The organism is Paenibacillus sp. 22594 (assembly GCF_052044425.1).
Taxonomy (GTDB): domain Bacteria; phylum Bacillota; class Bacilli; order Paenibacillales; family Paenibacillaceae; genus Paenibacillus_AQ.
Genome location: NZ_JBQENA010000013.1, coordinates 1 through 115,343, shown reverse-complemented (window position 1 = coordinate 115,343; position 115,343 = coordinate 1). Strand labels below are relative to the sequence as shown.

Annotated in this window: 92 protein-coding genes, 2 pseudogenes and 1 other annotated feature (1 of these 95 running past the window's edge); of the genes and pseudogenes, 76 read left to right on the top strand and 18 right to left on the bottom strand. The window is 50.1% G+C overall.

What is annotated here, in order from left to right:
* The 4 genes in view from ACTJKB_RS28065 to yajC are tightly spaced (at most 45 nt apart) and all read left to right on the top strand, a layout consistent with a single transcriptional unit that may run on beyond the window.
* On the top strand, positions 1–1,390 hold the 3' portion of the coding sequence (locus ACTJKB_RS28065) for a SpoIID/LytB domain-containing protein (protein ID WP_440837600.1). 695 nt of this gene lie to the left of the window's left edge; the window shows 1,390 of its 2,085 coding nt (coding positions 696–2,085); its start codon lies beyond the left edge, outside the window; it ends in the stop codon at positions 1,388–1,390.
* 9 nt (positions 1,391–1,399) lie between these two features.
* Positions 1,400–2,428, top strand: coding sequence for a tRNA preQ1(34) S-adenosylmethionine ribosyltransferase-isomerase QueA (gene queA / locus ACTJKB_RS28060; protein ID WP_440837599.1), 1,029 nt, complete (start codon positions 1,400–1,402; stop codon positions 2,426–2,428).
* A gap of 21 nt (positions 2,429–2,449) precedes the next feature.
* Positions 2,450–3,586, top strand: a complete 1,137-nt coding sequence (tgt, locus tag ACTJKB_RS28055; protein ID WP_074086254.1) for a tRNA guanosine(34) transglycosylase Tgt — start codon at positions 2,450–2,452, stop codon at positions 3,584–3,586.
* A 45-nt stretch (positions 3,587–3,631) separates the two neighbouring features.
* Positions 3,632–3,946, top strand: coding sequence for a preprotein translocase subunit YajC (yajC, locus tag ACTJKB_RS28050; RefSeq protein ID WP_074112186.1), 315 nt, complete (start codon positions 3,632–3,634; stop codon positions 3,944–3,946).
* A gap of 83 nt (positions 3,947–4,029) precedes the next feature.
* Here the strand turns inward: yajC and ACTJKB_RS28045 are convergent, their stop codons facing one another.
* A complete protein-coding gene (locus tag ACTJKB_RS28045) occupies positions 4,030–4,869 on the bottom strand; it encodes a phosphatase PAP2 family protein (RefSeq protein WP_440837598.1) in 840 nt (279 codons plus the stop codon).
* A gap of 96 nt (positions 4,870–4,965) precedes the next feature.
* Positions 4,966–5,358 carry a TIGR04086 family membrane protein gene (locus ACTJKB_RS28040; RefSeq protein ID WP_440837597.1) on the bottom strand — a complete coding sequence of 131 codons (393 nt, stop codon included), beginning with the start codon at positions 5,356–5,358 and terminating at the stop codon, positions 4,966–4,968.
* A 291-nt stretch (positions 5,359–5,649) separates the two neighbouring features.
* Between ACTJKB_RS28040 and ACTJKB_RS28035 the strand changes: the two genes are divergently transcribed.
* The gene (locus ACTJKB_RS28035) at positions 5,650–6,414 is read left to right on the top strand and encodes a YetF domain-containing protein (protein WP_440837596.1); all 765 of its coding nucleotides are present in this window, start codon (positions 5,650–5,652) and stop codon (positions 6,412–6,414) included.
* A gap of 4 nt (positions 6,415–6,418) precedes the next feature.
* On the opposite strand, the gene spoVB is transcribed toward ACTJKB_RS28035, so the two are convergent.
* The gene (gene spoVB / locus ACTJKB_RS28030; RefSeq protein ID WP_440837595.1) at positions 6,419–7,981 is read right to left on the bottom strand and encodes a stage V sporulation protein B; all 1,563 of its coding nucleotides are present in this window, start codon (positions 7,979–7,981) and stop codon (positions 6,419–6,421) included.
* 176 nt (positions 7,982–8,157) lie between these two features.
* Between spoVB and ACTJKB_RS28025 the strand changes: the two genes are divergently transcribed.
* From ACTJKB_RS28025 to ACTJKB_RS28000, 6 genes are all read left to right on the top strand, one after another.
* Positions 8,158–8,412: a post-transcriptional regulator gene (locus tag ACTJKB_RS28025; protein ID WP_074112182.1), complete on the top strand. Its 255-nt coding sequence runs from the start codon at positions 8,158–8,160 to the stop codon at positions 8,410–8,412.
* Between the two features lie 216 nt (positions 8,413–8,628).
* The gene (gene secD / locus ACTJKB_RS28020) at positions 8,629–9,879 is read left to right on the top strand and encodes a protein translocase subunit SecD (RefSeq protein ID WP_440837594.1); all 1,251 of its coding nucleotides are present in this window, start codon (positions 8,629–8,631) and stop codon (positions 9,877–9,879) included.
* Positions 9,869–10,771 carry a protein translocase subunit SecF gene (gene secF / locus ACTJKB_RS28015; RefSeq protein WP_440837593.1) on the top strand — a complete coding sequence of 301 codons (903 nt, stop codon included), beginning with the start codon at positions 9,869–9,871 and terminating at the stop codon, positions 10,769–10,771. The genes secD and secF overlap by 11 nt, the downstream gene beginning before the upstream one ends.
* A gap of 120 nt (positions 10,772–10,891) precedes the next feature.
* Positions 10,892–11,854, top strand: a complete 963-nt coding sequence (locus ACTJKB_RS28010; protein ID WP_440837592.1) for a cation diffusion facilitator family transporter — start codon at positions 10,892–10,894, stop codon at positions 11,852–11,854.
* A 28-nt stretch (positions 11,855–11,882) separates the two neighbouring features.
* Complete coding sequence (recJ, locus tag ACTJKB_RS28005) at positions 11,883–14,294, top strand: single-stranded-DNA-specific exonuclease RecJ (RefSeq protein WP_440837591.1); 2,412 nt, start codon at positions 11,883–11,885, stop codon at positions 14,292–14,294.
* Between the two features lie 141 nt (positions 14,295–14,435).
* Complete coding sequence (locus tag ACTJKB_RS28000) at positions 14,436–14,954, top strand: adenine phosphoribosyltransferase (RefSeq protein ID WP_440837590.1); 519 nt, start codon at positions 14,436–14,438, stop codon at positions 14,952–14,954.
* 103 nt (positions 14,955–15,057) lie between these two features.
* Here the strand turns inward: ACTJKB_RS28000 and uraA are convergent, their stop codons facing one another.
* Positions 15,058–16,362 carry a uracil permease gene (gene uraA / locus ACTJKB_RS27995; protein ID WP_440837589.1) on the bottom strand — a complete coding sequence of 435 codons (1,305 nt, stop codon included), beginning with the start codon at positions 16,360–16,362 and terminating at the stop codon, positions 15,058–15,060.
* A gap of 303 nt (positions 16,363–16,665) precedes the next feature.
* Between uraA and ACTJKB_RS27990 the strand changes: the two genes are divergently transcribed.
* The 10 genes and pseudogenes from ACTJKB_RS27990 (at position 16,666) to ACTJKB_RS27945 (ending at position 29,271) form a co-directional block, all read left to right on the top strand.
* Positions 16,666–18,846 carry a RelA/SpoT family protein gene (locus tag ACTJKB_RS27990; RefSeq protein WP_440837616.1) on the top strand — a complete coding sequence of 727 codons (2,181 nt, stop codon included), beginning with the start codon at positions 16,666–16,668 and terminating at the stop codon, positions 18,844–18,846.
* Between the two features lie 148 nt (positions 18,847–18,994).
* Entirely contained in the window at positions 18,995–19,438 is a 444-nt protein-coding gene (gene dtd, locus ACTJKB_RS27985) for a D-aminoacyl-tRNA deacylase (protein WP_440837588.1), read from the top strand.
* Positions 19,439–19,653: 215 nt separating this feature from the next.
* A complete protein-coding gene (locus ACTJKB_RS27980; protein WP_440837587.1) occupies positions 19,654–19,809 on the top strand; it encodes a hypothetical protein in 156 nt (51 codons plus the stop codon).
* Positions 19,810–19,937: 128 nt separating this feature from the next.
* Positions 19,938–20,125, top strand: a pseudogene (locus ACTJKB_RS27975) (DJ-1/PfpI family protein); the annotation flags it as partial.
* 25 nt (positions 20,126–20,150) lie between these two features.
* Complete coding sequence (locus tag ACTJKB_RS27970) at positions 20,151–20,597, top strand: hypothetical protein (protein WP_440837586.1); 447 nt, start codon at positions 20,151–20,153, stop codon at positions 20,595–20,597.
* A gap of 813 nt (positions 20,598–21,410) precedes the next feature.
* Positions 21,411–22,664 (top strand): histidine--tRNA ligase, encoded by a 1,254-nt coding sequence (gene hisS, locus ACTJKB_RS27965; protein ID WP_440837585.1) that lies wholly within the window; start codon positions 21,411–21,413, stop codon positions 22,662–22,664.
* 74 nt (positions 22,665–22,738) lie between these two features.
* A complete protein-coding gene (gene aspS, locus ACTJKB_RS27960) occupies positions 22,739–24,517 on the top strand; it encodes an aspartate--tRNA ligase (RefSeq protein ID WP_440837584.1) in 1,779 nt (592 codons plus the stop codon).
* Positions 24,518–24,572: 55 nt separating this feature from the next.
* A complete protein-coding gene (locus ACTJKB_RS27955) occupies positions 24,573–25,328 on the top strand; it encodes a tRNA threonylcarbamoyladenosine dehydratase (RefSeq protein ID WP_074101942.1) in 756 nt (251 codons plus the stop codon).
* Positions 25,329–25,587: 259 nt separating this feature from the next.
* Complete coding sequence (locus tag ACTJKB_RS27950; protein WP_440837583.1) at positions 25,588–26,889, top strand: NCS2 family permease; 1,302 nt, start codon at positions 25,588–25,590, stop codon at positions 26,887–26,889.
* A gap of 183 nt (positions 26,890–27,072) precedes the next feature.
* Positions 27,073–29,271, top strand: coding sequence for a HelD family protein (locus tag ACTJKB_RS27945; RefSeq protein ID WP_440837582.1), 2,199 nt, complete (start codon positions 27,073–27,075; stop codon positions 29,269–29,271).
* Positions 29,272–29,422: 151 nt separating this feature from the next.
* Here ACTJKB_RS27945 and ACTJKB_RS27940 read toward each other — a convergent pair whose 3' ends face one another.
* From ACTJKB_RS27940 to ACTJKB_RS27930, 3 genes are all read right to left on the bottom strand, one after another.
* A complete protein-coding gene (locus ACTJKB_RS27940) occupies positions 29,423–29,995 on the bottom strand; it encodes a nitroreductase family protein (protein ID WP_440837581.1) in 573 nt (190 codons plus the stop codon).
* Positions 29,996–30,006: 11 nt separating this feature from the next.
* Positions 30,007–31,041: an ABC transporter substrate-binding protein gene (locus ACTJKB_RS27935; RefSeq protein WP_440837580.1), complete on the bottom strand. Its 1,035-nt coding sequence runs from the start codon at positions 31,039–31,041 to the stop codon at positions 30,007–30,009.
* A gap of 75 nt (positions 31,042–31,116) precedes the next feature.
* Positions 31,117–32,697 carry a helix-turn-helix domain-containing protein gene (locus tag ACTJKB_RS27930; RefSeq protein ID WP_440837579.1) on the bottom strand — a complete coding sequence of 527 codons (1,581 nt, stop codon included), beginning with the start codon at positions 32,695–32,697 and terminating at the stop codon, positions 31,117–31,119.
* Positions 32,698–33,132: 435 nt separating this feature from the next.
* Between ACTJKB_RS27930 and ACTJKB_RS27925 the strand changes: the two genes are divergently transcribed.
* From ACTJKB_RS27925 to ACTJKB_RS27910, 4 genes are all read left to right on the top strand, one after another.
* Positions 33,133–33,414 (top strand): CD3324 family protein, encoded by a 282-nt coding sequence (locus ACTJKB_RS27925; RefSeq protein ID WP_074101937.1) that lies wholly within the window; start codon positions 33,133–33,135, stop codon positions 33,412–33,414.
* Between the two features lie 140 nt (positions 33,415–33,554).
* Complete coding sequence (locus ACTJKB_RS27920; RefSeq protein ID WP_440837578.1) at positions 33,555–34,859, top strand: replication-associated recombination protein A; 1,305 nt, start codon at positions 33,555–33,557, stop codon at positions 34,857–34,859.
* Between the two features lie 381 nt (positions 34,860–35,240).
* Complete coding sequence (locus tag ACTJKB_RS27915; protein ID WP_440837577.1) at positions 35,241–37,976, top strand: glycoside hydrolase family 9 protein; 2,736 nt, start codon at positions 35,241–35,243, stop codon at positions 37,974–37,976.
* 27 nt (positions 37,977–38,003) lie between these two features.
* Positions 38,004–40,985 carry a glycoside hydrolase family 48 protein gene (locus tag ACTJKB_RS27910; protein WP_440837576.1) on the top strand — a complete coding sequence of 994 codons (2,982 nt, stop codon included), beginning with the start codon at positions 38,004–38,006 and terminating at the stop codon, positions 40,983–40,985.
* A 135-nt stretch (positions 40,986–41,120) separates the two neighbouring features.
* Here the strand turns inward: ACTJKB_RS27910 and mnmA are convergent, their stop codons facing one another.
* The gene (gene mnmA / locus ACTJKB_RS27905; protein ID WP_440837575.1) at positions 41,121–42,242 is read right to left on the bottom strand and encodes a tRNA 2-thiouridine(34) synthase MnmA; all 1,122 of its coding nucleotides are present in this window, start codon (positions 42,240–42,242) and stop codon (positions 41,121–41,123) included.
* Positions 42,243–42,555: 313 nt separating this feature from the next.
* Here mnmA and cymR point away from each other — a divergent pair, with 313 nt between their 5' ends.
* Positions 42,556–42,975: a cysteine metabolism transcriptional regulator CymR gene (cymR, locus tag ACTJKB_RS27900; RefSeq protein WP_379161010.1), complete on the top strand. Its 420-nt coding sequence runs from the start codon at positions 42,556–42,558 to the stop codon at positions 42,973–42,975.
* A 250-nt stretch (positions 42,976–43,225) separates the two neighbouring features.
* Here the strand turns inward: cymR and ACTJKB_RS27895 are convergent, their stop codons facing one another.
* Positions 43,226–43,465 (bottom strand): hypothetical protein, encoded by a 240-nt coding sequence (locus ACTJKB_RS27895; RefSeq protein WP_440837574.1) that lies wholly within the window; start codon positions 43,463–43,465, stop codon positions 43,226–43,228.
* A gap of 426 nt (positions 43,466–43,891) precedes the next feature.
* On the opposite strand from ACTJKB_RS27895, the gene ACTJKB_RS27890 reads away from it, so the two are divergent.
* The 4 genes from ACTJKB_RS27890 (at position 43,892) to ACTJKB_RS27875 (ending at position 48,648) form a co-directional block, all read left to right on the top strand.
* Entirely contained in the window at positions 43,892–44,965 is a 1,074-nt protein-coding gene (locus ACTJKB_RS27890) for a putative 2-aminoethylphosphonate ABC transporter substrate-binding protein (protein ID WP_440837573.1), read from the top strand.
* Between the two features lie 36 nt (positions 44,966–45,001).
* A complete protein-coding gene (locus ACTJKB_RS27885; RefSeq protein ID WP_440837572.1) occupies positions 45,002–46,075 on the top strand; it encodes a putative 2-aminoethylphosphonate ABC transporter ATP-binding protein in 1,074 nt (357 codons plus the stop codon).
* A 14-nt stretch (positions 46,076–46,089) separates the two neighbouring features.
* Positions 46,090–47,781, top strand: a complete 1,692-nt coding sequence (locus ACTJKB_RS27880) for a putative 2-aminoethylphosphonate ABC transporter permease subunit (protein ID WP_440837571.1) — start codon at positions 46,090–46,092, stop codon at positions 47,779–47,781.
* 69 nt (positions 47,782–47,850) lie between these two features.
* A complete protein-coding gene (locus ACTJKB_RS27875) occupies positions 47,851–48,648 on the top strand; it encodes a DeoR/GlpR family DNA-binding transcription regulator (protein ID WP_440837614.1) in 798 nt (265 codons plus the stop codon).
* Between the two features lie 140 nt (positions 48,649–48,788).
* On the opposite strand, the gene ACTJKB_RS27870 is transcribed toward ACTJKB_RS27875, so the two are convergent.
* Positions 48,789–49,592, bottom strand: coding sequence for an HAD family hydrolase (locus ACTJKB_RS27870; RefSeq protein WP_440837570.1), 804 nt, complete (start codon positions 49,590–49,592; stop codon positions 48,789–48,791).
* A gap of 305 nt (positions 49,593–49,897) precedes the next feature.
* On the opposite strand from ACTJKB_RS27870, the gene ACTJKB_RS27865 reads away from it, so the two are divergent.
* The 3 genes and pseudogenes from ACTJKB_RS27865 to tnpA all read left to right on the top strand — a co-directional run.
* A complete protein-coding gene (locus ACTJKB_RS27865) occupies positions 49,898–54,490 on the top strand; it encodes a LamG-like jellyroll fold domain-containing protein (RefSeq protein ID WP_440837569.1) in 4,593 nt (1,530 codons plus the stop codon).
* 391 nt (positions 54,491–54,881) lie between these two features.
* On the top strand, positions 54,882–55,514 hold the full coding sequence (locus ACTJKB_RS27860) for a reverse transcriptase domain-containing protein (RefSeq protein WP_440837613.1): 633 nt from the start codon (positions 54,882–54,884) through the stop codon (positions 55,512–55,514).
* 103 nt (positions 55,515–55,617) lie between these two features.
* A pseudogene (tnpA, locus tag ACTJKB_RS27855) lies at positions 55,618–55,877 on the top strand (IS200/IS605 family transposase); the annotation flags it as partial.
* A 73-nt stretch (positions 55,878–55,950) separates the two neighbouring features.
* Here tnpA and ACTJKB_RS27850 read toward each other — a convergent pair.
* On the bottom strand, positions 55,951–56,646 hold the full coding sequence (locus tag ACTJKB_RS27850) for an SOS response-associated peptidase (RefSeq protein ID WP_440837568.1): 696 nt from the start codon (positions 56,644–56,646) through the stop codon (positions 55,951–55,953).
* A 137-nt stretch (positions 56,647–56,783) separates the two neighbouring features.
* Here ACTJKB_RS27850 and ACTJKB_RS27845 point away from each other — a divergent pair, with 137 nt between their 5' ends.
* Positions 56,784–57,263: a DUF523 domain-containing protein gene (locus tag ACTJKB_RS27845; protein ID WP_440837567.1), complete on the top strand. Its 480-nt coding sequence runs from the start codon at positions 56,784–56,786 to the stop codon at positions 57,261–57,263.
* 109 nt (positions 57,264–57,372) lie between these two features.
* Here the strand turns inward: ACTJKB_RS27845 and ACTJKB_RS27840 are convergent, their stop codons facing one another.
* A complete protein-coding gene (locus ACTJKB_RS27840; protein ID WP_440837566.1) occupies positions 57,373–58,176 on the bottom strand; it encodes a hypothetical protein in 804 nt (267 codons plus the stop codon).
* 229 nt (positions 58,177–58,405) lie between these two features.
* Here ACTJKB_RS27840 and ACTJKB_RS27835 point away from each other — a divergent pair, with 229 nt between their 5' ends.
* The 5 genes from ACTJKB_RS27835 to leuS all read left to right on the top strand — a co-directional run bounded on the left by ACTJKB_RS27835 (position 58,406) and on the right by leuS (position 64,916).
* Complete coding sequence (locus ACTJKB_RS27835) at positions 58,406–59,557, top strand: cysteine desulfurase family protein (protein WP_440837565.1); 1,152 nt, start codon at positions 58,406–58,408, stop codon at positions 59,555–59,557.
* Positions 59,558–59,653: 96 nt separating this feature from the next.
* Positions 59,654–60,175: a PRC-barrel domain-containing protein gene (locus ACTJKB_RS27830; protein ID WP_074086289.1), complete on the top strand. Its 522-nt coding sequence runs from the start codon at positions 59,654–59,656 to the stop codon at positions 60,173–60,175.
* A gap of 14 nt (positions 60,176–60,189) precedes the next feature.
* On the top strand, positions 60,190–60,399 hold the full coding sequence (locus ACTJKB_RS27825) for a hypothetical protein (protein WP_042179559.1): 210 nt from the start codon (positions 60,190–60,192) through the stop codon (positions 60,397–60,399).
* Between the two features lie 223 nt (positions 60,400–60,622).
* On the top strand, positions 60,623–61,690 hold the full coding sequence (locus ACTJKB_RS27820) for an AI-2E family transporter (RefSeq protein ID WP_074101927.1): 1,068 nt from the start codon (positions 60,623–60,625) through the stop codon (positions 61,688–61,690).
* Positions 61,691–61,818: 128 nt separating this feature from the next.
* Positions 61,819–62,084: a binding site (T-box leader), on the top strand.
* Positions 62,085–62,462: 378 nt separating this feature from the next.
* Positions 62,463–64,916 carry a leucine--tRNA ligase gene (leuS, locus tag ACTJKB_RS27815; RefSeq protein WP_440837564.1) on the top strand — a complete coding sequence of 818 codons (2,454 nt, stop codon included), beginning with the start codon at positions 62,463–62,465 and terminating at the stop codon, positions 64,914–64,916.
* Between the two features lie 100 nt (positions 64,917–65,016).
* Here the strand turns inward: leuS and comER are convergent, their stop codons facing one another.
* Positions 65,017–65,865, bottom strand: a complete 849-nt coding sequence (comER, locus tag ACTJKB_RS27810) for a late competence protein ComER (protein ID WP_440837563.1) — start codon at positions 65,863–65,865, stop codon at positions 65,017–65,019.
* A gap of 164 nt (positions 65,866–66,029) precedes the next feature.
* On the opposite strand from comER, the gene ACTJKB_RS27805 reads away from it, so the two are divergent.
* The 6 genes from ACTJKB_RS27805 to ACTJKB_RS27780 all read left to right on the top strand — a co-directional run bounded on the left by ACTJKB_RS27805 (position 66,030) and on the right by ACTJKB_RS27780 (position 73,333).
* Positions 66,030–66,707, top strand: a complete 678-nt coding sequence (locus ACTJKB_RS27805) for a ComEA family DNA-binding protein (RefSeq protein WP_440837562.1) — start codon at positions 66,030–66,032, stop codon at positions 66,705–66,707.
* Between the two features lie 158 nt (positions 66,708–66,865).
* Positions 66,866–67,384, top strand: coding sequence for a deoxycytidylate deaminase (locus ACTJKB_RS27800; RefSeq protein WP_074086294.1), 519 nt, complete (start codon positions 66,866–66,868; stop codon positions 67,382–67,384).
* Between the two features lie 166 nt (positions 67,385–67,550).
* Entirely contained in the window at positions 67,551–70,232 is a 2,682-nt protein-coding gene (locus ACTJKB_RS27795) for a ComEC/Rec2 family competence protein (RefSeq protein WP_440837561.1), read from the top strand.
* Positions 70,233–70,450: 218 nt separating this feature from the next.
* On the top strand, positions 70,451–70,987 hold the full coding sequence (locus ACTJKB_RS27790; protein WP_440837560.1) for an RNA polymerase sigma factor: 537 nt from the start codon (positions 70,451–70,453) through the stop codon (positions 70,985–70,987).
* On the top strand, positions 70,984–72,150 hold the full coding sequence (locus tag ACTJKB_RS27785; RefSeq protein ID WP_440837559.1) for a hypothetical protein: 1,167 nt from the start codon (positions 70,984–70,986) through the stop codon (positions 72,148–72,150). Before ACTJKB_RS27790 ends, ACTJKB_RS27785 begins: the two co-directional genes overlap by 4 nt.
* Positions 72,151–72,307: 157 nt before the next feature.
* Positions 72,308–73,333 carry a LacI family DNA-binding transcriptional regulator gene (locus tag ACTJKB_RS27780; protein WP_440837558.1) on the top strand — a complete coding sequence of 342 codons (1,026 nt, stop codon included), beginning with the start codon at positions 72,308–72,310 and terminating at the stop codon, positions 73,331–73,333.
* A 143-nt stretch (positions 73,334–73,476) separates the two neighbouring features.
* On the opposite strand, the gene ACTJKB_RS27775 is transcribed toward ACTJKB_RS27780, so the two are convergent.
* Entirely contained in the window at positions 73,477–74,430 is a 954-nt protein-coding gene (locus ACTJKB_RS27775; protein WP_440837557.1) for a sugar kinase, read from the bottom strand.
* 339 nt (positions 74,431–74,769) lie between these two features.
* Between ACTJKB_RS27775 and ACTJKB_RS27770 the strand changes: the two genes are divergently transcribed.
* From ACTJKB_RS27770 to holA, 4 genes are all read left to right on the top strand, one after another.
* Complete coding sequence (locus ACTJKB_RS27770; RefSeq protein ID WP_379161058.1) at positions 74,770–75,411, top strand: bifunctional 2-keto-4-hydroxyglutarate aldolase/2-keto-3-deoxy-6-phosphogluconate aldolase; 642 nt, start codon at positions 74,770–74,772, stop codon at positions 75,409–75,411.
* A 259-nt stretch (positions 75,412–75,670) separates the two neighbouring features.
* A complete protein-coding gene (locus tag ACTJKB_RS27765) occupies positions 75,671–76,219 on the top strand; it encodes an RNA polymerase sigma factor (protein ID WP_074086301.1) in 549 nt (182 codons plus the stop codon).
* A complete protein-coding gene (locus ACTJKB_RS27760; RefSeq protein ID WP_440837556.1) occupies positions 76,216–77,448 on the top strand; it encodes an anti-sigma factor family protein in 1,233 nt (410 codons plus the stop codon). Before ACTJKB_RS27765 ends, ACTJKB_RS27760 begins: the two co-directional genes overlap by 4 nt.
* 284 nt (positions 77,449–77,732) lie before the next feature.
* Complete coding sequence (holA, locus tag ACTJKB_RS27755; protein ID WP_440837555.1) at positions 77,733–78,752, top strand: DNA polymerase III subunit delta; 1,020 nt, start codon at positions 77,733–77,735, stop codon at positions 78,750–78,752.
* 173 nt (positions 78,753–78,925) lie between these two features.
* Here holA and rpsT read toward each other — a convergent pair whose 3' ends face one another.
* The gene (rpsT, locus tag ACTJKB_RS27750) at positions 78,926–79,198 is read right to left on the bottom strand and encodes a 30S ribosomal protein S20 (protein ID WP_020428112.1); all 273 of its coding nucleotides are present in this window, start codon (positions 79,196–79,198) and stop codon (positions 78,926–78,928) included.
* Positions 79,199–79,377: 179 nt separating this feature from the next.
* Between rpsT and gpr the strand changes: the two genes are divergently transcribed.
* The 6 genes from gpr (at position 79,378) to ACTJKB_RS27720 (ending at position 86,466) form a co-directional block, all read left to right on the top strand.
* On the top strand, positions 79,378–80,388 hold the full coding sequence (gene gpr, locus ACTJKB_RS27745; RefSeq protein ID WP_074112537.1) for a GPR endopeptidase: 1,011 nt from the start codon (positions 79,378–79,380) through the stop codon (positions 80,386–80,388).
* A 301-nt stretch (positions 80,389–80,689) separates the two neighbouring features.
* Positions 80,690–82,042, top strand: coding sequence for a stage II sporulation protein P (locus ACTJKB_RS27740; RefSeq protein ID WP_440837554.1), 1,353 nt, complete (start codon positions 80,690–80,692; stop codon positions 82,040–82,042).
* A gap of 27 nt (positions 82,043–82,069) precedes the next feature.
* Positions 82,070–82,561: a hypothetical protein gene (locus ACTJKB_RS27735; protein ID WP_440837553.1), complete on the top strand. Its 492-nt coding sequence runs from the start codon at positions 82,070–82,072 to the stop codon at positions 82,559–82,561.
* 206 nt (positions 82,562–82,767) lie between these two features.
* Positions 82,768–84,582: a translation elongation factor 4 gene (gene lepA / locus ACTJKB_RS27730; protein ID WP_074086308.1), complete on the top strand. Its 1,815-nt coding sequence runs from the start codon at positions 82,768–82,770 to the stop codon at positions 84,580–84,582.
* A gap of 127 nt (positions 84,583–84,709) precedes the next feature.
* The gene (gene hemW / locus ACTJKB_RS27725; RefSeq protein ID WP_440837552.1) at positions 84,710–85,882 is read left to right on the top strand and encodes a radical SAM family heme chaperone HemW; all 1,173 of its coding nucleotides are present in this window, start codon (positions 84,710–84,712) and stop codon (positions 85,880–85,882) included.
* Positions 85,883–85,956: 74 nt separating this feature from the next.
* Positions 85,957–86,466, top strand: a complete 510-nt coding sequence (locus ACTJKB_RS27720; protein ID WP_440837551.1) for an N-acetyltransferase — start codon at positions 85,957–85,959, stop codon at positions 86,464–86,466.
* 178 nt (positions 86,467–86,644) lie between these two features.
* On the opposite strand, the gene ACTJKB_RS27715 is transcribed toward ACTJKB_RS27720, so the two are convergent.
* Positions 86,645–87,376 carry a hypothetical protein gene (locus ACTJKB_RS27715; protein WP_440837550.1) on the bottom strand — a complete coding sequence of 244 codons (732 nt, stop codon included), beginning with the start codon at positions 87,374–87,376 and terminating at the stop codon, positions 86,645–86,647.
* 147 nt (positions 87,377–87,523) lie between these two features.
* Between ACTJKB_RS27715 and ACTJKB_RS27710 the strand changes: the two genes are divergently transcribed.
* The 6 genes from ACTJKB_RS27710 (at position 87,524) to dnaJ (ending at position 94,041) form a co-directional block, all read left to right on the top strand.
* The gene (locus tag ACTJKB_RS27710) at positions 87,524–88,123 is read left to right on the top strand and encodes a TetR family transcriptional regulator C-terminal domain-containing protein (protein ID WP_440837549.1); all 600 of its coding nucleotides are present in this window, start codon (positions 87,524–87,526) and stop codon (positions 88,121–88,123) included.
* 103 nt (positions 88,124–88,226) lie between these two features.
* Positions 88,227–89,045, top strand: coding sequence for an SDR family NAD(P)-dependent oxidoreductase (locus ACTJKB_RS27705; protein WP_440837548.1), 819 nt, complete (start codon positions 88,227–88,229; stop codon positions 89,043–89,045).
* A gap of 133 nt (positions 89,046–89,178) precedes the next feature.
* Complete coding sequence (gene hrcA, locus ACTJKB_RS27700; protein ID WP_440837547.1) at positions 89,179–90,210, top strand: heat-inducible transcriptional repressor HrcA; 1,032 nt, start codon at positions 89,179–89,181, stop codon at positions 90,208–90,210.
* 49 nt (positions 90,211–90,259) lie between these two features.
* Positions 90,260–90,850 carry a nucleotide exchange factor GrpE gene (gene grpE, locus ACTJKB_RS27695; protein WP_440837546.1) on the top strand — a complete coding sequence of 197 codons (591 nt, stop codon included), beginning with the start codon at positions 90,260–90,262 and terminating at the stop codon, positions 90,848–90,850.
* Between the two features lie 102 nt (positions 90,851–90,952).
* Entirely contained in the window at positions 90,953–92,797 is a 1,845-nt protein-coding gene (gene dnaK / locus ACTJKB_RS27690; protein WP_440837545.1) for a molecular chaperone DnaK, read from the top strand.
* Between the two features lie 119 nt (positions 92,798–92,916).
* On the top strand, positions 92,917–94,041 hold the full coding sequence (dnaJ, locus tag ACTJKB_RS27685) for a molecular chaperone DnaJ (protein ID WP_440837544.1): 1,125 nt from the start codon (positions 92,917–92,919) through the stop codon (positions 94,039–94,041).
* 198 nt (positions 94,042–94,239) lie between these two features.
* Here dnaJ and ACTJKB_RS27680 read toward each other — a convergent pair whose 3' ends face one another.
* Positions 94,240–98,355, bottom strand: coding sequence for a S8 family serine peptidase (locus ACTJKB_RS27680; RefSeq protein ID WP_440837543.1), 4,116 nt, complete (start codon positions 98,353–98,355; stop codon positions 94,240–94,242).
* Between the two features lie 654 nt (positions 98,356–99,009).
* Here ACTJKB_RS27680 and ACTJKB_RS27675 point away from each other — a divergent pair.
* The 14 genes from ACTJKB_RS27675 to ACTJKB_RS27610 all read left to right on the top strand — a co-directional run bounded on the left by ACTJKB_RS27675 (position 99,010) and on the right by ACTJKB_RS27610 (position 112,563).
* Positions 99,010–99,381, top strand: a complete 372-nt coding sequence (locus ACTJKB_RS27675) for a hypothetical protein (RefSeq protein WP_379161092.1) — start codon at positions 99,010–99,012, stop codon at positions 99,379–99,381.
* 68 nt (positions 99,382–99,449) lie between these two features.
* Positions 99,450–99,629 carry a YfhD family protein gene (locus tag ACTJKB_RS27670; RefSeq protein ID WP_178382417.1) on the top strand — a complete coding sequence of 60 codons (180 nt, stop codon included), beginning with the start codon at positions 99,450–99,452 and terminating at the stop codon, positions 99,627–99,629.
* A gap of 160 nt (positions 99,630–99,789) precedes the next feature.
* Entirely contained in the window at positions 99,790–100,164 is a 375-nt protein-coding gene (locus ACTJKB_RS27665; protein WP_440837542.1) for a hypothetical protein, read from the top strand.
* Between the two features lie 235 nt (positions 100,165–100,399).
* Positions 100,400–101,215, top strand: coding sequence for a DUF2935 domain-containing protein (locus tag ACTJKB_RS27660; RefSeq protein ID WP_440837541.1), 816 nt, complete (start codon positions 100,400–100,402; stop codon positions 101,213–101,215).
* Between the two features lie 198 nt (positions 101,216–101,413).
* Positions 101,414–102,325: a methyl-accepting chemotaxis protein gene (locus ACTJKB_RS27655; protein ID WP_440837540.1), complete on the top strand. Its 912-nt coding sequence runs from the start codon at positions 101,414–101,416 to the stop codon at positions 102,323–102,325.
* Positions 102,326–102,465: 140 nt separating this feature from the next.
* Positions 102,466–103,029, top strand: a complete 564-nt coding sequence (locus ACTJKB_RS27650; RefSeq protein ID WP_440837539.1) for an RNA polymerase sigma factor — start codon at positions 102,466–102,468, stop codon at positions 103,027–103,029.
* Positions 102,989–104,653 (top strand): DUF4179 domain-containing protein, encoded by a 1,665-nt coding sequence (locus ACTJKB_RS27645; RefSeq protein WP_440837538.1) that lies wholly within the window; start codon positions 102,989–102,991, stop codon positions 104,651–104,653. Before ACTJKB_RS27650 ends, ACTJKB_RS27645 begins: the two co-directional genes overlap by 41 nt.
* Before the next feature lie 159 nt (positions 104,654–104,812).
* Complete coding sequence (locus ACTJKB_RS27640; protein WP_440837537.1) at positions 104,813–105,391, top strand: DNA-3-methyladenine glycosylase I; 579 nt, start codon at positions 104,813–104,815, stop codon at positions 105,389–105,391.
* A gap of 84 nt (positions 105,392–105,475) precedes the next feature.
* A complete protein-coding gene (gene prmA, locus ACTJKB_RS27635; RefSeq protein WP_440837536.1) occupies positions 105,476–106,534 on the top strand; it encodes a 50S ribosomal protein L11 methyltransferase in 1,059 nt (352 codons plus the stop codon).
* 2 nt (positions 106,535–106,536) lie between these two features.
* Positions 106,537–107,229: a site-2 protease family protein gene (locus ACTJKB_RS27630; RefSeq protein ID WP_440837535.1), complete on the top strand. Its 693-nt coding sequence runs from the start codon at positions 106,537–106,539 to the stop codon at positions 107,227–107,229.
* Between the two features lie 144 nt (positions 107,230–107,373).
* Positions 107,374–108,138: an RsmE family RNA methyltransferase gene (locus ACTJKB_RS27625; protein ID WP_440837534.1), complete on the top strand. Its 765-nt coding sequence runs from the start codon at positions 107,374–107,376 to the stop codon at positions 108,136–108,138.
* Between the two features lie 3 nt (positions 108,139–108,141).
* Positions 108,142–109,482 carry a tRNA (N(6)-L-threonylcarbamoyladenosine(37)-C(2))-methylthiotransferase MtaB gene (gene mtaB, locus ACTJKB_RS27620; protein WP_440837533.1) on the top strand — a complete coding sequence of 447 codons (1,341 nt, stop codon included), beginning with the start codon at positions 108,142–108,144 and terminating at the stop codon, positions 109,480–109,482.
* Between the two features lie 272 nt (positions 109,483–109,754).
* Positions 109,755–110,189 (top strand): NUDIX hydrolase, encoded by a 435-nt coding sequence (locus tag ACTJKB_RS27615; RefSeq protein WP_440837532.1) that lies wholly within the window; start codon positions 109,755–109,757, stop codon positions 110,187–110,189.
* A 133-nt stretch (positions 110,190–110,322) separates the two neighbouring features.
* Positions 110,323–112,563 (top strand): Ig-like domain-containing protein, encoded by a 2,241-nt coding sequence (locus ACTJKB_RS27610; protein ID WP_440837531.1) that lies wholly within the window; start codon positions 110,323–110,325, stop codon positions 112,561–112,563.
* Positions 112,564–112,725: 162 nt separating this feature from the next.
* Here ACTJKB_RS27610 and ACTJKB_RS27605 read toward each other — a convergent pair whose 3' ends face one another.
* Complete coding sequence (locus tag ACTJKB_RS27605; RefSeq protein ID WP_440837612.1) at positions 112,726–113,715, bottom strand: Na/Pi cotransporter family protein; 990 nt, start codon at positions 113,713–113,715, stop codon at positions 112,726–112,728.
* A gap of 119 nt (positions 113,716–113,834) precedes the next feature.
* On the opposite strand from ACTJKB_RS27605, the gene ACTJKB_RS27600 reads away from it, so the two are divergent.
* A complete protein-coding gene (locus ACTJKB_RS27600; protein ID WP_440837530.1) occupies positions 113,835–115,220 on the top strand; it encodes a class I SAM-dependent rRNA methyltransferase in 1,386 nt (461 codons plus the stop codon).
* Positions 115,221–115,343 lie beyond the last annotated feature (123 nt).

Below are 115,343 nucleotides of genomic sequence, written 5' to 3'. Positions count from 1 at the left end.
TGTGCTTCCGCAGCTTGGCATATCCGATGGGGCGACTGCCAAGCCGGGAGTGATGATCCGTACGGATGCGGGACTGGACTGGGGCATTGAGAGCCAGGCGTTCCACTATCAGGTGTCCGGCACCGGAGCCAAGTTCGTAGCCTCCGGCAATTCTGCGGGCATTCAACTGGCTGAGCGTTCCAAACGTATTTACCGAGGCAACCTGGAGCTCAGCAGCCTCGCTGGATCCCTCGCGGTAATCAACGAAGTTCCGCTTGAGCAGTATTTGTATGCGGTTGTCGGCGGAGAAGTTTCTTCCGGCTGGCCGGATGAAGCGCTCAAGGCTCAGGCTGTAGCTGCTCGAAGTTACGCACTGGCGCAGGGCAACCGCTTTGACGTCGCCAGTGTGGTGGATACCACACTCAGCCAGGTATACAACGGTATAGGTGCTGAGGCGCCGGTGATTACCAGGGCAGTAGACGCTACTGCCGGCGAAGTGTTGATGAGCGGAGGGAAAATAGTTGAAGCCGTATTCTCCTCCAACAGCGGCGGTGTGACAGCTGATCCGTCGGAGGTCTGGGGCAATGGCGGCACTACTTTCGTCAGTGTAGCCAGCGCAGAGGATTCTGCAGCTGTCGCAGCATCGAAGAAGTGGTATTACCTGCTGCTTGATAGCGGGGTCTCGGGGTATGCGCGTGAGGACAATATCAAATTGACTGGCAGTAAAACGGCGGCTGGCCTGGACATGGCCACAGCGAGCACCAAAGATGTGAATATCCGTCCATTGCCTGTCATTGAGAGCAGTGCAAGTCCGCTGGGCAAGCTGAATCCCGGCGAGAATGCTGTAGTTCTGGACCAGTTCTATGAGAACGGAAGCTACAGCTGGGTTAAAGGACCTTACACCTCAGCGGATCTGCTCAAAAGCCTTTCAGGTAAGGTGAGTAATTCATTGCCGTCTTCTATCTTCAGTCTGGAGATTTCGCAGCGCGGGCCGTCTGGAAGAGTAACACAGGTAAAAGCCAACGGCGAGATTTTGCAGGTGAAATACCCTGATCTGTTCCGTTCAGCGCTGGGCGGATTGCCTAGTACTTTGTTTGATATTGTACCTGCCGGCAGTTATACTGTATTAGGCGCTGACGGCTCTAAGGGAACTGTTAACAGCTCCCAGAGCGTAGGCGTACTGTCCGCATCCGGCAAAGTGACGGTGAACGGCAGTGGTACGGTTGTCATGGGTGCAGATACATCGTCCAGAGCAGTCACGAATAGTCCCGGCTTTTATTTCATCGGCTGGGGAAATGGCCATGGACTTGGAATGTCCCAGTGGGGGATAAAGGGCATGGCTGACAAGGGGTATGATTATACGAAAATATTGCAACACTATTTTAATAACGTTACTATAGTTAAGGAATGAAGACTGACCATGAATGTAGACGATTATGATTTTCATTTGCCGGAAGAACTCATAGCCCAGACTCCGTTGTCTGACCGCAGCGCATCGCGGCTGCTGCTTGTGAACAAGGAAGATGGACAACTGGGGCATCGGCATTTTACGGATATACTGGAGCAATTTCAGCCAGGAGACACACTGGTTCTGAACGATACACGTGTAATTCCCGCCCGTCTCTTCGGAATAAAGGAAGACACTGGTGCGAAAGCGGAGGTTCTGCTGCTGAAGAATCTGGGTGAGGACCGCTGGGAAGCGCTGGTGAAGCCTGGTAAGAAGCTGAAGACCGGAGCTGTCATTATTTTCAGTGAGGAGCTTCGTGCAGTTATTGAGGATGAGGCTGACATGGGGGGACGGACACTCCGTTTCATCTATACGGGGATATTTCAGGAGATTCTGGACAGGCTGGGAAGCATGCCGCTTCCGCCGTATATCAAGGAGACACTGGATGACCGCGAGCGTTACCAGACCGTGTATGCCAAGCATGAAGGTTCAGCGGCCGCACCGACTGCCGGTTTGCATTTCACCCGGGAGCTGCTGGAGCAAATCAAGGCTAAAGGCGTCACGATTGCGTATATTACGCTTCATGTCGGACTTGGAACCTTCCGGCCCATGTCTGTTGAGAAGGTGGAAGAGCATGTAATGCATGCTGAGCACTTTGTATTGTCTAAGGAGACAGCAGATGTGCTTAATGCTTCCAAAGCTAGGGGCGGACGAATCATAGCTGTTGGTACAACGTCTTGCCGGACACTGGAAACGGTGGGCAGACAGTCCCAAGGCGGTCCAATTGAAGAATGCAGCGGCTGGACGGACATTTTTATCTATCCCGGATATAAATTTACCGTCGTAAACGCATTGATTACCAATTTCCACCTGCCAAAGTCTACATTGGTAATGCTGGTCAGCGCTCTGGCCGGCCGGGAGAATATCCTTGCCGCCTATGAGGCTGCGATTGAGCAGCAGTACCGATTTTTCAGCTTTGGCGACGCAATGTTTATTTATTAAGCAAGAGGAAGGGTTAAACATATGGCAGCAATCACTTATGAACACATCAAGACCTGCAAACAATCGGGAGCGCGGCTTGGCCGGGTGCATACCCCTCACGGTGTAATTGAGACACCTGCATTTATGCCTGTCGGCACGCTCGCTACCGTCAAAACAATGAGTCCTGAAGAGCTCAAGCAAATGGATGCTCATATTATTCTGAGCAACACTTACCATCTGTTCCTCCGGCCAGGGCATGATATTATCCGCGAAGCCGGCGGTCTGCACAAATTCATGAACTGGGACCGGCCGATCCTGACGGACAGCGGCGGCTTTCAAGTTTTCTCACTTAGTGATATGCGTAAAATCACCGAAGAAGGCGTGCATTTCCGTTCCCACTTGAACGGGGACAAGAAGTTTCTTTCACCGGAAGTGGCAATGGAGATCCAGAACGCCTTGGGTTCCGATATTATGATGGCTTTTGATGAATGCCCGCCGTATCCGGCAGAGTATGATTACGTTAAAAAGTCACTTGAACGCACCTCGCGCTGGGCTGAAAGATGCCTGAAAAGCCATGCCCGTCCTGAGGACCAAGGGCTGTTCGCCATCGTTCAAGGGGGCATGCATGAGGATTTACGGCGCCAGAGTGCAGCTGATTTGACTTCCATGGATTTCCCGGGGTATGCTATTGGAGGACTCAGCGTCGGAGAGTCCAAGCAGCTTATGTATGAAGTGCTGGATTATACGGTTCCACTGCTGCCGCAAGGAAAACCGCGTTATTTAATGGGCGTGGGGTCACCGGATGCACTGTTGGAAGGATCAATCCGCGGAGTAGACATGTTCGACTGTGTTCTGCCTACGCGTATAGCCCGTAATGGAACAACGATGACCAGTCAGGGTAGACTCGTAGTGCGCAACGCGCAGTATGCACGCGATTTCGGGCCACTTGATCCGGAATGTGACTGCTATACCTGCCGGAATTATTCCCGTGCTTATTTGCGCCATCTGATCAAAGCCGACGAAACTTTCGGCTTACGGTTAACGACATACCATAATTTGCACTTCCTGCTGGAATTGATGCGTAAAGTGCGTGAAGCCATCAGGGAAGATCGGCTGCTTGATTTTCGCGATGAGTTTTTTGCACAATACGGATTATATGATAATCTCAAAGGCTTCTAGTACAACTGGATTGTGCTTTATTGTTTTTTGAAAGGGGGGAGAATTATGGTACAGCAATTTCATTTTGCAGCAGCTTCAGGGGGCGGAAGCATTCTGGGTCTCGTAGGCCCATTCGTGCTGATGTTTGTGGTATTCTATTTCTTGCTGATTCGTCCACAGCAGAAGAAGACCAAAGCGCGCAACGGAATGTTGAAATCTTTGAAAAAAGGCGATAAGGTAGTAACTATTGGTGGTCTTCACGGCACGATCATGGAAATTTCCGATGATATCGTGGTCTTGCGGGTAAATGATGTAACCAAGCTGACCTTTGACCGGGGCTCCATCAGCCACTCTGTAGTCGAAGTAGAAGACAAAGAGTAGTTTATTAATGTAAAAGGTACATAAAAGCGGCGTCCTCTTATTATAGAGTGACGCCGCTTTTTTATTAAGTGAGACCAGGTTAATTAGCGGATTTCAGTTGCGCGGCTGCGGACAGCAAGTTTGCCATCTTCGCTGCGCAGGGTCAACTTGGCGAGCTGGACGGCAAGTGTAGTCGATACTACGGCCAGTAGTGTGCCGCCAAGCATGTCGGTCAGCCAGTGAATACCCAGATAGAATATACCGAACACAATGATGACCGCAGACACGGTGGTAATTGCCATCCAGCGGCGATTGCCGGAACGGAAGGCGAGCAGTGCTGTTGATACAGAAATTGCTGTGTGCAAGCTTGGAAAACAGTTGTTCAGCCCTGAGAGAGGTCTGTATTCCTGCTCAAACTTCGGAAAAACATCCAGCATGGTAAAGCGGACACCCGCCGGAACGTAGGACCAAACCTCGTTCACCGGGAAGTAGAGATAGAACGGAATGGCAATTGCATAATTAAGAATAATCGTATAGCAGGTCGCATAGAGCATTACCCGGTTCTTATCCAGCAGATAGACGCCAAGTGAAGCGGCCAGCACGGATTGAAGCATGAAGATATAGAAAAAAACAATAATCGGCGTCAGCCAAGGAGTAAAGAACAGATTCTGCAAATCCCTAACAAAATGGCCTTCAAGCCCAAAAACGAATGAGGTGTAATCAGAAGTGAGATGGAGCATTCTCTCAATCTGGAGTTCGTATTTATTCAGAGCCAGGACACCGAACATACCTGCAACCAGCAGTAGGAATTTATAAGAGCTCAGAAGTTCTCTTCCGATCTCAACAAAAGCCAGCAGAGGATTGCGAAGGGCACCAAGCCACATCAATACAGCAACAATGACAACCGTGTACAGCACTACATAATTCATGGATTGGTAAAGCAAAACAATCGAAGCCTCCTTGATCCCGCATGAAGTCATATAAATTCAGTTTACCATATTTTAAGGAGTAGGATTCGATTTTTTATGAAATTGAATTATTTAGGATTTATGTAAATTAACCCCAAACATTCCGCCGAAGGCTGCGATGCCTGCAGCACCCAGTATCCATAGGCAGTCTATGCCGGCAGGTGCGCTATCCAGTGCCAAAAAACCAATCAATAATATAAGGATTCCGTAGAATGCACCCGTAATTCCACCATGGTACCAGCCCCTGCTCGATGATCTCCGTCCTGCAGTCAATCCACCACAGGCGGCAGCAATGCCGTGGACAATATAGGTGTACATGGTAAGATCCTGTTCTTCCAGTCCGCTTCCCCACAAAAATAGGGAGAGGACAATCGCGCCCAGCAGCATCCACAGGAACGAGCGGCATAAACCGGATAATACAGGACTCGATATTCTCCACGAGAACAGTCGCCGGATGAAATACATGGTACAACCTCCTAATTGTTTTTTGAGCAAGACACCCCGACTCAGCTGCGAAAAAAACTGCTTCGGAAGCATATGCTAATTTTTTGAGCAATACAATGCGCAAGAGATTTGTTACTAACTATTGTATGGGGAGGCTTGCCCCAATAGTACAAGAATGGTCATGAAGCCTTTTTTACCATTAATTAATAAACCGTCTTCCGAATGTTCACTTGGCTGAGGGGTCAGAATAGGGGTACATTAATCTGCCCTCTCATCAGGCGGGGGTGACAATGGAAGGGGAGCGAAGAGAATATGTTCCAGCATATTTCTGCCCATATTTTTCTGACTGTGCTGATGTATATCTTCATTTTCCTGTGTATGCGGATTATGGGTAAACGGGAAATCGGCAAGCTCTCGGTATTTGATTTGACGATCTCCATCATGATTGCCGAGATCGCTGTTTTCTCCATTGAAGATATAGAACGGCCGATTTATGATGGTCTGGTGCCGATGGCAACGCTGGTGCTGATTCAGATTCTGGTCGCGCAGCTCAGCTTAAAAAGCAGAAAGCTTCGGCTGCTGATCGACGGTAAGCCAAGCATTTTGATTTCGGACGGCAAGCTGCACCGTGGTGAGATGCGTAAGCAGCGGTATAACATTGACGATCTGATGCTTCAGTTGAGGGGCCAGAATATCGATAGTCCGGCAGATGTAGAATTTGCCATTTTGGAAACGAGCGGCCAGCTCACTGTAATCGAAAAAAATAAGGGTGTATCATCCAGTAATCAAAGTGGTAATAGTAGTTCCGCGGCAGAAACGGGGCAGTGTAATGGGAATTCTGAAGGGAATACATCAGATCGTGTGAAGCTGCCAAGTCATAAAATCAGGTATGAAGGCCTGCCGATTCCGCTCATTATGGACGGTAAGGTCCAGGACCAGAATTTGGAGATGATCGGCAAGACACGTTTCTGGCTGAGAACTCAGATCCGTCAAAAGGGCGTCTCCGATTTTCGGGATGTGTTCCTATGCTCCATCGACCATAAAGGCAACATATATGTAGACCGTTTGCATAATTGAAGGTTCAGCGCCATCTTTTAATAAAAGGCACCCGGTCCAGATCATGTACGGAGATTAAGCCGGATAACAGACAGATTCCTAAGTAGAGGGCCATTCCGCAGCCTGCGGCTAACAAGAATTGGATCCACTCTGCGGACGCGATTGGCACAGAGGTATAAATATAAGACATGCCTGCTGCCATAATGATCATTGCGGCAAATGTTTTGAGCGGATCAGCCAGCCTCAGCGATAACGATATCAGCTTGACCACGCTGATCCCGTGCAGAAGAGTCACCAGAATACTATTGACAATAATGGCGATAATCGCTCCATAAATCCCATACTCCGGCTGTGAGGCCAGTCCGAGAATCAGCAAAATTTTGATCACCGCTCCGATCAGGGTATTGACCAATGCCCTGCCCGGGCGTTCCATCGCTTGAAGGGCCGCTTGAAGTGGTGCTTGGACATATAAAAACAAGGCGAAAGGAGCCATCATCCGCAGCATTGGGGCCGTATCGGCGTTGCCGTACATCAATGTACATAGCGGAACAGCAAAAATGTACATTATTGCGGCAAATGGCGCTCCGGTCACCATGGCCAGGCGTAGAGCCTGATGCATCCGTTTGTGAATCGTGGGCAGGTCATGCCGGGCCGCAGCCTCTGATAAGGAAGGGACGAGAGACACGGCCAGTGAAGAGCTGAGCACCCCAGGCAGCAGCAGCAAGGGGATAACCATCCCTTGGAGGGAGCCGTATTGAGCGGTGGCAGCAGCGGTGGCGATTCCGGCGAGCGCGAGGCTGCGGGCGGTAATAATGGACTCCAGCAAATAGGAGAATGAACCCACAAGCCGTCCCGCAGTGACAGGAACTGAAATTCGGATCAACCTTTTGAAAATGGAAAGATCCTGAGTAACAGCTGTGTTTGCATCGGGGGATAAACCTGCGTTCTTGTCCTTTTTTACGATAAAATAATATTGCCACAGTAGCGCCAGCATACCGACGATTTCTCCTACAGTCACACCCAGCATGGCTCCAGCTGCCGCATAAGCGATACCTCTCGGGAGCAGAAGCCAGGAGAACCACAGCATAAATACAATCCGGATCACTGATTCAAGCACCGAAGATAACGCAGAGGGGATCATGTTCTGTCTACCCTGAAAATAACCTCTGTAGATTGCAGATACGGCCACAATGGCGATCATGGGTGTCATGCTCACAAAGGTGTAATAGACACGGCTGTCCGTCAGAATCACATTCGAAACCCATGAGGCCCCGAATAGAGCAAGCAGTGTGAAAAAAATACCCAGTCCCAGACTAAGGGCGAGTCCGGTATGCAGAATCCTCCGGGATTCCTCCGGACGTCCTTCCCCTTCGGCTTCAGCGACCATTTTGGCAATTGCCAGCGGGATCCCCCCGGTGATAATGGTAACCAGCACAATGAAAAACGGATAACCGAGCTGATAGAGACCTACGCCCTCGGCGCCGATCACACGCGGTAAAATAATTCGCGGAATAAAACCGAGCATCCGGTTAATAATGCCTGCGGCCAGCAGTATCAAGGTTCCTTGTATAAAGCTCTGTTTCCTCAAAGGGCACTCCTTCTTCCCAAAAGTAGTCTCTCATACATTGATATGCGGCTGATGGGCCTTTCCATGACAAGCTTTAGTTGTGACAACTTTTCAGCCGGAAGAAGGAAACAAGGAAGTATGGTCGAATACATACTTGTGAACATGCATAAGCGAGCGATCTTTGGAGGTGTCAACACGTGGAATCGGAACAATGGAATTACGAACAGCTTAGTGATGAAATCGAAGCCATGTGCCGCAGTAAAGCGGAGGAATTCCGGCTCCTCGGCTATGAATATGTGACGGGCAAGGATATTTGGGATTGCGTCAGCCGCAATTATGCCAAGGAAGGCAGACCTGCCCTGCATAAGCTGGTGAATGATATCTACTCACTCAAGGCCAATAGTTATATGAACTATCTGACTATTGCCGCTTATCGCGGTTTGAACGGATAAAAGGAACGATTTGCTTTTGCAAACGGGTACTGGAAACGTTAAAGTAAGAGAAGAGCAATTCAGCATTTCCTATCAAAAACGGATGGCTTGCCGCTTGAGCAGAGCCGGCCGTTTCTTTGTGTGATAATAGTACCGTCATTCCTGCCTGAATTGACGGTGATTTCGCACGTGGCTATAATAGGAATATTGAGTAATGAAAGGGGAACTAGCAAGAGCATGAAGAGAATGTTGAGCTTAATTATTACCGTGCTCGTATTGACAGGGGTCATGGTATTTACCACTCCCGGGCTACTGGACAAGGTCCGTCTGGGTCTTGACCTGAAAGGCGGCTTCGAGATTCTGTATCACGCCGAGCCAATGGAGGCGGGTGCGGAATTATCCCGTGCTTCACTCCAAAAGACAGCAGAGAGCCTGGAAAAACGGGCCAATGCCCTCGGAACAAGCGAACCTGAGGTTACTACTGAAGGAACGGACCGCATCCGTCTGAAGATCGCGGGCGTTACCGACGAGGCTGAAGTCCGCAAGAAAATGAAAGAACCTGCGGTTCTTACTTTCCGTAGTGCCGCTCCAGGCGATGCTGCAGGAACCTACAGCAAGATTGAGCTTGTGGGCAGTGATTTTGTAGAGGGTGCGGCAGATGTTCAACGCGACCAACTGAACCGGCCGGAAATCAGCATCAAGGTCAAAGATAAATCCAAATTTGCTGAGATTACCAAACGTCTGATCGGTCAGAAGCTTGTGATTTATCTTGATGACAGAATGCTCTCAGATCCCAATGTCAATATGGAGATTTCCGACGGCAATGCTTCGATCTCAGGCAATTATACGCTGGAAAAGGCCCGTGAACTGGCTGATACGATCAACCTCGGTGCTTTGCCGCTTAAGCTGACAGAGAAATATTCCCAAAGCGTAGGCGCAACACTTGGTAAACAGTCTCTTGACCAGACGGTGAAAGCCGGACTTGTGGGTTCCGTAATTATTCTAATTTTCATGATCGGTATGTACCGCCTGCCGGGAGTTCTGGCCAGCTTCGCGCTGATCCTTCATACCTGGCTGCTGATTGCGGTGTTCGTCATTGCCGACTTCACCTTGACTCTTCCCGGTATCGCCGCATTCATTCTCGGTATAGGGATGGCGGTTGATGCCAATATCATTACCAATGAACGGATAAGGGAAGAAATGCGCAGCGGCAAGAGCATATTGTCTTCTGTCAAAGCAGGGAACAAAACCTCTTTCCGTACAGTAATGGACGCGAATGTAACCACTATTATTGTAGCGGCTGTAATGTTCGCTTTTGGTACCGGTGCGGTCAAAGGTTTTGCACTGATCCTGATTGTGGAAATTGTGCTTAGTATCGTAACGAACCTTTATTTTGCCCATTGGCTGCTTACCGTGCTGGTCAAAGCTGGTGCGCTGAAAAAGCCGAAGCAATTTGGGGTAAAGGAGAGTGACATCCGTGCGCTTTAAGAAAGAGCTTGATTTTGTACATCTAAGCAGATTTTTCTATATTTTTTCTATTGCCATTACGGTAGCAGGTCTGATCTTTCTGGCAACAATGGGCTTGAACTACAGTGTTGATTTCAAGGCCGGGTCCAATGTTGACGTGGCATTATCGAAGAACATCACACTGGAACAGCTTAAGCCTGCTCTGAATGATCTAGGCCTCCCTCATGAGCCTGCCATTACGGTGGGGGAAAAACGGGTAAACATCCGTTATGATAAAGAACTTGATAGTACTCAAGATGAGGCACTGAAAGCAGCAGTTACGAAGCTGGATGATAAAGCCTCCTTCGAGGTCAATACGGTGGACACGGAAATGGCCAAAGAGCTGGCACGCAATGCTATCTACTCGGTTCTTATCTCGTGTCTGGGGATTATCATTTATGTAAGTATCCGTTTTGAATGGCGTTTTGCCTTGGCTGCGATTGTGGCGCTTATCCATGATGCGTTTATCGTCGTTTCCGTCTTCTCAATTTTCCGTTTGGAGGTCGATTTGACTTTCATTGTCGCGGTTCTGACGATTATTGGTTATTCGATCAACGATACGATTGTTATCTTTGACCGGATCCGCGAGAATCTGCGGTTCGGCAAGCAGAAAACATATGAGGATCTTAAGCTGCTGGTCAACAAAAGTGTGTCCCAGACCCTTATGCGGTCCCTGTATACAGCATTTACGGTGTTTATTGCCGCGTTCTTCCTGCTTATTCTCGGTGGAGAATCAATCAAAATGTTCTCCCTTGCGATGGTTATCGGTTTGCTCTCTGGAGCGTATTCATCCATCTTTATCGCAAGTCCGCTCTGGCTGCTGCTGAAGAAGCGCCAGAAGCCGGCTGTAAAGAGCAATCCGGCCAAGGCCTAAAGTCAGTTACACCTGAAAAGCCGCGTCAAAGACGACGCGGCTTTTCGAAATCTTTGGAGTGGAATGTCAGGCCAAGCAGTCATCATGAGATTACTTGCTAGTGGTAAGGAGGAACTCGTAATGTATGACAAACAATCACCACCAAGTGATAGAGTTGTCTGGACCGGAATAGCCGGTGATCTTGCATTGGCTGTAGCCAAAGGGACCATTGGTTATGTCTCGGGCAGCAAGGCATTAATTGGTGATGCATTATATTCGGGATCGGATGCAGCCGCCAAGCTGGCAGAGATTCTTCCGCTTCCATGGCGGACAGTGCGAGATCAGAAGAATAGAGCAACTCAGCGCAATCAGGAGAGCAATAAAGGACCGTTTATAGCCATTCTTTTTTCAGTATTTATTCTAATGGGCGGGCTTCAAATTGCCTTCTCAGCAATTCGTGATCTGACCAGAGGACATTTGTCGGCACCAGAACAAACAGCACTTGTAGCCGTGCTCATCTCTATTGTTGTGAAAGAGGCCATTTTTCAGTACCAGTACCGTCATTTCAAAAAAAAGGGCGATGGCAGCCATGCTGCGTATGCAGATAACCACCGCTTCAGTCTATATACTTCAATTACTGTAGTTGTCGGGATTTCCCTGGCGATGGCCGGAGGGTCTTTAAACTGGCATCCATTGTTATATATGGACCCGATTGCAGCACTGTTAACCGGCTGTTTCATCATCCGCAAAGGTTTTTCGCTGATCACTGCTTCTGTATACGGTAAGAAACTTCAGGAGCTGCCTTCCGAAGAAGCAGCCAACTTCATTGAAACGGTACAACGGGTGCATGGCGTGATCCGGGTAGAATATTTACAAGCATTGGAACAAGGAAGTTATGTTAATCTACAGGTCAAAATCAGCGTTAATCCGCGTATCACGGTTATGGAAGCCCAGGATATTTCGGAATGCGCCAGAAAGCTTCTGCAGCACCGTTTTGTGCATGTAGGCGAGGTTCATATGGATGTTGTGCCGTATGATCCGGGCTATCCTTACAAAAGCAACCATGAGCTTGTGGACAATGAAATCCCAACGTTGCTTCAATAGCCGCTAAGGGAGAGAAAGGTGAAATCTATTGCTTCATTCAAAAACAAGATGGCAATCTCCGGCAGCCGATCCTGAAGAAGTTCGGGATTTGGCCCGGAACCTTTCGGTTTCTCCACTCCTGTCGTCGCTGCTTGTAAAGAGAGGAATGAACACGCCGGACAAGGCGCGTATGTTCATGGACGGAGGAGACCAGGAAGGGCATGATCCTTTTCTGCTAAAGGGGATGACCGAAGCGGTTCCCCGGATTAGAAAGGCTCTACAGGAAGAAGAGCATATCCTTGTATATGGCGACTATGATGCGGACGGAGTGTCCAGTACTGCGCTGATGATCTATCTGCTGCGCTACCTGGGCGCTTCTTTTGATATTTATATTCCACACCGCGCAAATGAAGGTTATGGATTGCATAACCATGCGTTGGATTGGGCGAAGCAGCAAGGAGTATCGCTTATCATCACGGTAGATACTGGTATCAGTGCCTATCATCAGATTGCATACGCCGGTGGGCTTGGGATGGATGTGATCGTTACGGATCACCATGAACCTCCGGAGCTTTTACCTGAAGCGTATGCGCTGATCAATCCTAAGCTGCCTGATTGCCCCTATCCGTTCAAAGGATTGGCTGGTGTGGGAGTGGCTTACAAGCTGGCTCAGGCACTGCTTGGGGACGAGGTGCCTGTGGAGTGGAGCGAGATCGCTGCAATTGGAACAATAGCTGACTTGATGCCTCTTCTGGACGAAAACCGCAGCATAGTTCGCAAAGGCCTCTCCAGCATGCGGAACTCCCCATTCCCTGGAATACGTGCCCTGCTTGGGGTTAGCGGAATAACGATGGATACAGTAAGTGCAGTGAATATTGCTTTTGGGATGGCTCCGCGGATCAATGCCAGTGGACGGCTGGACCATGCTGGACGCGCTGTAACTTTGCTGACTACAGAGCAGCCGGATGAGGCAGAGGAGCTTGCAGGAGAGCTTGACCTGCTGAACAAAGAACGTCAGCTGGTTGTCGAGAGAATTGTAACCGAAGCCACTGCTATGCTGGAGCTCCAGGTTCAGAAGGACAAGCTGCCTGATATTATAGTGCTTGCCCATCAGGGGTGGAATGTAGGGGTAGTAGGCATAGTAGCCTCCAAGCTTCTGGAACGTTATTATCGTCCTGTGATTATTCTGGATATTCACCCGGAGACAGGCATGTGCAAGGGTTCAGCCCGATCTATTCCCGGTCTGGATATCTATGAAGCCTTAACCTCCTGCGCAGATTTAATGGATCATTTCGGCGGACATCCGGCTGCGGCCGGGATGAGCCTGCATCAGGACAAAATTGAGGATTTTGCAGCGGCTCTAAATGATTATGCTGCGAAGGTGCTGAAGCCGGAGCACTTTCTGCCGGTGACTTCAGCAGATGAAGAGACAGTCATTGCAGATTTGTCCCTGCAGGCTGCGCTCGAACTGGACCGGCTGGCTCCATTTGGAATGGCCAACCCGGTACCGAAATTCATTGTTCGCGGTGCTGCGGTGAAGGAAACCCGAAAGATGGGGCAGGAAGGCAAGCATTTGAAGCTTGTTTTACAGCAAGGTAGCCATACTATTGAAGTAGTTGCTTTTGGCAAAGGAGGGCTTGCTGAACTGCTCCCGGGCGGAACACTGATCGACATTCTGGCTGAGCTGTCGGTCAATGAGTGGAACGGCTCACGGAAACCACAGCTCATGCTGCAAGATTTGGCAGTGCCCAGTCCGCAGCTCTTTGACCTTCGCGGCGCTGCCGATGCGGTGAAGCAAGCTGCACAGCTTACAGAGCTCCTGCAGCCCTATTGTGGTGGTGGGCTGCTCAGAACAGCTGCAGTATTCCAGAACAGCCGCTTGTCGCCAATGAGCGCGCTCCAAGGCATGTCACTATGGGTATATGATGAGGACGCTGGTATAACACCGGTTCGGCATGAACCGGCAGATTCAGAAGACACCCAGGTATCTCTTCTCTGCCTTCTCGATATGCCGGAAACACCGGAGCAGCTGGATGCGCTGCTCGCCGCTTTCCCTAATGCGGATAATATTGCCTTGCTGCATTCGATCCGGGATGGCCGGGACCGGCTGCAGATGCCGACAAGAGACCACTTCAAAGTGCTGTATAAATCATTGGCTGCGCTGGCAGCAGCTCCAATACCCGAGCATGAGCTGCTGCTGAAGCTCACCAGGCAGTCCTCCATGGGGATGCGAATGCTAGCCAAAATGCTCGATGTATTCGAGGAGCTTGATTTTATCGAGCGTACTCAGGGGAACGTTACCTTTGTTACGCAGCCCGCCGCCAAGAGTCTTACTGCTTCACAGCAATTTGTTAGACTGGGGCAGACTGCGGAAATGGAACGCTATTTCATGGAAAGCAGCCGCAGCGAGCTGCAGGAGTGGATGTTGTCCCGCCTCCTGGAAGTATCCCGGGTGGGATAAGTCAAATGCTTTCCGAAGCGAGTTAATTCGAAGACAATTCAGTGAGGTAACGCTCACAAACTAAGCTTATGCTTTCGAAGCGAGTTTGATCGAAGACAATTCAGTGAGGTAACGCTCACAAACTTTTGAGGAGATGATAGTGTGGATTTTAAAGACAGTATTCGTGTGATTCCGGATTTCCCGCAGCCGGGCATCAGCTTCAAAGATATTACTACCCTGCTTAAGGATGGCGAAGCTTACCGCCGGGCGATTGATGAGCTGAAAGCTCTGGTATCACATCTGCAAATAGACGTGATTGCCGGCCCTGAAGCACGTGGATTTGTGGTTGGCGCACCCCTTGCTTACGCGCTGGGTGTCGGTTTTGTACCGATCCGCAAAAGCGGCAAGCTGCCGTATGACACGATTGAGGTAGGGTATGATCTGGAATACGGTAAAGATACGCTGGCGGTTCACACGGATGCGGTCAAGCCTGGACAAAACGTACTTATTGCTGATGATTTGCTGGCAACGGGAGGCACCATTGCCACTTCGGTCAGCCTGATCGAGCAACTGGGCGGCAATGTGGTCGGAGCGGCCTTCCTGATCGAATTGACCCAGCTTGCCGGACGGAATAAGCTTTCCGGCATCGGGGTGCATTCGCTCCTTACCTACGAAGACTAATTAAAACCCGGTGTTCTTTTCCCGGGAAATAAAAAGCGGACTGCTGTCGATTATAGACAGCAGTCCGCTTTTTTATACAGCATATATATCGTATTAATTATTGTTAATGTGTAGTTTTTTCACTGCCCTGCTCATTGGATAAGCCCAGTACTTCAATTAATTTGAATAGCAGGGACAGAACCATGCCGACAATGGTTGCTAGCGCCATGCCTTTAAGCACTACACCGCCAATAGTAAGTGAAATACCACTAATACCGACTACAAGAACCAAAGTTGCCAGAATCATGTTGGTTGCTTTTGAGAAATCAACCTTTTGTTCGACAAAGATACGCAGACCGGAAGCTGCGATGACACCGAACAACAGCAGCGAGACACCTCCCATAACAGGCTGCGGGATATTAGCAATGATGGAGGAGAATGTTCCCGAGAACGAGAGCAGAATCGCAATTACTGCAGCACCGGCGATCACATAGACCGAATACACTTTGGTCAGCGCCATAACGCCGATATTTTCACCATAAGTCGTATTTGGGGTAGAACCAAGGAATCCGGAAAGAATAGTGGAAATCCCGTTACCCATCAGTGAACGGTCCAGCCCGGGATCTTTGGTCAGATCTTTGCCGACAATATTGCTGGTAACCAGCAAGTGGCCAATGTGCTCTACAATGACGACAAGAGATACCGGGATAATGGTCAGGATAACCTGCCAGTCAAAAGAAGGGGTAATAATGGTGGGATGGGAAAAGAAATGCGCGCTTGAGATCGCGTCTGTATTCACCACTTGCATAATATAGGCCAGAACATAACCGGTTACGATACCGATGAGGATATGAATGATTTTGGGGAAGCCGCGGAATAGCACTGCGCCAATTACAGTTACGCCCAGAGTTACCATGGAAAGGGTTATAGCTTTGGTATCAGGGGTCCAGTCGGTCGCGCCTTCAGGAGCAATCAGTCCAGACATGCGTGCCGCTACGGGTACCAGTTCCAGTCCGATGGTAGCTACGATAGCGCCCATAACCGCCGGAGGAAACACAACATCAATCCAGCCGGTTCCTGCGTAACGGACAATCAATGCGACAAGGATGAAGATCACGCCAGTTACGATAAAAGCACCCAGTGCAAGCGAATATCCATGCTGGTGATCTCCCTGGTGTTTTTCCAGTACACTGAGCACCGGAGAGATAAAGGCAAAGCTTGATCCGAGATATGCAGGAATTTTGCCGCGGCAGATCAGAATGTACAGCAGTGTGCCGATACCGTTCATCAGCAGGATCATGCCGGGGTCTACCCCGAACAGGTTAGGGACAAGCACCGTGCTGCCGAACATGGCGAACAAATGCTGAAGACTCAGCAGAAAACCCGGGCCCCAAGGGAGTTTTTGGTTAACTTGAATTTCACGTTGCAATGGTATTCACTTCTCTTTCATGTCTATTTTATGTGAGGTTCCAAAAAACCGCCTTTACTAGATTAAATAGAACGGCGTCTTTTTACAACAACATTTTGCAAGTGCCACGAAATTGTCTATTCTTGACACTATTCCTTACCCGGATGCCATGCTATGGCAAGTGTTGACGTAATCCATCGCAAGCGTCATAATTATAGACAACTTTATACTGCGGGTAGCGCAGATTTGGAACATATGGAACCTGCAAATTCTGTTACGCTTGCGGGTTCATTTTATTATAGAAAGGAAACGGATACGACGAGAATGGGCATAGAGCAATTAACCGAAAAGGCCGGCGCCTATATAAAAGAAAAAGATCTTCTCCGCATCCGGGAAGCTTATGAATTTGCCGATCAGGCTCATCACGGGCAGGTTCGGAAATCGGGGGAGCCATACATTCTGCATCCGCTCGCGGTCGCAGATATTGTCGTCAATATGCAAATGGATGTCATTTCCATTATTGCAGCGCTGTTGCATGATGTTGTAGAGGATACGACCGTTTCTCTGGAGCAGATCCGTGAGAAATTTGGCGATACCTGCGCGATGCTGGTGGACGGACTGACCAAGCTGGAACGGATTCGTTTCCGCTCTAAGGAAGAGCAGCAGAACGAGAACTACCGCAAGATGTTCATCGCCATGGCTCAGGATATCCGGGTCATTGTGATCAAGCTGGCGGACCGTCTGCACAATATGCGTACACTTAAGTACCAGTCGGAAGAAAGCCAGCGCCGTATTTCTTATGAAACACTGGAAATTTTTTGCCCCATTGCGGACCGGCTGGGGATTTCTGCGATCAAATGGGAGATGGAGGATATTGCCCTCCGATATTTGAACCCCCAGCAGTATTACCGTATTGCCAACCTGGTCCACAAGAAACGTGCGGAACGGGAGCAGTTCATCGACAGCGTTATCGGCCGTATCCGTTCCAAACTGGACGAAATGGGCATCGAAGGCGATCTTTCGGGCCGTCCAAAGCATATTTACAGCGTGTATAACAAGATGAATACGAAGAACAAGCAGTTCAATGAAATTTATGATTTGCTTGCCATCCGCATTATCGTCGACAATATTAAGGATTGTTATGCCACACTCGGCATAATTCATACTCTTTGGAAGCCGATGCCTGGCCGTTTCAAGGATTATATTGCCATGCCCAAAGCGAACATGTACCAATCGCTGCATACCACCGTGGTGGGACCGGGCGGAGAACCGACTGAAGTGCAAATCCGCACATGGGAGATGCACCGTACGGCCGAGTTCGGGATCGCAGCCCATTGGGCTTACAAAGAAGGCAGCAGTAATAATGTCAATCCGGAGAACCGTATGCCATTTTTCCGCGAGATTCTGGAGCTCCAGCATGAAGCAAAGGATGCCGAGGAGTTTGTAGAATCACTCAAGATGGATTTTTTCTCCGATCTCGTATTTGTGTTTACCCCTAAGGGTGAGGTTGTGGAGCTCCCGGCAGGTTCTGTACCGCTTGACTTTGCTTTCCGGATTCATACAGAGGTCGGGAACCGGACGATCGGCTCCAAGGTGAACGGGCGTATTGTGCCGCTGGACCATAAGCTGAAGACCGGGGACATCGTTGAGATTTTAACCTCGAAGAACTCTTACGGCCCGAGCCGTGACTGGCTGAAGATTGCCCAATCCTCTCATGCCCGCAGCAAGATCAAGCAATGGTTCAAGAAGGAGAAACGCGAGGAGAACGTTGAAAAGGGCCGGGAAGCGATTGAACGCGAGCTGAAGCGTCTGAACGTGGAAGTTTCGGATTGGCTGACGGAAGACAAATTGTCGGAAGTGGCCAAGAAGTTCGCGTTCAATGATGTAGAGGATTTGCTCTCGGCAGTGGGATTTGGCGGAATTACCGCCGCGCAAATTGCTTCCAAGCTTACAGAGAAGCTGCGCAAGGAACAGGAAGAAGCAGCCGGCCATCTGGAACTAACTTCCCAAATGAAAGAAATCAAGTCCAGCGGGGAGAAGCGTAATCAGCCGACCAACGGAGTGCGGGTAAAGGGCATTGATAATCTGCTTGTCCGTTTTGCACGATGTTGTAATCCGGTGCCAGGCGACGATATTATCGGCTATGTGACCCGCGGCCGCGGCGTTTCCGTCCATCGTGAGGACTGTCCCAATATTCCTACTGAAGGGGACGGCGAAGAATCGGCACGCGTGATCGAAGTGGAATGGGAAGGCAGCATGGAGGCCAACTACAGCGTGGATATTGAGATTACCGGACATGACCGCAATGGACTGCTCAATGAAGTGCTGCAGGCCGTGTCAGAGAGCAAGACGAATATTTCGGCCGTCACCGGACGAAGCGACAAGAACAAAATGGCGATGATTCATATGACGATTCTGATCCGCAACACCGATCATTTGCAGTCTGTGGTCGATAAGGTGAAGCGGGTCAAGGATGTATACACAGTAAACCGCATTATGCAGTAAGCATCCATGCCGCACCTTTGCGGCACTTCAGACGAAGAGGTTTCATAGATGGCTCTCAATTTGGCTTGGCCAAATTCGAGGCTACCATAACCATGTCCTCCGTTCGGACATCGTTATTTCAGGATAGGGCAAGGAGCTGAAAGGTGTAATGAGAGTTGTAGTGCAGCGCTGCAAGGAAGCCAGGGTGAGCGTAGACAGTGCTGTGACCGGAGCAATTGGTGAAGGCCTGATGCTGCTGGTCGGCGTTACCCATGAGGATACAGAGAAGGACGCCAAGTATTTGGCAGATAAAATAGCCGGACTACGCATTTTTGAGGATGAGGCCGGTAAGATGAACTTCAGTGTCACTGATACAGGAGGGGCCATATTGTCCGTGTCTCAGTTCACACTATATGGAGACTGCCGCAAAGGCCGCCGTCCGAACTTTATGGCCGCGGCTGCGCCTGCTGAGGCAGAGCGGCTGTATGATTACTTTAATCAAGAGCTGAGAGCCGGAGGACTGCGGGTGGAGACTGGTGTCTTTGGCGCAATGATGGATGTGTCGCTGACCAACTGGGGGCCGGTAACGCTTCTGCTGGACAGCCGTGGCTAAGCAATTTAGTATCGAAATGAACACACAGAATCAACAGGTATTGAATGATCCAAAGTGTCATACGAAATTCCGTGAGGAATTGGCGTGAGGCACTTTTTTTGTTTTTGTAGAGATATCTGGTTTCGAGGGCCCCCCTTCTTTCGTACGGATAGACCCTACTTGGGCTGGATAAACTAGAAGGGATCGAGTATTTGCAGATAGCGGGGAATCAGGTTATGAGACAATCAGAAAAGTCGCGGAGCTGGAGCAGCATTCCTGCATACAGTGCAGGCTGCTGTGCTGAAGCTATGGCGGCAGCCAAGGGTTCGGAAGATTATAGAGAACCTCAGGTGTTAAAAGGAAACAGCCGCAGTCTTTTGCCGCGCACCTGAGGTGCAGGGGAGTGCGGTTTTTCCTGTGTGTTTCTTCCGTTCACGGCTTCGTTCTTGAAGGTAAATATTCCGGAGTTGTTCCTGTGTCGTTAGAAAGCCTGTCAATGCGGGTAATAGAAAGACGAAGACGGAAACCTGTTGCATCTATCTGTAATGATCCGCAAATTCTGATCAGTGCTGATCTGTTGCAGGACCGTGGTAACTTCATATCCTCCGCTCAAGGATGATGTGACTAACGCTTGACCGCAATTACATTACCTCATGCACACCCAAGGATGAGCCCGCATTTGTGCGTGAGCTGCTTAAGGTGTTGTAATACTATTCATAAGGAGGGAACGACTATGACTACAAGAATTCAAGCGTATTTCAGAACCGAAAGTGAGGCGGAAGGTGCGAAGACAGCTTTGATCCCTTACGGTGTGGAAGGCATAGAAGTATCTCCATTAACAGATCCTCTGGACAAAGGAGACCACCGCAGCCGTAATATTCTGCTGCCGCTGGTGCCTTACAACAATTCAGCCATGGCCGGCGGGGCTTTTGGGGTTGCAGGCGCAACAGGATCTCTTTCTGGCGCGGCCATCGTACCGGGCATCCCGGTGGACAATGATCTAGACGACAACACGGATGCACGCAGTGCCGGTGATGTGCGCAGCGGATCGGATGCAGAGGACCGTGATTTGGACGATCTGCGTTATGTGATGGCCCTCAAAGTACCTGAAGAAAAGCATAATGAGGTCGTAGAGGTTCTGCGGGGCAAACATGCCTTTGTAGAGATTTTTGAAGGTTAATGTTTAGGCTAACTGTCTCCAGACAAGAGCTGTATTTGGGAAAGAAGTATGCTGAACATCTGAAAGGCTCCGTGACCCTTCAAAAAGGGCTCGCGGAGTTTTTTCCTTTGTTGAAACGCAAAAGTTGTACTATATCTCTGGACAGAGAATAATGTTGTAGTGTAAAGTAATTTGTGGGCAAGATCTGGGGAATGTCCCGGAAAATAAAACGCTTTCTTTTCTGTAATGTAACCGTAATATTTCATTCATGATTCCTTAATATAGCGTGTTTATAATAGAAGCATGACCCCCTTTTTAATAATATATGATGATGGACCTGCAGCAATCGGCTGCAGGTCATTTTTTTTCCAAGAGTTCAGGGGGGGCTTCGTGAGGATGTATTTTGTTCCATGCCTTGACTTTAGCGCAGTGGTTCAGTAGAATCTAACAATATACGATATGTTATAGTGTTTTGATGACGGGACCAAGTAATCCGTAACCCACAACCCCAGAGAAGAATCCCCGCTGAATCAGCTGTAGTCCATTAGAAGGATTAACAAACTGTTTACGCGCTGGCTGTAAGGATTCTGTTGATGAACGGATGAATGACTTCCCCGAGAACGCACGGCGAAAGCAGGCAATCACAGGATTGCCGCAGGTCAGTAGCCGGAGCGCGTAGGCGGGCGTTAACCGCTTAGAGCGGGTTTAGGGATTTATCCTGAATCCGGAATGTGGGTGGTACCACGGGTGAATTATTGGTTATGATAATCCCTCGTCCCTGTTTGTTACAAACAGAGACGAGGGATTTTTTGTTATTTTCAGGAGGGATTGGCTGTGGCAAAGGAAAGATTTGAGAAGCCTACGGGCACGCAGGATGTGCTTCCGGGTGCAGTGGAGAAATGGCAGGTTGTAGAGAGCAAGGCGAGAGATCTCTGCCGGCGCTTCAATTACCGTGAGATCCGCACACCGATGTTCGAGCACACAGGGCTCTTTGAACGCGGTGTGGGGGAAACAACAGACATCGTGGAAGGTGAAATGTACACCTTCAAGGATAAGGGCGACCGCGATCTGGCGCTTCGTCCGGAAGGAACAGCCGGTGTAGTCCGTGCCTATGTTCAGAACAAGCTCTATGGTGAACCGGATGTCAGCAAGCTGTATTATATCGGACCTATGTTTCGTTATGAACGGCCGCAGGCAGGAAGATACCGCCAGTTCCACCAGTTTGGCATAGAAGCCTTTGGAGCGGTGGATCCGGCCATTGACGCAGAAGTGGTATCGATGGGCTATCAGTTCTACAAGGATCTGGGATTGAAGGATGTGAAGGTGGAGCTGAATTCTGTAGGGAATGCGCCTAGCCGTGCGGCTTACCGCGAGAAACTCCTGAACTTCCTGCGGCCGATGCGGGATACCCTGTGCAGTGACTGTCAGCGCCGGATGGAACGTAACCCGCTGCGCGTGCTGGACTGCAAGGTGGACCAGGATAAATTTGGCGGCGCACCGTCCATTCTCGATAGTCTGGATGAGGAATGCACCACACATTTTGAGCGGGTCAAAGCACATCTGGATGTTATGGGTGTTGAATACAGCATTAACCCCCGTCTTGTACGTGGTCTTGATTATTACACGCATACCGCGTTTGAATATAAAGCGGCAGGTATCGGCTCTATTGATACTGTTGGCGGCGGCGGCCGCTACAACGGTCTGGTGGAAGAAATCGGCGGGCCGGATCAGCCGGGCATCGGCTTCGGAATCGGACTGGAGCGAATTCTGCTGATTCTGGAAAACCAGGGTGTTGAGCTGGAGCCGGCCAAGCCGCTGGATGTGTATTTTGTCGCTCTCGGTGAAGCCGCAGACATGGAGATTACAAAGCAGCTGTTCACGCTGCGAAGCCTGGGATATTCTGCGGAACGGGATTACCTTGGTCGCAAGATGAAGGCGCAGATGAAATCGGCGGACCGCATGAATGCACGGTATACAGCGATTCTGGGCGAAGATGAGCTGAGCAGCGGCGTAATAGCCCTGAAATCGATGGAAACAGGTGAACAGCGGACTGTGAAACTGGAAGACCTGGCGGCATCACTGACTTAGGATTGACATGGATAGGAATGCACAGCAATTAATGCAACCAAATGTATTTTAACCATAAAGGGGTAGGATAAATTATGAGTAGAAGTCATAACTGTGGACAGCTGACATTAGGGCATATTGGTGAGACGGTAACACTGAACGGCTGGGTGCAGACCCGCCGCGATTTGGGGGGCGTGCTGTTTATCGACCTGCGCGACCGCAGCGGGATTGTGCAAATTGTGTTCAACCCGGACTACTCCGGTGAAGCGCTGCAGACTGCTGACAAGGTTCGCAGTGAATATGTGCTGTCCGTTACGGGTAAAGTTGTGAAGAGAGATGAAGAAACCATTAACCGCAATCTGCCTACCGGCGAGATTGAAGTACAGATTACAGAAATCGAAGTGCTGAATGCAGCCAAGACGCCTCCATTCTTCATTGAAGATGGGGTGGAAGTCGATGAGTCCCTGCGCATGAAATACCGTTACCTCGACCTGCGCCGTCCGGAAATGTACAAGACCATGCTGCTCCGTTCCAAAGCGGCCAAAATCTTCCGCGACTTCTTGGACAGCGAAGGTTTTATCGATATCGAAACCCCGATACTGACCAAAAGCTCCCCGGAAGGCGCACGTGATTATCTGGTGCCAAGCCGGGTGCATGACGGTGAATTCTTCGCGCTTCCGCAGTCGCCGCAAATCTACAAGCAGCTGCTGATGGTTGGCGGCATTGAACGCTATTACCAGATGGCCCGCTGCTTCCGTGATGAGGACCTTCGCGCGGACCGTCAGCCGGAATTCACCCAGTTCGACATCGAGACCTCATTTATGCCTCAGGACGAACTCCTGTCCATGATGGAATCGCTGATGCAGCGTCTTCTGAAAGAAACAATTGGCGTAGAAGTCTCCACTCCGTTCCAGCGTCTGACCTATGCTGAAGCTATAGGCAAATATGGTTCGGATAAGCCGGACCTGCGTTTTGGTCTCGAACTGGTAGAAATGAACGATATCGTAGCCGCCAGCGGTGTGAAAGTGTTCGCCTCTGTCATTGAAAAGGGCGGAGAAGTGAAGTGCCTCAACGCCAAAGGCTGCGGCACCTGGACCCGTAAGGAGATCGATGACCTGGGACCTTATGCTGCACGTTACGGCGCGAAAGGCCTGGCTTGGATTCAAGTGAAAGACGGCGAATTCAAAGGTCCAATCGTCAAGTTCTTCACGGAAGAAGAGATCGCTGCTGTGAAGGAGCGCACAGGCGCTGAAGAAGGTGACCTTCTGCTCTTCTCGGCTGACAATAAGAAAGTTGTGGCAGATGTGCTTGGGGCGCTGCGCCTGAAGATCGGCCGCCAGCTTGGCTTGATCGATGACAGTGTATTCAAATTTGCTTGGGTAACTGAGTTCCCGCTTCTCGGCTATGATGAAGACCAAAAGCGTTATGTAGCGGAACACCACCCGTTCACCCGTCCTATGGACGAAGACCTGCATTTGTTCGACACTGATCCTGGTGCTATCCGCGCGCAAGCCTATGATATTGTGCTTAACGGCTATGAAGTCGGCGGCGGCTCGCAGCGTATATACAAGCGCGATGTTCAGGAGAAAATGTTCGATGCCCTTGGCTTCACAACAGAAGTAGCCTATGAGAAATTCGGTTACCTGATGGATGCCTTCGAATACGGCACGCCTCCGCATGGCGGAATCGCGTTTGGATTCGACCGTCTGATTATGCTGCTGGCTGGCCGTACCAATCTGCGTGAAACGATTGCCTTCCCGAAAACGGCAAGTGCAACCGATCTGCTCATGGATGCACCTGCACCGGTAGACGCTAGTCAATTGGAGCAGCTTCACATTAGACTGGCTCCTAAGCCAGACAAAGAAAAGAAATAAACCATAGTTAGCTTCAGGAAGCTATGCTCACAATACTTTTAGGAGGCTGTACGTTATGCTGCATCAGTTCTCACGTACGGAGCTGGCTATTGGACCAGAAGGTCTGGAGATCATGAAAAATAGCACAGTGGCAGTGCTTGGAATCGGCGGTGTGGGTGCTATGGCAGTTGAAGCTCTGGCCCGCACCGGAATCGGCCGGATTATCCTCATAGACAAGGATACGGTTGATATCACGAATATCAACCGCCAGATCCATGCGCTAACCACAACTGTAGGCCAGAACAAAACAGATCTGATGGTGGAGCGCATCAAGCTGATCAATCCGGAATGTGAAGCGATTGCGCTGAACATGTTCTATACGGAGGAAACGTATGAGGAGCTGTTCAAGTATAATCCTGATTTTGTAATCGATGCTTCGGATACTATTATCTATAAGATTCATATCATCAAGGAATGCCTGGCCCGGGGAATCCCAATGATTTCAAGCATGGGCGCAGCCAACAAAATGGATCCAACCCGTTTTCAGGTGGCTGACATTTCAAAGACCAGCATGGACCCGATTGCCCGTGTCGTACGCCAGAAGCTGCGCAAGGAAGGTATCAAGAAAGGCGTTAAGGTTGTGTTCTCAACGGAAGAACCGGTGAAGCCGCGTGAGGATGTTACAGAACAGATTGTTCCCGCCAATGCACCGGACCGTCGCAAAGCCAAACAACCTCCGGCCAGCAACTCGTTTGTGCCCCCTGTTGTTGGTCTCATTATGGTTAGTGTCACCGTACGCGACTTGCTGGAGGCAGGCGGCATCACTGTATAAGATGCGCTGATTAAGAAGGATGACCGCAAGATACTGGGGAATGAATGATTTGTAGAACAAAGGGCGTACAGCCGCCATCCGGCTGTTTACGCCCTTTTATTGAAATATAAGAATTTATATGTTTCATGCTATAAATTATCCTTATATTTCTCGCTGTAACGGATACCGTCCTTAAAAGGACGGCGAAGCCGTTTCCACTTGCGGTTTATTAATGCAACAGAGGCTTACCCGTGATTCAATGATTAGTGGAGGTTTTTTTATGAAATCGAAGTTTTGGCGAAATAGTGTAGGTCTGGAGCCGGGCGACAACTGGAAAAGGGAACTCTCGGCAGGTATTCTGTCCTATTTTGCTTCTGTATATATTGTGATGGTCAACGCGGCAATTCTGCATGATGCAGGGATGCCGCTGCGGGCAGGGATGGTGGCAACACTTCTGACGGCAGTTGCAGGCTGTCTCCTGATGGCTTTTGGCGGTAAAACGCCGATTATTGTAGTGCCGGGTATGGGCATCAATGCTTTTTTCACCTATACGCTGGTGCATTCCATGAAGCTGGACTGGCGTGAAGCGCTCGCAGTAGTAGTCGTAACAGGAGTGCTGTTCGCCATTGTGGCATTTACCTCGCTGTACCGGATTTTGAGCGATGCGATTCCCCATAATCTCCAGCATGCGATTACGGTCGGGATCGGGCTGTTTCTGACGTTTATCGGTCTGCAAAAAAGCGGCATCGTTATTGCCCATCGCACGACCTTTGTCGCCATCGGCCACTTTAGTAATCCGGCTGTTATCACCTCCTGTGTGACTCTTATTCTTGCGCTGGTGCTGTTCATCCGCGGTACAAGGGGCGGACTTCTGATCAGTATGCTGGCTGGTACGGGTCTGGCTTACTTGCTGGGGGCAGCCCATGTACCGGAGAAGACAGATTCAGGGCATATCTTCGCTGGATATGGTGATGTGTTTGCCGGAATGGACTGGAGCCGGGGGATCAGCCTGGTCTTCTGGATCGCTGTATTCCTGCTGCTGCTGATTGTCGTGTTTGAAAATATCGGCCTCATCTCGTCCCAGACGCTAATGGCAGGCCGTCCGGAGCGCTTTAAAAGCAGCCTCCGTGCGCTATCCATCGCCAATATCGCTGCCGGCCTGTTCGGCAGCAGCCCTGTGGTTGCAGCTGCTGAATCTACGGCAGGGATTGCTGCAGGCGGCCGCTCCGGCCTGACCTCGCTTGTCACTGGCCTCCTGTTCAGTGCCACGTTTCTGTTCATCCCGCTGCTGGCCTATGTGCCGGACAGCGCCATTGCGCCGATTCTGATTGTCATCGGCGGCCTGATGGTGCAGAGCGTACGCGAGATGGATCTCAGCGACTTGACCGAGCTGTTCCCTGCATTCCTGATTATGGTGATGATTCCGTTCACCTACAGTATCGTGGACGGCATGGCCTTTGGCTTCATCACCTACCCGATTGTGAAGCTGGCTATGGGCAAAGGCAAAGAGGTTCCGCCCGCGCTGTATGGCATCGCCGGTTTGTTTGTGGCCAACTTTGTGCTGCATGCTTTGATGGGATAGTCTATTCGGAGCAGAAACAGAAACCGCTTCTGCTTGGTTCAAAAGGGATGGTATTCCAGAATCTGTTGTGATATGATGAATATCCTTTTTGTGTGAGTGAAGCCAGTCTTGCACGGGGCAAATCAGGGTGTGCGCTTGCCGGGAGCAAGCGTATGCCCATAGACTTTTAGGAGGTAACTGAAATTGGAGGACAACTTTCAAAGTGCCTATCAAGAGGAAGAAGACAGGCTGAACAGCGCGCTTACGGAGATTGACACCGTTCTTGAGAGACTGCGGGGCATTCCGGTATACACTGGGCATGAGTATACGGAGCAGGTGCTGGAGGACTCAAGGGAGCAGCGGCGCAAAGATCTTGCCAAGCTGCGGCAGGAGCCTTATTTCGGACGGCTTGATTTTCAGGGCAAGGATGAGGATGAACGCAAGGCGCTCTATATCGGTAAAATCGGTGTAGACCGGGAACAGGTAAGCGACCGTCCGCTGGTGATCGACTGGCGTGCTCCGGTAGCGAGCCTGTTCTATTCGTTTACCGGCGGGACGGAACCGGCCTCCTACGAAGCTCCGGAGGGGCTGATCGAAGGGCTGGTGTACCTGAAGCGAAACGTAGTGATCCGCAAGCAGATTCTGGAGCGGGTGGCAGATACCTATAACCGCGACAGCGATGCTCCGGCCGTATCGGATGAATTTCTCGTCTACCGGCTGGGTGAGAACAAGGACAACCGGCTCCGTGATATCGTCTCAACGATTCAGGAGGAGCAGGACAGGATTATCCGGGCGGCAAAGAACACCGCGCTCATTATCCAAGGCGTGGCGGGCAGCGGGAAAACCACGGTCGCTCTGCACCGGCTGGCGTTCCTGCTGTATCAATACAAGGATCAGGTATCAGCGGAGAAAATGATTATTTTTGCGCCAAACCGGATGTTCCTGGATTATATTTCGGATGTGCTGCCGGAGCTTGGCGTCGGCAATATCGCCCAGAGCACCTTCCCGGACTGGGCAGCAGATGTGCTGGGGGTTGTGCTGCCCGAGCAGAATGCTGCAGATACTATGAATCTTTGGTTTGAACGCGAAGGCGGTATGCCGGAGATTACGGAAGAAACACCAGGCCGTTTCAAGGGATCGACTGCCCTGATGGGAATTATTGAGTCTGCTATTGGCCTCCTGGAGAACGGTGCGGTGCCGGAAGGCGACTTCAGTCCCTGGGAAGGCTCAGTGCTGCGCCGGTCCATGATTTTGCGCTGGCATAATGAGGAGTACGCTCCGTATCCGCCGGCCAAGCGCAAGGAACGGGTCATGGCGCGGATTCACCGCTGGATTGAAATGGAGCTGAAGAAGAGCCCCTCGGCTGCGGCACTTAAGGACCGGAAGAAGAAAAGTGCGGCGCGCGAAAAGGCCTACAGCACAAAATGGCCGAAGTATGATCCGCTGATGATCTACAAGCAGATTTTCCGTGCCGTAAAGGTCCCTGAGGATTGGCCGCCAGAGGCGCCGGACAGAATTCCGCAAGGTGTGCTGAAGCTGACGGTCAAGGACCTCAAAAAAGGTATCTTGCATGAAGAGGATCTGCCTCCGCTGCTGTACATTCATTATTTGCTGAACGGAAATGAAGGCAGCAGCCGTTTTGACCATATTGTTATTGATGAAGCGCAGGATTTTTCACCTTTTCAGATTGCAGTACTGGATTTGTATGTAAAAGGTCATTCCTTTACCATTCTGGGCGATTTGTCCCAGGGGATTCATGCTTATAAAGGCGTGCATGCCTGGGAAGAAATGCAGACGCTGTTCGCCCCTGAGCACACAGCTTACCATGCGCTGACGCGCAGCTACCGTTCAACCATGGAGATTATCGAATTCGCCAACGGCATTCTGTCCGCCGGAGTCGGCAGCAGCCTGTTGGCCGTACCCGTCTTCCGCAGCGGAAATCCGGTTCGGCTGATTCCATATGTAGAAGAGAAGCCGGAGCATACAGCAGACGGGGACAGCCGCATGGAGGCCGTTAGAACGGCGCTGGCATCGCTCTCGGGCCGGGAATACCGGACAGTGGCTGTATTGACCCGCAGCCTGCGGGAAGCCGCAGAGCTGTACACAGAGCTTGCCGGGTTGTTCGATGATATTCATCTGATCGACGGCAGCATGACCGAATACCGGGGCGGGCTGTCCGTGCTGCCGGTCTACCTGTCCAAGGGGCTGGAGTTCGATGCTGTAATCCTCGCTGATGCCGATTCGGACCATTACGGCGATGCGGCCTGGGATGCGAAGCTGATGTATGTAGGCTGTACCCGTGCACTCCACGAGCTGTGGATGCTGCATGGCGGCAGCCTTCCGACGTATCTTCGGAATGGGGATGGGACTGCACTAGGGTGGCCGGAGCCAGAAATCATATAATACTCGAGCCAAGACTGCGCAGGGTAGATACCGGGCGGCCTTGGCTCGATTTTTCGCGTTTCTGCACTTCCATCCATTGCGAGAACGTAAAATGGGTGCATAAAAAAGGGATCAAATACAAGCTGGCCAGCTTGTACTTGATCCCTTTTTTTCAATCTTTTATGACCGTAAGCAGGTCTGCTGCAGCTGTGCGCGGTTTGGGAGCGGGCTGGTTCTTGGGATCGAAATATCCCATATGCAGGGTGCCGACCACCTTTTCAGCCGTTGAGACGCCTAATGCTGCCCGAAAGGAGGAGGCTTCGTTGAAGGCGGCTGTTTTCCATACCATTCCGATCCCCTGTTCCCAACCCAACAGCTGGATGTTTTGAATCAGGGCGGCTGTCGCTGCGAGAGCTTCCTCCCAGGCTTTTCCGGGAAGATCGCTTTTCATCACCACGACAAGATGGGCCGGGGTTTGGCTGCAATACGCATCATAGATTTGTGCGCCATACTGTTGGGCGAATGCTGCGGAGCGTGCCGCCAGTACTGCATCAGCAAACTTTGCCCGGCCATTTCCAACGAAAAGGATGAACCGCCATGGCTCTTTTGTGGAGTGAAATGGTGCCCAGACCGCGTTGTCCAGCAGGTCCATTAGGGTTTCTTGGGCAATAGGGACACCATTGAATTCCTGTATTGTTCTTCTCCCGCGTATCGTCTGTATAAGCTGGCTGTCTGAATGGTTCATGGCAGCGTCCCTTAAGATTCCGGTGAGTAAGCACCCGAAATTTCGTCGATGACATTACTCAGACCGATTGGGCCATAGCCTGCAAACCATAGATTCGCATCTCCGATATACACATGCTTGTTCTTGACGGCCGTAAGGTTCGCCCAGATTGAAGTGCTCATAATATTATCGAGCGCTGTCTTATTACTCTCACCAGGCCGGAGAATAATGAACATACGGTCGGGATTCAGTTCAGGTAGAACTTCCTCTGAGATGGCTACATTCCAGGAATCCTTGAAATCTATACCTTCAACAGAAGCTGGAGTCAATCCAAGCGGGCCGAATAACGTGAAGTTGTCACCGGGTTGTATTAGTTGCAGCTGCTTGTCCTGCACCCGCAGATAAGCGACGGTCTCATTGGGGGCAACAGCAGCCAGCTCATCTTTTACCTTGGCTACCTTGGCTTCATAATCGGTATGGATCTGGTCAGCCTCAGCTTCTTTCCCGAAGATCTCTGCGGTCTGCCGGAATCTTGTCCAATCCTCTTCATTCTCGTTGTCAAAAAGAATTGTTGGCGCGATCTTGGACAGCTGCTCATAATTAGCTTCATTCAGTGTCTTTGAGGCAAGAATAAGATCTGGCTCCGCTTCAAGCAGTGCCTCCAGATTTGGAGCTTCACCCGAACCGATGGCGATAGTATCCTTCATCCGGTCTGCCAAGTATTCGGGGAATCCCAGGTCATTGTATGTAACCAAGGCATGCGGTTCAATTCCGAGTGCTAGTAAGTGGTCTGCAAAAACATAGAGCATGCCCGCGACTTTCTTCGGATGTGCCGGAATTTCTATATCCCCTTTGATTGTCGAGATGATCCGGGTTTCTGAATGCTCTGCCGTATTGGCAGGTGATGGGGAAGGGGCTGCTGCCTCTGCCGCATTTCCGTTATTCCTGCTGTTGCTGCATCCGACGGTGAGCCCCAGCATTAAAACTGCAATCAGGCCGATGGCTCCCCGATTAAATTTGTGATTAAACCTACGAATGCTTGGAAGCACAAGCCACACACCTTTCATAAATGAGTTTGATAATCATTATCAATACTTATTATAAGGAGTGGTCTGCAAGGGGGCCATGGACAAATATGCTCATCATCTGGACATTTGGCTCATGAGCAATTCGCTTGAACGGCGCAGGAATAAATCGTGGGCCAAGGAGGTGTAGCACGAATAGCGGCTGGAATCCCCGATTTCATAGATATGTCCTTTTTGAACGGCTTTTAGGTCCTTCCATGCCACTTGTGAGGCAAGCGAGCGATGGATCGCGGTACGCTGTAGAGCGTCGCAGGATGTGAATAGTATCAGATGGTCAATGCTGCATTCCGTGAGCTGTTCTGGAGTAAGGAGGACAGAATGTTCCACGTTCATTAATTGACGGGGTCTGGAGAGCTGTAGATCGTTATAGAGCACTGTACCCAAATTTCGACTGCCGAACAAGCGGAAGCTGCCTTTCTCATATTGTGCTACTGCAACCTTCCTGTCTCCTATCTTTTCCCTAACCCTTGTCCGCAGTCTTTCAGCGAGCACTTCATACCCCGCCAGCCACTGCTGCGCGATCTCCAGACGGTTCACCGCTCTCGCAATCATTTGGAAATGCTCACGCCAGTCGCCTTTAAATGGCACGGTGCAGGTTGGTGCAATGTGAGGGAACAAAGCGGCTTTGTCCGGTTCCGCGTAATCCGATTGCTCGAAGCTGATAATCAACTCTGGGCGGGCTTGGACCAGACTGTCAATGTCAGGCTGATCATGCCCTAGGCTGATTACATTATTCAAGCCGGAGACGGGGCCGTATGAAGGGTTGACCAGCGCCGCATAAGGCGTTAAGCCCAGCGCCAGCAAATGGGAAGTGTAAGGATGGGCTATGGAAGCAATCTGTGTGGACATGCGTTGTTTTTTGACATATACGGTTGGCGGGATACCGGTAGCTGCTTTGAATTTACGGCTGAAGTAGAACTCGTCCTGGTAGCCCACCCGGTTCGCAGCTTCACGGAGTGTGATTTCAGAACGGAGCAGCAAATCGCCTGCATTCTGAATGCGGACAGCGTTCAGGTACTCCATTGGACTTTGTCCTACCTGTTTCTTGAACAGCCGGGAGTAATGGGCCACGCTCATTCCTGTCATTCGGGCAAGCTTTTCCCGGGTTAAGGAATGTCTGAAATGAGTATCGATATAGGTCTTGGACTGGCTGATCGCCCCGGCTGAAGCATTGTCTTTCACTATCCCGTTCTTTACTGGCCGCCATAGATGAAGCAGCAGCTCCTGAAACCGGATAGTCGATTCCATCCGCTCCCATTCACCTGCCTGCCAGCCCGAGCAGATCGTGCAGGCCCTCTGTGCTGCTTCAGGCCATGGTATGGGCGGATAAATACCGGCCTCCAGCTCACCCCGCTGAAGCGTATACTGATCATTCTCTGAATACACATCAAAGGTGAAGTAGCAGTATTCCAAAGATTGCTGATCCTTCACAAGCAGGCGCCATAATGTTCCAGGGAGCAGCAGCAGCACATCGCAAGGACGCAGCGCAGACAAATAGCCCTTTGCTTCAACTTCTCCGCTGCCTTTGATCCCTATGAGGAGTGTATGCTGATCTGACTTGTGAAGCCCAGTCTCAGATGGATTGGCATTAACGCGCTTGGCGCCAATGAGTTTGTATAGTCCTTCAGTTGCTTTCATCTCAGCTTGAATACTCCTTTCATGTGCGGTCTGCTCTTATTATACCTTCATCCGTGAACGGGAAACATCTTACTTCTTCTGGTGGAGAACGATTATAACTATTTTTGAACTTGTAACCGGGGCTTCCCTATGGCTTAATAATAAGTGTCCGGCCGGGCAAGATTACTTCTGGAAGGAGGCTGATTGAAATGATTTCAGAATACGAGGTGGTTTCCGTCTAGTACGGAAGCCTGTATATGAGGGGGCCGCGAGGCCTCCTTATCATTTATGAAGAGTACATCACATTGAATGTAGACGCTAACCACAGGGTTTTATATAATGAAATTACGGTTTTACCAAATTTGAGGAGAAGAAAGGAGGCAGGTGACATGAAGCTGATGAACAGCGCAGTGATCGGACACAAGGGAACACACCTGTTGAAGGAGGAAACGGTACGTGAGTTATGTAAATGGAAAGGATGTGCTCCCCCCGGGTTTGCTCGAAGAGCTACAGGGATACATCCAGGGTGAACTGCTCTACATCCCGAAGAAAACGGAAGAGCGGGTAAGATGGGGCGAGAACAGCGGCTCCAGGCAAGAGATTGCCAGCCGCAACGAGGAAATTTTCTGCAGTCACAGCAGCGGCTGCTCGGTGAACGAGCTGCAGCAGAGGTACCACTTATCTGAAGAAAGCATTCGCAAGATTATTTCAAAAACACGGCTGGCGATGAACCGCTAGCCTGAACTTTGAACAAAGAGCATGGCGCCCGCCGGGAAGGCGAGGTCATGCTCTTTTATTTGCTTGCTGCCGCCGTGTGGTATGATAGAGAGCGGTAATGCTTCATAACGCCTACAAGATCATAGCAAGGAAGTGGAATCATGGATTTATTTTCCTTCGGTGAGGAACCCGCGGGCGGACGTCTGCTTGCAGACCGGATGCGCCCGGAGAATCTCGATGAATATATCGGCCAGGAGCATATTGTGGGACCAGGCAAGCTGCTGCGCCGTGCGATTGAAGCCGACCAGGTGTCTTCCATTCTGCTCTATGGCCCGCCCGGCTGCGGCAAGACGACCTTGGCCCATATTATATCCCATCATACGCAGGGGGAATTTGTACGTCTCAATGCGGTGGAGGCATCGGTTAAGGATGTGCGTGAGGTCATTGAGCGTGCGCAGAGCAATAAATCACTGTACGGCTCGAAGACGATATTGTTCCTGGACGAGGTACACCGTTTTAACAGTTCCCGCCAGGATGCGCTGCTGCCTGCTGTAGAGAAGGGCACGATAGTTTTTATCGGAGCGACTACGGAGAACCCTTTCCATTATGTAAACGGAGCGCTTTTGAGCCGCTCCACGCTGTTTCAGCTGGAATCACTGACAAGTGAGCATAGCCTGATTGCGATGCACAGAGCGCTGGCTGATGAGAAGCGGGGACTGGGATTCATGCAGCTGCAGGCGGATGAAGAAGCGCTGCAGCATATTGCGGGCATGGCCAACGGCGACATCCGGCGTGCACTGAACGCACTGGAGCTGGCTGCCATGACAACGGCACCGGAGGCTGACGGCAGCGTTCATATTACGCTTGCGGTAGCGGAGGAATCCATCCGCCGTCCGATTGTCAAAGCCGATGAATCGACGCAGTACGACATTCTATCGGCTTTTCATAAGAGCATCCGTGGCTCCAGCGATGCCGCTCTGTTCTGGTTCCTCTATGCCGTGGAGAAGCTTGGCATGGACCCGATGACGTTCATCCGGCGCCTGATCGCGGCCAGCAGCGAGGATATTGGCTTAGCCAATCCGCAAGCGATGGTACAGGCGGTCAGTGCTCTCGAGGCCTACCGGAACAATGGCTGGCCGGAGGCCAGGCTGAACATCGCTCAGGCGATTCTGTTCGCCGTTGAGAGCCCGAAGTCGAACGCCGTCGTAATGGCGATTTCGAACGCGCTGGATAGCATTGAGGAACTGAAATCCGCCGAGGTGCCGCTCCATCTAAGGGATACGCATTATAAAGGCTCATCGGAGCTTGGCCATGAAGGCTACCAGTATCCGCATCATTTTCCCGGCCATTATGTGAAGCAGGAATATTTGCCGAAGGCGATTGCCCGAAGGGTGTTCTATCAGGCTACCGAGCAGGGGAATGAGGCGAAGATCCGCCATAATCAGGGGTTGCGGCGCGGCCATTAGCGTACACCAAGAAGCGGAAAGTATTTGCACAGAACCGTTCTTTTACGAAATGGGGCAGCAGGGCCTCTCGTAAGAGAATGGTTTTTTTTGTGGAGATTTGATAGAAGTCGAATATCCACGCGAAAATATGATCGAAATGGAAATATTTTTACAAAAAATACTGTTTTCGAGAGAATTTTTACTGTAAATATATAGAATTAAATCCCTGTATATGGTATATGTGTATATGGGATGAGTATATCCTGACATGACTGTGGGAGGTGGGAGATGAATCTGGCGAATGAACACGATTACAGTCTGGACACTGGGGAGGTATTGGTCCGTGATGAAAGGGATCGAGCAGGCATGTAAGATGAGGAAGAAGAAGGGAGCTGGGCTTGGATGAAACTGAAGAAGCGGAAGCAAGGCCTAATCTTATCTTTATGTGTAATGCTATCATGCACGTTGGTCTCAGGAGCAGCATTTTACCCGTCAGTCAGCAAAGCGGAGGGAAGTGGATTCAATTATGCAGAGGCACTGCAGAAATCTATCTATTTCTATGAAGCTCAGCGATCCGGGGATCTGCCGGATAATAACCGTGTGGAATGGAGAGGTGACTCCGGGCTGCAGGACGGTGCGGATGTCGGTCACGATCTGACGGGAGGCTGGTATGATGCGGGAGACCATGTTAAATTCGGGTTTCCTATGGCGTACACAGCCACGATGCTGGCATGGTCAGTCTATGAGTACAAGGATGGTTATGTGCAATCAGGCCAGCTGGATGAGATTCTTGGTAACATCCGCTGGGCAACAGATTATTTTGTGAAAGCGCATACCGCTCCCAATGAGCTGTGGGGACAGGTCGGTAACGGTACGGCGGATCACAATTGGTGGGGGCCGGCGGAGGTCATGCCTATGGCGCGTCCGTCGTACAAGATTGATGCTGCTCATCCCGGCTCAGATCTGGCGGCTGAAACTGCTGCAGCCTTAGCATCGGCGTCCATCATTTTCAGGGACTCGGATGCGGCATATGCGGACAAGCTGCTGCTGCATGCGAAGCAATTATACCATTTTGCCGATACGTACCGTGGAGCTTACTCCGATAGTATCACTGACGCCAAGCAGTATTACAATTCCTGGAGCGGCTATGCCGACGAATTAAGCTGGGGCGGAGTTTGGCTCTATATGGCGACTGGTGAACAGACTTATCTGGACAAAGCCGTAGCCGCCAGCAACTCGTGGGGCACCAATCAATCCGGTCAGTGGGGCTATCAGTGGACCCAGTCCTGGGATGACAAGCATTATGGTGCACAGCTGCTGCTCTCGCGTATCACAGGCGATCCCCGGTTTATTCAATCTACTGAGCGGAATATGCAGTATTGGACAACCGGGGTGAACGGGACAACCGACCGTGTAGCCTATACACCAGGAGGGCTTGCCCATCTGGACCAGTGGGGGGCACTGCGATATGCGGCAAATCAGGCGTTTCTGGCCTTTGTCTATGCAGACTGGGTAACCGATCCGGTAAAGCGGAATACAGCCCGTACGTTTGCCGAGCGGCAGATGACCTATATGCTGGGTGATAATCCCCGTAACAGCAGCTATGTCATCGGCTTCGGCAGTAATGCACCACAGCATCCGCATCACCGGACTTCACATGGCTCCTGGAGCGACAGCCAGACAACCCCTGTCAACCACCGCCATGTTCTGTATGGTGCACTGGTGGGTGGACCCTCCAAGACCGACAGCTATACGGATACGATCAATGATTATGTCTCGAATGAAGTTGCAACCGATTACAATTCAGCGTTTACAGGCGCTTTGGCCAAAATGATGCTCTTGCACGGGCAGGGGCAACAGCCGCTTAGCAACTTCCCTCCGGCGGAAACACGGGAGGATGAAATGTTCGCGGAGACTTCGGTGAATGCGAGCGGCAGCAATTTTGTGGAAATCCGGGCGCTTATCAATAACCGTTCCGGCAGGCCGGCACGTTCCAGCAGCTCGATGTCATTTAATTACTATGTGGACCTAAGCGAAGCTGAGGCCGCAGGGTATGGACCGGAAGATATCACGGTCAAAGCAGGAGGCTACAACCAGGGCGGGACCGTTTCGCCGCTGCTTCCCTTTGACGAAGCGAATCATATTTATTACACGAAAATTGACTTCACCGGCACACCGGTTTATCCTGGTGGGCAATCGGCCTACCACAAGGAGATCCAGTTCCGGATTAGTGCTCCACTGAATACGTCCTTCTGGGATAACACAAATGATTTCTCCTTCCGGGGCGTGGCTTCAAATGCCTCCGCTCCTGTGAAGAATCCGTATATTCCGGTGTTCGACGCAGGTGTTAAGGTCTACGGAGAGCTGCCGTCCGGCGGAAATCCCAGCGAACCCAAGGTTCCGGGCCGTCCAACTGGACTGCAGGCAGCCGCAGGAAATGCCAGTGTTTCGTTGACCTGGAATGCGGTTAGCGGCGCAGCACAGTACAGTATCAAACGTGCACTGGTCAGCGGCGGACCTTATACGGTTATTGGAACAGTAACAGGAACAGCCTACAGTGACAGCGGGCTGGTGAACGGGGTGGATTATTATTATGTTGTAACCGCTTCAAATGCAGTAGGAGAGGGTATGGCATCCGCTCAGGCCACTGCCCGGCCGCGTGAGACTCCCATACCTTCCACGGGAGATTTGCGGGTGCAATACCGCACCAATGATACGAGTCCCGGCGATTCGCAGATCCGCAGCCAGTTCCGGATCGTGAATACGGGAACCCAGGCGGTAGCCCTTAGCGGATTGAAGCTCCGCTACTATTACACCGTTGACGGAGACAAGGCGCAGGAATTTCACTGTGACTACGCTGTCGTTGGCAGCGGGAATCTAAGCGGCAGCTTTGCGAAGCTGGCTGCTCCTGGCGCGACGGCAGATTCTTATGTGGAGATTTCTTTTGCTGCAGGTGCCGGAAATCTTGCTCCAGGCGCGGATACCGGTGAAATCCAGGTGCGCTTCAACAAAGCAGATTGGACAGCCTACAATGAAAGCAACGATTATTCCTATGGCGGAACCCAGCAGACCTTCGCAGATTGGGATAAAGTCACGCTTCACCATGAAGGGAAATTGGTTTGGGGATTGGAACCATAAATTGATCCAGAGAGGGAGCATGCCGAAATGATAAAGCTAAGTTCAATCAAGAGACCTATTTCCTTGGCCATGGCTGCAGTCCTGATTCTCACCCTTATGACCGGTACCTTTAATTTCAGACCCGCAACAGCAAAGGCAGCTTCGGTGGAACAGACGCGGTTCCTGCAACTTTACGCCCAACTGAAAAACCCGGCAAGCGGCTATTTCTCGGCTGAAGGCGTCCCGTATCATTCGGTAGAAACCTTGCTCAGCGAAGCGCCCAATTATGGGCATATGACTACCTCGGAGGCCTACAGCTACTGGATGTGGCTTGAAGTGCTGTATGGCTATCATACCGGAGACTGGAGCAAGCTGGAGGCTGCCTGGGACAACATGGAGAAATACATCATACCTGTGAATGAAGGCGATGGTGTGCAGGAGCAGCCGACAATGAGCAACTACAACCCGAATAGTCCGGCGACTTACGCCTCCGAGTTCGGGCAGCCGGACCAATATCCAAGCCCACTGAACGGCAAGTACACTGCGGGTAAAGATCCGCTGGATACCGAACTAAAGTCTACCTATGGCAACAATCAGACCTATCTGATGCACTGGCTTGTCGACGTGGACAACTGGTACGGGTTCGGTAATTTACTGAATCCTTCGCATACGGCCGCTTACGTGAATACTTTTCAGCGGGGCGAGCAGGAATCCGTGTGGGAGGCGGTCCCTCATCCATCCCAGGATGACAAATCATTTGGCAAAACCAATGAAGGCTTCATGAGCCTGTTCACCAAAGAAAGCAATGTCCCTTCAGCGCAGTGGCGGTACACCGATGCGACGGACGCCGACGCACGTGCAGTACAGGCTATGTACTGGGCTAAAGAGCTTGGCTATAACAATCCAGTTTATTTGAACAAAGCCAAGAAAATGGGCGACTATCTGCGCTACGGCATGTACGACAAGTATTTTCAAAAGATCGGCAGTGCGGCAGACGGTACACCGGAAGCCGGAACCGGTAAGGATGCCAGCCATTATCTGATGGCCTGGTATACCGCATGGGGCGGCGGCCTGGGTGCAAATGGCAACTGGGCGTGGAGAATTGGCGCCAGCCATACTCATCAGGGCTACCAGAACGTAGTTACTGCGTATGCCCTTTCTGATCCGGCCGGGGGCCTGGTCCCGGCTTCGGCAACGGCGGGACAGGATTGGAGTAAATCGTTGACCCGCCAGCTGGAATTCTACAATTGGCTGCAGTCATCCGAAGGGGCAATAGCGGGTGGAGCCACTAACAGCTATAAGGGCTCATACAGCGCTTATCCAGCGGGTACAAGCACATTTTATGGCATGGCCTATGATGAAGCGCCCGTCTACCATGATCCTCCGTCCAATAATTGGTTCGGAATGCAGGCATGGAGTGTAGAGCGTGTAGCTGAGCTGTATTATATTCTGGCTTCCAGCGGCGATACCACTTCGGCTAATTTCCAAATGGCCAAACGCGTCGTAGAGAACTGGATCGACTGGTCCACCGACTACGCTTTTGCCGGCAGCCGTCCGGTGACAGATTCCGAGGGTTATTATCTGAACAAACAAGGACAACGGATTCTCGGCGGTGCTGACCCGCAAGTGGCTACTGTATCCGCACCCGGTGAATTCTGGATTCCGGGCAATGTGGAGTGGCAGGGACAGCCGAATACTTGGAATGGCTTCAGTAATTTCAGCGGCAACAGCAATTTGAAGGCCGTCACCAAGAATCCGGGCCAGGATACCGGCGTGCTGGGCAGCTATATCAAAGCACTCACGTTCTATGCTGCCGGCAATAAAGCAGAGCATGGCAGCAATACTGCGCTTGGCGGAACGGCCTCACAGCTGGCCAAATCACTGCTGGATACGGCATGGGGTTATAATGACGGGGTTGGTATCACTACAGTAGAGAACCGGGCGGATTATTCCCGCTACTTCACCAAAGAAGTGTATTTCCCTGCGGGCTGGACGGGTACGTTTGGACAGGGAAACACCATTCCGGGCAATTCTACCGTAGCCTCTGATCCTGCCAAAGGTGGGAATGGAGTATATGCAAGCTATACAGATGTACTGCCGGACATCAAAAATGATCCTAAGTGGAGTTATCTACAGGGAAAATACAACAGCTCCTACAATCCAGTAACCAAGACATGGGATAATGGAGCCCCTGAATTCACCTATCACCGGTTCTGGTCACAGGTGGATATGGCCACGGCCTATGCCGAATATGACCGTCTGATCAACAATGGAACTGCGGAACCCACTGCACCAAAAGCCCCATCCAAACCGGCGGCAGCAGCAGGCGACAAAAAGGTTACGCTTAGCTGGAACAAGGTGACAGGTGCAGACAGCTATACGGTTAAGCGGTCAACCACAAGCGGCGGACCTTATACTACACTTAGTGATGTCACTCAGGCCACCTACAATGATACTAACGTGCTTAATGATACAACTTACTATTATGTAGTGAGCGCCACTAACGAAGTGGGAACCAGCCCGGATTCTCCGGAAGTCTCTGCCAAACCTGTAGCTGTGCCTGTACCGACAGTGGGGGATTTGGTTGTACAGTACCGCACAACGGATACGAATGCCGGTGACTCACAGTTCCGTCCACAATTGCGGATTATCAATAACGGAACTACAGCGGTTGATCTCAGCAAACTCAAACTTAGATATTATTACACCATTGACGGGGAAAAGGCTCAGCAGTTCAATGTGGATTATGCCACGGTAGGCAGCGGCAATGTGCAGGGCAGCTTCGTGAAGCTCGTTCCTGCTGTAGCCGGAGCTGATTATTACGTGGAGATTTCATTCAGTTCGGCAGCCGGCAGCCTGGCACCCGGTGCGAACACCGGGGAGATTCAGCTGCGGATCAACAAAACGGACTGGAGCAATTACAATGAGGCAGAGGATTATTCTTACGATCCAACCAAAACGGTCTATACCGACTGGAACCGGGTGCCGCTGTATTTGAATGGCGTATTGGTATGGGGGCTCCAGCCATAATTGGATTGGAATTCGGATAGTGGAATGAAGAGTCAGCGCTTGTCCAAGTAAAATCATGCAAAAAGAACCTTCAACCCACTGCCCAGTGGTCTTGAAGGTTCTTTTGCATACGGCTAAATCATAAATGCGGCAAGATTACACCTGCGGCTGCGGCACGACCTTCTCGGCAGACTCGATAATCCCACCACCCAGGCAATGCTCGCCAAGGTAGAACACAACGGCCTGTCCTGGTGTAATCGCCTTCTGCGGCACATCAAAGGCAACATGTACTGTACCGTCTTCCAGAGCGGTCAAGGTGACCCCCTGATCAGGCTGGCGGTAGCGGAACTTCGCGGTGCACTTCACCGGGGCAGTTCCGAGTGTGCTTGCTTCGATCCAATTCACACCGGAAGCTATCAGACTTGTCGAGTACAGACTGTGGTGCTTGTCTCCTTGAACCACATATAGAATGTTGCGTTCCAGATCCTTCTCGGCGACGAACCAGGGTTCTCCTGTACCGGAACCTCCGATGCCAAGACCCTGCCGCTGGCCCAGTGTATAGTACATGAGTCCATCATGACGGCCTTTGACTTCGCCTGTGGCGATATCCACCATGTCTCCGGATTGAGCCGGCAGGTACTGGCTGAGGAATTCGCGGAAATTGCGTTCGCCGATGAAGCAGACGCCGGTGCTGTCTTTTTTCTTCGCGGTGTAGAGACCGGCTTCCTCGGCAATCCGGCGCACCTCAGGCTTCGGCAGATGTCCGATCGGGAACATGGCCTTGGAGAGCTGATACTGATTCAGCGCATTCAGGAAATAGGTCTGGTCCTTGTTGTTGTCCACGCCGCGCAGCAGCTTGAAGACACCTTCTTCTTCAATGACCCGTGCATAGTGGCCTGTGGCAACATAATCCGCACCAAGCTGAAGCGCCTTGTTGAGGAATTCCCCAAACTTAATCTCGCGGTTGCACATAACATCCGGATTGGGTGTCCGGCCAGCCTTATATTCATCGAGGAAATAGGAAAAGACTTTATCAAAGTATTCCTTCTCGAAATTAACGGTATAGTAAGGAATATCAATCTGCTCACATACGCGGCGGACATCCTCGGCGTCGGTCTCGGCTGTGCATACGCCGAACTCGTCGGTGTCGTCCCAGTTCTTCATGAAGATGCCGATGACGTCATAGCCCTGCTGCTTGAGCAGAAGTGCCGTAACGGAGGAATCGACGCCTCCCGACATGCCGACAACGACACGTGTATCCTGATTTGCCTTTGTCATCGAAATCACCATTTTCTATGCAAAAAATACCGGTAGGTTGCAGAACCCGGTTCATTGTGTATTATAACATACCTGTCTACCCCGGGCTGCATTAGCCAACAGCAAATAGCAGCAGATCTGACGGGATATTTGACAATTTGTCCACCACTGGCGAACATTCTTGCAAAAAATTACGGTTTCCGCTCCAAATGTGTCCAAGGATATGATAACATAAGCTGAGAGCAAACATCGGAATACGTTGATATGACATTTCTCATGTGATGCAACGATTAGATTGACTAACGCCAGCAACTAAACCGAAAGAGGTGCACCTTTGAAAATATCGACAAAAGGACGCTATGGATTAACCATTATGATGGAGCTTGCCCTGAAATTTGGTGAAGGTCCCACATCCCTTAAGAGCATCGCCGAGAAAAACGGACTATCCGAGCATTACCTGGAACAACTGATCGCACCGCTGCGCAACGCAGGACTGGTGAAGAGTATCCGCGGAGCCTATGGCGGATATATTTTGTCCCGTGAATCCAGCACCATTACCGCCGGAGACATCATCCGCGTGCTGGAAGGACCTATTTCACCAGTAGATTTCACTGAAGAGGACGATCCGGCAAAGCGGGATCTCTGGCTGCGCATCCGCGACAGCATCGCTGATGTGCTGGATTCCACAACCTTGTCCGATCTGATCAACTTTAAAGAAGAAAGTCATGCGGACAATTACATGTTTTACATTTAGGGGTAATGAAGGTAATATAAGTAAATTCTCAAACGCTTGAGAATATGTTATGATTATCAAAATCGAAAGTATCGGTAAAAGTCCTGCCGGCCGTAATGGTCTGCCGGGCTTTTTTTATTCTTCGTATATCTTTTAAAATCGTCAATATTTTTTTGCTCAATGAGTTCAACGACTTTTTTTAATGTGCATAACTTAAATTACCCCGTCTCCTCCAATAGCAGTTGCTGTGAATGATATGGGTCCAATAGATTTATTGGTAAGAATCTATCATTTTGAAATACAAATTTATAGTTGTAATTGTAGTAAAACGAAAAAAGGATCTATAAATATAGACTCTACTGGAGAAAGAGGCAGGATTAGCCGGACTAATATCTACTTGCGCTGCGGCTAGCTCCGCTCCAGCTCCAGGAATTTCCGCAACCGTTAAAACAGTAGTAAGCGGGTCTAACGGGATTTTTTCCTGTGAACCATAACTTATAATTGTTGCCATTTATCATCACTCCATTTTAGATTTAAGTTTGCTTGATCATATAAACCTAGATACTAGTTAGGGAGTGTAGCATTTGATCCATAATATAGAGGTGCAGCTAACTCAAGGCAATATTTGAAATGAGCTATGTACTCGTCCTTCTCAAGATATTTGGGAAGGACTTTTCTTTTTCTCTGGGCTAAACCTGGAAACTGCTGAAATGTGCGAATCTTTCTTTCCATAGCCTTCGTTTTGGTTCCTGATGGAAAACCAGCAATTAGCCCAAGGAAAAGGACAAAAAAAGAATGAATATATTCAACAAAAAACAACAAAAAAATAATAAAAAACAACAACATTAATCAACAATTAACATTTAGATGACGATATGATAACAATGCGGGGTTATATTTTTAGGGTCGACAAAATAAGATAAAGGGAGAAACAAGGATGAAAAAGGTAATGAAGCTTTCTGTTCTGGTAACTTTGTTGGTATCGCTTCTTGTTGCATGTAGCAATGGTAAAACAACAACATCAGGCAATAACGCATCATCAAGTCAGAATGTTAACAACAAAGAACTGACCATTTACACGGCGCTTGAAGATGATCAAATCCAAGCGTATCTGGAAACATTCAAGCAAGCGCATTCGGATGTCAAAATAAATATCGTTCGCGATTCAACCGGCATCATAACGGCTAAATTGCTGGCCGAAAAAGACAATCCGCAGGCTGATATTGTGTGGGGGCTAGCAGCGACCAGCTTGCTTGTGCTGAATCAAAATAATATGCTGGAGCCTTATGCGCCAAAAGGTGTGGAACGTGTCATTCCAGAGTTTAAAGACATGGCAAATCCGCCAACCTGGGTCGGGATTGATGCTTGGGAAACAGCCTTCGTAGTGAACACCAAAGAATTGGAGAAACGGAATTTGGCGATTCCCAGATCTTACGAGGATCTGATCAAACCTGAATATAAAGGCTTAATTACGATGCCGAATCCGGCTGCCTCAGGTACAGGCTTCCTTACCGTCAGTGCGTTAATCCAATTAATGGGCAAAGATAATGCGTGGACGTATATGGACAAGCTGCACAAAAACATCGGCATGTATACGCAATCCGGCTCGAAGCCATCCAAGCTGGCCGGAACCGGCGAATACCCGATAGGGGTCTCCTTCGGCTATCGAGGAATCGTCGAGAAAAAAGGCGGAGCTCCGGTAGAAGTTGTTTTCCCGAAAGAGGGTTCCGGTTGGGATGTTGAAGCGAATTCGCTTATGAAAAAAGATTCGGTCAAGCCTATCGCCAAAGAATTCCTCGATTGGGCCATAAGTGATGAAGTAATGAAGGAGTATAACAAAAACTATGCGATTGTCAGCGTGAAGAGCGGGGACAGCAAAATTCCGGAAGGTTATGAGAAAGATCCGGTGAAGCAGTTGATTAAAAATGACTTGAACACGATGTCCAATGAACGTGAAGGCATTCTCGAAGAGTGGCAGAAACGTTACGATTCCAAGAATGAAGCTAAATAATAATTTGGCCACTGTTTTCAATAAGGTAGGTGCACAATGACAGACTATTTGGAGATCAATAACATAAGTAAGACGTTTGGCGGATTCCAAGCGTTAAAACAAATTCAAATCGGCATACGGCAAGGTGAGTTTGTATGCTTGCTCGGGCCGAGCGGATGCGGGAAGACGACGTTGCTCAGAATACTTGCAGGGCTTGAAAGTTCTGACTCAGGTTCGGTTGTTTTGAACAGGAAGAATATTACAACCCTGCCTCCGGCGAGCCGTAATTTCGGTGTTGTATTTCAATCGTACGCTTTATTTCCGAATCTGACGGCATATGAGAATATTGCTTATGGTTTAAAGGGAAAGGGAATGACCAGGCAGCAAATTCGCTCCAAGGTGGAAGAAATGCTGGAGATGGTTGGACTAATGCAGGCGCGGGATCGTTATCCCGCGCAGCTTTCCGGCGGACAGCAACAGCGTGTGGCTTTGGCGAGAGCGATTGCGTTATCGCCGGAATTTCTATTGCTGGATGAACCGTTATCGGCTCTCGATGCAAAGGTAAGACATAGGCTGCGGCAGGAAATATGCGATCTGCAGAAGAGGCTAGCAATTACGACGGTTATGGTGACTCACGACCAGGAAGAAGCCTTGACGATGGCTGACCGCATCATTGTAATGAATCATGCGGAAGTGATTCAAATCGGTACGCCAGAAGATATCTATGATCGGCCAAGAACCCCCTTTGTCGCTGATTTTATTGGCGCGATGAATTTTATTAGGCAGAAGGCGGACCAAAGAAGCGAACGCAAGGATGAACGGCTGTTAGCCGTTCGGCCTGAGCATATCCGGGTCGTATCGAAACCTGCGGCAGGCGGAGTTCACGTTGTGCTGAATTTTTATGAATTTCGCGGCTCCTTTTACCGGATTACGGGTCAAACGATACAGGAGGATGGAAGAATTCGCGCCGGACAAATATTACAAGTCGATGTGCCTGTTGAAGAATTCCGCCGGTTGATGCTAAATAATGGCGATAAATTTACCGTTGTTATTCCCGAAGAGAAAATGTTGTTTTTTGCTGACCGGAATGACTTGGATCAAGCCCAGCTTGAAGTGGCGGTAAGTGAATGAGGAGTACAGAGCGCATGATATTTAAACCGAAGACGCGACAAAAGGCAGGAGGCGAAGGGTGGATTCTTCGCTTGCTGTTGATCTTAATGTTAATCATTCTGACGATATCCATCCTGTTGCCTCTCATCGACTTATTTGTTAATGCCTTTCAAAATCAGCAAAAGGAATGGGTGGGCTTTGCCCACTTTGCCAAATATCTGACTACTCCCTCATTATCCAGATCTGTGTGGCATTCGATCTATGTGTCCCTTATGACTACAACAATTTCCGTAACTGGCGCCTATCTTTACGCCTACGCCTTGACCCGCACTGGGATGTCCGGGAAGATAGGGTTTCGTTATATTGCTCTGCTTCCTTTATTTGCTCCGACGATGATGCACGGGATTGCATTGACCTATTTATTCGGCAACCAGGGGTTGGTTACGACAGGGCTGTTCGGGCTGCTGCCGGGCCTGGATATTCAGATGTATGGAAGTACGGGAATAATTATTGCCGAGGTTATTTACACGTTTCCTCAGGCGTTTTTAATTCTTATGGTATCCTTTTCGACTGTGGATTATCGCTTGTACGAAGTATCTGAAACACTTGGGGCCGGAAAATGGAAGCAATTTTTCACCATAACGCTCCCTCAATCGAAATACGGGTTGATCAGCTCGTTATTCGTATGCTTCACACTCAGCTTTACCGATTTTGGAGCGCCGAAGGTAGTGGGAGGTCAATACAACGTATTGCCGACAGACATCTATAAACAGGTTATCGGACAGCAAAATATGTCAATGGGTGCGGTGATCGGCATCATTTTGACGATTCCGGCCATAGCAGCCTTTTTAATCGACCGCTTTGTGGAACGCAGGCAAAAGACGATGGTTTCCGTTAAGGCGACACCATACCAAATTAAGCAGAGCCGGTTGCGCGATGCCGTATATACGGCATATTGTACGCTTATTGCTTCCGGTATCATCCTATTGATCCTGACGGTGCTGTTCGCATCGCTAATCAAAATATGGCCTTATAATTTGGAGCTAACGCTGAAACACTATGATTTCTCAAACGTATCCGGCGGCGGGCTTGAGCCATTCTGGAACAGCCTGTATGTCGCGCTATTGTCAGCCATTTTCGGTACGGCTATTGTATTCGTCCATTCTTATCTTATTGAGAAGCTGCGGATCTGGCGTACTGTTCGGCAGATAGGCTATTTTATTTCTTTGCTTCCTTTAGCGTTGCCGGGTCTTGTTATCGGTCTGGGGTATATTTTATTTTTCAATCGGCCGGATAACCCTCTGCATACTCTGTATGGAACGGTCTGGATTGTTGTGCTGGCGAATATTGTCCATTTTTATTCGGTGACTTTCGTTACCGCCACGACCTCGCTGAAGCGGTTTGATAAAGAATATGAATTGGTCTCGGAATCGATGCGTGTACCTCTGTATCGACTGTTTTTCCGTGTTTCGGCTCGAGTGTCCCTACCGGCGATATTGGAAATATTCGTGTATTATTTTGTCAACTCCATGGTGACTGTTTCTGCTGTCGTATTTCTATATTCCCCCGCCTTCAAGCTGGCTTCGGTTTCAATAGTCAATATGGACGATGCGGGTGACGTGGCTGCGGCAGCGGCGATGTCCAGCCTCATCATTCTGGCGAATATCGTTGTCAGACTAATTTACGAGATATTGTCCCATAGATTAATGAAGCGTATGGAAGCCTGAATATACACGCCAGGTTTGAATTGAAAGGCAAATCCAGTATACTGAAACTAATATTTATATCAATTGACGGTGGTGAATGGGTTGACACTCTTGGCTCAGGAAAGAAAAGAAATCATCTTACAGACGCTGCTTCGCGAAGGCAAAGTGAAAGTGATTCCGATGGCCAAAAAGCTGGGGGTTTCCACGGAAACGATACGCCGGGACCTGGATGCGCTTGAGGCAGAGAGCAAACTTCAAAGGGTTTATGGAGGAGCGGTTCGCTCCGGATATGAGTCTGGGGAACCCCCTTTGCAGAAACGCACTCATCTGAATATCGAAGCCAAAAAGAAAATCGGAGCACGGGCGGCGGAACTGATCAAGGATGGTGACACCATTGCACTGGATATAGGTACTACTATGATGGAGCTGGCCAAAGCGATTCATGGAAAACGAAATATTACCGTGGTTACCAACTCGCTGCCGATCGCCGCGTACCTTTCGGAGGCATTGAATAACAATCGGTTTACAGGCAAAGTATTTGTACTCGGAGGGCAGTTAAACCCGGAGCAGCAGTCCTTAATGGGACCACTTTGCGAGCAAGTGATAGGTCATTTTTTTCTGAACAAGGCGTTTTTGTCCGCTGGAGGTCTTTCCCTGACGGGAGGCGTGACAGATTATGATTTAAACGAAACATACATTTCCAAACTGTTTGCCGAGGCTGCAAGGGAAGTCATTGTATTGGCAGACCAATCCAAAATAGGGGTACAATCTTTTGCCAAGATCATTACTCTGGACGATGTGAATATTATAGTATCGGATCAGGAGTATCCAAAGGATTGGAAAGATCAGCTTGAGAATAACGGGATATTTTGGATTTCTTGTGAATAAAAAAAGAGTCGAGCAGATCTTTGGACCTGCCCGGCTCTTTTTTAAAATATAAGGATTTATATGTTTTACGCCATAAATCATCCTTCTATTTCTCGCTGAAACGGATACCGTCCTTTTAAGGACGGCGTAGCCGTTTCTACTTATAGCTGGGGTGCTAGCTGTAAAATGCTCAGAAGCTCCGATAACTGTTGAATTTCATAGGTAGGCCGATTATCGGCAGGAACGGTTCTTCCTTCATGATTGATCCAAACGCTTCGCAAGCCGATACTGTTAGCTCCCTTAATATCTGTATTCAAATTGTCTCCTACCATAATCCCCTCTTCAGAAGAAATTCCAAGCAGATTCATCGCCTGATGGAAAATTGAAGGATGCGGCTTTCCCGCGCCGAACGCGCCTGAAATGATAATCTGATCGAAGTAGTCTGCCAGTCCGGGAATGCCATCTACTTTTTCTTGCTGCAGACTAGGCGCTCCGTTGGTTAGTAGAAGAAGCGAGTAATGATTATGCAGAGCATCCAGAACACGGAAAGTATCTTCGTATATCAAATGACGATTACTGCGTTCTTTAATAAATCTTTCGGCAAGCTGTTGTCCCATTTCCGGATCGTCAATGCCAAGCTCTTGCAACCCGCGGGTCCAGGATTCTTTCTGATACACAGGAGCCAATTGTTTGAGCTTGCGAAAAGCAGGATAATGATCGGAATCAAACCGCCCCCAAAGCGCTTCCAAGTAAGTGACTTCAATCATATTGGCCCATTCATAAATTTCCATAGAAATGAACAGCTTTAGTGCTGCTTTACGAACGTGTTTTTCCAAAATGTTTGGTTGGAGCGGCGCCTTTTCCGCAGCAACCCGGCAAGTGGCCTGGAATGCTTCGTTATTACTTCTATCGTCCCATAATAATGTATTGTCCAGATCAAAAATGATGGCTTTGATATTTAGCATTGTATTCCATCCTTTCCTGACATCTAATACTAAACTGCAACAGAAAAACACAAATGTCAACATGATTATCGGAGAAAAAAAGAAGTTCACAGGAAAAAAGTTAATATTACGTTGATTTCCCTTTAACAATTGGCTGATATATTGAATAGTGTGCAAGAAACAACAAAAATAAATGAAATAAACCACAAAATAACAGAATGGGAGTGGGAGTTCAAGTGTTCCTGAAAAAAACGTTTGGGGCAAAAGTAAGCCGGCTTTTGGTGATAAGCAGCTTGTTAGCGGGAACGGTTTTAAATGGAAGCGCAATGGCCGATCCGAGTGAAATTGCTAACGATTCAGCAGCTACGGAAGCAAGTTCGTTTCATCAGCCGAACTATTCGGCTTTCGTAGCTATGGCGCAGGACAATGAAACGCCTCGCGTCGTAAAAGCGGTATATGGGTCGGTTGCCGAAGCCGTATATGCAGACCGGGTATTTGATCTCAATTTTCTCGACGGGAAAGCGACCGACAGTTCGCCAGCAAAGCTGGGTGGGGAAGTTGTTGGTGGTGTGAAAATTGAATACGACAGTGCGGTTAAGAAACATGTAGCTGTATTTAATGGAGAGAGCAATAATTTTATCAAAATTCCGTTCTCTCAAGAGCAAAGGGATAAGGTGGCAAAGAAGTTTACGCTGGAAACGGTATTCAAGATGAACAAGATTGCCGATATGGGCGTTCTGATGAATACCGAAGGCGGAGGCATAGGCTTCGAATCGAACGATTCCGGATTAATGGAAATCTGGGCGCATATCGGCGGCAGCTACAAGCGGGTAGGCGTGCAGCTTGAGAAGGACAAGTATTATCATCTGGCTGCGACCTACGACGGCAGCGCCGTCAGCTTGTATTTGAACGGTGAGCTGGCAGGATCGGTTGCTGCATCCGGAGACGTCTATCAGCCGGATATGAATTTTGCCGTCGGAGGTGACCCGGGGGCGGGGGATTCTGCCAGTGTTGTGCTGGATGGCAAAGTTTCGATTGCCCGCCTGTACAACGATGCTTTATCAGCAGAAGATATCAAGAAGCTGTATGAAGAGCAGGCGGATCGCGGCAAATTGAATGAGATTGATCAGTTGTTCGCCAAGAATACGGAGCTTCAGACTCTGCTCAGCTCCAAGCCGACGGACGAACTGAAGCAGCTCGTTTCAGATATTGCTGCGGCGAATGGCAAAATGAATATTACCGGGGCTGAAATTGCCGCTTTGCTGGTACGAGCGAACCTACTTCTTGCCGATGAACAAAAAAACAAACTGACTTTTTCCGTATGGAGCGATGTGCACATCAACGATGAAGCGTCCATACAGGATGATAAGTTCGCGAAGGCTCTGACGACGGTCAACAACATGGCGCCGAATCTGAAGGCATACATTATGGTCGGAGATTTGGCCAACACCGGGTCTCAGGCGCAATATACCCGCTTTCTGGGTACACTGAATAAGTATGGCAAGGCCGGAGTTAAAAAGCTGTACACAATGGGCAATCATGATTACTGGACCGATTATTACGCCGGCCTGTCTCCTGAGATTTCGCAGAAGAGATTTACCGATAACCTTGGGGCGGAGATCAATTCACATGAAATTATCGATGGCTATCATTTCATCCAGGTAAGCACGGAAAGTAATGAGGTCAACGGAATTTTCACCAAGGCCAAGCCTTGGCTGAAGGAAGAATTAAAGAAGGCGGCAGCTGATGCACCGGACAAGCCTATCTTTGTCTCCATTCACCAGCCGCCTAAGGACACGGTGTATGGCAGTGACGATTGGGGAAATTCGGAGCTGTATGATGTACTGAAGAGTTATCCTCAGGTCATTACATTCTCCGGTCACTCGCATTATGCGCTCAATGACGAAAGATCGATTTATCAAAAGGATTTCACCTCCATCAACGACGGCGCGCTGACTTATATTGAATTGGAAAACGGCAAGCTCGGCGGTAGCATTCCCCCAAGCCCCTACGATTTCAACCAGGGGCTGCTGGTTGAAGTGGACAAGACAACCAACGACGTTCGGGTGAAGCGTCTCGATTTTGATAATGACCGGGTCATCAAGGATGACTGGATCATTGAAAGTCCCGGCGATAAGAGCAAATTCATGTACACCGACGCACGTAAAGAGCAAAGCGCCAATCCTTATTTCGACAATAGTGCGATGCTTACTGTTTCGGATGTGAAGGAAAATTCGGTAAAGCTTACGTTTGACCAGGGACAAGACGAGGATCTGGTGCATTCCTACAAGATTCAAGCGATCAACAAGGCGACGGGTGTGGTTGAAAAGGAATTTCTGATGTTCTCGGATTTCTATCTCGATCCCAGAGCCAAGCAGATGTCTACGCCGGTATCCGGCTTGAAGGGCGGAACGGAATATATTTTTACCGTAACAGCCATTGATTCGTGGGGCAAGGAGAGTGTTCAGCCGCTGCGGGGCACTGCAACGACAAAAACTAGCACCGATGCCGAGGAAGGAACGGATATTCCGGGCGTGCTTACATGGGCTGCGGAAACGAAGAACGCACCGGTCATTGACGGTAATCTGAGCGATAGCAGCTGGAAGATCAAGACGCCGATCGAACAATTACTGAAGGATTCTGCAGTACGGGAAAATAAGGCCAATTATGGTCTGCTGTGGGATAAAGACTATTTGTATGTAGGGGTCGATATTGAGGACAGTAAGCTGGTCGAGCGGAAGCTGTGGCTTGGCGATGAAATCAGCGTCTTTATTGACGCGAACAATGACAAGAAGGGCAGCTACGAAGTTCCTTACGATGTACAGATCGGTTATGGTTACACGGAGGACGGCAGCTCCAAGGTATTCGGCTTCGGTGGTGGTTCGGAGGGAAGAAATGCTGACGATATCAAAAAAGCCCAGAAGAAAACCGCTAAAGGCTGGGCCGTTGAAATGGCAATCCCGTGGAAATCCCTCGGCATTGATCCGCAAGTGAATAAAAGCCTTGGCTTCGATATCGGCGTAGACGATAATGACGGCATGGATGCATTCGATTCGACCCTGTTCTGGAGCAAGAATGAAACGTCCCAGTCCTGGAGAACGACGGAAGGCTTTGGGACCGCGATGCTGTACAACACAGAGACTCCCAAGGCGGATGTGTTTGATTTCAACTTCCTGGACGGGAAGGCAACCGATAGCTCGGCTTCGAAGCTTAATGGTGAGGTTGTAGGTGATGTAAAGTTTGAGTACGACAATTCGGTGAAGAAACATGTTGCCGTGTTTGACGGCCAGAGCAATAACTTCATCAAGATTCCTTTCTCGCAAGAGCAAAGAGACAAGGTAACGAAGCAATTCACGCTGGAAACGGTATTCAAAATGAACAAGATTGCCGATATGGGTGTGCTGATGAACACGCAGGGCGGAGGCATTGGTTTCGAATCGACCGATTCCGGATTAATGGAAATCTGGGCGCATATCGGCGGCAGTTACAAGCGGGTAGGCGTTCAGCTTGAGAAGGACAAGTACTATCATCTGGCGGCGACCTACGACGGCAGTATTATCAAATTGTATCTGGACGGCAAACTGGTGAACTCCACTGATGCTTCCGGAGACGTCCATCATCCCGACCTCCATTTTGCTTTGCCGGGCGATCCGAATCCGGACGGAGGAGCAGGAGCTGTGCTGGACGGTAATATTTCCGTCGGACGCTTGTATAGCACAGCGCTGACGAGCGGACAAATCAAGCAGGTCTATACGGAGTACGCGACGCGAAGCAAGATGGTTCAGATTGATCAGTTGCTGGAAATGCAGAAGAAGCTTGCAGGGCAGAATTCGGAAGAATTGAAAAAATTGTATGAGGAATCCGGCAAGCTGTATACGAAGTTGAATGTGACGGCTGCCGAGATCGAAGCGTTCCTGTCCAAGTGCGAAGCGGCGCTGAAGGGTGAAACACCGGTCAATCATGCGCCTAAGTTCATAAAGACCGCCAATCAGGAAGTAAATGAAGACAACAAGCTGACCTTCCAGGTGGGCGCTGACGATGCAGACAGCAAGGTGCTGACTTACCGGGCAGAGAATCTGCCAAAAGGAGCGACATTCGCTGCAGATACGAGAACGTTCAGCTGGATTCCCGGAAAGGATCAGGCCGGAAGCTATAAAGTGAAATTTGTCGTTAGCGACGGTTCGCTGACGGATGAAATGGAAATTGTCATCACTGTCAAAAAAGTAACAACCGGCGGAAGTGGTGACAATAATCAGGGCGGAGGTAACAGCAGTCCTGTATCTCCATCGCCAACGCCATCGCCAACACCGGTAAAACCGGAAACGAAGCCATCAGAACCGGCAAAACCAGAACCTTCGCAAGAAACGCCGAAGAATACGTTCAAGGATTTGACCAATTACGGATGGGCCGAAAAGGCAATCACCGCTTTGGCAGCAAAAGGCATTGTCATGGGCACGTCGGAAACAACTTTCGAGCCAGGGAAAAAGATTACGCGTGCTGACTTTATAGTTCTGCTCGTGAGAGCACTTGACTTGAAGGCGGGCTTGGACTCCAACTTTGCCGATGTTAATCAAGGCGACTATTACTATCAAGCGCTGGGAATCGCTAAAAAGCTTGGGATAGCAAATGGTATGGGAGGCAACCTGTACAATCCGAGAGGCGAAATCACCAGACAGGATATGATGGTTCTTGCAGCAAAAGCTTTGACCGTTGCCGGAAAGCTGTCAGAAGGCGATCAGGCAAGTGAATTGAAGCAGTTTGCCGATGCGGATCAGGTTGCAAACTATGCAGCAGGAAGTATCTCATCTTTGATCAAACACGGTATTATCAAAGGCAATGCGGGAAATACAATCAATCCGCTAGGACATGCGAACAGAGCGGAAGCAGCAGTCATGGTTGAACGGATGCTGCAGAGATAACCGGCGATTAATAAGCAAACAGATGCTGCGGGATTCGCAGCATCTGTTTTTGTGTTTAGGCGTGCCCAGAGGCACGTATTATCTAGTTGGTGCAAATCCAACCAAGAGAGGGGCCAAGCCACTTTTGTAGCTAGGGTGCTTGCGCATGGCGAAATCTGTGTGTAAAAGGCATCGACAAAAGTACCTGTCAGAGACAGGGCGAGCGACAATCCAGGCCGCAACATGAAGTGAATCCTGCCGCGTCGTCAAAAAGGCCCTGCAAAGGGGAAAAGAGGGTGCCGAGTCTCGCTAAACTGGACGAGGGCCATGGAAGCTGTAAAGAACTTGGTACAACAGTGAAGAACCCTCCGGCGTAAAGGGAACGGCATGGGTTGAAAGATAATGCAGTGAACTGGGGAGACCCTCCCCCACACGGAATTTTTTTTGGAAGTGGCTTCAGGGGGGGATGGAAGAAGGAAACGTAAGGCGCTCCGATTTAAGGACACCGCAAGGTGGGGTGATCTCACCGCTACTGGCGATTATCTACCTGAACTACTTTGACCGGTTGTGGGAGAAACACGGAAGTGGGTGGGGAGAATTGACTAGGTATGCAGACGATTTGGTCGTGGGCTGTAAAACCAAAAAGGACGCCGAACATGCGTATGAACTTATACGCAGAATCATGGAACGTCTAGAGTTAACCCTACACCCGACCAAAACTCGCATTGTAGGCTTATGGACAGGAGACAAAGCATTCGATTTCTTAGGGATGCACCACCGAAAAACGAAAGCGGAAACGTCTCAAGGGAAAGTGTACTATACCACGCAACAGTGGCTAACGAAGAAGGCAGAGGAACGTATTCGAGGTGTGGTCAAAGAAAGACTAGCCCCACCCGGTATGCGTGCAAAATCGTTCGCGGAACATGTGAAATGGCTCAATCCAAAGATTCAGGGATGGAAGAAGAGACAACGCGGGAGATGGATGAGTTTATTACCTGAGGTTAAGTATATTGCCAATATGTATGGACTAAGAAAGCTATTGTGATCTGCATGCCCATGAATGACAAACATCGGAAAGCCGTATGAGGGAAAACCTCACGTACGGTTTGATGAGGAGGGCGCACACAAAGTGGATGTGCTGATACCACATTATATTCACCCCGAAGTATAGGCGGAAAGAGATTTATAATCAAGTGAGGAAAGACTTGATCGAAATAATCAAACGTTTATGTAAGTATAAGGGGGCTGGAGATCCTAGAAGGACAGTTGATGCCAGATCACGTACATATGCTGGTCACCATACACCCAAAATTTCAGTATCCTCATTCATGGGGTATCTGCAGGAAAAAGTGCGCTAATGATCTTTGAAAAGCATACCCAATCTCTCAAAGCGGGTTCCCGCGACTACCTTGTAGCTGATATATTTTAGTGTAGGTTCAACTCGATTTAAAAACAGACAACATATAATAGAGTATTCCTGATCAGTAGAGCTTGAAAGGTATAGAAGTGGAAACTTCATCAACCAATGCCTTATAGTCATTGCGCACATTGCCTACTGCCGCTGACACCGGATATGCCCGCATTTCTTCTGCAGCATAGGGCTGCAGCAGCTTCATCAGGTTCGGAACCTCATGATTATTACGGTCAAGCCACTCCGATTCCGCTTCACGGCTGAGAATCACCGGCATGCGGTCATGAATATCTGCCATCAGACGGTTGGGCCCGGTGGTAATAATAGTGCAGGTGCCAAGCCGGTTGCCGCTGGTATCCATCCAGATATCGTACAGACCCGCCATGGAGAAAAGCTCACCGCTCTTCATCACAATCCGCATCGGCTGTTTGTTGCCCGCTTGCCGTTTCCATTCGTAGAAGCCGTCTGCCGGAATGATGCAGCGGCGCGAGCTGAGCAGGTTCCTGAAGGAGGGTTTGTCCTGAAGCGATTCCTGGCGCGCATTAATCATTTTGCTGCCTTGCTTGTCGTCTTTTGACCAAGAAGGAACCAGCCCCCAGCGCAGCTGTCCGAGTCTGTTCTGCTTACCGTCATGAATGACCGCCGGAAGACTCTGCATGGGGGCTGCATTGTATTTCGGTGCATAATGGACAATGGTGGTATCCTCGATAAAATAATGGAGCATCAATTCTTCCATGCTTACCATAATGGTATATCTTCCGCACATCTTGCAGTGGCCTCCCCGGATCTATGAAGTTATGGCAGGGGCTTGTTTACAGTGTTGAAGCCCTCATGCTATGCTCTTTGTATTTCTCAGCATCCATTATATAGGAAGATGCGGATGATAGCGAAGGAGTGCATCCTATGATTATCGTAAGCTCCTGCCTGGCAGGCATGAAAGTAAGATACAACGGCACCGCTTGCCTGGATGAGACCATTCAGAAGCTGCTGGACAACAATCAGGCGGTTGCCGTCTGCCCCGAGCTCCTTGGCGGGTTCTCCACTCCGAGGGAACCGGCGGAGATTGTTGGCGGAGACGGGGATGCGGTGCTTGACGGAACGGCTATGGTCATAGACCGGCTCGGAAACGATGTCACCGGAATGTATATTCAAGGCGCCTATGAGGCACTTGAGCAGGCACGTAAGGTGGAGGCGACAATCGTAGTTCTTAAGGAGAACAGCCCTTCCTGCGGCAGCTCCATGATTTACAACGGGACATTCTCCGGCCTGAAGATTCCCGGCCAGGGTGTGACCTCTGCGCTGCTTAGACGCAGTGGCATTGAGGTCATTTCCGAGGAACAGCTTGCTTCCAGATTGGAGCAATTGGACTCCCCGGAGAAGTAAGCTGCTGTCTGGTGTGCGCAAAAAGGCTGCTGCAGAGGCTATGAACCTCTGCCACAGCCTTTTTTGGAAGTGGGCTTCTGATCAACTGGAGGAAATCATTATTAATTCATTACAAGTTCACTGAGGACAACATCGTTTGGACTGAGGCCAGTGGATTGGATTTGCCCGCAGATGTGCTTCTGTTGCTTGCAGCCGATTCAAGACTGCTCTGCAGATGGGCCAGTACGGACTTCATATCCTCGGAAGTCAGACCCGCCTCCAGTGATGTTAACCCGCTTAGCCCGTTTGTACGGGCTATACTATCTGCATGATCAGAGCTGTATGAGTTGTCCAAGCTATTCAGACCCCAGGCAAAAGCAGGAGTGAATCCGCCCATGGATTGCAGCATTGCAGGAATTCCTGTAGATGCTTTGGCTCTATTCAAAGTATTGACACCGTTATAACCGGCCACAGAAGAATCAGATGAAACGGATTGAAGGAGTGAAGAAAGCGCGTCCCCGCTTAAATAGGAGAGACCATTGCTGCCGAGCAGATTCTGCAATGAGCTCAGACTGCTGCCGGATTCATCAGTAGCTGCCAAAGCTGTTGAATCCATACCGGTAGAGCCTATGCCCATTTGAATTTGTGCTAACAGAGCTTTCATATCCCCGCTGCCGTACAGGGAGCCCTGTATGGAGCCCAGCGAGGCTGGCGAATAATTATTCGTGAAGTTTTCCCCTCCAGTTTCATCCGTTCCATCCAAATTGAAGAACAGCTTGGCGATTTCACTGAAATCTGCAGCATCTGTAGTGCCTATGCTGTTTACTTCTCCAATGGAGGAGGAACGTGTCCGGGCAGCGTTTGTGTTGCCACTGGTTTGATTGTAGTTGTCGTAGTACTTCTTATTGTAATAGTTGTTAATGGATAGTGACATTTGCTGTCCCCTCTCAGTAGATGTTCCTCTATTTTCCAAAAAGCCCACATTACTATATCGGAAAGAAAGCTGAATGCATGCTGAAAATAAGCTGAAGCCCAGCTGAAACTGACCCCCTAAAATGTTACAATATTGTGTTTATTGACAGGTAGTAAAAGACCAGGTTCAGCAGTATAATCGAGTAGTCCTGTATGAAAATCCTGAATAACCAGAAGCGGAGAACATCGTTATGAAACCGATCTATTTGGACCATGCTGCATCAACCCCGGTTCATCCGGAGGTGGCCAAGGTCATGTATAATATGCTGCTTGAGCAATATGGCAATGCGTCCAGTGTGCACACGTACGGACGTTCCGCCAAAAAGATTATCAATGGCGCGCGCGATACCATCGCGGGCTTTTTGGGCTGTGCGCCAGATGAATGGGTGTTCACCAGCGGCGGCACGGAGAGCGATAATCTTGCCCTGTTCGGAGCGGCTGCGGCCTCTGCCCATAAAGGGAAACATATCATTACGACAGCCGTCGAGCATCACGCGGTGCTGCATACCTGCGAAGCGCTGGAGAAGCAGGGCTTCACCATCACGTATCTGCCGGTTGATGCTGCAGGGCGGGTATCTGCTCCTGATGTAGAAGCCGCATTGCGCGAAGATACGGTGCTGATCAGCGTAATGTACGCGAATAATGAAGTAGGAACTGTAGAACCTATACAAGAGATTGGCAGAGTAGCCGCAGCGCACGGGATTCTGTTCCATGTCGATGCTGTACAGGCACTGGGAATGCTACCTATAACTCTACGTGAGCTGCCTGTGGATTATATGAGCTTCAGTGCCCACAAAATAGGCGGTCCCCAAGGGATCGGCGGGTTGTATGTCCGGCGCGGGGCCCCCTTGTATCCGAGACAGCACGGCGGATTGCAGGAACGCGGCAGACGGGCCGGAACCGAAAGTCTGGCGAACTCAGCCGGGTTCTCCAAGGCAGTGGAGCTTGCAGTAACCGGGTTGGAAGAGCGCAGGGATAAGGCACTCATGCTGCGAACAGCACTGCTGGAGGAGCTGGACCGCCGGATCGGGCGGAAGGGCTACGTGATTAACGGAGACAGGCAGGAATTTTTGCCCGGTATACTGAATTTGAGCTTTCCCGGAGCGAGAACCGATGTGCTGCTGATGAACCTTGATATGGAAGGGATTGCTGCCGCGAGCGGTTCGGCCTGCACCTCAGGTTCGCTGGAGATCTCGCATGTGCTGCAGGCAATGAAGCTTCCGGAGGATCTTTTGAATTCTGCGATTCGATTTAGCACAGGTTTGGGTAATACTAGTGAAGAAATGGAGTACGTGGCCCAAAAAGTTGAAACCATCCTGAACCGGCTGCGTAAAAAGGATTAGGCTAAATGTAGCCACGTTGCCGTTACAGTGTTTGAGTGCTCTTCAACCTAAGGGAACCCGTAAGTACACTCAAAGTAAAAGGGGACATCAACAGCCATGAAACTTCAAGAAATGATTGGCTTGGCTGTATACGAGGTTGAAGAAGGTAACGAAATCGGCAAAATTGTCGACGTTTTACTGGATTCAAACTGGAATATAACGGGTATTGAACTGGAAAGTAAAACTTTTTTCTCCAGTCATGTGAAAGTTGTGGCATGGGAAGATATCGTCGCTTATGGCGAGGATGCTGTCATGATCCGCAGTAAAGAGTCGATTGTGAAGGCCGATACTGACCATATACCTTATACATTTCTTTTGGGAAAAAATAAATTAAAGGATCTTCAGGTGCTTACAGCATCCGGAACGATCCTCGGACGCGTATCTGATGTTTATTTTGACCAAAAGTTGGGAAACACAATAGTAGCGCTGGAAATCAGTGACGGGTTAGTAACTGATTTGATCGAAGGCCGCAAATGGCTGCCTTGTTCTGATGGAATGTCCATTGGGGAGAATTCCGTACTGGTTCCCGCGATGAGCGAAGAACGGCTTCAAAAAGCCATTAATATTGTTAACGGATAGGTGGAATGTTTTATATGAAGTGTCCAAACTGCAACTCGAAGGATATCGGCAAGATCGGTTCCCACCAGTTCTATTGCTGGGGCTGCTTCATCGAACTGACGGTCAACGGCGAGAAAATGTCGGTGTATCAGGTTGAAGAAGACGGCACACTCAGCTCGCTTGACGATTTGTTCTCCGGGGAAGAGATTGCCCAGGATTTCCCGCAGATTCATGCGTCTTCCTAAATCAGTGACCGCTGGTTCAGGATCAGAATTACATATTGCCTAATGCGCCCAAAACTCCTTGCAGCAACATGCGGCAGGGGGATTTGGGCGTTTTTTGCGAAGATCACAGAATCTCTAAAGAAAGCTGCCGTAAAGAACAAGAAAACGGCGGTTATTTTGCTGCGGGTATACATATACTTATCTACGAAGCCAGTCCAGAATTACCGCTAGGGAGTGTACATTCATGGAGCAATGGTCCCAAAGTAAATGGTTCCGCCGGATGATCGGAGTACTGCTTGCCCTGATCATATTATATTTCGTGTGGCTCCTCCGTCCGATGCTGATGGGAGTTTTCGTCTTTCTCAAAGCCATCCTTGCGCCGTTCCTGGCAGCTATGATTATCTCGTATGTGCTGAATCCTGTTGTGAGTATGCTCGCCGGGAGAAAAATGCCGCGCAGTGTTGCCGTGCTGCTCATCTATGCCGTATTTCTGACCTCGCTCGCAGTTATTGCCATCAATCTGATTCCGATGTTCATCGAGCAGCTTGAAGAATTGAACGAGCATTTGCCGGAGATGACACTGCATGCACAGGGACTCATGCGTAACATGAATAACAGATTGATTCCGCCTGGTGTCGAGATGGGCATGAACAACTGGTTTTTTCAGCTGGAAAACCGGCTGGCAGCAGGCATTTCCCATTTTCTTGATAACATTGGGTCGACCATTGGCCTGCTGTTCAACGCCTTTATCGTGCCTTTTCTGGTATTCTACATTCTCAAGGATTTCGATGTATTCGAACGGACCGTTGTCGCTTGTCTGCCACGCTCGCGCCGCAAGTCTATGGTCAAGCTGCTTAAGGATATTGATGATGCGCTCGGTAACTATATCCGTGGGCAGTTTCTAGTTTGTCTGATAATCGGGGTACTGGCCTACATCGGCTATGCGATTATCGGCATGCCTTATGCATTGCTGTTTGCCTGTGTGGTGGCTGTGTTCAACATCGTTCCGTATATGGGGCCTTTTCTGGGTGCAGCACCCGCCATAGTAATGGCTTCGACCCTCTCGCTTCGCCTTGTACTGCTCGTTGCTGTGGTTAACACCTTGTGCCAGATGCTGGAGAGCAACGTCATTTCGCCGCAGGTGGTGGGACGACGGCTGCATTTGCATCCGTTGCTGATTATTTTTGCACTGCTGGTGGGTGGAGAAGTGGCCGGAATGATCGGTCTGATCCTGGCTGTACCGGTTTTTGCGGCCGGCAAAGTAGTGATTCAGCATTTTCTCGCGTATTATATACGGCGTAAGCCGGTGTAAGCCGATTTATGAGGGCGTATCGCTCATAGATTGCTGATTCTGTACAGCCGCAAGCGGAAATCATTGACTCTAACTGCTTCTTTTGTATATAATGTGGGGAACATTACTGATTAATAATCAGTAAGCATAGCAGTGCGATGAAGAGGAGTATTAATTCGTGAGACCGTTATTGCAGAGAGCCGGCGCAGGGTGCGAGCCGGTTAACGGAGAAGAATGAACTCACCTCGGAGTAACGGTGTTAAGCCGCAGGGTCCGCAAGCAGATGCTTGAAGCCCACGTCTGAAGCGTCGTCGATTCACCCCCGATACCGGGTGTCAAAGTGAGTGGCAGGATAAAGTATATCCAGCCGCTAACTAGGGTGGTACCACGGGAATTCAAACCTCTCGTCCCTAGCGATAATACGCTAGGGATGGGAGGTTTTTTTGCGGTATTGGGGCCATATCCAGCGGAACAGCGAATTCTGAGCTGATTCTTGGACTTTACTGCCCGCAGGCAAAACGGGTGGATTTAAAAAGTTACAGGGAAACGGAACGGAGAAAAATTTTGGAGCTGTAGAAACAAAGTGTTCGCCTGAAAGCTTTCCCAAGGAAAGCTCACATCGGAAGCATGTGCTATTCTCGGATTTCTACCGCATAGAGCGGTTCAAATCAAGAAATCAGAGAATAACAGCGATCGGAAGCCCAAAACTTTTTTGCAGTATAGTTTTATTCCCTGAATTCTTTTAAAAGAGGCAGTTTAACTAAGTAAACAACACTCCAAGGAGGAGCATACAATGAGCGACAACAAAGCAGCAAGTACAACAGCCCCCACAGGCTACCGTGCCCAGGTGATTGAGCCGAAATGGCAGAAGTTCTGGGATGAGAACAAGACGTTCAAGACAGGTGAAGAGGTTAACAAGCCAAAATTCTACGCATTGGATATGTTCCCGTATCCTTCAGGCGCAGGGCTGCACGTAGGCCACCCGGAAGGCTACACGGCGACAGACATTGTCTCCCGCTACAAACGGATGCGTGGCTACAATGTGCTGCACCCGATGGGCTGGGATGCCTTCGGACTTCCGGCAGAGCAGTATGCGATGGATACCGGACAGCATCCACGCGAGATAACGGTGAAGAACATTGATAATTTCCGCCGGCAGATCAAATCGCTGGGCTTCTCCTATGATTGGGACCGCGAGATCAGCACAACCGATCCGGAGTATTACAAATGGACACAGTGGATATTTATTCAGCTATACAACCGCGGCTTGGCCTATGTGGCAGAGGTGTCGGTCAACTGGTGTGAAGCACTGGGAACGGTTCTGGCAAACGAAGAAGTTATCGACGGAAAAAGCGAGCGCGGCGGCCATCCTGTGGTCCGCAGACCGATGCGCCAGTGGATTCTGAAAATTACGGAGTACGCTGAACGCCTGCTTGAGGATCTGGAAGAGCTGGACTGGGAAGAAAGCATCAAGGATATGCAGCGAAACTGGATTGGCAAGTCGACGGGTGCAGAAGTGATTTTTGCTATTGAAGGTCATGATGCCAGCCTGGAGGTATTCACGACCCGCCCGGATACTTTGTTCGGAGCAAGCTACTGTGTACTGGCACCGGAGCATAAGCTGGTTGATCTTATTACGACAGAAGAGCAGAAGGCAGCTGTATCGGAATACCGCGACAAGGCTTCACGCAAGAGCGACCTTGAGCGTACCGATCTGGCTAAAGAGAAATCCGGTGTCTTTACGGGTGCCTACGCCGTCAATCCGGTGAATGGTGCACAGGTGCCGGTTTGGATCGCCGATTATGTGCTTGCCGGGTATGGAACGGGAGCCATTATGGCGGTGCCGGGACATGATACACGCGACTGGGAATTCGCCAAGCAGTTTGGTCTGAAGATCATTGAAGTGGTACAGGGCGGAAATGTCGGAGAAGAGGCCTACAGCGGCGACGGACCCCATGTGAATTCGGACTTCCTGAATGGTCTGGACAATAAAGAAGCGATTGCGAAGATGATTGCCTGGCTCGAAGAAAAAGGCAGCGGCAAAGGGAAAGTGACCTACCGCCTGCGCGACTGGCTGTTCAGCCGCCAACGCTATTGGGGCGAGCCGATTCCGATTCTGCACCTGGAAGACGGCACGATGAAGACGGTCCCTGTAGATGAGCTGCCGCTGTTGCTGCCGGAAGTGGATTCCATCCGCCCATCAGGCACAGGAGAATCCCCGCTGGCCAATGTGACGGAGTGGGTCGAAACGATGGATCCGGAGACCGGCATGAAGGCGCGCCGCGAGACGAACACCATGCCGCAATGGGCCGGCAGCTGCTGGTACTACCTGCGTTATATTGATCCGCGTAATGACAAGGAGCTGTGTTCACCGGAGAAGCAGAAGGAATGGCTGCCTGTTGACCTGTACATCGGCGGAGCCGAGCATGCGGTACTGCATCTGCTGTACGCACGCTTTTGGCATAAGGTTCTGTACGACATCGGTGTAGTGGATACGAAGGAACCGTTCCATAAGCTGGTGAATCAAGGCATGATCCTGGGGAATAACAATGAGAAGATGAGCAAGTCGCGCGGCAATGTCATTAACCCGGATGAAATTGTAGAGGCTTTTGGAGCGGATACACTGCGTGTCTATGAGATGTTCATGGGGCCGCTGGAAGCGACGAAGCCATGGAATGAAAAAGGTGTCGAAGGCATTCACCGCTTCCTCTCCCGCGTATGGCGCCTGTTCGTGAATGAGGACGGCAGCATCAGCGCAAAAATTACCCCGGATGGCGGTACCGACGAGTTCAAACGGACCTGGCACAAGACACTCAAGAAGGTCACGGAGGACTTCGAGCACCTGCGCTTCAATACAGCGATCAGCCAGCTGATGATTTTCATCAACGACGCTTACAAGCAGGAGACCTTGTCCTCTGAAGCAGCAGAACATTTCGTACAGATGCTGTCGCCACTCGCACCACATATTGCGGAGGAGCTGTGGCAGCTGCTCGGTCATGAAGGCAGCATCAGCTATGTGGCTTGGCCGGCTTATGATGAAGCGTTGACTGTAGATGCCGAAGTGGAAATCGTTGTTCAGGTAAATGGTAAAATCGTACAGCGCGCACTGATCCCGCAGGATATGGGTCAGGAAGATATGCAGAACCATGCGCTGTCGCTTCCGAATGTGAAGGCAGCCATCGAGGGCAAAACCGTACGCAAGATCATCGCGGTTCCCGGCAAACTGGTCAATATAGTAGTGGGTTAAGCGAAGAACGCAATTCTGCCCGCAGCAACGGAGTAATCCGTGCTGCGGGCTTTCTTGGTTTTGGCAGCCAGGGTGCCGGATATATACCGGTGGAGGGATTCTAACGGTCGAGCGGATCCTGAACGATTCCACCCAGACCGAATAAGGCGTCCAGCTTTTCGACATCTTCATCGAATTTATCATGTGTGGTGAGGATTAGCTGCTCAAAAACCCCTTCCAGACTGGTCCGCAAATGGTTAAGTGCTTCCGCGGTAATGCCGCCGCGCACGGCGACCCGCTCCTGCAGCTCCTGTGGAGTGAAATTACTTTCGGTCAGCAGTTTGCCTGTGCCTAGCAGCATTTCACCAGCTAGCCGGCCAAGCAGGACCTCATCTATACCTGTGGCCTCAACAGCGGCTTCAATCCACCGCTCAAGAAAAAAACTGATGAACGCGGGACCGCAGCTGGAGAAATCTGAGGCGATCCGGGTATGCCTTTCTTGAATTTCCAGTGGAACCCCTATGAAAGACAGCAGCTCCAGCAGCAGGAGCCGATCTTGTTTAGTAAGCCTGCTGCCGAATATGCAAAGTGAAGTTCCGCTTTTGGCACAGTGGGTGATGCTGGGAATGATTTTGGCTATTTTGGACGGCAGCGCGGATTCCAGATGGTATAGCATCACTGGGCTGGTGATGGATACAACAATCTGTTCGCTCCGCAAGGAAGAAAAGATTTCATCGATCAGGGATTTGAATTCCAGCGGTTTAACACAGAGGAAGACGATATCGCTTCCGTCCGCAGTTTCCCTGTTGCTGCCGATGGTGATGTCCGGATGGCGTTTTTGAAGCTGCAGAAGCCTGTTCGGGCTGCGGTTGCTGGCCAGCACATCACATGGCTCAAGCGCACCCGAAGACAGGAAGGCGTCTATAAGCAGACTGCCCATGCTGCCCGTTCCGATAAATCCCACCTTCATCTAGGGTACCCTCCTTTCGGTATGGCTATGGCCTTGCAGGAATACTCTTCGTTAAATGTATGCGCAGGAGTCTTGGACAAATGACAGGTTTCAACTACATTTTTGAAAATATACGGGCGGATAGATTTTTACCATAAATTATATTTTTCAGAGGAGGACAGGATATGAATAAAAAAGGAATAGCTTCGGTATTCGCTGCTGCACTGCTTGGCGGCGGATTGGTATGGGCGGCGGACCGGGAAGAGAATAAGGGCATCGGCGGCTGGGAGACGCTGAATGCCAGTATGGCGCAGGCGCTGGGCACAGCGGACGAGCCGGGAACAGCAGTGGCCGCGGGGGGGAAAGATGAGAAGGGCATTGGTAATCAAACGGATGAACAGAAAAAGGGTGATAGAGCAGATGCCGTGGTAACAGGCGATGTGGCTGGAGGTACGGTGACAGGAGGAAGGCCAGTGGCAGGGGACAATGTGGCAGAATCAACTGGAACCGCAGGGGGTGGAGCTGCGGGCGCATCTGATATTGAAAGCAACGCGGGTACCGCAGGGTCCAGCGGAACAGCAACAACAGGGAACGGCGCAGCAGCCACAGCAGTTGCAAGCGAAGCAGAGGCTTCGGGGAGCGAAGTGTCTTCAGGGCAGGCTTCGGCAGAAGGCAAAATAAACGTTAACACAGCAGATGCTGCTGCCCTAATGAATCTGCCTGGCATTGGGGAGAAGAAGGCGCAGGCGATTATAGACTACCGCAGCAGCAAGGGAGCTTTTCGCAGCTTAGCGGATTTGGGCGGGGTGAAGGGCATCGGGCCGAAGATGCTGGAAAAGCTGAAACCGCTAGTAGGTTTTTAAGCTAGACGGCGCAGCTATTGCAGGTCTGATATTCATTAAGCAGACTGTTATAATAAAAGCGGAAGGGACAGGTTTTTCCGTATCCGATGTCCTAGTGAAAAACCGCCGCTATATGCTACAATAATGAACAACTATCAAAGAGAAAGTAGAGATAACTAATGACTGTAGCCTACCGCAAAAATTGGGATACTTACTTCATGGATATTGCCTGCATGGTCTCCACACGTTCGCGTTGCTCCCGCCGCCATGTCGGTGCGGTACTGGTACAGGGCAAGAAGCTGCTGGGCACGGCCTATAATGGCGCCCCAATGGGTGTGCCGGATTGCTCAGAAGCAGGCTGCATGGTCTCGGAGCAATATGAACGTGAAGTGGTGAATGGTGTGGAGACGATGGTGATGAAGCAGCGCTGCATCCGCACCATTCACGCCGAGCAGAACCTGCTGCTGTTCACAGACCGGAGCGACCGGGAGGGCAGCACTGTCTATGTCACGGACGAACCCTGCTGGACCTGTGCCAATATGCTGGCCAACAGCGGAATTGTAGAGATTGTCTATCTGCGTCCTTACCGCAAAGATATGGAGAAGGTGGAGGCCATGCTGGGCTCCAAAGGCATCATCTTCCGGCAATTGGAGAATTATGAGCCGCCAAAGGAAACGATGATCACCGTATCGGAATAACAGGCAAGCGGCGGTAACCGAACTAAGGATAAGTATCAGGGGAAGAACCTCTGTACACGCGATTTTTGCGTATGCAGGGGTTCTTTTTTGTTGAATCCGCACCTAAGAGTCACAGCTCGCTTACGGCTATGAGAAATACAACATACAAGTACGAGGAGGAATATGGATGAAAAAAAGGCCGCTGTTAAGCTTTGCGGTGTGCTGGGTCGTGGGGAATGCGGCGGGCTGCCTGTTCTCCGGAAATGAGCTGCTGATCTACACAGCGGGTTGTCTGCTGCTGCTTGCAATCTGTGCTGTCAGCGGGAGAAGCGGGTGGAAAACCGCTGCATTGCTAGGGCTGTCACTGGTTACGGCAGCCCTGTACTGGGAATGGAACGAAGGAAGAAATGTCAGCCTGCTTCCGGTTGCATGGGGTCAATCCATGGTGGAGCTGAATGAGTCCTTTGTAACTGCGGGAGGCGTAATCGTCTCCCCCGTGGAGCGGGATGGGGACCGCGTAAGCTTTACAGTGAAGCTGGCACGGATGGGGCTAAGCGGAACCAGCAAACAAGTCGATGCGCAGAATCAGCGAGTGGACCGGGACCCAGGAGCAGGTGCGGCAGGCGAACGGATCGCTGTGCAAATCAAGCTTCAGGCTGAACCGGAGATCGCTGTGGCTGCCAAATGGAAGAGGGGAGATAGGGTAGTCATTCAGGGAGAGCTGGAGCAGCCTGGAGAGGCGCGGAATTTCGGTGGTTTTGATTACCGCTCATATTTACTGACGCAGAGAATTCACTGGCTTCTTAAGGGGGAAGGTACGGCAAGTGTACAGGCTACTTCCCCTGCCTCCTGGCATCCCGCCAGCATTCTACGCTGGAACGATAATGTACGGGCTGCTCTTGGAGCAGAGATGGACCGCTTGTTTCAGGAGCCGCATGCAGGATACATGAAAGGCCTGGTCCTGGGCATACAGGACGATTTAGATGAAGAAACGTTCAAACAGTTCTCGCAGCTGGGCCTAACGCATATTCTGGCGATCTCAGGGATGCATGTCGCGGTGTACGTCGGCGTGATTTTGTTCATCCTTAGACGCTGCCGCCTTACCAGGGAAACAGCCTTCACAGTCACTCTGTTACTAGTGCCTGTGTATGTGCTGTTGTCCGGCGCCGGGCCATCCATTGTACGGGCCGGCATCATGAGTATGATTGCCCTGCTCGCTGCCCGGTTCGGCATGCTGAAGGACGGGATGAATATTCTCGCAGCAGCGGCGCTGATCATGCTGGTCTGGAATCCGTATTTGCTGCTTAGCGTAAGCTTCCAGCTGTCTTTTCTCGTGACGGCGGGACTCATGATCTATGTTCCTCTTGTGAACCCGCTGCTGCACAGGCTGCCCCGCTGGCTGGGTGGTGCCGTATCGGTTACACTGATTGCACAGCTGGTGTCTTTTCCGCTGACCATCTACTACTTCAACCAGTTTTCATTGCTCTCCTTCGCCGCTAATTTGGTGTTTGTCCCTTTTATTACGTTTCTGGTGCTGCCGCTGGGAACACTTGCGCTGCTGCTTAGCCGGCTCTGGGATACGGCTGCCTGTATAACCGCGCATGTTGCGGAACTGCTGAATGATGCTACATTTCGCGCTGTGGAGTGGACAAATGGATGGTCCGGGGGTGTAACGATCTGGAGTTCTCCTTCTTTGCTGTGGATGGGTATGTATTATGGTCTCCTCTATGGGGTGCTCTACACCATGCAGCGGCGTACAGAAGCGCGGCTGGCTCCACAGGCCATGGAGGATGAAACGAAGCCGCTGGCGGAGCTGGATCAACCGGCTGATGGCAAAGGAATAAGGCGTGCAGGGATATGGAACGGAGCCGGGAGTAATGCGGTGCAACTGCACTTTCAGATGCCGGACTCCTTGCGTTGGAGTGGAAGGGCTATCCTAATCGGTATAGCTGCAATGGTTCTGCTGTTGTATAGGGGCTATCATTCGGAGCACTTGGGCGGTGCCGGACGGGTGAGTTATCTGGATGTTGGACAGGGCGACAGTATTTTGATCACCACCCCAGGAGGAGCCCATATTTTGGTGGATGGCGGTGGCACTGTCAGCTTTGGCAAAAAGGAAGCATGGCGCATCCGCCGAAGCCCGTTCGAGGTCGGAGCCAAGACGCTGCTGCCTTTACTGAAGCAACGGGGTATCCACCGGCTAGATGCCGTCATCTTGACCCATGGGGACCAGGACCATGCCGGGGGGCTGCAGGCTGTGCTGGAGGGAATGCCTGTCTCTTCGCTACTGTTCAATAGAACCCTAGCCAAGGGAGAGTCTTATAGCAAGCTAATGAATACAGCGCTTGCGGCAGGAGCCAAGCTGTATCCGGTGCAGCAGGGGCAGGTACTTGCTCCGGATGACAAGACGGAGCTGATGTTCCTCTGGCCGGACCCGCACAAGGCAGGGGAGGCCGTGCTTCCGGAGGTGGAGGAACAGAATCACGAATCCGTCGCCTTCCGGCTGCAGATGAACGGCCGGAGTTTTCTTTTTACAGGGGATATGGATAAGGCTGCGGAGGATGCAATTCTGCTTGGCGGTACAGAGGCCGGGATCAGAAGCAGCGGCCCGATTGATGTGCTGAAGGTAGCTCATCATGGCAGCAAAACAGCAACGGGCACTGCCTGGCTGAACTTCTGGAAACCCGGTGCAGCTGTAATTTCCGCAGGAGTTAATAATCTCTATGGACATCCGAATGGCGATGTGTTGAAGCGTCTGGCTGACAGCAGCACCGCTGTGTACCGGACCGATCTGCAGGGTGAGATCCAGATGGAGGTCCGGCCGGGGGGGATCACTGTACGTCATAAGCTGGAGCCGGAGACTCCTTGATATCACTCACATTAACGACATCAATGAGAATTTCGCCTTTTTACACCTTATAGAATCCGTGATTAGAAGGATGATCTTGGTTTTGCCAGCAGAGGGTTCTCCGGTAAGATCCGCAGTCTGCCCTTTTTCAATCACAATAAATATTTTGTCAATTATTCCTGGAACCGGAGGGAACCATTTGCAGCCTGAAGAGTCTTATTAGGCGAGAGGTGAGAGAGATGCAGAGCAAAGAATTGCCCTATGCCGTGGCCTATGCGCCAACCATGACGCTGCGTGAAATGATGGAGACCTACGGGTCCGATGTGTGGCATTATGCTTTTTTTCTGACCCGCAGCCGGGAACAGGCAAATGATATCAGCCAGGAGGTGTTTCTGAAGGCGTACAAGGGGATCGGCAAGTACCGCGGTCAATCTACGATAAAAACCTGGTTGCTGACAATTACACGCAATACAGCGTTCAGCTTCAGACGGAACAGCTTCTGGCACAGATTCAGTCCGCTTGGAGACCGGCAAGGCCCCGGGCAGGCATCTTCCGCAGAAAAAGAAGCCATCGGCAACCAGGTGGTCAGCCGGATCTGGGAGATCATCCTGGCGCTGCCGGATAAGCACCGGGAGGTGCTGGTCCTGGATATCCAGCAGGACTTGTCTGTGGCGGAGATGTCAGCTCTGCTCGGTGTGGCTCAGGGGACGGTCAAATCCAGACTGGCCCGGGCCAGGGATAAAGTGAGAGCGGCGATGAAGGAGGAGGACTTATGAGATCAGGAGATGAAGAGAAAGACAATGTGGTAATGACTGGAGCAAAAGACTGGTATGCCAAGGCTGGCCGAAGCCCTTTTGCAGAGGATGGCTTTACCCCGGAGTTGATGGCCCGGATAGAAGCAGCTGCAGGCAGTAAGGGGGCATCAAAGTCTAAATTCCGTTCATTCAAAAGCCTCGGCCTCACCTGCCTGGCCGCTCTCATGGTGTTCGGTGTTCTGATCTGGCCGCCGGGTGGCAAGGGAAATGTTGCCGGGCAGCTGTCCTCGCTCTGGAAGAAGACCACAGGCGCGGTGGTTCAGCCTACACCTTCTCCATCGGCGCCCTCACAAGGATTAGGATTGTACATGAGCTCCGCAGAGTTTGAAATCGGCGGATTGAAGTATTATATGCCTATGCCTCTGGACAGAAATAAGTCGCGGGCAATTGCTGTTGAAACATCCGCAGGGATTGTATGGTCACCTCCACCGCCAATGGTAGATTACATGAAGCCGAAATTTACACATAACACAGAACCATACACCCTGTATTTGACCCCCAAAGGACATTCGGAGTTGTCAGCCGCTTCAGCTAAAAGAATATATACTTTTCCGCTGTATGCAGGAGGGGCACAAACCTATTTTGATTTAGGTTACATCTATGGCGCCGGAGATTATCTTCTGTTTTCCCACAACACTTATACGCTGGGCGCAGATCGGATGCCTAACACAGGCAAGCTTTCCGTTATAGATCTCAGAAAGGCTGAAGCAGGGGAAGTAATCGTTCCCAGAGAGCTCTTATCGTTTGATTCATCTTTTACTTTATCCTTATACTATTCCTTCATGGCTACTGATCCGGACAGAGAGGAAGTGCTACTGGTCAATTATACTAAGGATGGAAAAGGTGGATATACACAGCACAGCAAGCTGCTGGACATAGCAACCGGGAAGTCACAGGTGCTCACAGGAACCATTACGACGGAGAAGAAAGAACGGCCTGCAAAGACTCATTATGGCACAATTGCGATTGATACCAAAGAGGATTATTTCGTGGCCCATTATGAAGTAAAGGGGGAGGCGCGTACGGTAGAGATCAATATACGGAGCGGCCAGCAGTGGTATTATGATTGGGTGTATGAAGAATACGGCCAAAAGATCGAGCCTTCTGCAACGCCTAGTAAATAGGTCTTCCGCAATTATTAATAATGATTACTAGATAATTTACTAAAAAAAAGCTATACTTTCTGAGTGAGTTCGGAAAGTATGGCTTTTCTGCGTGAATTCGCTCTCGCCGAGCGGTTTGGGAAATCCGGTATTTTCTATATAGAGTGGAGCGGAAAATATGAAGAAGCTGACGATTGAAGATGTTGCCCAGAAGGCGGGAGTATCCAAAAGCACGGTCTCGCAATTTCTAAATAAACGGTTCAAATATATGAGCGAAGCGACCAAAAACCGTATTGCCGATGTAATCGAGGAGCTGAATTATCAGCCTAACGGGCTAGCCCGAAGCCTGAAGCAGAACCGCACGCATATGGTTGGAATTATTGTGGCGAATCTCGATTATTCGCTGTCGATCCAGTGCATCCGGGCGATCGAGAATGAACTGCAGCGCCATGGCATCCAGGTAATTATTTGTAATAGTGATGAGAATGCGGATAAAGAAAATACACATGTAGAGGCGCTTGTGGCCCGCCAGGTGGATGGATTGATTATTTTTCCGACCGGAGATCATCCCTCTCCCTATACCCGGTTGATCGAAGCGGAATATCCGCTTGTATTCATGGACCGGCTGGTAGAAGGGATCACGACCCAGAGCCTGCTGCTCGACAACGAAATGGCCGTCAAAACTGCCATCAAAGAGCTAACCGGGAAGGGTCATGAGAATATCGCTATCTTGTCGCTCCCGCTTGGAGAGCATGCGATTACCCCGCGTAAGGAGCGGATGAGCGGCTACAGAAAGGCCATGGAGGAGGCGGGCCTCAGGATGAATGATGAGTACGTGCGCAGTGTGCCAAGAGAAGCCATTGCTTCCGCGCTGGATGAACTGTTAAGCCTGCCGCAGCCGCCGACGGCCCTGCTCGCAGCCAACGATCTGGTGCTGGGGGAAATCCTGAAATATGCGAACCGCCACTCCATTGCAATCCCCGGCCAATTGTCAGTGATTGGGATTGATGATGCTGAATTTGCCCGGATCTACAACCCGGCTATCACAACCATCCGGCAGCCTGCCTACGAGATGGGAATGCAAGCCGCCAAAATCATGCTTTCACTGATCGAGGATCAGGGGGACGCCATGCCGATCACGTACAGGTTCCCTCCAGCGCTGCAGCTGGGGCAATCCGTACAGGCTCCAACACCAACCAAGTAAAACGGTTTGTTCATAAGCTTTGGCTCCGCCTAGCAAAAAGCCCTCCACCGTCTGGTAAAGACAGTGGAGGGCTTTTATAATATGATCTGTTTCTAGGGATGGGTGTGCATATAGAGTGCAGCACTTGTTTGGAAGCAGCCTGCTTACACGCCTGCCTTCATAAACTTTTCCAGCCCGTCGCGGGTAGGCAGTCCATCCATGTCTCCGGGAGACATCACGGCGAGTGCGCCAATAGCATTGCCGCGTTTCACGGCTTCGGCTACGGTCAGCTGTTCCAGCATGGCGCTGATTACGCCGACTGCGAAGCCGTCTCCGGCGCCTACAGTATCAACAACTGTTTCTACCTTGAAGCCGTCAACATATCCTTCTTCACCGGCAGCCGTTTTGTAATAAGCGCCTTCAGGACCGAGCTTGATAACCACCAGCGATACACCGCGCTCCAGGTAATAGCCGGCAATTTCTTCTGGAGTCTCAAGGCCCGTAAGGGTTTTGCCTTCGCTGAGCCCTGGCAGGAACCAGTCGCAGCGTGTGGCCAGATCATTAATGGTGTTCACCATGGTTTCTTTGTCCGGCCAGAGGGTAGGGCGCAGATTCGGATCAAGGGAGACGGTTTTTCCGCTCTTCTTCATAAATTCCATGGCATGCACCGAGAATTCATGGCAGGTCTTCGACAATGCCGAAGAGATGCTTGTAACGTGCAAATGCCCTGCGGAAGCGAAATACGCCTCATCGAAATCGGCCAGACTCAGCTTGGAGGCCGCGGAATTTTTGCGGAAATATTCAACCTTGGGATCTCCGGTCAGCACCTTGGATTTGATCAGCATGCCGGTCGGGGATTCTTTGGTGTACGTGATGCTGCCGGTATCAATCTGCTCTTTGTTCAGCGCACCAACTATAAATTGGCCGAAGTTGTCTTCGCCAAGTTTCGTTACATACCCGGTTTTGTGCTCAAGACGTGATAATCCGGTAGCCACATTGCTCTCTGCACCGGCCAGAGCTTTGGAAAAAGAAGTAACCTCGTGCAGCGGGCCCACCTCATTGGCATAAAACATAGCCATCGGCTCTCCGAATGTAACTGCATCCAGCTGTTTGCTCATGAATAGTTCCTCCTCGGGGAAGCTTACAACCCCTGTATAAATGATTTGTAATTTGAAATTATCATATAAATCGGTTTTCTACAATAAGACACTCCTCACTCAAATGAATTTTTTTAATATGATCACATCGGATGGGCTGAAAAAAACCTTATTATAAAAGGGGTTTTATGATTGTTTTGAGAATTTTACGTTCTGTTCACATAAAAATATATTGACGTAAGAAGACATTGTTATTACTATTTTCTTATAAGGTTTTGACTTATGGTTAGTAAATTAGATAAAATTGTTTATCTAAATTAATATTCTAAATATCAAGGATTTAACGAAAGGGAGTTTATGATGAAGAAGATAAAAGTATTGCAGAACATCACATCCGTTGGCGTAGTGGCTGTAATTCGTGCCGACAATGCAGACGATGCTTTCAAAATGTCCGCAGCCTGTATCGAAGGTGGACTGAATAACATTGAAGTTACCTTTACCACTCCGGATGCGGACGTAGCAATCAAACGGCTGGTAGCCGAATATGGAAGCCGTGCAGTGATCGGTGCAGGTACAGTACTTGATCCACTTACAGCAAGAATCGCTATTCTGGCAGGTTCGGAATTTGTGGTCAGTCCTTCTTTTGAAGAAGAAACCGCCAAAATGTGTAATCTCTACGGTATCCCTTATATGCCAGGCTGCATGACATTAAATGAAATGAAAGAAGCACTGAAGCTGGGCGTGGATGTATTGAAGCTATTTCCGGGGAGTGCTTTCGGACCTGATTATGTCAAAGCCGTCAAAGGGCCCATGCCGCATGTCAACATTATGCCTACCGGCGGCGTGGATCTGAACAATATGGAAAAATGGATTTCCAACGGCTGCATCGCTGTAGGCATCGGCGGCAACCTGACCGCTCCAGCCAAGGAAGGCCGCTACGATCAGATCACTGAGCTTGCCGCCAAGTATGTGGCAAAGTTCAAGGAAATTAAGGGCGCTTAGATCCCGCCCCGATTAACAACATTACAAGGATTCAACTACAAAACAGCCGGTTTGCACCTTGAGAAGGGTACAGCTGGCTGTTTTGTGTCTTTTCTGATTTCATTTTTGTTACAATCTTTCTATAAAAGAGTATTTGAATGATTGAAGCTTCCCCTGTATGCTTAGTAAGGATTATGGATACCGAAAAAATTGATTACAGGCTTGCAACAAATTCGCAGTCTTGCGCGTCAGTAAGATTGCATAGAGAGGGGGAACCTTCGTGGTGGAGCAGGGACTCATCAGAGCCGCTCAAGCGGGCGATCGCGACGCTCTAATCACCCTATTGCGAGAAATTGAAGGGCATGTATATAAGACGGCCTTCTACATTCTGCATAATGAACAGGATGCTTTGGATGCTTCACAGGAGGCGCTTATCCGCGTGTATACCAAAATCGGTTCTTACGAGGAAAAAGCCCAGTTCAAAACGTGGGTACAGCGGATCGTGACCAACATATGTATTGATAAGTTCAGAAGAACGAAACCTACGGTTTCCATTGATGAACATGAAATGGTGTTTCCGGATACACATAATGTGGAACGTGAAGTGTTGTCCGGTTATCTGGCGGAGGATATTCGGGAGGCGATTGATCAGCTTCCGGAACATCATCGTACAGTAATCGTACTGCGGTACTTACAGGATTTTTCTTACAACGAGATTGCAGATTCGCTTGACCTGCCCCTGAATACAGTGAAATCGTACCTGTTCCGGGCTAGGCAGCAACTGCAGAATAGACTTCAGGAGTATCAGAAAGGTGGTGTATCAGGATGAAATGCGCGGAGGTGATGGAATGGATGCACCGCTATCTGGATCATGACTTGAGCCAAGAAGAAATCATTGAAATGTTCCGTCATATTGACAATTGTCCTTCTTGCGCGGATGTCTTTGACCGTCTGAGTGTGCTCTCCCAGCAACTTGAGCAGCTGCCGGACGTGAAGCCACCTTTCAGTCTGGTTGATTCGATTTTGCCTCGGCTTGACGAACTGGATCGTGTTGACGCCCAGGAACCGGTCATGACGAGCACAGAAGAATCCAAGGCTGTTCCGTTCACCCGTAAAAGCACCCGAGGCAAGTCCTCCAAGGGATCATCCCTGGCGACACGGACAGGTATCGGCGCAGTGGCGGCGGCAGTGATACTGCTTATAGCTATTTTTAACATGCCTGACAGTATGCCTGCAGCAGATGTGGATATGGCACTTAATCAGGCTGCAGATACAAACTCTGGACAGACTATGCAAAAGACTGATGAGGCGGCAGGATCTGAACCGGGTGCAGTACAGGACGGCAGTGGGGATAGCGCAGATAGGGCGGCAGGGATTACAGAACAGGACAATAAAACGTTTTCGGCTACCGGGAACAATACTTCCGGCGGTGCAGATGAGATGATGACTCCATCTACGGCACCAACTCCGGATTCCCCGGCGGTTACACCTGACCCAACCAAAGAGCCGGCATCCTTCAAGCGGCAGATCACGTCGGAGCCTGACAAGGACCCTGCCACACCTGCGGTAGAGGATATGAAGATTAGCACTTCTGATCAGGATACCAGCGGGGACAATGCTTCTCCGGACAGCCCGCCAAAAAGCAAATCCGGAGCGAATAATTCGATCAGCGAGTCGCAGCAGTTTCCTTCATCGGAAGAAGCCGGGGTGATGGGCTTGCACTCGGCACTGGTTTCACCCTCGCCTTTGACATCGCCGGACGGACGTTTTGGCGCTGAGCTCGCGGGCCAGCAGCTTGTACTCTATGCCATACCGTCCGGCGCTGCGAGAGACAATTGGACGGCGCTGACATCACTTCCCTTGGAGGGGGAATGGGTGTCCGGCCAATGGTCGGAAGACAGCCGTGTATTCACTTATGTGACCCTGCAGAACGGCAATCAAATGACCAAGAGCTATACCGTCCCGGATTCGGTAATATCTGCAGCCCCATCCGGTTCACCATCAGCTTCTCCTACAGCACCTGCGGCTACTCCGGACGCGGCAACGTCTACAAAATAATCGCAGAGTGGAACTTTTTACGCAGTATAGGAATATACTATAGTAAGAGGACAGGAGATACAGGATCGTGAGAACCATCGGTATGACCGCCGGCTGGAAAGTTTCTAGAGCTTTTCCTACCGTCGTTTATATAGATGCGCCGCGGAAACGGAGCAACTTTGGCCATGGCTGCCGGAGTTGCTCCGTTTTTGCGCAAATATATGCCGTTTCCACTAGATGTCTATGTTTAAAGATGCTTTTTTGTTACAATATTCAAAGACTGAAATGAAAAAGGAAGTGGCAGGATGGATGCCAAAACGGCGGCCAAAGACATCAAACAAGGAAATGTTTCGCCACTCTACGTGCTGTACGGCAGCGAGAAGTTCCGGATGAATGAATTTGCGGCTTTTCTGGAGGAGCATCTGATTGCCAAAGAGGACCGCGATTTTGCAGTCATTCCCTTTGATCTTTCCGAGACGCCGGTGCAGGCTGTTGTGGAGGAAGCGGAGACTGTGCCGTTTATGGTGGAGCGGAAGCTGCTGCTGGTGCGTGACGCCTCCCTGTTCACTGCAGGAAAAGATAATGCCAAAATCGACCATCGCATAGAAGTTCTCAGCGAATATATGCAGCATCCGGCAGAGTTCAGTGTGATCGTCTTCATGGTCAATAATGACAAGTTGGATGAACGGAAAAAAATCGTTAAGACGGCCAAGGCTGCAGGGACTGTGCTTGCCTTCAACCCGTTAGGCGCAGAGGAGCTGCTTCGCTGGGTCGAGAAGGGCTTTCGGGACCGGGGCTGCGTGTCGGCACCGGGTGCCGCAGCAGCTCTTGTGGCCAATGCCGGAACAGGGCTGCAGGGATTGTCGGCGGAGATGGACAAGCTGAGCCTGTTCGCAGGCAAGGGTGGGACCGTGGACGCCGCAGCTATCGAGAGCCTGGTGCACCGAGGGACCGAACAGAACGTGTTTACACTGGTGGAGGATATCGCCAATCTGCGCCTGGACAAGGCACTGAATACACTCTATGAGCTGCTGAAGCAGCGCGAAGAGCCGATCAAGATTGCAGCGCTGATTGCGAGGCAGTTTCGGATGATTTTGCAGGTGAAGGATTTGTCTGCCCAGAGCTACTCGCAAGGCCAGATCGCTTCCCAGTTGGGGCTGCATCCTTATGCCGTCAAGCTTGCCGGTGAACAGGCACATAAGTTCGAGAGCCAGCGGCTGCGGCAGATTCTCAGCTTTCTGGCTGATCTGGACTACCAGATGAAGACAGGGGCCATCGATAAGGTGCTAGGTTTGGAGATGTTCATGTTACGGCTGGGAGCCTGAAGGTGGACCTGGTGATTTCAAGATTACAATAACAGCAAAAGCCTGCTCCGCAGCGTATTAACGCTAACGGGCAGGCTTTTGTTGGCTATTTCTGCTGGGAAACAAAAAAACCTAACCGTATGCAGCATAGCGGTCAGGTTCTTATAGTGCTCATTATTAATGTCGCCCTTGGCTTAGGCTTGAGCCTTAAGAGCGTTCAATTTCTTCGCCAAGCGGGATTTTTTGCGGGCAGCCGCATTTTTATGAACCAGGCCTTTAGTTACAGCCTTGTCCAGCTTTTTGGAAGCAGCTTGGAAAGCAGCTTGAGCAGTTTCCACTTCAGTACCAGTCAGAGCTACATCAGCAGTTTTCACAGCTGTACGAAGCGCAGATTTCTGGGAAGCGTTCAGTGCACGGCGTTTTTCGGTCGTCTTGACGCGTTTTACCGCGGATTTGATATTTGGCATTGCATTCACCTCCTGAAAGACATTCGAAATCATCAAATGATTCACAACTTAAAATAGTTTAGCATGACCGCACACAAAATGCAAGACTAATGCTTTTAATTTAACCCATTCCGGCTTGAATAAAGCAAGGCCTTCACTCGCACACTATCATCAATATGGATAAGGAGGCTGAACTAATAATGGAACTGGATCTTCAGCTATATTCGGTACGCACAGATTTGGCGCTGGAAGCCAAAGAAATGGCTCAGGGACCGCAAAAAACGCCAATCCCCGGTGTGAACGAAGAGGTAGAGGAAGCGGATGGCATTAAGGTTACCCGTCTTGCCGTAGCGAATAATGCAGGCTCACAGGCCATTGGACGCGCCATAGGAAACTACGTGACGCTGGAGGTTCCGGCACTTCGCGGCGGCGACACTGGTCTGCAGCAGAAGGTATCCGTGGTTTTTGCGAGAGAATTTGAACAGTTCATGGACAGAATCGGTATTGACCGCGACTCGTCGGTACTGATTGTCGGTCTCGGCAACTGGAACGTAACTCCGGATTCACTGGGACCGCTCGTTGTGGAGAATTCGCTGGTTACACGCCAGTTCTACGAGTTGGTTCCCGATCAAGTCTCTCCAGGTTACCGCAAGGTGAGCGCAATTGCACCAGGTGTGCTGGGGCTGACCGGTATTGAGTCCAGCGAAGTGGTCCAGGGAATCGTGGACCGTACGAAGCCCGACGTTATTATCGCGATAGATGCACTGGCATCCCGTTCACTGGAACGGATTAATACGACCATACAAATCGCCGATATCGGCATCCATCCCGGTTCCGGGATTGGCAATAAACGCCGGGGGCTAACCAAGGAGATTCTCGGGATACCCTGTATTGCGATCGGCGTTCCTACCGTCTGTTATGCTTCGACCATCGTGAACAATGTGCTGGAGATGATGAGCAGACATTTTGGACAGGTTGGAGCCGGAGCCGCCCACACCAAAGAAATTATGGGCATGCTGGACGACATCTCTGAACAGGAACGGCTGTCGCTCGTCAAAGAAGTGCTGGAACCGCTCGGACATGATCTGATTGTTACGCCGAAGGAAATTGATGAATTTATTGAAGAAATCGCCAACATCGTAGCCAGTGGACTGAACGCTGCACTGCATGAGGCTGTGGATCCGGGCAATGTGGGAGCGTATACCCACTGAAATCTGTCCTACGGTATGCCATACCTGCCCAATCTGCCTGCCGGCAGACTGGGCTTTTTAAATATAAGGATTTATAGGTTTCACGCTATATATCATCCTTCTATTTCTCGCTGAAACGGATTCCGTCCCTTAAAAGGACAGCGAAGCCGTTTCCACTTGCGGCGGATAAACAATGCTTCATTAAGAGGGACTGGCTAAGCCACGTCTTCCTTTTCTCTCATTTCAGGTTCTACCATTCCTCTTCCGCTCATAGATTGGGAGTATAAGAGATTACAGAGGGCTGGAGGAGGACATAACAATAATGAACAGAAAATGGTTTCAGCTATGGAATATCGGCCGGCTGCGGGGGAAGCTGCTGGATTTTCTGTCGCTGGGGAGAACGATGCTGCTGCTGGCCGGAGGTTCACTTGTGTTTTTTATGCTGCTTGGAGCCGGTGGATTGGCCGGTCAAAAGCTGAACTCTTCACCCATTCCCTCAATGAAAGGGTTGGCGGCTTCCTTATCCAGCGGGCTTTTTATGGAACTGCTCGGTATGGAGGTTCCCCATCTGCCGAAAGGTGAAGAGCCGTCTGCATTTTCGGGCAAAAACGTAACTTCCTTCGTCTTTCGGATGCTGACCAGTGTGGACCCCGGCGACCCGAAAAGCCTGCTCTCCCGTGAAGTTCCGGGCCTGGCCGCGGATGATCCGTTCCTGCTGCGTCTGGGCTCTGGCGGGGCCAAGGATGCTCCTGCGGACTACCATCCGGGAACAGATGAGCTGGCAACTGGAGATTCCGGTGGGAATGGTAAAGGGGATGAGACAGGAACAGAAGCGGGGTCAGGCGGAACAGAGCCTGCGCACAGCGACGGATCGGACGAGCCGGATGGCGGTGAAACGGCCGCACCGCAGCCTGAGCCTACCCTCGCACCGGATTCATCAGGCGGCAACGGCAGTGAGGCCACACCCGGCAGCAGCCAGGATACTTCGATCAAACGGATCTTAATCTATCATTCCCATCCCCGCGAGGCCTATAATCCGCTGCTGGGGGTAGAGAGTGACAATCCTAGCTCCGCTATTCCTTCCAAAAATGTAATGCTGGTAGGCTCATATATTGCCAAAAGACTGGAGCAGCGCGGAATTGGTACTGTTCATAAACAAGAGGATTACGCCACGAAGGTGCCGGACTACAATTGGAACTTTTCCTATAAATATTCAAGAATGACTGTCAAGGCTGTGCTAAGTGCCAACCAGGAAATGAATGAAATGATTGATATCCATCGTGATTCGCAGCGGCATGGCAAAACCACGGCCGTCATTGACGGAAAAAGTTACGCTCAGGTGTATTTTATCCTCGGTCATGCGAATAAAGATTGGAAGAAGAATGAGGCGTTCGCAAACAAAATCCATCAGCTGCTCGAAAAAAAATATCCAGGCGTTTCCCGTGGTATCTGGGGCAAGTCCTCCGGGAATGGCAATAATGGCGAGTATAATCAGACTCTTTCTCCTAACAGTGTGTTAATTGAGGTGGGCGGAATCGACAATTCTGCAGATGAACTGAAGCGGACAGCGGATATTTTGGCGGATGCTATTGCCGATGTGTACTGGAGCAGTCACGATGCGGAGAAAGCGGCGGCACCTGATGCCGGAGCAAGCCCCGGGAAGCAGAGTGACTGATTCATAAAGCAGAAAGGAGTGCATGAGATGTCGCGGTTCGGAAAAAAACTGGTCGTAGTCGGCATATCGTTGGGGATCGGCATATTGGCAGGCATGCAGTTCAGCAGCAGTATGGGTACCAATGCTTCTACAGTACTACCTGGCTGGAATGGTGCAACCGGGACAGCCCAAACTGCCCCTGCTGGCCAGAAGACTGAGGCGCGAACTGTCCCAGTGGCAGGTTTGACGCAAGGCGGGCAAGCCTATGTGTATGTTCCTGTGGCTGTAGACCCGGTTACTGGCGCGTACACGGTTGTCCCGGTGCAGCCGCAAACCACTGCGGGACAGAGCGCAGCCGGCAATCTGCCGCAGCAGGAGGTTCCGGACTACAGCAGTATGAGTCCGGAACAGATCCTGATCCCTGAAGAGCAGAAGCCCACTGTAGACAAGCTTGCCGACAAAACAGCGGGGCTGCTGCAAGAAGCGTCACAAAAGAGCATCCGCTGGGTGGTCTCGCTGTTCGATTCTGCTGAAGAATAAGACTTACGCGGACCCTGTAATGCGGCCTATCGTGAATTCTTGTTTCGTACAAAGTAGCGGATTCGCCTCCCTTAGGGGATGGGGAATCCGCTTTATTCTTGCCGCGGACCTTTTCTTGGAGCGTCTGGGGGCAGGCGGGATTGATGGGCGAAGCGTGTACTGTTATAATAAGTGGATTAACATTAGGCTGTCTGTGGGGGTAAGGAATGACTGACGTTCAGAAAAGACAACAACAAATCCGCAATTTCTCGATTATTGCACATATAGACCATGGTAAATCGACACTTGCCGACCGCATTTTGGAATACACAGGCGCGCTTACTTCGCGCGAAATGCAGGAGCAGGTGCTGGACCAGATGGATCTGGAGCGCGAACGCGGCATCACCATCAAGCTGCAGGCTGTGCGCTTGACCTATCGTGCCGATGATGGGCAGGATTATTATCTCAACCTGATTGACACACCGGGGCATGTCGATTTCACGTATGAAGTTTCCCGCAGTCTTGCGGCCTGTGAAGGCGCACTTCTGGTGGTGGACGCTGCACAGGGAATTGAAGCCCAGACCCTGGCCAACGTATATCTGGCGCTGGACAACAACCTGGAAATTCTGCCGGTCATCAACAAGATTGACCTGCCGAATGCTGATCCTGACCGGGTGAAGCAGGAAATTGAGGATGTCATCGGATTGGATACCAGCGAAGCGGTACTTGCTTCCGCCAAAGCCGGTATCGGCATCAAGGAAATCCTGGAACAGGTAGTGAAGCAAGTTCCTGCACCGACCGGGAATTCCGAAGAGCCGCTGAAGGCGCTGATTTTTGACTCTCACTATGATCCGTACAAAGGTGTTATCGTCTATGTGCGTGTTATTGATGGCAGTATCCGCGCCGGTTCGAAGATTAAGATGATGGCAACGGACAAGACCTTTGAGGTTATTGAGGTCGGTGCGTTCATGCCGCGTATGAGCATCGTATCCGAACTTAACATCGGTGATGTTGGTTTCATCGTAGCCGGAATCAAGCATGTCGGCGATACCCGCGTGGGTGATACCGTAACAGATGCCAAGAATCCGACACCGGAGCCGCTGCCGGGTTACCGCAAGATCAACCCGATGGTATATTGTGGTCTCTATCCGATCGAAACCTCGGATTACAATGACTTGCGCGAAGCACTGGAGAAACTGCAGCTCAACGATGCTTCACTCAGCTTTGAGCCGGAAAGCTCAAGCGCGCTGGGCTTTGGCTTCCGTTGCGGCTTCCTGGGACTCTTGCACATGGAGATTATTCAGGAGCGGATTGAGCGTGAATTCAATCTGCCGCTGATCACCACGGCACCAAGCGTAATTTACCGCATTAAGCTGACCAACGGTGAGATCATTCAGATCGACAACCCGTCGCATTATCCGGAGATTGGCACGATCGACTATATTGAAGAGCCGTATGTCAAAGCCGGAATCATTGTACCGAATGACTACGTAGGTACGGTCATGGAGCTGTGCCAGAACAAACGCGGTGAATTCGTCAACATGGAGTATCTGGACACAAGCCGCGTGACCATCACATATGAGATTCCGCTGTCCGAGATTGTCTATGACTTCTTTGACCAGCTGAAATCAGGAACGAAAGGCTATGCTTCCTACGATTATGAAGTATCGGGCTACCGCCAGTCGAACCTGGTTAAGATGGACATTCTGCTAAATAATGAGCAGGTCGATGCCTTGTCATTCATCGTCCACCGTGACCGCGCTTATAACCGCGGCCGCATCATTTGTGAGAAGCTGCGCGGCATCATCCCGCGGCAAATGTTCGAGGTGCCGATTCAGGCTTCTGTCGGAACAAAAGTCGTGGCCCGCGAGACCGTTAAGGCGATGCGCAAGAACGTTCTAGCCAAATGCTACGGCGGTGACATTTCGCGTAAGCGGAAGCTGCTGGAGAAGCAGAAGGAAGGCAAGAAGCGCATGAAGCAGGTCGGCAGCGTTGAAGTGCCGCAGGAAGCGTTCATGGCGGTGCTTAAGATTGACGAGTAGCTGTGAGGCGAGCTCCGGCTCGTACTAAGTAACAATCGCTAGTGTGTTCTGACGGGAAGCCTGACGGCTTCCCTTTTCTGGCTAAATATATAGTATAGATAACTTTTATTGAACAAAGGAGACAGCTATGACAAACCTGAATAATGGCCGTCCCCCGGAGGCCGTGTACATTCATATCCCTTTCTGCACCAATAAATGTTTTTACTGCGATTTCAATTCCTACGTCCTGAAGGATCAGCCGGTCACGGATTACCTGCAAGCGCTGGACCGGGAAATGGAACTTACGGTGAAGAATACTCCGCCTGGTGTGATCAAGACGATTTTTGTCGGCGGGGGAACACCTACGGTGCTGAAGCCGGATGAAATGGCCTATTTTCTAAAATCGGTCCGCACACACTTCCCACAGTGGGATGAGAATATAGAGTTCTCTATGGAAGCTAATCCTGGTACCACAGATCAAGATAAGCTTGCAGTCATGAAGGAAGGCGGCGTCAACCGGGTCAGTTTTGGCGTACAGGCTTTTCAGAATGAGCTGTTAAGCGGCATTGGACGCATTCATAACGTGGATGATGTCTACCGCAGTCTGGAGAACGCGCGCAGTGTGGGTCTGCATAATCTGTCGGTTGATCTTATGTTCGGACTGCCGAATCAGACCGTTGATATGCTGAAGGAGAGTATAACCAAGGCACTGGAGCTGAATTTGCCGCATTATTCAATTTATAGTCTCAAGGTCGAGGAAAATACACTGTTCCATACCCTCTTTAACAAGAACAAGCTTCCGCTGCCCAGCGAAGAGGATGAACTGGAGATGTATCTCCTGCTGATGTCTACTATGGAAGCTGCAGGTTACGGGCAATATGAGATCAGTAACTTTGCCAAGCCGGGGATGGAGAGCCGCCACAATATTACGTACTGGCGCAATGAGGATTATTATGGCCTTGGGGCCGGGGCGCATGGATATGTGAAACGGCAGCGGCATATGAATATCAAGGGTGTGAATCCATATATTGAAGCTTCGCTTAAGGGGCTGCCGCGTCTGGACAGCTTCAGGGTCTCCGAGCAGGAGGCGATGGAGGACTTCATGATGGTGGGCTTACGCATGCGTGAGGGCGTGTCGGATCAAGCGTTCCGGACACAGTTCGGGAAGTCTCTGCAGGATATTTTTGGAGGATCGCTGAGCAAAATGCTTGCCGCCGGTCTGCTCGAGCAGGATGGAGACATCTATCGTCTAAGCAAGCAGGGTATCCTGTTCGGGAACGATGTTTTCGGTGAATTTGTCGGGGCTTTGACAGAGGTTTAATTTTAAAATACCTCTTGAATTGTAATTCACTCTGTTGTATATTTATTCATATTAACAACAAGGGGTGAGTCAAAGTGCTTGTCAAAACGGAGAAGGTCCGCCAGTCGGCTCCTGCGGGAGACCACAAGGTGATATGCAGAAATGCTACGGTGGAGGATGTAGAGCCGCTGTATTTAATGATAGAAGAATACGCTCAGAGCGGAATTATGCTTCCCCGTTCCAGGCAAGCACTGACCCGCCAGATTAACCAGTTCGTGATTGCCGAATTAGACGGCAAATTCATCGGCTGCGGATCGCTGTTCAGACTGGGCGCTGATCTCGTAGAGGTCCGTTCGATCGGATTGCGTGATGAGGGTAAAGGCAAAGGCGTGGGCTCGATGATCCTGGAGAAGCTGACGGAAGAAGCAAAACGTCAGAAGATTCCCAAGATTATGGCGCTGACTTATGCAGTGGACTTTTTTCTCAGAAACGGCTTTACCGTTGTAGAGAAGGAGATTTTCCCGGAGAAGGTCTGGACCGATTGCGTGAACTGCAAGAAGCAGCATGCCTGCGATGAAATCGCCGTGCTGAAGAAGCTGGATTAATAACCGAGAGGCATTAGCCTTCGGGTTTACCTTATATAATACAAAACCACTTTTCTGCAGGCCGAAGCCGTTTGCGGAAGAGTGGTTTTTTTGATGCTTTTGATAACCATCGAATGAATGAGGCGAAAGAAGAGTTTGGCGGCAACAAGATGAGAAGCTTATGCGTATAGCCGATGGGTTATTTCACATATATCAGCTTACGCTGCTCTTCCACCAGTCTTGCAAGTTCAGGTGTAGCATAACAGGAAGGATGGAAGGCTTCGAACATCGTGTTATAAGTAATTCTTCTGCTGGAGCCGTCGGTCATTTCAATTTCAAGCCAGTATTTATCCCCTACCCATTGTTTGGTCTCTTTCGACAACTGGTCAAACGGGATGTATTTGAGCTTCGGATACTCCCGGATAAATACGGCGCTAGCCTCAGGTGTGAAATCTTTCAGAGGACTCCCGTCCATGCCGCTGGTAAAACGGACGGTCTTGATTTTGCCTTCAATATCAAGCAGGTCGTTCATCGTTTGGGCAGAGGGGTTATCGGTAGCCTCATACAGCCTTTCACCTGCCATTAACCGGGCCGAGGTTTTATACCCTTTTACTGCGTAGAGTGGTGTTCCCACTTCCAGCACTGTGGCGTCTCCATTCTGCATGGGATTGCGCGGACACTGATGATCGGCTTTGCGGTAGTTGATTTTACCGATACGGTCTCCTGTTTTCAACCCGCTGATGTCTCCGTCGTTATTATCCATGTAGGTAATGTCATTCCATCGGAGGACAGAAGCATAGTCTACATCACCGTAATAACATTTGTACGGCCCCATTTTCTCCGGCATCCCAACCGGCATGCAGCCTGACAGTATAAGAGCGGCCATCATCATGCTAAATGCAGCGAGTAACCATCGTTTTGGTGACTTCATTTCACACCCCCATAAATAACAGACGAAGGAGTGGGGAATTGGTTGCGGAATGCATACTGAAATATGGATTTATCTTGAATAAAATGTAACTCTGGCTTATCCTTTTAATTAGGACGTTCGTTCAATTTCATCAAGGATGGTAGTATTATGAATAAAAGGCATTATGACAGTAACGAGACCCGGTCACTCATTGCAGACAAAGCGGCGCGGCTCTTTGCGCAAAAAGGTTTTTCCGGAACTTCAATCGCTGATATTTCCAGAGAGTCCGGCTGCAGCAAAGGGCATATTTATTATCATTTTGAAAATAAAGAGAAGCTCTTTGTCTATCTCGCTCTGGAAACGATGCGTTCCTGGAAAGAACGGTGGGAGGCGGTTTCCGTAAATTATGGTACGGCTGTAGAGAAGCTCTACGCGATGGCTCATTTCGTTCAGAACAACTTTAAAACGCCGCTTTTGCAGGCTGGACAGGAATTAGGCAGCAACCCGGCGACTTCACCGGAAACAGTAGCACAACTGAGAGGGCTCGCTTCAACGCCTATGCATGCTTATTATGAAATATTCAAGCTGGGGTTGGAGAACGGAGAATTCGACCTCACTGAAGCGGAGCTTACGTCTACGGGCTTCTTGTTCGGAACATTGCTCGGCGGGCTGTGTCAATATTTGTTTACGATGGAGTCTATAGCGTTAGAGGGACTTTTTCAGCGCAGTGTAACTGTTTTTGTGGACGGGATTCGAAGTAAAGGGTAAAAGGCAGTAAGTGCCTTCTGCTTAGTTAGATTAGAACGAACGTACTATTTTGTTCCAATGTGGTAAATTGATACTCACATACTTAGTTAAGGAGAGATGAGAAATGGTAAAGATTACACGGGTAGGGATCGTTACCGGAGGTGCTTCAGGTATTGGCAAGGCCTTGTGCAAGGAGCTTTTAACAAGAGGGGTGTACATTGTTATCGCTGATCTGAACGCAGAGGAAGGGCTTAGGACGGCGGCTGAACTTGAGCGGATGGGCGGGGAGTGCCGCTTCATTCAGGTGGATGTCACTGATGGAACTGCGGTAAAAGCAATGGTAGATGGTATTTACCGGGATTTTGGGCGTTTGGATTATATGTTCAACAATGCGGGAATTGCAATGTACGGGGAGATTGGGGATATGACACAGCAGAACTGGCAAAGGATCGTGGATGTGAATCTGTGGGGAGTCATTCATGGGGTGCAGGCAGCCTATCCTTTAATGATGAAGCAAGGTTTCGGGTACATAGCCAATACGGCTTCTGCAGCCGGTCTGGGACCTGCTCCTGGAAGTGGGGCTTATTCCGCAACGAAGCATGCGGTGGTGGGGCTGACGACTTCTCTGCATTATGAGGCAGAGGCATATGGTGTAAAGGTAAGCTGCTTGTGTCCGGCATTTGTCGACACGCCGATTTTTGAAAGCGGTGAAGCGGTACATATGGATAAGAAGAAAGTATTGACCCAAGTGAAAAAGCAAAAGCTTATGACACCGGAGTATTTTGCCGCTCTTGCGTGTAAAGGCTTGGAGAAAAATGAAGCGCTGGTGAACCCGATGCCGCTGCGCCGGACGATGGATATTTTGTTTACGCTTTTTCCTTTTCTGCACCGTAAGGTAATGCAACTGGTCTGCCGTACCACGCGGGAAGCCCGGCTGGACTGAAATGGGCGAAGCCAAGATACTGAACTGACTTGACAATGCCAAGGTCAGTTTGGTATTTTTGTATTAGTGGTTAGCACTCATCTAACTAGAGTGCTAACGAATCGGGAGCCGCAGCCGACAGGAGGGGATTTGCATGTTAACCGAACGCCAGAGAATGATTTTGAATGCCATCGTAGATGATTACATTACTTCTGCCGAGCCGGTTGGTTCGCGAAGCATTTCCAAACGGGGAGATGTAGGCTACAGTCCTGCAACGATCCGTAACGAAATGGCCGACTTGGAGGATTTGGGTTTTCTGGAACAGCCTCATACTTCGGCAGGCCGAATTCCTTCCCATAAGGGCTACCGCTATTATGTGGACCATCTGGTACCATGGAATTCCGCTGAATCGGCTGAACTCGGCACGATCCGTGCATTTTTTGCCGAGAAGCTTAATGCCACGGAGCAGGTTATCCAGCATGCGGCAATGATTTTATCCAATATGACGAATTACACTTCCATCCTCTTGGGGCCGGAGGTTTTTCATACTTCATTGCGCCATTTCCAGCTGCTGCCGCTGGATGACAACACCGCTGTGGCGATCATTGTTACAAGTACCGGCCAGGTAGAGAATAAGACCGTAAGTATTCCACCGGGAATTTCTCTGTCCGAGATGGAGAAAGTGGTTAACCTGCTCAACAGCAAGCTGGTGAATGTTCCGCTCTATAAGCTGAAGAGCCAGCTGTATTCCGAGCTTGGGGAGGAAATGCAGCGCCACATCTCCCACTATGAGGAATTAATGAAGGTGCTGGACACGGCACTCGAAAGTGACCATGAACAGCGCATCTATCTCAGTGGAGCGACCAATATGCTTACCCAGCCGGAGTTCAAGGACGTCGACAAGGTGAAGGATATACTCGACCTGCTGGAAGAAACGCCTACACTCCTCAAAATGCTTGCTCCCGCATCCGGGGGGCCCGGAATGCAGGTGCGAATCGGCATGGAGAACAAGCATGAGGCTTTTGCCAACTGTAGTCTGATTACCGCCACGTACTCGCTGGACGGGAAGGCACTTGGAAGCATTGGCATCCTCGGTCCAACCCGGATGGAATATGCGCGCGTAATGGGCATACTGGGGATTCTGTCCCGGGATTTGACAGCGATGCTGGCACACTGGTATAAGTGAACAGAGCGTTAATTGATTTCGTGAATGATTTTAAGGAGGTGAAGACAACTTGAAAGAGGAAAAGATTCAGGATACTAATGAAATTAAGGATCAGGTAATACATGAGAATCAGGCAGCCGATGAGGCTGAAACAGCCCCTGAGAATAGTGCAGAAGCTTCGGAAGAGGCCTTCGAGGGGGCTTCGGGAACTGGAGAAGCAGCGAGACGCCTGCAGGAGCTGGCTGAAGAATATCAAGGACGTGCGCTGCGTGTGCAGGCCGATTTTGACAACTTCCGCCGCCGTACCCAGAAGGAAAAAGAGGAACTGGCACAGTATGCCACAGCCAAGCTGGTAGGTGAACTGATTCCGGTACTCGACAACTTCGAACGCGCAATTGCCACAGCTCCGGCCAGTCCGGAATTTGAGGCCTTTAACAAAGGTGTGAATATGATTTTCCAGCAGCTGGAAGGGGTATTGAAGTCTGAAGGCCTTGCAGCCATGGAATCAGTAGGACAGCCTTTCAACCCTGAATACCATCAGGCCATCATGCAGGTGGAGAGCGAGGAGCACGAGGAAGGCATCGTGACGGAAGAGGTCCAAAAGGGCTATCTCCTGAAGGATAAGGTTCTTCGTCCAGCCATGGTCAAAGTCAGCATGTAGTCCTGTCTATATATGCCGGTTGTATATGAGTTCCAATCCATTACTTAATAGAAAATCCAACTGGAGCTAAGGCTCCATATCATTTTGAGGAGGCACATTACTGTGAGTAAAGTTATCGGTATTGACTTAGGAACCACCAACTCTTGCGTGGCCGTTATGGAAGGCGGCGAAGCCGTCGTTATTCCGAATCCGGAAGGTGCGCGTACAACCCCATCGGTTGTAGGCTTCAAGAAAGACGGCGAGCGTATCGTCGGTGAAACAGCCAAACGCCAGGCCATTACGAACCCGGACCGCACCATCGCATCCATCAAACGCCACATGGGCACGAACCACAAAGAAAGCATTGACGGCAAAGACTACTCTGCACAAGAGATCTCGGCCATGATTCTGCAAAAGCTGAAATCCGATGCTGAAGCTTATCTGGGCCAAACCGTTACTCAAGCAGTAATCACGGTTCCAGCCTATTTCAATGATAGCCAGCGTCAAGCTACTAAGGATGCAGGCAAAATTGCCGGTCTGGAAGTTCTGCGTATCGTGAACGAACCAACAGCAGCGGCTCTTGCTTATGGTCTGGAAAAATCCGAAGACCAAACCATTCTCGTCTATGACCTTGGTGGCGGTACATTCGACGTATCCATTCTTGAACTGGGCGACGGCTTCTTCGAAGTAAAAGCTACAAGCGGTGATAACCGTCTTGGCGGCGACGACTTTGACCAAGTGGTTATGGATTTCCTCGTAGCTGAATTCAAAAAAGAGCAGGGCATTGACCTGAGCAAAGATAAAGCAGCAGTACAACGTCTGAAGGATGCCGCGGAAAAAGCGAAAAAAGAACTGTCAGGCGTACTGACTACTACTGTATCCCTTCCGTTCATCACGGTTGTTGACGGCGTGCCTCAGCACCTTGAAATCAATCTGACCCGTGCAAAATTCGACGAGCTGACTGCAGGCCTGGTTGAACGTACACTCGGACCTACCCGCCAAGCGTTGAGTGATGCAGGCATGACTCCGGCTGATCTGAACAGAATCGTACTCGTAGGCGGTTCCACACGTATTCCTGCCGTACAAGATGCGATCAAGAAGCTTACCGGTAAAGAGCCTCACAAAGGCGTTAACCCGGATGAAGTGGTAGCCCTTGGTGCAGCCGTTCAAGCGGGTGTATTGACTGGTGATGTAAAAGACGTGGTATTGCTTGACGTAACTCCGCTGTCCCTGGGTATTGAAACTGCGGGCGGCGTGTTCACGAAGATGATCGAACGCAATACTACGATCCCTACAAGCAAATCGCAGGTCTTCTCGACCTTTGCCGACAACCAGCCAAGCGTGGAAATTCACGTGCTGCAGGGTGAACGTCAGATGGCGAACGGCAACAAGACCCTGGGACGCTTCATGCTGAACGAGATTCCACCGGCACCACGCGGCGTACCGCAAATCGAAGTTACCTTCGATATTGACGCCAACGGTATCGTAAACGTATCGGCAACGGATAAGGGCACCAACAAGAGCCAGAAGATCACCATCACTTCTTCCAGCGGCCTGAGCGACGCAGAAGTTGAACAAATGATGAAGGATGCCGAGCTGCACGCTGAAGAAGACCGCAAGCGCAAAGAATTGGTAGAAGCGAAGAACTCTGCCGACCAACTTGTGTATTCTACAGATAAAGTAATCAAAGACCTGGGCGACAAAGTGGACGCTGCTGAAGTAGACAAAGCGAACGCTGCTAAGGATAAGCTGAAAGCTGCTCTAGAAACTGACAACCTGGAAGAAATCAACGCGGCTACAGAAGCGCTGACTGAGATCGTACAGCAATTGTCCGTGAAGCTGTATGAACAGGCTGCACAGGCAGAACAAGGCGCAGAAGGCGGCCAGGGAGCTCCTGAAGGCGCGAAGAAAGACAATGTTGTAGACGCTGACTACGAGGTTGTTGACGACGAGAAGAATCAAGGGTAACCTTAGACGATAAGTTTATTCTGAACGAAGGGAAGGTCAAGACCGGGGCATCCCGTGTTTTGACTTTCCTTTTAACATGTTACAGGGATTTTGAGTATTGATGTACGGAGGTGAAAGCAGTGGCAGATAAACGCGATTATTATGAGGTTCTGGGCCTCGGAAGAGATGCATCAGACGATGAAGTGAAGAAGGCGTACCGCAAGCTGGCGCGCCAGTACCACCCGGACGTCAATAAAGCGAGTGATGCGGAGGCTAAATTCAAGGAAGTGAAGGAAGCCTACGATGTGCTTAGCGACGGCCAGCAGCGTGCACGGTATGACCAGTATGGTCATATGGATCCCAGTCAGGGAATGGGCGGCGGCTTTGGCGGCGGTGGCGGTGATTTCGGAGGGCTTGGCGATATTTTCGATATGTTCTTCGGCGGCGGTGGCCGTCGTGATCCGAACGCTCCGCAGCGCGGCGGTGACTTGCAGTACACCATGACCATTGAGTTCAAGGAAGCGGTATTCGGCAAAGAAACCGACATCACCATTCCACGCACGGAGACCTGCGATACCTGCTTCGGCTCCGGTGCCAAACCCGGTACCAAACCGGAAACCTGCTCCGTATGCCACGGCAGCGGCCAACAGGAATTCGTGCAGAACACACCGCTTGGACAAATGCGCAACCGCCGTCCTTGCTCTCATTGCTCAGGCACAGGCAAGATCATTAAGGAAAAATGTACAACATGCGCTGGCCAAGGCAAAGTCAAGAAACAGCGCAAGATTCATGTCCGCATTCCGGGCGGCGTTGATGACGGTGCACAGCTGCGCATGACGGGCGAAGGCGAAGGCGGTACACGCGGCGGTCCGGCAGGCGATTTGTACATTGTTATCCGTGTGAAGACGCATGATTTCTTCGTACGCGAGAACGATGATATTATGTGTGAGGTTCCATTAACATTTGCACAGGCAGCGCTTGGCGACGAGATTGAAATTCCAACACTGACGGAAAAAGTGAAGCTCAAGATTCCGGCAGGCACACAGACCGGAACCTTCTTCCGGCTGAAAGGCAAAGGGGTTCCACATTTGCGCGGCTCAGGAACAGGAGATCAGCATGTACGTGTGATCGTCGTGACTCCTAGCAAGCTCAGTGACGAGCAGAAAGACCTGCTGCGCCAGTTTGCTTCTTACAATGGAGAAAATACACATGAGCAGGAGCAATCCTTCTTTGACCGTGTGAAGCGTGCATTCCGCGGCGACTGATTGTTGAAGGCTCTGAAGTTACAGCGATAAAATATCGATTTACACATAGACGTCTGCCCGTTCTCATAGAGGACGCACAGACGTCTTTTGCCGGGTAAAGTAGATCTATTTATTTCTGGATGAATGCAAAAAAAGATCGTGTATGGCTGAGCCATACACGATCTTTTTGTTACAGTAGCTTGGTATTCTCCATCTGCACTACTCGATCAAACCAATCTTGCTAAGGAGCTCGTAGAGAGCAGCAGCAGCTGTCTCACGGGTTGCTGGAGCAGTAGGATTGAAGGTCGTTCCAGTTTCACTGCCGATGATGCCGGCTTTGGACAGGGATTGCAGGCTGTCCTTCGCGTAAGGTGCTACTTTGGCACTGTCGGTGTATGCAGTGAACGAAGGATTTGCGGACTTCAATTCGGTTCCTGTCAGCTTAAGCGCTCTGTCGAGAATAACAGCAAGCTCTTGACGGGTTACCTTTTGGGTAGGAGCAAATTTGCCTTTGCCAATGCCCAGAATCAGGCCTGCTTTGGAAGCAGCGGCAACATCTTTAGCATACCAGTCAGATGATTTCACATCGGAGAAGGTAACGCTGGCATCGGTGCGCAAACCGAGTGCACGGGTCAACAGTGCGGTGAACTCAGCGCGTGTCAGATTGCTCAGCGGCGAGAAAGTTGTTGCCGAAGTGCCTTGGATAATCAGCTTGTCGGCCAAGGTCTGAATCGCAGCAGCCGATTTGGAAGCAGCGATATCCTTGAAGGCAGCAGCCGGTTTGCTTACTGCGGCGTACACCGAGAAGCCAGGGCGGCTAACTGTAACGATTGTCGTTCCATCCGTCTGAGGCGCGAATACAGAAGCAACAGGAGTTACCGATCCATTCTCTTCAAAGAGTACGCCTGCAGTTTTTGGCTGGATTGCACCAGGTACTGTAAAGGATCTCTTGATGAAAACATTATTTGGAACGTTCAAGTAAGTGCTGCTTGTTGCTGTAGTCCAGGAAGCTTCAAAGGAAATAGGGGTTCCGATTACCGTCGAACCAGGGGTACTTGCAGTCAGTTTGCTTGCAGCGTCAGGCTGTTGCTTAATGTCAAGCTTCAAGCTTTGGCCAGCAGGAGAAGCTGAGAGCAAGGATACCGGCAAGGATACAGCGGAACCGCCAATACTAACAATGATTGAGCTGCCCGAATGGATGCCAGCCAGCAGCTTCACTTGATCAGCAGTCAAGCTTAGCACTGCAGATTTGTCAGAGATGGTGCCTACGGAGATCACAACGGCAGTCTTGGAGGCAGCGGCTTTATCCAGAGCTGTCTTCAGATCACTGTCGTTAAGGGTTACCGTGGTTACGCCATCCTTCGATGCAGTTACAGGGGTTACAGTTACCTGTGTTGCCCCTTCTTCCACAAGGGTTTTAGCTGTTGCCGGAATCACTGGTGTTGTCGGTGCAACTATACCACCGCCACCACCGCCGCCACCGCCGCCAGTTGACGGAGCAGAGCCTGTAATAAACCGGAAAGAGGTATAGGTGCTGTAATATGTGTCATTGTTCAAATCAATCTTAATCGGTCCTTTAGTGTTGTCTTCTGCAGTGATAGCCAGAATCTCAAGCTTATAGATCCCATCGGTAATCGTTGCTACTGCAGGTTTGCCGCTGGCATCAACGATTGGATCACCGTTGCTGTCATAGGGCTGATAAGTGGCCCCGATAACCGTGGTGTAGCTGCCAGGTGCAAAGAATTTATCCGGTGCGCCCGTAGTGGATACCTGGAAAGAGCCTTTCTTGGCATCGTCCATACCCACCAGATTGACTTCATAATAGTTGATGTCTTTAGCTTTCAGTTTGTACGAAAGAACAGCGGGTGAACTGGTGTACACGATTGGCGAGCTGATCACCGCTTCCTGTACGCCTGTGCCCCAATCAGGCTGTTCAGCCTTATCATTGACATGGACAGTAAATGGAAGATGCAGGGTCGGTTGTCCTGGAGCTGTCAGAACAACTTCACCTTGGTAATCCAGTTTCGGATCAGCATCAGCTGAAACGGCAACATTCAAATTAAATCCGGTTGTACCGTATGCGGATGCTGTTACAGTGGATTTGTCCAATGTAGCAGAAACCTTATTCGGATCACCATAGTTCCATTCAACGGAAGCAGCGTATGCAACGTTGCTTTTGCTGACGTTCTTCAACTGCAGCGCTTTGCTGGCTGTGGAGCCTGGCACCAGTACTCCAAAACTTGTTGAAGGATTGTAGTTGGTGATTCTTTGAGATAGATAGTTCTTGTCAAGAATTGAGATAGGTTCTACGGCTTCGAGCAATGCCGGAGTCAGAATCGCATTTTCAACATTGGCCCGTCCAGGACCTTGAAGGTACAGGTCTTCAGGATCTCCATTGTGGAGGATCGGATCTGCAGTGTTTGCCAGAGCGGCACGAATATCTAATGGTGTATATTCCGGATGCGCCTGCTTGATCAGCAGTGACAGACCCGCGACATGCGGAGTAGCCATGCTGGTACCGCTGATTCGGTTGTAGGCTTTGGAATAATCTCCACCATAAGCTGGCCATGTAGACAGCACTCCGTCACCAGGAGCTACGATGTCTGGTTTGATGCTCAGGTTGCCATCGACATTTGGACCCAAGGAGGAGAAGGTACTCATGGTATCGCCTGTTGTCATTTCATGGTTATAATCTGAACCAAAAGTGAAATAAGTAGGGTTATTTCCATTTGCAATAATCGCTCTGGCCAGCTGACGGCCTTTTAGGCCTTCAATATCGAACGTAGGAATATTCTGGTAACCATTGCCTAAGTTTACGCCGATAAAGCCGGAACGATCTTTGTAGCTTTCGTCAAGAATCGCTTCACTTTTACCATCTACCTTCTTAGCATTACCGTTGAAAATTACAAGCGCTTTGGCTCCATGTGCCTTTGCATTCGCAATTTTGTCTGTAAAGGCCAAGTCGCCACGGGATATCAAAACGATGGAACCGCTGATATCTTCTTTTGGATAATCTTCATCAGCCCCGAGGTCAGCGTATACAACACGAACGGGTTTAGTGCCAATAATGCTTGCAAAGTCAGTTTTTGCCAACTCGAAAGCCATCATGTGGAACGGATAATAGGTCTCATAAGTAACTGAAGTAACAGAGTTTGCGATTTCCGCCTTGAACTGGCCGGAGTAAGCATCGATCGGACTAGTTACGGAACCTACAGAGATTGCCAGCTGGGATGTGGCCGGGGAACCGAGTGAAAAATATCCGGCCTCTCCATTATTACCGTTCGCGATGACTGCTACGACGCCAGATAATACGGCGTTATTAATCGCAATCGAATCAGGGGAGTTCACATCTTTTTCGGAATCGGAACCCAATGACAGGTTGATAACATCCATGCCATCCTTTACTGCATGTTCAATACCGTCAATAACTTGAGCGGATGAGCCGGAGGATGTGCTTGGTTTATCCAGATTGCGTCCCAGTACCTTGTACACATAAAGCTCTGCGCCTGGGGCTACACCTTTCTGGGCAACATCCCCTTTAGCGGCATATTGTCCAATGATGGTGCCGGCTACATGGGTGCCGTGGTACGTTCCGCCATAGCCTACGCCATATGGATCTTTATCAGGAGTCAGCGGAACTTCTTCATAAGGATCAGCATCCTGATAGAAGGAGTCATAGCCGCCTTTGTAAGCATCTGCAATGTCCGGGTGCTTATAGTCTACACCTGTATCGATGACGCCGACTTTTAAGCCTGCACCATTAATTCCGTGATCCGCAGCCCAAGTGGCACGAATCTGCTCGAGTGGAGCATTGTCGTTTTTGTAAGTAGTGTCGGTTACTGTCTGATCAGGAAGAGTGTACCAGGTGCTGTTCGGGTAAATGGAAGTAACGCCGGAAATCTTTGCCAGCTCCGGAATCTTGTTCGCCGGAACGGTAACTTCAAAGCCGTTCAATATAGTGTCATACTTGTAGTTGACGGTAAGGCCAATGCCTTTGGCTTTAGCCTGGTCAAGCACACTGGACTGTTGGCTCTTTACCTCAGCTTCGGTAGCTGTTTTGGCTAAAGCTGAGATTCCTTGCTTGGCCGCATATTTGCCGACAGCTGCAGGCTGGCCGCTTAATTGAACAATGACCCGGACATTATTTGAGGATTTGGTGTTGATCTGTGGAGAAATAATAGTCGGATTTGATTGAATCAAAGATGTTAGATGATCGTTTAATGATGACGTCTGCAAGCTGCTGGCGGCGAAAGCCGCACCCGGAATCATACCGGCTGTCACGCCCAGTGATAAGGCTATTACAGACAGCTTACGAGGTAGTTTTGTCCACTCCAAATGTAATCCCCTCCAAGTTATGTTGTTAATTCTGGCTCACATCTCTCCTGCTTCAGACAGTCAATGCGGATTCTCCTTTTCTATTGATCCCTTTTATTTCCGTCTAGATTAGTAGGAAAAATATTAAGAAGATTTTACCACCGGTAAAATGTAAAATCCACATAAAATTTATGAAGTTTTGAGACGGAACATTTTTTGATGATGTGAAATATGACACGGGTATCCTTATAATGGAAATAAATAATTAGAAAAACCCCGATAAATCTCGAGGGAAAATATACAAGGCTTGGTTTGCGTTAGAGAATATAACATATAAATTATGCAGGGAAATACTCCATCATTTGTGTAAAACCTAAATTCTAGTGATTTATCATCTCCTTTTGGCAGTTTGTTTCTTTACTGTAAAGTAAGACAGCAGGATGTATAAAATTAAGTTTATTTTACAGTTAAGCGGGTGGATGTTATATACTACTTTTGTACCATATTAAGGAAAAAATATGGAAATGTCCTCTAAATCCTAGTTTTTTTGTAGGGAATAAGGGCGGGCTTTGAGACAATGCCACTTTTGGCAGGATACGCATAAATTTCTCCCCCTAAATGCAAAATAGAATTGTACACATTGGCGTTTCGCATTCCAGGAAGGCAGGGGTATAGATGTCTGAAAAAAATATACTGGCTTATTTTAAAAGTCCTGAAGCTGCGGAGGCAGTCTCCCGTAAGCTGCAATCCCTCCGAGTTATTGATATGTCGATAGACCGGTTCAGCAAATATCCGGGAGGCGCCCGATATTCCGGAAATAATCCGTTGACGGGGGATATCCCCAGTCTGGCAACCATGACGCTTAATTCCACGCTGGATAGTCATTCTGCCGGTATTTTGGCGGCTGCGGATTCGAGTGCCAGCGGGATGAGCCATGGCGGAGAGGGAGGGCCGACAGGCCGGGATATTTTGCTGACGGTTGTGCTTGATTCAGAGGTTTTTGATCAGGCGCTTTCCTTAATTGAAGAGGCTGGCGGAATGATCTGATGCCTCAGGGCTCTATACAAAGATTGTTTTCTTATATGGGTGAATCTAAATGGGAGGGTGGAATTCAAATGGATAGAGAAAACTCAAAAATCTTCTCTAAGACTGACAAAATGAAAATGCTCTATGAAGCGAAGGCTGAGGATGTTGTCTATTCTGCGGCAGAAGCAGACATGGATGATCTGGAGGCGCAGGACCGTTCACTGGAGGCCGACAAACGTCAGCTTCATGAAATTCTGAAGAAGGAATAGACCTAAAGATATTATAGAAGATGCCCCACGGCTGTGGGGTTTTTTGTGTTTAGGGCGCAGGGTATGGCAGGAGCAGTACTAGTTATGCAGGGACAGAAGTATCTGTTTCCGAACTAATACGTAGTATAATTAAGCACACAAGTTAAATAGGGGGATTACTATGGATAACATCGTGTTATGGAGCGGACTGGCTCTGATGGTGGCGCTTCTCACCTTTTTGAACCAGAAGCAGGTCTACTCTTCGAAAGTAAAAAAGGCTTACGGCGAGCTGCGCGAGCTAACCGTTAAGATCCGCAGCGGGCAGTCGGAGAACGTTGATCTGAGCCGCTGGGAGAGTGCGCTTGCTGAGATGGATAAGCATCCGAATGAATTCAACAAGCTGGAGGCGGAGATTGGCTTTCGCCGGGCTTTTGTCACATACCTGGAGCAGCACTATCCTCAGGACCCGAGATTGCCCGAGTTGCAGGAAGCCGCTGCTTACCAGAAGGATTCTGTCTGGGGTATAAAAATAGGGGACTACGGCTCGAAAAAGTAACTTCCCAGAATGATTGAATAGGATGGTGCACCGTTTCTTCTTTTATATATGAAAGAAGGAATAGCTTTGGACGATATTTTTTTGCCGCTGGTTCGTCAATAGTTGCCGCCGATAAGCGGTCTATCGTGCGGGAGTTATTTCGGCAATAATTGTTGGGCAATCATCATAGGGGACAAAAAACCTCCATATGCTTAGTTTGTAGATGAATTCCATTTCTGCAAGGGAGGAATAGTCATTGGATGAATTTGTGGCCCGGTCGCTAGATGAAATACGTTTTTGGTCCAGGATCATGAAGGAGCATTCCTTATTTTTGGGTTTGGGGTTTAGGGCTGAGGATACGCAGCTTAAGAATGAAGCCAACCAGTTTTACGCTATTTTTGAGGAGATCGAGCGCAGGTCCCATGAATTCCAGATAGGGGTTGATCCCCACACTATTCAGGCTTTTAATACGGAGGTTCGTATTGCGGCGACCAATATCTGGGCGTTCAAAAGAAAAGTGCTGGGCCTGATCCTGCAATGCAAGCTTCCGGGACAAACGAATTTTCCTTTACTGGTGGATCATGTTAGCCGGGAGGCTAATTATTTCAGAAACCGCTTGGAGGAGCTTAATTCGGGAAGACTCGAACCGCTGCCTGATGCCATAATTGATGAGAATGTCTTTTTCCTGAAGATCATGGCCGATCATGCCAAATTTATTGGTCATTTGCTGGACCCGTCAGAACGGAAACTGGTCGATCAGGCACGGGAATTCAGTAATGATTTTGATAAGCTGCTGTTTCAGGCCATGGATTTGAGCCACATGCGACCGCAATCTCAAACACCTCCGCTCCTCAGCCAGTTTGTGGACGAAAACCGGGTTTCAGTAAAATCATTGCGTGATTTCAAGAAAACCGCACGTGATCTAATCGATGAATGCCGGATCAAAAGCATCATTCACCCTTTACTGGCGGATCATGTATTTCGTGAAGCAGAACGCTTCCTCTTTATTCTAGATATGTTTGATCAATCGTTATCCGGTGTTAAAGTGAACAAACGGGAAATCCTGCATTAATATTCCGAATGAAATTAGCTCCAAATGCTCAAAACCGCCGGCAATAGGTCTGCGGTTTTTTTGTATTTATGGAGATGGAACAAATTCTTCATTTTTGTAATCCAAAGCTCTGATTTTACCGTTAATATAAAAAAGAGATAAAGTGAAAATTTGAAGTTCGCAGGATCATAAATTTGAGTATTACAGGGAGAAGTCAATATGGAGAATGTATCAGCACAGGAAGTAACAGATGCCCTCGTTATTAAAGCCTTGGAAAAGAATCTCGCCTTGATCCGCTTTAATCTTGAACGCAAAGTGGCCTATGTCAATGAGGTGTTCGCCAGTTCAATGAAATACAGATCACAGGATATGTACGGGATGCAGCACCGTGATTTTTGTTTTCCTGCATTCGTGAACAGTCCGGATTATGAAATGTTCTGGCAGGATTTATTCTCCGGCAAGAGCTTTCAGGATAAAATCGAACGGATGGACTCCGAGGGCGGTTCGGTATGGCTTGAGGCTACATATATGCCTATTTTTGATGAGACAGACAAGCTGGTCATCGGTGTGACGAAGGTTGCAACCAATATTACCTCCAGGCAGATCAACATCAGCGATGTAGTGGAACGGATGCAGGAGATGGCCGACAGTCTGAATCAGCGAGCGGAAAAAGGCATCGAGCGGAGCCAGGAGCTGCTGCTGAGCATTGACAAAATCGCCGGGGTCTCGAGTGAGAACACCTTGACGCTGACCAATCTGCAACAAAAAGCCGGAGAAATTCAAGGTGTAGTGCAAACGATCCGTGATATTGCTTCGCAGACCCATCTGCTCGCGCTCAACGCGGCGATTGAAGCGGCCCATGCCGGTGAATTCGGACGGGGATTTGATGTGGTGGCCAAAGAAGTCCGAAAGCTGTCGGCCATGGTTCAGGATTCCATCAGTGAGGTACGTGACAGCGTAAAAGGAATTACAGAGGAAATTGGCAGAATGTCCTCAGGAATAGACCAGGTTCAAAATAGTGTAGAAGAAAGCCAGCGGCAGGTTGAGGTCGCCCTGCAGGAGTTCACCGGAATCGCAACCTCCGCGCAGGAGCTGGATACCCAAGCCCGTGAAGTGCTGAATATTATCTGACCGGACTATATAAACAGCATGGACCTTTTAACGAAAGGTATCCATGCTGTTTTTTTCTGATTAAAAACACCTGAAATGAACCTTTTACGGGGCTGGTTTGTTTGAATACATAGGGGAGACAAGAAAGGAGGGCGCATGAGTTGGAGAGCAACCGGGAAGTGTTCGAAACCTACAATAAGGATGTGTACCGGACCTGCTATTACATGGTGCATGATGCGGCGGATGCTGAGGACCTGTGCCAGGAGGTTTTCATTACAGTTTTTCGCAGCAATTGGCAGAGTATTGATTATCTCAAATCCTGGATCATGAAAATCACCGTGAATGCCTGTCTGAATCATCTGAAGCGCCGGCGCAGCCTGCAGCACAAGTTGGCGGATAATCTTCATCTGTTTCAGGGAAGAGGTATGGCGAAATCAGTAGAAGGGCTGGTCGAGCAAAAAGAAACCTCGCAGGAATGGGTGGTTCATCTCTCGCGGCTTCCTGTGAAGATCCGGGCGGTGCTGACCTTGAGGTACATGCACGACTTCAGCCTGGCTGAAGTGTCGGAGGCGCTGTCCATTCCGCTTGGAACCACCAAATCAAGATTGCACAAGGGCCTGAAGCTGATGAAGAACGTGCTGCTGGAATCTGGGATGCCGGAAGAGGCATGGAAAGGAGAACCTTATGAAGCAACTGGAAGATGCACTCAAGCGTCAGTTAAATGAAGACCAAGCCATAACTTATCCTGATTTCGATGATATGTGGACACGAATAGAGCAAGCAGAAAGCAATTCCTCCTGGTTACAGGCAGGCAGAGCTTCCGCTATTCCCCGACGGACAAGAAGTTGGAGCAAAATAGCGGCTGTAGCTTCGCTAAGTGTGCTTGTGGCTGCGGCTCCTGTATATGCGGCGATTCACTATGATTGGGGCAACCTTTTACGGAGCAATGAGGGGATTCAGGCCGCACTGGATCAGAACCTTGGACAGCATTTGGGCCAATCCATAACCAAGGATGGGGTGACGCTTACGCTTCAGACAGCCATTGTGGATGAGAACCGAACGGTTATTCTTTATAGTCTAAATGTAGGTAAGCATAGAGATACCGATTTCTGGAATGTGAAGGGTATGACCTTAAAGGGAACAAAAGGCAGCTACAAGGAAGGCGAATATAACTATGAGCAGTGGGATGAGGAGAATCAAAGGTACAACGGCTATTTCGAGAGTAATTGGGTGCCCGGGAAGGATACAGAGAAGATTACTTTAACTGCTGACGCAGTTGATTTGAAGACAGCGCAATCCAAGGAGCTTTCCTTGAATCCCGCATCGCCGGAAGTGCAGAGCTTTAACATCGGCCGGGAAGGCATGCAAAAAATTGATGTTCAGCCGTTGGTTCAGAGCAAGGATAAACTGCTGCTCTTAGGGGGAGTTACCTTCGATGATCCGTTGGCCAAAGCCTGGGTCTATCCGCAGATTGCTGCATACAACGGCACAACTATGGTGAAAGAGCTGCCTGGAGGCACCTCCGGTGAACCGGGCGATCATGGGGAATACAAACTGAAGCATTTTTTAAAGGCGGACGAAATTACCCCAGGGCAAACCAGCTTTAAGCTGCAATACTGGAAGCAGGAGCGCAACATTTCCGGGCCGTGGTCCTTTGAGCTGGAATTAAGCAAAAAGCAGATGGAGAGCGGAACGATTATTAAGAAGCTGGATATACCGTTGGAGCCGGGCGACACCGACAATACGATCGAGAACATGGTGATTACTCCTACACAGATCCGTCTTACTTTGAGAAATGAGGGGACGGGATTTAAGGATCAAATGCCTTATAAGAAATCCTATCTGCTGGTGAACGGCAGAACACTTGAGGGAGGATTTTATGTATCCTCCAGTGTTGATCATCGTCTGGTCACGGTGCGTTTTGAACGTCCTTCAGACCTTGTAATTGACGGGCAAACCCCTATCATTTATGTAGGCAAATATATGGTCACTGTACATGATGATGATAAGGCTCCGATACTTTTAACAAATATATCTACAAAGAAACAGAGCTTTATCCGAGAAACCGGCGGTTACCCCGTGGAGTGGACGTATTACATGCAGGGGAAAGACCTGTACATCGAAACTGGCAGTGAAGACCCGCATTTTGGCGGGATCAACCAGACCAATATGGGGGGGGAATACAACGATCCGCTCGGCAAACCTGTAACCGCAAACTTTAACGGAGACGGAAATAATAAAGCGATTGATGTCTATAAGAATTTCAAAGACACAGAGGCTTCTGTCTATATGTACTACTACACGACGGACGATCCGGATAAAGAGACACGGGTACAGTTGCAGCCTTAAATTAGTAGTAAAGTTAGCACATACGAAGTTATTTTCAGCAGGTTGGAGGTGTCCAAAACCCTTGGCGGGTGTGGGCGCCTCTTTATTTTGCAACAAATCTCCACTGTGTGCGTATGAAAGGAAGATAATTGTCTGAGCAGGAAAAGGAGAGACCTAATTTTGAATATTACACGCTGTGGCTGGGTCAATGAAGACCCGCTGTATATGGCTTATCATGATGAGGAATGGGGAAAACCCCTGTACGATGACCGGAAACTGTTTGAGCTGCTGATGCTGGAAGGGATGCAGGCCGGACTGAGCTGGTATACGGTTTTGAAGAAACGGGAGCACTTCCGTGAAGTGTTCGACGAATTCGATCCGCAGAAGATTGTGCTGTATGACGAAGCTAAAATCGAAGCATTAATGCAGGACACGGGAATCATCCGCAACCGGCTGAAAATTAATGCGATCATTCAGAATGCGGTAGTGTATCAGCAGATTTGCCAGGAAGAGGGGAGTTTCGCTAAATATCTCTGGACTTTTACCGGCGGAGAGCCATTGATTAACGGGTGGGAAACACGGTCTGAAGTTCCGGCCACCAGTCCTCAATCTGACCAGATGAGCAAGGCGCTGAAGAAGAAGGGGATGAAGTTTGTGGGCTCTACCATCTGTTATGCGTTTATGCAGGCTTCCGGTATGGTGGATGATCATACGACAGATTGTTTTTGTCACCAAAAAGGCCTGATGTCCGGGAGATAATCCGCGGTTTGGCGCTACGTGGGGAAGAAATGGTATACTGTTAAATATTCAATTGTTACAAAACTTTTAGGAGGACCCACACACATGTTATGGCACGAACTGACGGTACATACAACAGAAGAAGCACAGGAGATGATATCCAATCTGCTGTATGAAGCCGGAGCAGGCGGTGTTTCCATTGAAGAATCAGGAACGCTGAATAAGGTACGGGATACCCGTTACGGTGAATTATACGATGAACCGCTTAATGATATCCCTGAAGGGGAAGCTGTGATTAAAGGCTATTATGCCGAAGCTGTCTCCATGGACGATATTATTCAAGAACTGGCTCCAAGAGTTGCAGAACTGCGCGAGTTCGGGATTGACCCCGGTAAAGCGCTGATTTCCTGGAAAACGGTAGATGAAGATGAATGGGCCCATGCCTGGAAGCAGTACTTCAAGCCACTTCGTGTGTCAGAACGGCTGACGATTAAGCCAACCTGGGAGGAATATACTCCTGAAGGCCCGGATGAAAAGATTATTGAACTTGATCCCGGCATGGCCTTCGGAACTGGAACACATCCAACCACGGCACTCTGCCTGCGCGCACTGGAAAAGCATATCCAAGGCGGCGAAGAAGTGATCGATGTAGGTACTGGCTCCGGTATTCTTGCCGTAGGTGCGATGCTGCTGGGCGCAAAATCGGTGCTGGCGCTGGATCTGGACCCGGTAGCGGTAGAAAGTGCGCGGGAGAATGTAGCGCTGAACCGGCTGCAGCAAGAGATTACGGTAAAGGAAAGCGATCTTCTGTCGCTCTTGGGCGGCGAACGGGCCTTGGATTCGGCGGCTGGAGAGATGTGGCCTTCAGCCAGACCCGGCCATGTGGCGGAACCTGAGGCTGCTTCTGCTGCTTCGTCAAGCGAAGCGGGTCTTGGTGTTACCCTGCCGGTCAAAATCGTGGTAGCCAATATTTTGGCAGAGATTATTGTATTATTCACGGATGATGTCTACCGTGCACTTCAGCCGGGCGGAATCTATATTACCTCCGGCATCTATAAGGATAAGGAAGCGCTTGTTGCTGGAGCGCTGGCAGCTTCCGGTTTTGAGATTAGGGAAGTATCCCATGAAGAAGATTGGGTGGCGTTTACAGCCGGAAAGAGGTAAAGATGGATTTCCTGGATCGAATTTTGATAGTACCTTTACAGCAGCTTCCGTTTTTTCTGATTACACTGGTGATTGCTTTTACAGTACATGAGTTCAGCCACGCTTATTTTGCCAATAAATTCGGCGACCCTACCGCACGGATGCTGGGCCGGATGACGCTTAACCCTGCGGTTCACTTTGATCTGTTCGGAATTATTCTGCTGCTCATTGCCGGCTTCGGCTGGGCGCGTCCCGTTCCTGTGAACCGCGATAACTTCAGCCGGCCCCGCCTGATGGGCGTGATAGTCTCAGCAGCCGGCCCGATAAGTAATTTGCTGCTGGGGATCTTGGGTTCGCTTATCTACGCGGCCCTGCACGCCACTGGTGTTATTGAATCTATAACTAACGAGCAGTTGCTTCGGGCAGTGTATTGGTTCTTTGGAATGTTCATTCAATTTAATTTCTTCCTTTTCCTGTTCAACTTGATTCCGTTGCCGCCCCTGGACGGCTACCGCATTGTGGAGGATATCGCACCGCGTCCGATTCGTGCAAAACTTCAGCAATATGAGCAGTGGACAGTCTTCATCTTTTTGCTGATTATCTTTATTCCCGGCTTACGTGCTTACACCATCACACCTTTGAACAACTGGGCAATGCAAATCGGTAACGACTTTTTTCAAATGTTCTTCAAGCTGTTTGGAGGCAGTAGCCTGTAACTGGGACTATTCACAGCCAGGCAAACGTTGTATGATGTAACGTGGTGTTTTTAGAGGAATATAGGTGTACAGAGCGGCGGCAGGGAACCTGAGAAGCAGGAACGCTGCCGCTTTTATGCTGAACAAGGACAGGATGATGAGAAGATGCAGCGTTATTTCGTTACACCGGAGCAATTTCATCCGGAAACGGTGGTCATTAGCGGCGAAGACGCCCGTCATATCGCGAAGGTGATGCGCGGCAAGGCCGGGGACAAGCTGATTGTCAGCGATGGAGTGTCCCGTGAGGCGCTGGTGGAAATTGCCGGGATTGAAATAGGTGAAGTGACCGTCAATATACTGGAAATGCTGGATATGACGCATGAGCCGCGGATCAAGATCACAGTGGCCCAGAGTCTGCCCAAGGGAGACAAGCTGGAGACCGTGATTCAGAAATGCACCGAAATCGGAGCAGTGGCCTTTGTTCCTTTTCTCTCGGAGCGCACGATTGTGCAATATGATGAGCGCAAGGAGAGCAAACGGCTGGAGCGATGGCGCAAAATCTGCAAAGAGGCTGCCGAGCAGGCACACCGGAACATCGTTCCGGAAGTGCACTCACCGCTCAGCTGGAAGCTGCTGCTGAAGAGCTTCAGTGAGTATGACGCTGTGTATTTCTGTTATGAAAAAGAAGAAGGTCTGCAGCTCCGCAGCGCGGCCGCTCCCTGGCTCTCCGGACTACCGCAGCAGTCGTCTGGCAAGGTGATGGTAGTCGTCGGCCCAGAGGGTGGTTTTAGCCCTGAAGAATGCCGTGCTGCCGAAGAGGCTGGAGCGGTTTCAGTCGGGCTTGGACGGCGTATTCTACGTTGCGAGACGGCAGGCATGGTAGCCGCAGCCTGTATTCTTTATGAATCCGGAGAAATGGGGGGAGTCTGAACAATGCCATCCGTAGCATTTTATACTTTAGGTTGTAAAGTGAATTTCTATGACACTGAAGCCATCTGGCAGCTTTTCAAAAATGAAGGTTACGAGCAGGTTGATTTCGAAGGGTCCGCCGATGTCTATCTAATCAACACCTGTACGGTAACCAATACGGGCGACAAAAAAAGCCGCCAAATGATCCGCCGTGCTGTGCGCCGCAATCCGGAAGCGATTGTTGCCGTTACCGGCTGTTATGCACAGACCTCGCCTGGAGAGATCCTTGATATTCCCGGTGTCGATCTCGTGATCGGCAACCAGGACCGTGAGCATATCATGACTCATGTGAAGAATATTCAGGAGTCCCGCGAGCCGGTGAACGCTGTCCGCAACATTATGAAGACGCGGGAATTCGAGGAGCTGGATGTGCCTGGCTTTGCCGACCGTACCCGGGCTTTTATGAAAATTCAGGATGGCTGCAACAACTTCTGCACCTTCTGCATCATTCCCTGGTCGCGCGGATTGTCGCGCAGCCGTGATCCGAAGTCGATTGTCGCCCAGGCGCATCAGTTGGTTGAGGCCGGATACAAGGAGTTTGTGCTCACTGGCATTCATACCGGAGGCTATGGCGATGATCTGGACAACTACCGTCTCGCTGACCTGCTCTGGGAGCTGGACAAGGTAGACGGGCTGGAACGGGTTCGCATCAGCTCTATTGAGGCCAGTCAGATTGACGGGAAGCTGCTTGAGGTCCTGAACCGCAGCTCCAAAATGTGCCGTCATCTGCATATTCCGCTCCAGGCCGGACATAACGAAGTGCTGAAGGCGATGCGCCGTAAATATACAACAGAAGAGTATTACGCCAAAATGGAGCTGATCCGCCAGGCGATGCCGGATGTAGGCATAACCACCGACGTCATTGTCGGCTTTCCGGGTGAAACCGAGGAAATGTTCCGCGCCGGATACGATTTCATGAAGGCTGTCAACTACTCTGAGATGCACGTGTTTCCGTATTCCAAGCGGACAGGCACTCCGGCAGCACGGATGCTGAACCAGGTGGATGAAGAGATTAAGAATGCCCGCGTACAGCAGCTGATTGACCTCTCCGAAGAAATGCAGCTGGCTTACGCCCGCAAGTTCGTAGGCAAGACAGTTTCCGTTATTGCTGAAAGATCGGCCAAAGATGCTCCTGAACGCAGTGTGCAGCACGGCTTCAGCGACAATTATCTGCAGGTTTTCTTTGGCGGCGATGATTCGCTGCAGGGAGAGCTCTGCCAGGTGAAGATTACGGAAGCCGGAGTGAACGAATGCCGCGGTGAGATGGTCAGTGTGAGCCGGAGCGGGCTTAGTCAGATCGTGTAGTGAGATTAGATTATGAACGGACGTAGTAGAGTTCCGGTTAGTGCTACTTTTTCCAGCTTAGCTGCGCAGTTTAACTCTACGCCCCACTTTGTGGGGCTGTTTTTCTATTTGGGTAATAAAGTCAGAGGGGCATATGCTTACGAAGTAAGTTTTGCCAGAAGCACAATCGATGAAGTAAATGCTGGCAAAACTAAGTTAATGCTTACGAAGTAAGTTTTGCCAGAAGTACAATCGCTGAAGTAAATGCTGGCAAAACTTTTAGGAGGATGAATATGGCGTACAAGCAGATTTCAGCGGGCGGGGTAGTCTACCGGACAGGGGCTGCCGGTCTGGAAATTCAGCTTATTGTGGACCGTTATGGTAAAATTTCGCTGCCCAAAGGCAAGATGGAGCAAGGCGAGACCGTGGAGGAGACAGCACTGCGTGAGATTTGTGAAGAGACAGGGACGGTCGGAGTGATCAGAGCACCGATTGATGTCATTAAATATACGTTTCAGCATCCAATTCACGGCATAGTGAATAAGGAGGTTCATTACTTTCTTGTAGAAGCTGTGGGCGGTGAGACCAAGGCGCAGACCGAAGAGATTAACGCTGTTGAATGGCATGAGCCGGCAGAGGCCTGGACCCGTGGAACCGGAAATTCATATTCCAATAACATCCATATTTTACGCAAGGCTTTATCGCTTCTCGGGATAAAGACGGTATAGTTAGAAAGTCCTGAATTTGGCTGGAACTCAAAATAAACGGAACTAAGGGTAAAGACTTGGGCACTAATTGTCGATATAGTGGAAGAGTGTGGAAATCAAGCACCAATAATTTCAATGCCTAAGGAGAGAACAAATGACTGTGTACAGGAAAATGACGAAAATGCTCCTCATTATGATATTGCTGACTGTTGTAGCTCTTCCGGTAAACGTCTTTGCAGCTACTGGCGACACCTATTCGATTGAATTCGACAGCTCTGCAAAAATAGAGCTTACTGTAGGGCAGACACCTAAACAGCTTAAGGTATATGCCAACGTTGAGGGCTCCTCCTCCAAAAAAGATGTGACGGCTGCGGCCACGTGGACTTCCTCCAATACAAGTGCAGTAAGTGTACTCTATGGACTATTGAAGCCGGAAGGCGCAGGTACTGCAATCATTAGAGCAACCTATAACAATGCAGTTGCTACAATTGAAGTATCTGTAAGCTATCCCCTTAAGGAATTAACGCTGGAGCGCAGCTCTGATGGGAACTATAAGCTGGGCGATAGCCCAGAGACACTGCTGGTCAAAGCCAAAGTCGTTGGCGGAGATTCGGCCACTTCTGTAAAAGATGTGACTGCCGATGCGGACTGGACCAGCTCCAGTATCAATGTACTGACCATTGATGATGGCAAGATTACCCTTGTGGGTGAAGGAACGTCAACCATCACAGCGAAATACAAAGGATTGACTGCCACCTTCAAAGCCGTGGTGCAGCTGCCCTATTCGGCTATTGTGCTGAAGTCGAAAGACACAGCTGTGAAAGAGATGGAACTGGTCGTTGGAGATTCACCGGTGCAATTGAGCGCAATGACCAAAGCCACAGAGAGCAGCCCGGAGAAAGATATTGCTAAAGATGCCAACTGGACAACCTCTAGTGAGAGCATTGCCAAGGTAGATAAAGGTATGATTACAGTACTCGGTCCTGGTAAGGCTGTTATTACAGCCAGCTACCTGGGCGTGTCCAAATCGGTTGATGTCTATGTGCGTTCGCCGTATGAGTCGCTGCAGCTGACGCCGGAAGGAGATCAATTCCTGTTCCTTGGGGAAAGTCTGAAGGTTAAATCATTCGTGCGGGATGCCGTGAATTCAACCAAAAATCAGACGGCTGGCACAGTCTGGACTTCTGACAACCAACTGACAGCGACAATAACGGCCGACACGGTAGCTTCGGATAATGCTGTGGCTACACTAACAGCCAAAGCAGTCGGAACGGCTGTTATCAAAGGGGATTACCTTGGTGTCAGCAAGTCGTTCAAGTTGACTGTATACCCGAATCTTACAGATATGACTGTAGATAAAACCGAGCAGGAGCTCTACACGGCGGATAATGTAAGCCTGCCAAAAGTAAGCGGAACGAAATATGACGGAACGAAGCTCGACATCAGTGATCAAATCGGGTGGACTTCCGCCAACGAAGAAATTGCTCAGATCAAGGACGGAAAGCTTGTTGGTGGTAAAGCCGGCACGGTAACCCTTACAGGCAAGATTAAGGAAAATGCCGTAACAGCACCCTTTTCAGCGATCCGGAGCAAGAGTGTTGAAGTGAAAGTAACCGTTCTGAATAAGGTCCTCGTATTGATCGGACCGGAGGATGCACTGGGACTGGTTATTGGAGAAGAGGAGCCGCTGCCTGCAGTTCAGGCGGTGCTTGAGAACGGGGATGAGCTGGATGTCACCGCGACCATAAAGTGGGAACTTAGCGGCAGCAATGCTGTGATCAAGCAGACTACTGCGGGCAAAACCCTCAAGGGATTGACCAAAGGATCTGCAACCCTGAAGGGAACCTATTCCAACAAGACAATCAGTATTCCGGTGACGATTGAGCAGAAGGTTGTCAAGCTGATCGTAGAGCCGAACACACTTGAAATGAATCTGAAAGCCTCCAAAGCGATTAAAGTGACCGGTACCTTCTCTAACGGAAAAACAGCGAATTTCTCCGGCGCTATGGATTGGGTATCCTCCAATCTGGAAGTGGCTACAGTTAGAGGAACATCTGTAAAAGCTGTTGGCGAAGGTACAGCAACACTTACCGGGTCCTATCAGGGAGTCACGGCAACGGTCAAAATTATCGTGGTACCTAAGCTGACCAAGATTACCATCAGTGAATCCAGGCTGAATATGGCAGCAGGTGCTTCCCGAGCTGTGGTAGTGACTGCTCTGTATGATACCGGCAAGACAGCCATTGTCACTGGAAGCACTGTTTGGACAAGCTCCAAGCCTTCCGTGGCCAAGGTGAACGATTCCGGAATGATCACTGCAGTTAGCAAAGGAACAACCTCTATCAAAGGCAAGTTCAACAATAAAACGGTAACAGTATCTGTTACAGTAAAATAGTATGTTTATCCGGTACAATCTGATCCTCTGATGCAGAACATCAAGACCTGTTAATCCGCCTTTATGAGGGGTTACAGGTCTTTTTTCTTAGCGCTTAAACTAGCATTAGAACTGTAGGGCTGATTGAAGTATAATGGTACAGCGATAATGCATTCTGGACTGTTATGCCTGCAGCCGTTTCTCCAGCCGGGTCCATACCGGCAGGTAGCACAGCGGCAGCACGCCAAGTGAACAGACGACATTGAAGATCGTCTGGGCATGGGCGAGCTGAGCGGCAGGACCGCCGCCGATCCAGGCGGACAAGGATTGCAGCGGCTGAATGAAGGGCAGGAACAGCAAGGCGCCACCTACATTCAGCACAACATGCGACCCGGCGACGAACTTGCCGGAAGCCGAGCCGCCGATAGCGGCGATTACGGCGGTGACGCAGGTGCCGATGTTGGCCCCCAGCACGACGGCGATGCCAAGCTCCGGCGGCATTACGCCTGAGCTGGCGAGGCCCATCGCCATACCGATGACCGCCGCACTGCTGTGCAGCATCGCGGTCAGGCAGGCTCCGGCTGCCAGGCCCCAGAGCGCACTGGTTGCCGCATGGTTCAGGAACCAGCGGAACAGGTCGCTGCTCTGAAGTGCGGGACCGATAGACTGCATAACCGCAATGCCCCAGAGGACCATTGCGAACCCGGCCACCGCCAGGCAGAAGAACTGCAGGGGTGTGGAAAACCTGCGTCTCGCGTCCGCTATCCGTGAGCCTTGGGACGGCAGTTCGCCGAGTATGACGGCCGCCGCCCACATGCACAGCGAAACAACCAGCAGCGGCGCTGCCATCGAGCTGATCTGCAGGCCAATCAGCTCTGTGGTCAGGCAGGTGCCGATGTTGCTGCCCAGGATGATACCCAGCGTCCGGGCATAGGTCAGCAGTCCGGCGTTAACCATACCGATGGTGAGCACCGTCACGGCAGTGCTGCTCTGCAGCAGTGCCGACAGCAGGCTGCTGGCAATCAGGCCTTTTAGGGGCGTGGAGGTTGCTTTGTGCAGACTTCTCGTAAGCAGAGGGCCGGCGAGCCTCGCCAGTGCAGCCTCCATCAGCTTCATGCCAGCGAGGAAAATAACAAGACCATATATGACAGGGAACAGCAAATCACGGATCATAGGGACAAGCTCCTTTGAACGGGGTTGTACACCAATATATGAATGGAACCTTAGGGACATGTATGCAATCTTTCACAGCAAATCTCAGGAATTCACAGATCAATAGGGAGTTGAAGTCATTGGCATCGGTTATATTGGAGAAGAACCGCAAGAAAAGACTAGAGCAGGGTCATCCCTGGGTATATGCGGGGGAGGTAGCTTCGGTGGATGGGGAGCCGCAGGCCGGAGGGCTTGTGGATGTTCTGAATCATCAAGGGCGTTTTCTGGCAACAGGCTATTACAATCCGGCTTCGCAAATCCGGGTCCGCATTGTGTCGCAGGGACCGCTTGCGGCTATGGATAAGGCATTCTTCGTAGAGCGTTTCACACAGTGCCTGCGGCATAGAGAACGCTTCCTGCCCGGAGCGGATGCGTACCGGCTCGTTTACGGGGAAGCGGATTTTCTGCCAGGGCTGATCGTGGACCGCTTCGGCGAGGTGCTGGTTGTTCAGCTGCTTACGCTTGGCATGGACAAGCGGCGTACCGAGATTGTAGAGGCTCTAGTTCAGGTGATGGCTCCACGCGGCATCTATGAGCGTAGCGATGTCAGTGTCCGCGAGCTGGAAGGCCTCCAGCAGACGACCGGCGTATTGTATGGGGAATGCCCGCGCCATGTGACGGTAAGCGAGAACGGACTGAAGCTGACCGTCGATATCGAAGAGGGCCAGAAGACGGGCTACTTCTTTGACCAGCGTGAGAATCGAGCCTCCATCGCTCCGCTGATGCTGGGCTGGGGCGGACGCAGCGGTATTGCGCTGCAGGAGGTGGAAGGTGAAGACGGGCAGAAGCAGACCATACCGGTGAACAAGAGCGGCAAGGTGGTCACATTCCCGTATTGGGATGGGGCGACGGTGCTGGAATGTTTTGCCCATACGGGGAGCTTCACACTGCATGCCTGCAAATATGGCGCCAAGAAGGTGACCTGTCTCGACGTCTCCGCTCATGCGATTGAGAGCGCCAAGACCAATGTGGAGCTGAACGGCTTCGGTGACCGGGTCGAATTCGTGGTGGATGATGCGTTTCAATATTTGCGCAATCAGGTGAAGGGCCTTGAGGAACGGGCTGAGCGGGCTACTGTTGCTGGTTCCGAGGGGGCCAAGAAGACCGACACGGCGAAGCCGATGACCGCAGGAGGGGGACGGACCTGGGATGTGGTGATCCTGGACCCGCCTGCTTTTGCCAAGACCAAAGGTGCGGTGGCCGGAGCTTGCCGCGGGTACAAGGACATCAACCTGCATGGCATGAAGCTGGTGAACGAAGGCGGTTATCTGGTTACTGCGAGCTGTTCTTACCATATGCAGCCAGACTTGTTCTTGGAGACGATTGCAGATGCAGCCAAAGACGCCGACAAGGTGCTGCGCCTGATCGAATGGCGGGCCGCCGGCAAGGACCATCCGCAGATTCTCGGCGTGAATGAAGGACATTATTTGAAGTTTGCCATCTTTGAAGTGCGCAGTAAGAACTAGCTCGCAGCTTAGCTGCTGAACAAAAAAGAGTCTCTATAACAGAGGCTCAGGCTGTCGAGAAAGTCTCGACAGCCTTATTTATGTGTACTAAATTTAAGACGACACCGCGTTAATGTTGTATAA

Excerpts from the sequence above, each read along its gene's own strand:
- ACTJKB_RS27840 (WP_440837566.1), bottom strand. The coding sequence starts at position 58,176 with ATGTCACTATCCATTAACAACTATTACAATAAGAAGTACTACGACAAC.
- holA (WP_440837555.1), top strand. The coding sequence starts at position 77,733 with ATGGATGCCAAAACGGCGGCCAAAGACATCAAACAAGGAAATGTTTCG.
- ACTJKB_RS27670 (WP_178382417.1), top strand. The coding sequence starts at position 99,450 with ATGGATAGAGAAAACTCAAAAATCTTCTCTAAGACTGACAAAATGAAA.
- ACTJKB_RS27740 (WP_440837554.1), top strand. The coding sequence starts at position 80,690 with ATGAACAGAAAATGGTTTCAGCTATGGAATATCGGCCGGCTGCGGGGG.
- aspS (WP_440837584.1), top strand. The coding sequence starts at position 22,739 with ATGAGTAGAAGTCATAACTGTGGACAGCTGACATTAGGGCATATTGGT.
- ACTJKB_RS27675 (WP_379161092.1), top strand. The coding sequence starts at position 99,010 with ATGTCTGAAAAAAATATACTGGCTTATTTTAAAAGTCCTGAAGCTGCG.
- ACTJKB_RS27655 (WP_440837540.1), top strand. The coding sequence starts at position 101,414 with ATGGAGAATGTATCAGCACAGGAAGTAACAGATGCCCTCGTTATTAAA.
- ACTJKB_RS27780 (WP_440837558.1), top strand. The coding sequence starts at position 72,308 with ATGAAGAAGCTGACGATTGAAGATGTTGCCCAGAAGGCGGGAGTATCC.
- yajC (WP_074112186.1), top strand. The coding sequence starts at position 3,632 with ATGGTACAGCAATTTCATTTTGCAGCAGCTTCAGGGGGCGGAAGCATT.
- ACTJKB_RS27870 (WP_440837570.1), bottom strand. The coding sequence starts at position 49,592 with ATGCTAAATATCAAAGCCATCATTTTTGATCTGGACAATACATTATTA.
- ACTJKB_RS27910 (WP_440837576.1), top strand. The coding sequence starts at position 38,004 with ATGATAAAGCTAAGTTCAATCAAGAGACCTATTTCCTTGGCCATGGCT.
- mnmA (WP_440837575.1), bottom strand. The coding sequence starts at position 42,242 with ATGACAAAGGCAAATCAGGATACACGTGTCGTTGTCGGCATGTCGGGA.
- ACTJKB_RS27735 (WP_440837553.1), top strand. The coding sequence starts at position 82,070 with ATGTCGCGGTTCGGAAAAAAACTGGTCGTAGTCGGCATATCGTTGGGG.
- ACTJKB_RS27630 (WP_440837535.1), top strand. The coding sequence starts at position 106,537 with ATGGATTTCCTGGATCGAATTTTGATAGTACCTTTACAGCAGCTTCCG.
- ACTJKB_RS27865 (WP_440837569.1), top strand. The coding sequence starts at position 49,898 with ATGGCCGATCCGAGTGAAATTGCTAACGATTCAGCAGCTACGGAAGCA.
- ACTJKB_RS27770 (WP_379161058.1), top strand. The coding sequence starts at position 74,770 with ATGAAGAAGATAAAAGTATTGCAGAACATCACATCCGTTGGCGTAGTG.
- ACTJKB_RS27980 (WP_440837587.1), top strand. The coding sequence starts at position 19,654 with ATGAGACAATCAGAAAAGTCGCGGAGCTGGAGCAGCATTCCTGCATAC.
- ACTJKB_RS27760 (WP_440837556.1), top strand. The coding sequence starts at position 76,216 with ATGAAATGCGCGGAGGTGATGGAATGGATGCACCGCTATCTGGATCAT.
- ACTJKB_RS27920 (WP_440837578.1), top strand. The coding sequence starts at position 33,555 with ATGGATTTATTTTCCTTCGGTGAGGAACCCGCGGGCGGACGTCTGCTT.
- ACTJKB_RS27970 (WP_440837586.1), top strand. The coding sequence starts at position 20,151 with ATGACTACAAGAATTCAAGCGTATTTCAGAACCGAAAGTGAGGCGGAA.
- ACTJKB_RS27645 (WP_440837538.1), top strand. The coding sequence starts at position 102,989 with ATGAAGCAACTGGAAGATGCACTCAAGCGTCAGTTAAATGAAGACCAA.
- ACTJKB_RS27605 (WP_440837612.1), bottom strand. The coding sequence starts at position 113,715 with ATGATCCGTGATTTGCTGTTCCCTGTCATATATGGTCTTGTTATTTTC.
- ACTJKB_RS27845 (WP_440837567.1), top strand. The coding sequence starts at position 56,784 with ATGATTATCGTAAGCTCCTGCCTGGCAGGCATGAAAGTAAGATACAAC.
- ACTJKB_RS27705 (WP_440837548.1), top strand. The coding sequence starts at position 88,227 with ATGGTAAAGATTACACGGGTAGGGATCGTTACCGGAGGTGCTTCAGGT.
- ACTJKB_RS27830 (WP_074086289.1), top strand. The coding sequence starts at position 59,654 with ATGAAACTTCAAGAAATGATTGGCTTGGCTGTATACGAGGTTGAAGAA.
- dtd (WP_440837588.1), top strand. The coding sequence starts at position 18,995 with ATGAGAGTTGTAGTGCAGCGCTGCAAGGAAGCCAGGGTGAGCGTAGAC.
- ACTJKB_RS27785 (WP_440837559.1), top strand. The coding sequence starts at position 70,984 with ATGAGATCAGGAGATGAAGAGAAAGACAATGTGGTAATGACTGGAGCA.
- ACTJKB_RS27890 (WP_440837573.1), top strand. The coding sequence starts at position 43,892 with ATGAAAAAGGTAATGAAGCTTTCTGTTCTGGTAACTTTGTTGGTATCG.
- ACTJKB_RS27820 (WP_074101927.1), top strand. The coding sequence starts at position 60,623 with ATGGAGCAATGGTCCCAAAGTAAATGGTTCCGCCGGATGATCGGAGTA.
- lepA (WP_074086308.1), top strand. The coding sequence starts at position 82,768 with ATGACTGACGTTCAGAAAAGACAACAACAAATCCGCAATTTCTCGATT.
- secD (WP_440837594.1), top strand. The coding sequence starts at position 8,629 with ATGAAGAGAATGTTGAGCTTAATTATTACCGTGCTCGTATTGACAGGG.
- ACTJKB_RS27805 (WP_440837562.1), top strand. The coding sequence starts at position 66,030 with ATGAATAAAAAAGGAATAGCTTCGGTATTCGCTGCTGCACTGCTTGGC.
- gpr (WP_074112537.1), top strand. The coding sequence starts at position 79,378 with ATGGAACTGGATCTTCAGCTATATTCGGTACGCACAGATTTGGCGCTG.
- mtaB (WP_440837533.1), top strand. The coding sequence starts at position 108,142 with ATGCCATCCGTAGCATTTTATACTTTAGGTTGTAAAGTGAATTTCTAT.
- tgt (WP_074086254.1), top strand. The coding sequence starts at position 2,450 with ATGGCAGCAATCACTTATGAACACATCAAGACCTGCAAACAATCGGGA.
- ACTJKB_RS27850 (WP_440837568.1), bottom strand. The coding sequence starts at position 56,646 with ATGTGCGGAAGATATACCATTATGGTAAGCATGGAAGAATTGATGCTC.
- ACTJKB_RS27895 (WP_440837574.1), bottom strand. The coding sequence starts at position 43,465 with ATGGCAACAATTATAAGTTATGGTTCACAGGAAAAAATCCCGTTAGAC.
- ACTJKB_RS27955 (WP_074101942.1), top strand. The coding sequence starts at position 24,573 with ATGCTGCATCAGTTCTCACGTACGGAGCTGGCTATTGGACCAGAAGGT.
- hemW (WP_440837552.1), top strand. The coding sequence starts at position 84,710 with ATGACAAACCTGAATAATGGCCGTCCCCCGGAGGCCGTGTACATTCAT.
- ACTJKB_RS27950 (WP_440837583.1), top strand. The coding sequence starts at position 25,588 with ATGAAATCGAAGTTTTGGCGAAATAGTGTAGGTCTGGAGCCGGGCGAC.
- ACTJKB_RS27990 (WP_440837616.1), top strand. The coding sequence starts at position 16,666 with ATGGGCATAGAGCAATTAACCGAAAAGGCCGGCGCCTATATAAAAGAA.
- prmA (WP_440837536.1), top strand. The coding sequence starts at position 105,476 with ATGTTATGGCACGAACTGACGGTACATACAACAGAAGAAGCACAGGAG.
- ACTJKB_RS27715 (WP_440837550.1), bottom strand. The coding sequence starts at position 87,376 with ATGAAGTCACCAAAACGATGGTTACTCGCTGCATTTAGCATGATGATG.
- ACTJKB_RS27885 (WP_440837572.1), top strand. The coding sequence starts at position 45,002 with ATGACAGACTATTTGGAGATCAATAACATAAGTAAGACGTTTGGCGGA.
- ACTJKB_RS27935 (WP_440837580.1), bottom strand. The coding sequence starts at position 31,041 with ATGAAAGGTGTGTGGCTTGTGCTTCCAAGCATTCGTAGGTTTAATCAC.
- hrcA (WP_440837547.1), top strand. The coding sequence starts at position 89,179 with ATGTTAACCGAACGCCAGAGAATGATTTTGAATGCCATCGTAGATGAT.
- ACTJKB_RS27930 (WP_440837579.1), bottom strand. The coding sequence starts at position 32,697 with ATGAAAGCAACTGAAGGACTATACAAACTCATTGGCGCCAAGCGCGTT.
- ACTJKB_RS27790 (WP_440837560.1), top strand. The coding sequence starts at position 70,451 with ATGCAGAGCAAAGAATTGCCCTATGCCGTGGCCTATGCGCCAACCATG.
- comER (WP_440837563.1), bottom strand. The coding sequence starts at position 65,865 with ATGAAGGTGGGATTTATCGGAACGGGCAGCATGGGCAGTCTGCTTATA.
- ACTJKB_RS27940 (WP_440837581.1), bottom strand. The coding sequence starts at position 29,995 with ATGAACCATTCAGACAGCCAGCTTATACAGACGATACGCGGGAGAAGA.
- ACTJKB_RS28010 (WP_440837592.1), top strand. The coding sequence starts at position 10,892 with ATGTATGACAAACAATCACCACCAAGTGATAGAGTTGTCTGGACCGGA.
- ACTJKB_RS27665 (WP_440837542.1), top strand. The coding sequence starts at position 99,790 with ATGGATAACATCGTGTTATGGAGCGGACTGGCTCTGATGGTGGCGCTT.
- ACTJKB_RS28040 (WP_440837597.1), bottom strand. The coding sequence starts at position 5,358 with ATGTATTTCATCCGGCGACTGTTCTCGTGGAGAATATCGAGTCCTGTA.
- ACTJKB_RS27835 (WP_440837565.1), top strand. The coding sequence starts at position 58,406 with ATGAAACCGATCTATTTGGACCATGCTGCATCAACCCCGGTTCATCCG.
- ACTJKB_RS27915 (WP_440837577.1), top strand. The coding sequence starts at position 35,241 with ATGAAACTGAAGAAGCGGAAGCAAGGCCTAATCTTATCTTTATGTGTA.
- ACTJKB_RS27625 (WP_440837534.1), top strand. The coding sequence starts at position 107,374 with ATGCAGCGTTATTTCGTTACACCGGAGCAATTTCATCCGGAAACGGTG.
- queA (WP_440837599.1), top strand. The coding sequence starts at position 1,400 with ATGAATGTAGACGATTATGATTTTCATTTGCCGGAAGAACTCATAGCC.
- ACTJKB_RS27880 (WP_440837571.1), top strand. The coding sequence starts at position 46,090 with ATGATATTTAAACCGAAGACGCGACAAAAGGCAGGAGGCGAAGGGTGG.
- rpsT (WP_020428112.1), bottom strand. The coding sequence starts at position 79,198 with ATGCCAAATATCAAATCCGCGGTAAAACGCGTCAAGACGACCGAAAAA.
- ACTJKB_RS27710 (WP_440837549.1), top strand. The coding sequence starts at position 87,524 with ATGAATAAAAGGCATTATGACAGTAACGAGACCCGGTCACTCATTGCA.
- ACTJKB_RS27795 (WP_440837561.1), top strand. The coding sequence starts at position 67,551 with ATGAAAAAAAGGCCGCTGTTAAGCTTTGCGGTGTGCTGGGTCGTGGGG.
- ACTJKB_RS27825 (WP_042179559.1), top strand. The coding sequence starts at position 60,190 with ATGAAGTGTCCAAACTGCAACTCGAAGGATATCGGCAAGATCGGTTCC.
- ACTJKB_RS27775 (WP_440837557.1), bottom strand. The coding sequence starts at position 74,430 with ATGAGCAAACAGCTGGATGCAGTTACATTCGGAGAGCCGATGGCTATG.
- ACTJKB_RS27610 (WP_440837531.1), top strand. The coding sequence starts at position 110,323 with ATGACTGTGTACAGGAAAATGACGAAAATGCTCCTCATTATGATATTG.
- ACTJKB_RS27615 (WP_440837532.1), top strand. The coding sequence starts at position 109,755 with ATGGCGTACAAGCAGATTTCAGCGGGCGGGGTAGTCTACCGGACAGGG.
- ACTJKB_RS28035 (WP_440837596.1), top strand. The coding sequence starts at position 5,650 with ATGTTCCAGCATATTTCTGCCCATATTTTTCTGACTGTGCTGATGTAT.
- leuS (WP_440837564.1), top strand. The coding sequence starts at position 62,463 with ATGAGCGACAACAAAGCAGCAAGTACAACAGCCCCCACAGGCTACCGT.
- ACTJKB_RS27800 (WP_074086294.1), top strand. The coding sequence starts at position 66,866 with ATGACTGTAGCCTACCGCAAAAATTGGGATACTTACTTCATGGATATT.